The sequence below is a fragment of the Verrucomicrobiia bacterium genome, from assembly GCA_023953615.1.
Taxonomy (GTDB): Bacteria; Verrucomicrobiota; Verrucomicrobiia; order Limisphaerales; family JADLHS01; genus JADLHS01.
Genome location: JAMLJH010000001.1, coordinates 57,672 through 173,014 on the forward strand (window position 1 = coordinate 57,672; position 115,343 = coordinate 173,014).

Genomic DNA, 115,343 nt, shown 5'->3' on the forward strand with positions numbered 1-115,343 from the left:
GCGATTAACAATTACCTCAACAAGCTGATCCGCAACCCGTCCTACAACAAACTGGCGCGCGACTTTCAGAATTTTCTGCGCAAACTGCCGAAGGGAGATCTGGCGGCGAAACTGGCGCGCAAAGCCGAAGAAGGATTCAAGGGCGCGCTCTCCGAGGTCAGCCTGCGTCGCAATGCGCCAATTGTGGATGCGGAAGGTCGCGGCGGTTACGGCAGCGCCATTTTGTTCGAGGAACTGGGCTTGCGCTATCTTGGTCCGATTGACGGGCACGATCTGCCGCTGCTGATCAAGACGCTGGAATTTGCCAAGTCCTGCGATCACCCCATCGTCATTCACATTCTGACCCGCAAAGGCAAGGGTTTTGAGGCCGCACTCAAAGCGCCGGAAAAATTCCACGGCTTGGGACCGTTTGATGTAAAAACGGGAGAAACCCTGCCAGCCAGCCCCGGCGCCGCCCCCAACTACCAGGACGTGTTCGGCCAGGCGTTGGTCAAGTTATGTCGAAAAAACAACACGTTGGTCGGCATCACGGCAGCCATGCCCAGCGGTACCGGGCTGAAGCATTTGGAAAAAGCCATGCCGGAACGTTACGTGGACGTGGGCATTGCCGAAGAACACGGAGTCATCTTCGCTGCCGGATTGGCAACCATGGGCTTCCATCCGGTGGTGGCAATCTATTCGAGCTTCCTGCAACGCGCGTATGACTGCATCCATCACGATGTGTGCCTGCAGGATCTGCCGGTGATTTTCTGCATGGATCGCGCGGGGTTATCCGCGAATGACGGCCCGACCCATCATGGCTTGTTCGATATCGCGTATCTCCGCTGCCTGCCAAACGTCATTGCGATGGCGCCAAAAGACGAGGACGAACTGCAGGACATGCTGTTTACGGCGACCCATCAAAATCATCCCACTTTCATCCGTTACCCTCGCGGAGCTGGCGAGGGCGTGCCGATCAAGGAGCAGCCGAAGTTGCTGGAAGTTGGCAAGGCGGAGGTAATCAGCACGTTCGCCAATTCCGGCAAACGCAAGGTGGCTCTCTTCGGTCTGGGTAGCATGTGTCATGTGGCGCGGGAAGCGGCGGCGGAACTGCGCGCGAGCGATTTCGACGTGGCGGTCGTCAACCCCCGCTTCACCAAACCGCTTGACGCGGGAACGCATGAATTTTTTGGACGGGGAGCGGACCTGCTCGTCACGCTTGAAGACCATGTGCTGATGGGTGGTTACGGTGCGGCGGTGTTGGAATGTTTCAGCGATCGCAGCCTGACGACGCCGGTGATTCGGGTCGGTTGGCCGGACCAATTCATCGAACACGCTTCGACACAGAATGAACTGCGCGCCAAATACGGCCTCACCGCCGCCAGCGTGGTTGCGCGAGTGAAGGCGCATTTCACCGATGCGGCGGTGGCACAGCGCAAATTTGCTGAAGTTGCCTGAACGCCAATTGCGGTGAAGGTAAAACCGCACCCCCAACCCCAACTTGAACGATGAGAAAGCCCTCTTTGCTCATCGTCTGGCTGACGGTTTTCATAGATCTGATCGGGTTCGGCATCGTAGTGCCGCTGACGCCGATTTTTGCGGAACGATTTCGCGCCAGCAGTCTTACCATCAGCATCATCCTCGCGAGCTTTTCGGCCCTGCAATTTGTTTTTGCACCGATCTGGGGGCGTTTATCCGATCGCAAAGGGCGTCGCCCCATCATGCTGATCAGCACGGCGGGCGCCATGTTCTCGTACGTCATTTTCGCGATCGGGTTGGAATTGCCGAACGCTGACGCGACGCTTGTCATTCTGATCCTCTCGCGCTCGCTGGCCGGAGCGTTCGGCGGAAACATCACCGTGGCGCAGGCTTACATTGCCGACATTACACCGCCTGAAAAGCGGGCGCAGCGCATGGGTTTGATCGGAATGGCGTTCGGACTCGGGTTTATTTTTGGGCCGGCCATTGGCGGTTTCTGTTTGAAGCACGGCGGTGTTGCCGCCCCCGGCTGGGCGGCGGCAGCCATTTGCGCCGGCAACCTGGCGCTGGCCTTCGGGTTGTTGCCGGAAAGTCGCCGGGCGGATTCTGGTCACGCGCCGCAGCGCCCACATTTCGCCCAATGGAAACACACGCTGATGACTCCCGGCGTCGGCCTGTTGGTGATGGTATTTTTTCTTTCGACGCTTTGTTTCAGTGCGTTCGAAGTGACGCTGGCATTGTTGGTGTGCGATAATTTCAAAATTGATATTCATGACGACGCGGCAACGGCGGCCGTGGCGACCTACCTTTTCGTGTACTGCGGATTGATCAGCGCTTTGGTTCAGGGCGGTATGATCAAGGGCATCGTCCGGAGGCTCGGCGAGCCTAAAGTAATCGCTTTGAGCTTGGTTCTAACCGCAATCAGTTTGATGTTCCTGCCGTTCATCCATGGAGATGGCACGCTTTCGTGGTCGGTGCTGACGCAGCGGGCGGGCGGTCCCTGGTGGACGCTGCTGGGTGCTTTGGCACTATTGGCCGTGGGCACGAGCCTCACGCGCCCGCCGTTATTCGGTCTGCTTTCCAATCTTACCGCCGCAAACGAACAAGGGGCGAACATTGGCGTCAATCAAAGCGCCGGAAGCCTTGCCCGCATCATCGGACAATTCGGCGCTCCGCTTATCCTGCTGGACGTTTCGCCTTACGTCCTGTTTCTGGGCAGCGGTTTGATGCTTTTGGTGGTGACTGGCATCGTGCTCCAGCGCTTGGTTCCTGCCGGCCAAAAACCTTCCGCCACCTGACGGTTCTGGCAACCACTTTGCTCGAAGAGTAATCAAGGCCCGATCAAAAGACCGGCGGCTGAACTCAAATTCTGCCGCCACCCACCGGCACCACTGGCGCGGGGAATTTCATCGGTAAAATTAATCCTGAAAAAAGTAAAAACTTTTGAATGACAAGCTGCCGAACTGGTCTTATGGTCAGACTGTCAGAGGTGTTATGAAGTTTAACAACACTCAACTGGAAACGCACAAGGAGCGTTTTTGGAATCGGTCATCCTCAACAATAAACATCATTGTCCAAGCTTATGACCAAAGCCACGATTGAAGCCATCAGTGACGCCATTCGCGATCCCAACCATCCCTTCCGCAAGACGGACTATCAACCCAAGAAGGCGATGAAGAATCGTTACGAACGGCGAAAGATCAAAGCCTATCTGCATCTGACCGACTGGGAAGCTGAGCCGGTGTAATCTCCGAGCTTTCATGGAAAGTCTTGTTACCGCCGCACCTGTAGGTGCGGCGGCTCTATTTTTGGCAGGTCGGGCAAACGCCAAAGAACTCCAACCGATGGGTGACTGCTTTGAAATGGCTCTGTGCAATCAGCCGCTTTTCTAAATCCGCGACGATACACTCCTCAAGTTCAACGATGCGATTACACTCGGTGCAAACCAAATGATGCAGGTGGGCGTCCGGGCGGTCGTTCAACCAGGCGAAGCGAGTGGTGCCGTTTTCAAAGTGAAACCGTTTCACCAATCCGATCTGTTCCAGGACTTTGACCGAGCGATAAACCGTCGCCAAGTCACAGTGATCCGCAGGGAGCGCCTGAAAAATTTCCTTATGCGTCAGGGAACCCGAAGCGCGCTGCAACACTCGTAAGATCGCCCGGCGGGGCGCAGTGATTTTACGCGCCTCCCGGCGTAGCCGCAGCGAGAGCCGGTGCTCGGCGGTGGCGCCCGCCGTGGTCGCGACAACAGCCTTCATGCGTCAATGCACAAACACACAGGCAATTCCCGCTGCCGAACCGATGATGATCGCGCCCAGCTTGGCCAGGTTGAAGCGATGTAAATCGCTCGATTCAAACAAAATCGTGGTGGAGATGTGCATGAAAATGCCGATGACAACCGCCATCATTTCCTTGCCATAGGCCGCCAGGGTCGTGTGGCTGCTGATGAACATGCCCAGCGGCGCCATGGCCGCAAACAACACCAGAATTCCGATGGCCTTTCCGCGCGGCATTCCGGATTGCAATAACATGCCCAAGAGAGCGATGGAGACGGGATAGTTATGGACGATGATGCTCGTCAACAAAAGCCGTCGCGTGTGCGGGTCCAGCCCCTGTCCCACCCCGGCGTGTCCTTTTCCCAACGCCAAAGCTTCCACCAAAGCGTGTAAACAAAGCCCCATCACGATGCCGACGGGCATGCGCTTGGCCACGACATGAGAATGACCATGCTCAACCCCCATGGAAATGACATCCAGCGCCACCTGGATGAAGAATCCCAATAACATCAGAAAACCGATCAACAAGACTCCGGACGACACCGCGTTCTCGTGGGCCGGATGATCGTGGTAAAGCTCCGGCAACAGGTGCAGAAACGTCAGGCTGAGCAGGAAGGCTCCGGTAAAGGCGTTCAGGAGACGAATGTGTCGCGCTTCGTAGAGTCGGAAGCCGAACACCGTGAGCGCCCCCAGCGCGATACTCGAGAGCAACAGCAGATACTCCATAAACGGACTTGGAAAGCGTTTGACCGGGAACGCCGTCACCTGGCGCTAATTGCAAAAGTTTGCAATTAGACAGGCAAAAAATCCCGTTGGTCGAAAAACCAACGGGAGACGAAGTTATTTAACCAACAACATCTGCCGGGCGCGTTTGATGGCGCGGCTCAACCGGCGTTGGTAGTGCGCGGGCAGGCCGGTGTATTTACGCGGCAGAATGCGCCCCTGGTCCGTCACGAATTGACGCAGCAGATTGGTGTTCTTGAAATCCAGAGCGTCCACCGTGAAATCAATTTTCGGCTTCGGCCGGGGCGTGCGTCTTTCGGTGCTGTTACGACGTCCGTGTTTGTCCGATTTATCGGTATTGGTCTTGCGTGGCATGGCTTACTTGATCTCCTTGTGCAACGTGTGGCGGCGGAGAGCCGGGTTGTATTTTTTCAATTCCAACTTCTCCGTCTGTAGTTTTTTATTGCGAGTGGTCGTATAACGAGAGGGGGATTTCCCCTCCTTCCGAGCCTCGGTGCATTCGATGGTGATTATTTCACGCGGCATAAAATTTTCTATTCTTCTTTTTCTTTGGCCGGCTTTTCATCCGGCGCGTCATCGTTGTCGTCTTCCAACTCGGCGGTGGCCGCGGCATCCACGGTGCCCAACTGGCCAAGCCGGCGTTGGCGCAAAGCGCCTTCACGTTCCAATTGCGCCTGCGCCTGCACGGTGAAACGCGCCCACGGAATGGCTTCAAGCCGTGCCTTGGGAATCGCCTTCCCGGTCAATTCACACACACCATAAGTGTTTCGCTCGATCCGTTTCAAGGCTTCTTCAATCTCGTAAAGCGCGTCTTGATCGGCAGACAACAAACTAAGCGCGAAATCGCGGTCAAAATTGTCCGTTCCGGAATCGGCCATGTGCAGGCCGTATCCCGCGATTTCCTCGGCGGATTCTTTCGCCAATCCCGACATTTGCCGGACCAATTGGGCGCGCAACTCTTGCAGGTGGAGATAATACTTTTGCCACTCGGGCTTCACGCGTTTGGGCTTAAGCTCATTGGCGCCCGATTTCCCGCCCACGGGGCGACCGAGGATCGCTGCTGCCGAGGCTGGCGCATGTGAGGTCACTCGTCCCGTTTTCTTGGTTGCTTTCTTCTTTGCAGTCACGCGTCTATTTTTCGATAATTCTAGCCTGATTTTTCACTCCTCGGAGCCCATTGTTTCCTACGAGGGGCGCGACTCTATCAGATGAACGAAAATAATCCATAAAAAAGTTCGGTAAAAACGCTTCGGAATTGACGACCGATTTTCAAAGTAACGCCTGGTCGCTCTTGACTTGACCCCAGCTTTCCTCAACATCGTTTCGTGGCTTTATTCACAATCCAAAGTGATTTCCGTTACGAGGTCGTTCGGAAGATTTTCGAGGGCGGCATGGGGGTGGTGTACGAAGCCGAACAACGCGGCGCGCGCGACTTTGTTAAACGGGTGGCCATTAAAATCATCCGCCCCAATTACGCCAGCCAGAAAATGTTCATTGAGAACTTCATTGGCGAAGCCAAACTGGTCGCCGACCTCATCCACACCAACATCGTCCAAACCTATCACCTCGGGGAAACCAACAACGCCTGTTTCATTGCGATGGAGCTTATTCGCGGGGTGAACCTGGAGCAATTCGGCCAACAGCTCGCGGAGAAGCGTCGCCAACTGCCGTTGGAGCTGGCGGTATTCATCACCAGTCGAGTGGCGCGCGGACTCGCCTACGCCCATGCGAAGACCGGCCCGGATGGAAAGCCGCTGGGCATTGTGCATCGTGACGTCAGCTTTAAGAACATCATGATTGCTTTCGAAGGCGACGTTAAGCTGACTGATTTCGGTATTGCCAAAGCGCGCGGATTTCTGACGGATCAAGAAGGCGAAGTCGTCGCGGGCAAGGCTGATTACATGAGCCCCGAGCAGGCGGATTTTCAAATCACGGATAAACGGTCCGATCTGTTTTCCGCAGGCGTCGTGCTGGCGCACCTGGTGCTTGGATACAATATTTTCAAGGGGCTCACCGCCGAAGAATCGCGCCAACGGGTCATTAAGCAGCCGATCCCCGACTTTCGCACCTTGGACGCCCGGGTGGACGACCGATTAAACAACATTTTACAGCGTTGTTTGACCCGGGATCGCCAGCAACGCTTCGCCACCGCGGATGAGTTGATGTACGAGCTGGAGTATTACATCTACCACGGCGGCTATGGCCCCACCAACGAGACGCTGGGCAAATTCATCCGCGAACTGTTCGGCCAACCTTCGTCCGCAGCGCAAACCGCGGAATTACAGAAGCGGACCGAACTTATGGAAAACAGTTCCCGGCTCCACGCCAACTCGTGACGCAATGAAACGACGCACCTCAAATTCCATTGTTCGCCTCGGCCTGTTACAACACGCCTGCGGTCCGGACCCGATTGCCAATCGCAAAAAAGCCCTGACGCTGGCGGAACGTGCCGCTAAACAGGGCGCGCAAATCATCTGCACGCAGGAATTGTTCACCTCGCAATACTTTTGTCAGAGCGAAGATCACGACTGTTTTCAACTGGCCGAACCCATTCCCGGACCGAGCACGCAGGCGTTCCAAAAACTGGCCAAGCGGCATCAAGTTGTCGTGATCGCGTCGCTTTTCGAGAAACGCACGGCGGGGGTTTATCACAACTCCGCCGCCATCATTGACGCGGATGGAAAATTGCTCGGCACGTATCGCAAGATGCACATTCCGGATGACCCGTTGTACTATGAGAAATTTTATTTCACGCCGGGCGATTTGGGTTTCCGCGTGTGGCATACACGCTACGGCAAAATCGGTGTTTTGATTTGTTGGGATCAATGGTATCCGGAAGGCGCGCGACTCACCGCCATGCAAGGCGCGCAAATCCTGTTCTATCCCACCGCCATCGGCTGGCATCCGAGCGAAAAACCGTCACACGGAGACAAGCAACACGGCGCCTGGGAAATCATTCAGCGCAGCCACGCCGTAGCCAACGGATGCTACGTCGCGTCGGTGAACCGGGTTGGCCATGAAATCCTCTCCACCGTGGGCGGCGCGGGAATCGAGTTTTGGGGCCAAAGCTTTGTTGCCGGCACCGCCGGTGAAATTCTGGCCAAGGCCGGCAACCACCAGGAAGAAGTCCTCATTGTCCCCGTGGATCTGGCGCAAGTGGACCTCACCCGCACGCACTGGCCATTTTTGCGGGATCGCCGAATTGACGCTTACGGTGACATCACCCGCCGACTCATTGATTGACTTGGGAAACTGACCCTGGCTTGAGGTGCGGTTTTCCTTTCGCTCCGCTTGCTCCCCTGCCCGTTTTACATCAACATTCTCGCACAATGAAAAAGAAATCGTCTGCTCATACCGAACCGAACCTTCGCCCTTTTTCCAGCGCCTTGCTCGACGGACCGGAACGCGCCGCCGCGCGCGCCATGTTGTATCCAGTCGGCTTTCGCGCGGAAGACTTCAAAAAGCCGCTCATCGGGGTGGCGTCCACCTGGAGTGACGTCACGCCATGCAACATGCACATTGACGATCTCGCCCTGGCGGCCGAAGCCGGCGTCAACGCCAACGGCGGCAAGGCGATTGTCTTCAATACCATCACCGTCTCCGACGGCATCTCGAATGGCAATGAGGGCATGAAATACTCGCTCGTGTCGCGCGAAGTCATTGCGGACTCAATCGAAACCGTGGTCGGCTGCGAAGGCATGGACGGCTACCTCGCCATCGGCGGTTGCGATAAAAACATGCCCGGGGCCTTGATTGCCATGGCGCGCATGAATCGGCCCGCCGTTTTCGTTTACGGCGGCACCATTTTACCCGGATTGCTCAAGTCGCCACATTCACCCGGCGGCGACAAGGAAGTTGATATTGTTTCCGTCTTTGAAGCCATTGGACAACACGCCGCGGGCAAAGTCAGTGACGAGGAATTGCACGCGGTGGAGTGTTGCGCCATTCCCGGGCCGGGCGCCTGCGGCGGCATGTACACCGCCAACTCCATGGCCAGCGCCATCGAAGCGCTGGGTATGAGTCTGCCCAACAGTTCGGCGCAGAACGCCATTTCCAAGGCGAAGCTCGAGGATTGTCGTCGCGCTGGCGCGGCGGTGGTGAACATGTTGCGCCAAGGCATCCGACCGCGTGACATTCTCACCCGCAAAGCCTTCGAAAACGCAATCACCACCGTTATCGCGTTGGGCGGTTCAACCAATTGCGTGTTGCACCTGTTGGCCATCGCCCAGGCCGCGAACGTAAAACTCTCGATTGACGATTTCACCCGCATCGGCAAACGCGTGCCGGTACTGGCGGACCTGCGACCGAGCGGCACTTTCAGCATGAGCGCACTGGTGGCAATCGGCGGAATTCGGCCCCTGATGAAAACCTTGTTGGATGCCGGTTTGCTTCATGGTGATTGCCTTACCGTCACCGGCGAAACCATGGCGGCAACCCTGGCGGACGTGAAACCTTACCCGCCCGGTCAGAAGATCATTTATCCACTGGATAACCCGATCAAGAAAGACAGCCATCTGGTCATTTTCTACGGCAACCTCGCGCCCGAAGGCGCGGTCGGTAAAATCACCGGCAAGGAGGGCACACGTTTTGAAGGTAAAGCCATCGTGTTCAAGGGCGAAGAAAAAGCGTTGCACGCCATTCTCGATGGGACGGTCAAAGCCGGTCACGTTGTGGTCATTCGTGGCGAAGGGCCGAAAGGCGGTCCCGGAATGCGCGAAATGCTTTCCCCGACGAGCGCCATCATGGGCAAAGGTCTGGGCAAAGACGTGGCGTTGCTGACCGATGGCCGGTTCAGCGGCGGCAGCCACGGATTTGTGGTCGGCCACGTCACGCCGGAAGCCTATGTAGGCGGTCCGATCGCGCTCGTGAAAAATGGCGACAAAATCATCATTGATTCCGTCAAACGCACGCTCACGTTGGCCGTGCCCGCCAAGGAACTGGCGAAGCGAAAGAAAGCCTGGAAGCAACCTAAACCGCAGTACACCCGAGGCGTGCTGGCCAAGTTTGCCGCGCACGTGACCAGTGCTTCGCAAGGCGCCGTGACCGATCTCGATTTGAAATTGTAACCTCGGCAAACGGTCGCCAATGCGGTAGTTCCCGCTGTCGCGCCAAGGTGGCAACCCCTCTGGGGCTGCGCCTGCCTTCGCGCTGGTTGACGCATGCCATGATCCTGTCATAAAATGACAACATCATGGCTGTTCAAAAACCTGAACCGCCCGTCTCCCGGCGGCGAGCACAACGCGGTTGGTCACAAGCCGAACTGGCGCGGCGCGCGGATATTCCCCGCACCACCATCAGCGCCATTGAAGGCGAACGCCTCACCCCTTCCGTCACCACGGCATTGGCCTTGGCGCACGCGCTCGAATGTTCCGTTGAGGAGTTGTTCAGCGACGCGACGTTGCCCGCACCCACCGGGCCGACCTGGGCTTGGATGCCCCGGACGGAACCGTGCCGGTATTGGGAAGCGGAAGTGGGCGGACGCCGCTTGCTCTACCCGGTGGAAAGCCTGGCGCTGAACGTGATTCCGCATGACGGCGTGTGGCGCGGCGGGCCGGGCCGGGATGTCGGTGAAACCCTGGCGACGTCCACATTGGTGTTGGCGTGTTGCGATCCTGCCGCCGGCTTGCTGGCCGCGGAATATGCGCGGGCCAGTGGTTTGCGGCTGATCGTGTTTCCGCGCAGCGGTGGCGAGGCCATTGATTTGTTGAAGCGCGGTTTGGTGCATCTGGCGGGACTGCACCGCTCCACTCAGGAGCATCCCGAGCGCAATCTGGAAACGGTACGCGAAGAGTTGGGCAACGGTTTCCGTCTGGTACGCGTGGCGGACTGGCAGGAGGGGTTGGCGCTTCGGACGGACTGGCGTGCGCGCTCGCCTTCGAGCATCGCCCGTCAGGTGCAGCGCTGGGCGTTGCGTGAGACCGGTTCAGCAGCGCGGGAATGTCTTGATCAACTCCATGCCGGCGCCTCGGGTCAAACGGTTCACAGTCATGGCGCCGTTGCGGAAGCCATTCGCGGCGGCTGGGCGGAAGCGGGCGTATGTGTGCGGCTGTCCGCCGAGGAATCGGGCCTGAACTTTCTGCCGGTTCGCACCGAGGCTTTGGACTTTTGTTTCTCCGGAAAACGCCAACACGATCCTCGCTTACAAGCGCTCCTGCGACTTTTGCGCAGCCGCTCGTACCGCCAGATGGTTGGCGAATTGCCCGGGTACGATGTCCAACACACCGGCGAAGTTCTCTCAGTCTGACTGGCATGGTCCCCGTTCCGTCCAATCCGCCCGCAACCAACCAGGCGTTCACGCTGATCGAACTTCTGGTGGTTATCGCCATAATTGCCGTGTTGGCGGGACTGCTATTGCCCGCGCTGTCACGAGCGAAGGAAAAATCCCGGGCAACCCAGTGCATCTCAAATCTGCGTCAATGGGGACTCGCTGTGCAAATGTATGCGGAAGATCACGACGGTTTCCTGCCGCATCCGGATGATCGCCGCCGCGATGGCGGCACCCTTGGTTCGACAACGCATCCCGAGCATGATTTCAGCTACGTGGATCTGCTGCCTGCGTATCTCGGTTCCACGGCGTGGCGAGACTTCCCGGCGGACGCAAAGCCCACCGGCGGAATCTGGCAGTGCCCCTCCGTCCGATTGTTGGCGGAAACCGAATACGATTATCGCCCGGTCACTGAAGGCTATCACAGCTACGCAATGAACTCCTATCTTGCGCATGATTTCCTCTACGGTTTGCCGTGGGGCGCAGAGTTGCAACCGAGCTTCCTAAAATTGTCGCGAGCAGCCGCTCCCTCCCGCACCGTCGCAATGTTCGAGCAGACCCTTGATCCCCGGGCGGGTTACGGTCAGGCGGGATCGTTCCGCCTGGCTGGATATCAAACCGCCGAGGACGCACGCGCCGCCACCGAGCGTCATGCCCGACGGCGAAGTGAATTGGGCGGCATCGTGCTGCATCTCGACGGTCATGTGCGCTGGCGCAACGATCTTTGGGACAAGTCGCGCTCCAATCCACGCATCCCGCAACGGGGCGATCTCACCTGGTTTCCTTACTATTACTAAACCAACTCGATTCAAATGAAACTTATGCCATCCAGCATCAAATTTGACATCACCCTCACGAACACATTCCGTCGCCGCCAATGGAAATGGCTGGCCACCGCTTTGGCGATTGGCAGCCTGCCGTTACTGATCCACGCCGTGGACTTCCCGATCACGACCGACACCTATCTGGACAGCCGCGCGGACAGTCAAACGGTGAACTTCGGTCTTAATGGGAGCGTGCGAGTTTTGGTGAATAGTGATACTTCGGTAACACGCGGATTGTTCGCCATTCCAGAAGCGTTGGGCGCGTATCCGCCCGAAGCCATTCAGGAAGCGCGGGTCTATTTTTATGTGTTTCAGGACAACACAAAGACTCGCGAGATTCGCCTCTATCCCTTGACCACGACATTTGTCGAAGGCACGGGAGGCACGGGGGCGGAGGCCACGGGCGCAACCTGGCTCGCTTCTGACGGCATCAATAATTGGACCACTCCCGGCGGGGATTTCGACAGCGACCACGCGGTGGTGGGAGTGAAGGAGCCAGTGTTGGACCCGGATCTCAACGACCGATTTTTCAGTTGGGACATCACCGAGCTGCTTACCAACAGCTTGACGCGATCCAACCTCCTGACGCACGGCGCAATTCTCATCATTGACGAATCTCCCATCCCCGCGACCAGCTCGGATCGCGCGCCGTTTACGTCCTCGGAAAGCACCTCCAATCCCGCGCCGTATTTACCCCGGATTGCGGTCACCCTGCGCGGCCCAATTCTGAGTCTGGTCAAATCAAGCCCGACTGAATTCCGTTTACATATCGCCAATGCCACCCCATCCCGATTTCATCGCATCGAACGATCCTTCGACTTGAGTTTGCCGGAGAATTGGACGGAGGTCGCCACCCTCGAGGCAACCGAAACTGAAATCAACTGGACCGACGCCGCGTTCGGCGCCGAAACAAACGTGTTCTATCGCGTAGTCGTCGAACCATGAGCGGCAACGGCCAATCACTGCCGCTCGTGCGGCTGGTCACCGGCGCGCGGGGCGCAGGCAAAACTCACTGGTGTGAAGGTGCGATCGCAAACGCGCGGGCAGCCGGACACGAGGTTCGGGGGCTGCTATCTCCCGGCGACTTTGTGGCTGGAAAGAAAATCGGCATTCGCGTGCGTGACCTTCATTCCGGAGCGGAACGCCCGCTGGCCAGAGCTCATGCTCCTTCCGGCGCGGACACAAAGCGCCTTTGGGATTTTGATGACAAGATCCTGACGTGGGCCAACGAACGGTTGCGAGCAGTGAGTCATTGCCACACGCTGGTGGTGGACGAAGTTGGGCCAATGGAATTGTTGGAAAACCGCGGATGGACGGCAATCTGGTCGGTCTTGCGCGACTGCGATTTCGCGCAAGCGATCCTGACGGTGCGACCCGCACTGCTTGAAACCTGTCAAACCCGAATCGGTCAACTCGGCGAGTTCAGTTGGGAAGTCATCTCTTGCCCAATCGGAAAGGACCTTAGTGCTTCACTCACGCAATAAACCGAATTTATCCGCTTGTTCTGAGGAGCGCACCCACTTCGGGCGCGACGCGAGAGCGCGCCAAACCACAGCCAGAACCGCGCTCTCCAACCCATTTCACTGGGTGGTTTTGGTCAAACACCATGCCGTTCACGTCGCACTGGTGGCGCTCTGTTTTTGCGCACTTACGGCCGGCGCGCAGTCTTCCCGTTTGACGTTGACCAACCATGCCGGACGCGAATTGCAATTGGCCGAATCGCCCGTGCGCCTCGTGGTGGCCGGGCGCGGTTCATTCATGATCGTCCACGCCGCCACGCTGTTCCCCGAGGCAAAGACTCGACTCCTGGCCGCCGCGGGCGGACGCCAGTTGCAGGGCGACGACCTCGATTTCCTGATCCAAGCCGGACGACTATCCACCAATCTGATGCGGCTCGGCGCGGAAGTCGGCCCCGAGCAACTTGCGCCGTTACATCCCGATCTCGTCTTGCTCAAGAGCGCTTCCGTGCGACTTAGCGACGCGCTGGCCAAGGTGCGCATTCCCGCATTCGATTTTGATTTGGAAACACCGGAGCAATACGAACAGGAGTTGATTGCTCTCGGCAACATCCTCGGCAACACGCAACGAGGTGTGGACTTGGCGGCTTATTACCGCGAATGTCGGACCAGGATCGCCAGTCGTTTGAGTGACGCGCCGCCCGAGCAACGCCCACGGGTTCTGTTGGTTCAAGCCTCGGTCCGCGGCGGGGCGCTTTCCTTCAGTGTGCCGGGGGTGGATTGGATGCAAACCCAACTGATCCAGATGGCTGGAGGGCTTCCGGTCTGGCAAAGTGCGGCTACGCGCAGTGGTTGGTCCGTCGTTGGTCTGGAACAGACGGCGATTTGGAATCCCGACGTAATATTGGTGGTGGACTATGGCGAGGGAAACAACGAGATGGCGACGCGCATTCGAGACGATCACACTTGGCAAAGACTGGACGCGGTGAAACGTGGCAAGGTCTGGACCTTTCCGCGCGATTTCGTCTCTTGGGATCAACCCGACCCGCGCTGGGCCTTGGGTTTGATGTGGACGGCCAAACGCCTGCATCCGGATCGCTTTACCGAACTAAACCTGTGGGCGGAAGTGGTGGCCTTCTACCGGTGGTACGGCCTGAATGAAGCCGAGGTAACGGCGCAAATCAAACCGCGACTGCGTGGTGACTGGCAATGAACTCATGACGCGTCCGCCCTGGCTTACTTCACCCTGGCTGCTGCCCGCGCTCTTGTTGCCGCTGATCCTCTTGTCGCTGTTGCTCGGGCGTTATCCGCAACCGCCGGGAATGTCGGTGCGCCTGCTTTGGGAGGATGAACTGGCCTGGGAATTGGTTTGGAATCTGCGCCTGCCGCGCGTCTGCGCCGCCGTGCTGCTGGGCATGGCGCTGGGTGGAGGCGGCGCGGTGCTGCAAATGCTGTTTCGCAACCCACTGGTCGAACCGGGTTTTCTAGGCGTATCCCAAGGCGCGGCGTTCGGGGCGGCGCTGGCCATCCTCTTCTTCAAAGGCGCGATCGTTTTATTGCCTTTGAGCGCCGGATTGTTTGCGTTGGGCGGACTAGCCTTATCCTACACGCTCGCGCGACATCTCAAATTTGGCGGTTGGATCATGCGCCTGATCCTGGCAGGCATCGTGGTATCCGCGTTATTTGCGTCAGGGCTTGGCCTGCTGAAAAGCATGGCGGACCCGCGGCGCGAATTACCGGAATTGACCTTCTGGTTGCTTGGCGGATTATGGGGTGTTTCCTGGAGCGATGTGCAACGCATGGTCGTCATCGTTGTTCCCGCCCTGGTTGTCATCGGTTTGATGCGCTGGCGCATTTCAATTCTCGCACTGGATGAGGCCACCGCGTTTTCGTTGGGGGTGGCGGCGGGACGCGAACGCGCCCTGTTGGTGGTGGCGGCAGTGGCGGCGACGGCGGCGGTCGTTTCTGTGGCCGGCATGGTGGGTTGGATCGGCCTGCTCGTGCCACACATTGCCCGGCGTTTATTAGGCGCAGATGCGCGTCATTCCCTGCCGGGCGCCATGTGGCTGGGCGGTATCTTTGCCCTGGGCTGCGATGATCTGGCCCGCTTCCTGACGGCGGGAGAAATTCCACTCGGCATTCTCACCTCCCTGATCGGAGCGATTGGTTTCACCGTCATTCTCCTGCGGGGAGCAAAGTTGACTCGCGAATGAAACCGCCCCAACCCATCTTGCGTCTGGAACGGATCGTCTTCAGTTATACGAAGGCCGAACCGGTGTTGCGCGACGTTTCGCTGAGCCTCACCACGGGTGCGCTCACCGCCATTCTCGGCCCGAATGGCGGCGGCAAAACCACATTGCTACATTTGTTGCTCGGTTGGTTGCAGCCACAAGCGGGCGTATTGCATCTGAACGACCGGCCATTGAGCGCTTTCAGCCATCGAGAACGCAGTCGCCTGATCGGGTTGGTCCCGCAAAGCGAACACATTCCCTTCGAGTTTACATTGCTGGACTATGTCTTGCTCGGGCGTGCCCCGCATCTCGGCCCGTTGGAGTTGCCGGGAGCCCCAGACCTGGCGGCGGCGCGGCAAGCCATCCAGCGCGTCGGGTTGAATGAACTGATCTCGCGTCCACTGACGCACATGAGTGGCGGCGAACGCCAACTGGCGACGATCGCCCGCGCGTTGACGCAACAACCCGCCGTTCTCCTGCTGGACGAGCCTACCTCACACCTCGACCTCGCCAATCGTCGCCGCGTGCGCGACGTGTTGCGCCAACTGGTCAGCGATGGGATTACCGTGATCTGCACCACGCACGACCCGGCTTTGGCGGCGGGGATGGCCGATGCCATCGTCTTGATGCGCGCCGGCGAAGTTGTTGCCGCTGGTCCGACTGAAACTACCTTGACCTCGGAAAAGCTCAGCGCAACCTACGGCCTGTCGGTTCGCGCCCGCCGCATTGACAATGATTGGTTGATCACTTCATAAAGGCACACCGCCACGTCATGCGCATCGGCACCGAAAACGCGATCCTGAGTTACGTCGTCGCGCGTTTCATCCGCGATTTAATTTCCATGCTCGCCCGGGTCGAGTAGTCTTGCGGCATCGTTATGCCCAAAAAGTTCGCGCCCATCAAAGTCGCCACCAAAAAGCCTGCGCGTCTCGGCGCGGCAGGATTGTTGTCGGAGGTGCGCGGACTCATCCTCGCGGCGCGCGAGCAAGTAGCGCGGGCGGTGGATTCTGGTCTGGTCACGCTCTATTGGCACATCGGTCGCCGCGTGCATCAGGACATCTTGAAAGAAAAGCGCGCGGAATATGCCGCCGAAATTGTCGCTACGCTGTCGCGACAATTAGAGACTGAGTTTGGCCGGGGCTTCAGCGAAAAGTCGCTGCGGCATATGCTCCGGTTTGCCGAGGCTTTCCCCGATGAGCGAATTGTCTCCGCGCTGCGGAGACAATTGGGGTGGACGCATTTCAAGTCCATCATCTATCTCGAAGACCCGCTCAAACGCGACTTCTACGCCGAGATGTGCCGCATCGAAAAGTGGAGCACGCGGACGCTGGAGAAGAAAATTGGCGGGATGCTTTACGAGCGGACGGCGTTGTCGAAGAAGCCGGACAAACTCATCCGGCAAGAGCTGGCGGCGTTGCGCGAGGAGGACAAGCTCACGCCCGACCTCGTGTTTCGCGATCCTTACGTGTTGGATTTTCTGCGCCTGCGTGACACTTACGCGGAGCGCGACCTGGAAGCGGCCATCCTGCGCGAGATGGAGTCGTTCATCCTCGAACTCGGCGTTGGCTTTGCGTTTCTTGAACGACAGAAGCGCATCATGGTGGACAGTGAAGACCATTATCTCGACCTGCTATTTTATCATCGTCACCTGCGGCGGTTGGTGGCGATTGATTTGAAGTTGCGCGAGTTCAAGCCCGGTGACAAGGGCCAGATGGAATTGTATCTGCGCTGGCTCGACCGCCACGAGCGCAAGTCGGGCGAGGAAGCGCCCATCGGCCTGATTCTCTGCGCGGGTCAGCGGCAGGAGACGGTGGAGTTGCTCGATTTGGAGAAGTCCGGCATCCGCGTATCGTCTTACTGGACAAATGTGCTACCGAAGGAGCAGTTGCAGAAAAAGCTGCATGAGGCGGTGCGATTGGCGCGGGCACGATTAGTGGAGAAAACGGAGACGAAGAAGACCTCACCCAAGAGAAGGAAATTGTGATGAAAATGCATTGGAGTCGTTGGTCTTACGATTTATCGGGATTCATAAGAAACTTTATTGCAGGTTATTTTTGAAAAGTTTTTGCCAGGTTGAATTGCGAGCCTGCCGGTTCGCGCCCGCCGCGTTGACAATGATTGGTTGATCACTTCATGAACTCCAACTCCACCATTGACTGGCTCGCCCATTGGGGATCCCTGGTCCGGCAAAAGGACGCTGGCAGACCCGCCGCCACATCCGTTGCCGACACTGACGACAAGTGGCGAACCCGCGCGGCGGACTATGCCCGCCACGCTCCACTCCGGAACGAAGGTCGCCGGGTGACCCAAGCGGTTCTGGCCTCGGTCTGCCAGGCAGTACCCAATGCGACGGTGCTCGACATCGGAGCGGGAACGGGAATCTGGAGTGTGCCGCTGGCAAATTGGGCCTGCCGCGTCACCGCTTTGGAACCGTCCCCGGCCATGCGTGCGCAATTGGAAAAAGCGGTGGCGACGGCGGGCGTTGGCGACCGCGTAACGATTGATTCGCGGGCCTGGCCTGGCATTGAAATCCCAGGGCACGACGTAGCGCTATGTGCTCACGTGCTCTACGGCATCGCCGACTTTCGTGGTTGGATTGAAGCCATGACCTCGAACGCTCGCGAGTTGTGCGTGTTGCTGCTTCGCGCACCCGCCAGCAATGATTTCATGAATGAAGCGCGACGCTTGGTTCAGGAAACGCCCGCGACAAGACCCGATGCCTTTCTGGCCGTGAACGCGCTCTGGCAGATGGGAATTCGTCCCCACGTCTTGATGGAAGCCGTCGCGGCCCCGTACTCGGAAATCTACCCGGATCGCTCGGCGGCCTTGGCTGATTTGAAGCAAATGCTTCATTTGCAAGCCGAGTCGCGTTATGACCAATGCTTGACGGAACTGCTGGAGCGGCGGCTGAGTCGAACCCCTGAGGGCTTGCGACTACCGCCCCGACCACCCACTGCCATTCTGATGTGGCAACCGCCGGGCTACACTCGCACGCTGCTTGAACTACTGGCAGCGCTCACCACGAAATTCTCAACGGAACGCCCGTGAGATTGCGGAGGTGATTCAGTGGAAGGAAAGCTTTGATTGAAGTCCGAAGGAGGGATTGACTAGACTGCGGCTGCTTACCAGCTTCACTGGTATCGGTTAAATTTACATGGAGCATTCGATGGACAAACATGAATTGAAAAACAAAGTGGCATTGATTGGTGGCGGCGCCAAAAACCTGGGTGGGCTGATCAGTCGCACTTTTGCGCAGGAAGGCGCCCGGATTTGTGTGCATTACCACAACGAGGCGACCAAAGCCGAGGCCGATAAAGTGGTGGCGGAGATCAAGTCGGGAGGCGGCGAAGCTTTTGCGGTAGCTGCGGATTTCACCAAGCCGACCGAAGTGGCGGGAATTTTCACTGCCGTTAAACAAAAATTCGGCGGAATTGATATCGCCGTGAACACGGTGGGCAAGGTGCTGCGCAAGCCGATCATCGAAACCACCGAAGCGGAATACGACAGCATGATGGCCGTCAACGCCAAGTCCGCTTATTTCTTCATCAAGGAAGCCGGACTGCATTTGAACGAGGGCGGTAAAATCATCACCATCGTCACCTCGCTGCTGGCCGCTTTCACTGATGGTTATTCGACCTATGCGGGCGGCAAGGCGCCAGTGGAACACTTCACCCGCGCGGCGGCCAAAGAATTCGCCAAACGCGGCATTTCCGTCACGGCGGTTGGTCCCGGCCCGATGGATACCCCTTTCTTTTACGGTCAGGAAACGCCTGAACGCGTGGCGTACCACAAATCACAATCGCTCAATGGCGATTTGACCAAGATCGAAGATATCGCCCCCATCGTGAAATTTTTAGCGACGGAAGGCTGGTGGATTACCGGTCAAACCATCTTCGCCAACGGCGGTTACACCACGCGTTGACATCCCGGAATTTCCGGTCGAGGCACGCCGTGCGGAATAATCCGACGGCGCGCGCTTTCGTTCAGATGAACTCGTTGATCAAGTTTTCCAGATACTCCTGGCGGCCGCTGGCGTTGGCGCTGATTTCGCCTTTTTCGAGCATGTACGCTTCCAGTTCCTTGAAGCCGACTTTGCCCTTTTCGATCTTGGCGCCGATGCCCGAGTCCCACGAGGCGTAGCGCTGCCGCACAAATTTGTCCAAGCGTCCATCCTGGCGAATTGCGACGGCGATTTTGAGGCCGCGCGCAAACGCGTCCATGCCGCCGATGTGGGCGTGGAACAAATCCACCGGTTCGAAACTTTCACGTCGCACCTTGGCGTCGAAATTGACCCCCCCGGTTTTGAATCCACCATATTTCAACACGCTCAGCATGGTGTAGGTCGTGAGATAAATGCTGGTCGGAAACTGATCCGTGTCCCAGCCGAGCAATTCATCGCCCGTGTTCGCATCAATGGACCCTAACGCGCCCGCCGCGCCGGCGACTTCCAACTCGTGCTGCATGGTGTGTCCGGCCAGCGTGGCGTGGTTGGTTTCCACATTCAGTTTGAAATGCGGTAACAGTCCGTAGGCGCGCAGAAAATTCAAGCACGCCGCCGCATCCGAATCGTACTGATGCTTGGTCGGCTCTTTCGGTTTGGGTTCGATATAAAATTGTCCCTTGAAACCGATCTGCTTTTTATAGTCCACCGCGAGGTGCAGCAATCTGGCCAAGTGATCCTGCTCGCGTTTAAGGTCCGTGTTGAGCAACGTCATGTAGCCTTCGCGCCCGCCCCAAAAAGTGTAACCGCTGCCCTTCAATTCATGCGTGATCTCCAGCGCCTTTTTGATCTGGGCCGCCGCGAACGCAAAAGCATCCGCGTTACAACTCGTGCCGGCCCCGTGCATGAAGCGCGGATTGGAAAATAGATTGGCCGTCCCCCACAGCAACTTGACCCCGGTCCGCTTCTGTTCGGCCTTCAACACCCGGGCCACGGCATCCAAATTTTTGTTGCTGGCGCGCAAACTGTCGCCCTCCGGCGCCAGATCGCGGTCGTGGAAGCAATAAAACGGCGCGCCGAGTTTTTCAAAAAATTCAAACGCCACCCGCGCGCGATTTTCGGCGTTGGCAACCGAATTGGAACCGTCATCCCAGGGGCGCTGCATGGTACCGGCCCCGAATGGATCGCTGCCCGTGCCCCGGAACGTATGCCAATACGCCACGGCAAAGCGCAGGTGTTCGCGCATCGTTTTGCCGGCCACCACCGCATTGGCATTGTAGTGCTTGAACGCGAGCGGGTTCTTGGACTTTGGACCTTCGTATTTGATCTTGGGGATTTTTGGAAATGCTGCGGGCATGATGTTGTAATTCGTTATCACCGACCTCCTGAAGCGGCCTCCGCAAACCCAGGCGCGGCGGTCCGGCTTCAGTTCAATCTGGAACGAGAATGCCGGGGCGGATTCGCTTTGGCAATCTTTCCGTGCGGCGGGCGGGCGTGCCAATGGAGTCTGGAGTTGCGCTGTGTCGGTGATTCTGCCAACACTATGTCGTCGGATGCGTGGCTGGGGTCTTAGCTCAGTTGGTAGAGCGTCTCGTTCGCAATGAGAAGGTCAGGGGTTCGAACCCCCTAGACTCCACCAGCCACTCCTCGAAGACTCGCCCAGTTACACAATAATTATCACCCTATGCCCCGCCCGACTTCACTGGTAAAAACAATGATCGGGGTCGGTCTCGCCAGTGTGCTGCTCTATGTCGCCGGCTTTTCCTGGATCGAACATAATCGCTACAAAAAGGGGCCTTGGGAATTTACCTTTCTCGAATCGAACCAGACGCCCACACTGCAAATCACGCAACCTGCCTTGGGACTGAGCAACGTCACCCTCGTTTTTTTTGACGCCCCCGCGCCCACCAACCTGCCGCAAACGGTTCGCTTTCATTTGGGAGAAAAGCCGCCGTTCGAGCTTCCGTTTGGGCGCTGCGTATTTCTCGATACCTTGTTCCTGCCGGGCACCGTCGTGGTGAACGTGTTTGGACACGAAATCCAGGCGTTGCCGCGCGCCCTGACCATTGACCGCCTCGAACGGCCCTGGAAATCCGGGGAGAAAATACTTTTGACCAATCGCGCCTCCGCTACATTGTCCCCCGAGTGAGATATGTTGCTGGTCATTGATAACTACGACTCGTTCACCTACAACATCGTGCAATACCTCGGCATGATGGCGGTGGACCTGCAGATTGTCCGCAACGACCAGATCACCGTGGCGCAGGCCCGGGAGCTGCATCCGGAGCGTCTGCTCATTTCTCCCGGCCCCTGCACGCCCCAGGAAGCGGGCGTTTCCAATGAAATTCTGCGCGCCTTGGGCCCGACCATTCCCACGCTCGGAGTCTGTCTCGGACATCAATGTATCGGCCACGTCTTTGGGGCCAACGTCGTGGTCAACCACCAGATGATGCACGGCAAAACTTCGCTCATTCAGCACCACGGAAAAGAACTGTTCGCCGGAATGCCCAACCCCTTCCCAGCCACGCGATATCACTCTCTGATCATTGAGCGAGCGTCGTTGCCTGATTGCCTGGAGGTCACGGCGGAAACCGACGCCGGTGAAATCATGGGCGTGCGTCACAAGGAATTTCCCATCTGGGGCGTGCAGTTTCACCCCGAAAGTATTCTCACCGAAAACGGGGCCGACATTTTTCGCAATTTCCTGAAACTGAAATAAGCGATCCGGCGCGGGATGGCTTCCACCTCGTTCAGAGCGAAATTCACCGTAACGCGGGACGCTTGACCGGATGCTTCGCTCTGCCCTACGTTCGTGACCATGTCGCCGCGCAAAATTGGGTTGGCCCTTTTCGGAATCGTCGCCTTGATCGGATTGAGTTCCTGGGGCGCGCCCCGGCCGAACATTCTGCTGATCCTGACGGATGACATGGGCTTTTCCGATCTCGGTTGTTATGGCAGCGAGATTGCCACGCCGAACCTGGATCGGCTCGCAGCCGAAGGACTACGCTTCACTCAATTTTACAATACCGCTCGCTGCTGGTCGTCGCGCGGCTGCCTGATGACCGGCTATTACGCGCAGGCCATTCGGCGGGACACGCTGCCGGACATCCCCAGCGGCGGCAACGGTAAACGCCCCCGCTGGGCGGCGCTGGTCAGCGAATTTCTGCAAGCTGCCGGGTATCGCTGCTATCATTCCGGCAAATGGCACATTGACGGAGAGCCGCGACAAAACGGCTTTCATCGCAGCTACGAGGTGCGGAATGAGAATAACAACTTTCGGCCCGGCACCGACGTGGAAGACGGTCGCCCGGTGCCGCCGGCGGAAAACTATTATTCCGCCACCGCGTTTGCGGATCACGCCATCAAATGCCTGAAAGAACACGCGGCCAATTATGCGAACCAACCTTTCTTTGCCTACCTGTGCTTCATCACGCCGCATTTCCCGTTGCAAGCGCCCGCCGCCGATGTTGCGAAATATGCGCACACTTACGACGCCGGTTGGAACGTGATGTCGCAACGGCGCTACGAGCGGATGACGACTCTGGGGCTGGTGCATCACGCCCTGCCGCCGATGCAGCGCGACGTCGGGCCGCCGTATTATTTTCCCGAAGCGTTGCGGCAACTGGGCGAGGGAGAAATCAATCGGCCGTTTCCGTGGAGTGAACTGACGCCGGTTCAACAAAAATTTCAAGCCGCCAAAATGTCGGTTCACGCCGCGATGGTGGACCGGATTGATCAGGAGATCGGGCGCGTGCTGAAACAACTTCAAGCCATGGGCGCTTACGAAAACACGTTGATCCTCTTCGCCTCCGACAACGGCGCGAGCGCGGAAATCATGGTGCGCGGCGACGGGCACGATCCCGCCGCGCCACCCGGTTCGGCTCAATCCTTTCTTTGCCTGGGACCGGGCTGGTCGAGCGCCTGCAACACACCGTTTCGTCTGCACAAAACCTGGGTGCATGAAGGCGGGATCGCCACCCCGTTAATTGCGCATTGGCCGGCAGGTATCAACGCACGCGGCGAATTGCGCACTACTCCCGCCCACTTCATTGACGTGGTGCCAACCCTGCTGGAAGTCGCGCAAACCGAAAAACCGAAAATGATTCACAACCTCCCCGTCCCGCCCGCTCCCGGAAAAAGTTTGGTCAGCGGGTTTGCCAAAGACGGCAGCGTCACGCACGACCAGCTTTGGTGGTTGCACGAGGATAATCGCGCGATCCGCGTCGGCGATTGGAAACTCGTCTCCACCAAAGGCCCGTGGGAATTGTATGACCTCGCCAACGACCGCGGCGAAGCGCATAACCTGGCGGGTCAACATCCTGAAAAAGTGAAGGAACTGGCGGCGCTTTGGCAGGCACAGACAGCGCAGATTCGGGAGCTGGCCCTCACCGATTTACCACCGCCAGCGGAAAGCGCGCCCCCCAAGAGTTCGAGGTGAATTAGCAGTGGAATCGAACGAGAATCGTGATTCCGATTAACCCCGCTAGTCTTGAGCAATTGCCATCAGGGCGACAAATGGATTGGCCTTCTTCACTACGCACACATCCTCAATTTTCTTGAGGAATTGTGCAAGCCGGTAGCCGTCCAGTCCGAACGATTTGCTGCGGGCGACCCGGCAGCCAAAATGGTTGGGATCGCGGCAACGTTGACCGCCAATGGTTGGAGCGGTGACGCCCTTCTTTCGCCCCTTCAGGGCTTGAGGCGTTTTGGGATCGGTGCCCCAGGGTGGCGTCGCTGCGCTCCTTACCCTGGGCTATGCTCTCCCGCCCCGTTGGGGCTGTGGTAGTGGCGTTCGCACTCATGCTGCGAGCACCTCGTTGAGTTCATCAAGTAGCTTGGGCAGTTGCTCTCCGAAGAGTCGTCCAGAGTGACCGAGCCGAGACGGCTCGGTTCGGCTGGTTTGGAACTGCGGCGGGACGCCGCAGCCACGTTCTTTAGTTGCACAAGCCAGTCGGATGCGAGGAGCGGAATTGGGACCACCCCTCACGGCGCAGATTGAATTGGCGGGTTTCAGCGGCTCAGCGTCCGCAGCACTGCTTGTATTTTTTGCCGCTGCCGCACGGACAAGGATCGTTGCGTCCCACCTTCGGACCGGAACGCACGGGTTTGTTCTTTTCCACGGCCGCGGCCGCTTCACTGACCACGTCACTGGCTTTTTCCTGGGCGGCGGCTTCACCCGCGCCGCCAAAAGTGCTGGTGGTTTGATGCAGCGTCCGCTGCGGCACGTTGCGCAGAAAGTTTTCGAAGGCGGCCAGGGATGAGGCGCTGCGGAAGATGTTGTGGCAAATCTCGGTTTTGATGTTCACCATCAACTCGTCAAAAATCTTGTAGCCTTCCGTCTTGTATTCAATCAGCGGATCGAGCTGGCCATGCGCGCGCAGGCCGATGCTGTAGCGCAGGCTGTCCATGTCGTAGAGGTGCTCCTGCCAAAGCCGGTCAATGGCGCTCAGGATGGTGTAGCGTTCCACCGCCACCAACTTGTCCGGCTCCTCAAAACTGACCTTCAACTCGTAGGCCTTGCGAATGCTGTCGCTGATGAAATTGCACACGGCAAACTGCGCCGCGCTCAACCCGTCGTAAAGCGAACCCGAAACCGGCTCTTCGGTGCCGGATTGCGCCGCTTTGAGCAGTTCGCCCTCGGGCATGCCCAGCGGGAAGTTCGCGTTCACCCAATCCGCCAGGCCGCGCAAGTTCCACTGTTCCTCGTCATAATCGCCCTTGGTGAATTGCTCCACCTTGGTAATCGTGACTTCCTCCATCACGTCCATCAACCGGTCGCGCACATCGGCGGCGTGGATGATTTCATTGCGAAAACCATAAATCACCTCGCGCTGCTTGTTCATTACGTCGTCATATTCCAACGTGCGTTTGCGGATTTGGAAATTGTGTTGCTCCACCCGTTTTTGGGCCTGGCCGATGGAGCGATTGAGCAACGGATGCTCCAGCTCCTGGCCTTCTTCAAGGCCGAGTTTTTCCATGTACTTGACGATGTTGCCCGCGCCGAACAAACGCATCAGATCGTCTTCCAAGGAAACAAAAAAGTGCGATGAACCCGGATCGCCCTGACGCGAGCAACGACCGCGCAACTGGCGGTCAATGCGGCGCGCCTCGTGACGTTCCGTCGCCAAAACGTGCAACCCGCCCAGTTCCGCCACGCCCGAACCGAGTTTGATGTCCGTGCCGCGACCCGCCATGTTCGTGGCGATGGTGATGGCGCCCCGTTGTCCGGCGCGCGCCACGATTTCGGCTTCCTGCTGGTGATGCTTCGCGTTCAGCACCGAGTGAACCAGCTTCTCCCGGTTCAGCATCTTGGAGAGCAACTCACTGACCTCGACGGAAATCGTACCGACCAGAATCGGTCGCCCTTGGGCGTGGATGGTTTTGATTTCCTTCAACACGGCGGTGTATTTCTCCCGCTTCGTTTTATAGACCGAGTCGTTGGCGTCCTTGCGCAGACAGGGTTTGTTGGTCGGGATGACCATCACGCCGAGTTTATAGATGTCCAGGAACTCGCCGGCCTCGGTTTCCGCCGTGCCCGTCATGCCGGCCAGTTTGTGATACAGACGGAAGTAATTTTGAATCGTAATGGTCGCCAGCGTCTGCGTTTCGCGTTCGATCTCGACGCCTTCCTTGGCTTCCACCGCCTGATGCAAACCATCGCTCCAGCGGCGCCCCGGCATCAAGCGCCCGGTATTCTGGTCCACGATGAGCACCTTGTTCTCCTGCACCACGTATTCCACGTCCTTGGCGTAGAGCGAATACGCCTTCAGCAACTGCGAGATGGAATGAATCTTCTGCGCCTTGGTTTCAAAGTCACTTTGCAACTTGGCCTTGGCTTCGAGCCGCTGCCGTGGGTCAAGATCGGGCGATGAATCAATTTCGTGAATGGCCACGCCCAAATCCGGCAGCACAAACGCATCCGGGTCCTGAGGCGACATCAAATTGCGCCCCTTCTCCGTCAGATCGGCTTCGTGACTTTTCTCGTCAATCGCGAAGAACATCTGCTCCTTCTCCGCATACAGCTCGACCTTCTTTTGATCGAGATGCAACGAAAGCTCGGCCTCGTTCATCATCTTGAGGTTGTCCGGCTCTTCCAACAATTTGAGCAACACTTCGGATTTGGGCTGTCCCGTCTTCACGCGGAACAACAGCAAACCGATTTCCCGGCGCAACGCATCGGGATTTTGGGGATTTTCACCGTTGGTGGGATTGAGCTTTTTCAGTAAATCTCCGGCTTCCGATAAAAACCTCGCGCACAAGCGTTCCTGCGCGCGCACAACGGATTCCACCAGCGGCTTCCACTGCGCGTATTGCTCATCAAACGTTCGCACCGCCGGGCCGCTGATGATGAGCGGCGTGCGCGCCTCATCAATGAGGATCGAGTCCACTTCATCCACGATCGCGTAATAGTGGCCGCGTTGGACCTGTTCCTCCTTGCGCGTGGCCATGCCGTTGTCGCGCAGGTAATCGAAGCCGAACTCGGCATTGGTGCCGTAGGTGATGTCGCAGTTGTATTGCTCGCGACGGATGTGCGGCGGCTGATCGTGCAGGATGCAACCCACCGTCAACCCGAGAAATTTATAGACCGCTCCCATCCATTCGGAGTCACGGGAAGCGAGATAATCGTTCACCGTCACGACGTGTGCGCCCCGTCCGGTCAGCGCGTTCAAATACACCGGCGCGGTGGCCACGAGCGTTTTACCTTCACCCGTCGCCATTTCCGCAATCTTGCCAGTGTGCAACGCAATACCGCCAATCAACTGCACGTCAAAGGGAATCATTTCCCATTTGGTGGGATGTCCGCGGACGCTGACCTCCTGACCGTACAAGCGGCGGCAGGTATTCTTCACCACCGCAAACGCTTCCGGCATGATTTCCGTCAGCCGCGCCGCAAGTTTGGCGTCATCTTCAATCGCGGAAAGCTCCGCCTTCCAAGCGGCGGTCTTGGCGCGAAGCTCATCGTCAGAAAGCGATTGCAGACTCGCTTCGATTTCGTTGATCCTGGCGACCATGGGCCGCAGCTTTTTGACTTCGCGGTCATTTCTTGACCCCACGATCTTCTTAAAAATGGCACCTATCATATTTGCCGAAAACGGCGAAAAGTTACGGTAGAAGAACCGAGCCAACCGGTCAAATGATTAGCAAAAATCATTCGCCCTCCCGGGCCAGCGCATCTCGATCCTGTGGCCCCGATTTACGGAACGAGAACGCGCGGCCGGCACGAGACCGCCCATCGAATGAAAAACCTCCAGGCCGGTGAGACGTTAGTTACCCCTGTATTTTCGCATGGCTCACGTCGTTCGCGATCCACCTCAACCGCAGGGTTTAAGCTGGTGAAAGCCCGGCGTAACCGCCGCGCCATTGCACCCCCGTTTCCGGTTTCCGTTGAAAATCGGCGTGGGCCTTGTTAGTTTTCGCCTCCATGTCGGCTGTGGCCAAAGCCCCGCAATCTCCTTCCAAAGCGAAGGTCTTCGTTCGGCGTCTTACCAGCACCACCCTGTTGTGGGCCGTGGTATTGGCAGCGATGTTTTCCGGCAACGCATTGGTTTCCGATATTGTCTTTACCTGTTTCGTCAGCGTGTTCGCCACCGTCGGACTGCTCGAATTTTATCACCTGGCCGAAAAACGCGGGCTGGCTTGTTTCAAAATCGTCGGAATGGTCGCCGGACTGGTGCTGACGCTGCTCGTCGCCGCGCCCAGTGCCGGCTGGTTGGGCACAGTGCGGCATCCGGCACAGGTGAACGATTTGGAAAGCGCCTGGCTCGCTTTGGTGGTGTTGGGACTTTGCGTGCGCCAACTGTACGCCAAATCAAGTCCTTCCGGCTTGATCGCCATCGCGACCACGCTCTTGGGTTTGCTGTACGTGCCGTGGTTGCTGAATTTTTTCCAGAAGATCAATTTTTTTCCGGGGTTGAACGGCAACGGAAAATTTTTCGTGCTCTACTTTATTTTGGTGACGAAATTCAGCGACACCGGCGCGTACGCCATTGGTTCCCTGATCGGCAAACACAAGTTGATTCCGCGCGTCAGCCCGGCGAAAACATGGGAAGGGTTCGTCGGCGCGATTGCGGTGGCGACGGGCGCGAGCGTGGTCTATGTGCATTTCCTGCAAGACAAAATGCCGGGGATGACGTTGCCACACGCGATCGTGCTGGGGATTTTCCTCAGTGCCACCGCCGTGATTGGCGACTTGATCGAATCCATCTTCAAGCGCGAGGCGGGAGTCAAGGACTCGGGACATTTCTTTCCGGGCATCGGCGGAATTCTGGATTTGCTCGATAGCTTGCTGTTCAATGCGCCGCTCATGTATCTCTATATGCGCTATGTGCTGGCACTCGGTGAACCGGGGTTGTCGCCTTGAGCGTCGGCTCATGGTAACGAGCTAACCCTCGTTTCGCTTGCGCGAATGACTGCCAATGAAACTTGATCGCATGTTAAGACCCGAAGAATTTTTGTCATCAACCCTCACTTCAACCCGCCGCGAACGCTTATGAAAAACGTGGTGGTTCTGGGCAGCACGGGTTCAATCGGCACCAGCACGATCAAGGTGGCGGAGGATTTGCCGGATCGCATCCGCCTGCTCGGCCTGGCGGCCGGCAACAACACCGCGCGGTTGGTGGAACAGGCGCGACGCCATCAGCCCGTGGCGGTGGCCATCAAAGACGCCACCAAAATGGCGGAGCTGCGGGAAGCGCTCGGCGCCAGTTGCGAGATTTATTCCGGTGACGAAGGATTGATCAAACTGGCCACGCATCCGCAGGCGGACATCGTTCTGATTGCCATCGTGGGCACGGCGGGACTCGCGCCGGCGCTCGCCGCCATCCGGGCCGGCAAAGATATCGCCGTTGCCTCCAAGGAAATTCTCGTCATGGCCGGCGAAATCGTCATGCGCGAAGCGCGGCAACACGGCGTGCGCGTGTTGGCGGTGGACAGCGAACACTCCGCCATCTTCCAATGCCTCGACGGCAAGCCCGCGGCTTCCGTGCGGAAGCTTTGGTTGACGGCCAGTGGCGGGCCGTTTCGGGACAAAGCCGTTTGGCCGCCGGAAAAGTTTGCCCGGATCACGGTGGCGGACGCATTACGCCATCCCTCCTGGGTGATGGGAAAAAAGATCACCATTGATTCCGCCACCCTGTTCAACAAGGGGCTGGAGATGATTGAAGCGCGCTGGTTGTTTGACATCGAAATGACGCGCGTGGACGTGCTGGTGCATCCGCAAAGCATCGTTCACTCGATGGTGGAATTCGTGGATGGCGCATTGCTGGCGCAGCTCTCCGCGCCCGACATGTGCCTGCCCATTCAATACGCGCTGACCTATCCCGAGCGGGTCGTGAGCACGCGGGTGCAAACCGACTTCACCGCAATCGGTCGTTTGGAATTCGAAGCCCCGGACGTGGAACGCTTTCCCGCTCTGAGCTTGGCGCGACGCGCGGGCGAGGCGGGCGGAACCCTTCCGGCTGTGTTCAACGCGGCGAATGAAGTCGCGGTGGAAGCGTTCCTAAACCAACGGATCAATTTCCCGCAGATCACCGCGACGGTTCGGCGCGTGATGGACGTTCACAAAAACCTCAACCACCCGACGTTGGAACAAATTTTGACGGCTGATGCGTGGGCGCGGCGGGAGGCCGCACGATGTTGATTCGCAGCGGTGAAACGCAGCCCAAAGCCACCCGGCGCATCCGGACTTTACGTCCGTCATTGCAGCCGGGGCAATCGCCGCTATACTCTCTCTGCTCCATGGGGGCAAAGTAACTTAGCATGTCCACACTGAAAATCGTTCTCGTGGTGTTCGAAGCGCTGCTGGCGTTGAACCTCCTCATCTTCGTTCACGAATTGGGCCACTTCCTGGCCGCCCGCTGGCGCGGCTTGAAAGTCGAACGCTTCGCCATCTGGTTTGGCAAACCCATCTGGCGCAAAAAAATCAACGGCGTGGAATACGCGCTCGGTTGGATTCCCGCCGGCGGCTACGTCTCCCTGCCGCAAATGGCCACCATGGAAGCCATCGAGGGCAAAACCACCGAGAACGCCGACCAACTGCCGAACGTTTCGCCCTTCGACAAAATCATCGTGGCGTTTGCCGGACCGCTGTTCAGTTTCTTGCTGGCCGTGGCCTTTGCGCTGGCGGTCTGGCAGGTCGGCAAGCCCACCAATAGCGTGGATAAGGAGCCGTTGGTGGGTTGGGTTATTCCCGATGGCCCCGCCGCCAAGGCGGGCCTGTTGCCGGGCGACCTGATCGTGGCGGTGGACGGACATCCGGTGGACAGTTTTGGCTCGCAAACGGAGGACAGCGTCATCTGGCGCATCATCACCAGCAGCGGCACGAACATTGCCCTGACTTATGTTCGCAACCAGCAAACCAACACCGTTTACGCCGTCCCCGTCAAGCGCCAGACCAAATGGTACGAACGCAAGGCGCTGCGCCAGATTTCCATCGAGAGCAGTACGGAAGCGCTGGTTGGTTCGGTGCTGTCGAACAGTCCCGCCGCCCGCGCGGGTTTGCAACACGGGGACGAAATCATCGCCGTCAACGGCGAGAAAATTTACAGCATCTCCGCGGTGGAATACGCCAAGGAAGCCATGACCAATCAGGATGCCAAGCCCATCAGCATTACGGTGCGGCGCGAGGGCAATACCTTCGCAAGTTCGTTGCTGGCGGAAAAACCGCTTTCGCCCACAAACGCGCCGCCCATGTTCGGCATCGCCTGGCTGCAAAAGAGCGATCACCGGTTGACCTACCCCGGCCCGTGGGAACAGATCACCGTCAGCGCGAATCAAATTTTTTCCACCGTTGGCGCAATCATTTCCAAGCACACCGAGATCGGCCCGCAGCAACTCGGGGGCGCCGTCATGATCATTCGCGCCTACACGATCTTTTTGCAAAGCGAGGATGGCTGGCGTTGGGTGCTGTGGTTCAGCGTGCTGTTAAACGTCAATCTCGCACTGCTCAACCTGTTGCCGCTTCCAGTGTTGGACGGCGGGCACATTTTATTGTCCCTGATTGAGTTGGTCCGACGCAAAGCGCCCAGCCCCAAAATTCTGAACATCATTCAAAGCACCTTTGCGCTGCTGTTGATTACTTTCATGCTGTGGATTGCTTTTTACGACATCGGCGATTGGGTTCGCAGCAGCGGTGGACGAGGGCGGGCGCAACCCATCGTCTTTGCGCCTAAAAACTGATCACTTTATGCGTTACTGTGAGTCTCCCTACTCCTTCCGGCGCCGTTTGACCCGGGAAGTTATTATTGGCGACCCCGCAAAGGGCGGAGTCATTGTTGGCGACAATCATCCGGTGGTCATGCAATCCATGCTCACCTGCGACACCATGGACACGGAGAAATGTGTCCAACAAACATTGGAACTGGTGGCGGTCGGTTGCCAGATCGTGCGCATCACCGCGCCCACCGTCAAAGACGCGGCCAACCTGGAAAATATCGTCGCCGAACTGCGTCGGCGCGGGTGCCAGGTGCCGATTGTGGCGGACATTCACTTCAAACCGGAAGCGGCAATGGAAGCCATCAAATGGGTGGAGGTCATTCGCGTCAATCCCGGCAACTACGCCGATTCCAAAAAATTCGCAATCAAAGAATATACTGACGCGCAATACACGGAGGAATTGGAGCGCATCGAAGCGAAGTTCACCCCGCTCGTTTTGGAATGTAAAAAACTGAACCGCGCCCTGCGGATCGGCACCAACCACGGCTCGCTGTCGGATCGCATCATGAACCGGTACGGCGACACACCGTTGGGCATGATCGAGAGCGCGCTGGAGTTCGCGCGCATTTGCCGCAAGCACGACTTTCACAACTTCAAGTTCTCGATGAAGTCGAGCAACCCGAAGGTGATGATCGAGTGCTACCGGCTGCTGGTAACGCGACTCCAACGCGAAGGTTCCGATTGGAATTATCCGTTGCACCTCGGCGTCACCGAAGCGGGCGATGGCGAAGACGGACGCATTAAAAGTGCGATTGGCATCGGCTCCCTGCTGGCCGATGGCTTGGGCGATACCATCCGCGTTTCGCTGACCGAAGATTCGCCGCACGAGATCGAGGTTTGCCGCGATTTACTGGCGCAGCTTCCGGTTCTCACAAACTCAGCACCGGTCGCTTATGATCCGCAACCCGCCTACGATCCGTATCACTTTCTGCGGCGCGAGACTCCCGAAATCGCGCTGACCGATCGTGTAAAATGCGGCGGCACACAAGTCATTCGCGTGATGGTGACCCGCGACGTATTCAACCAGGTCGCGCCCAAAATCTCCCCGCGCGCCGACGTGAAGCCGGAGGCGATTTACGAAGCGACCAATGTCCTCGAACTCGATCCGACTCAGGAGATCGCGCTCGATAGCAACGACCAACTCGTCACGGTCAAAGACGGCACCCAGCTCCCCGCCCTCGCCGCGTTCCGGCTGTTGGCGGCCAAGCTGAAACGCCTGGGGCGATCCAATCCGATTCTGCTGAAAGACACGCTAACCATTGAGCCGACACCTTTGACGTCCAAAATCGCGCTGCTGCGCGCCTCGATCGTCATTGGCGCTCTACTGGCGGACGGAATTGGCGATGTTATTTTGGTGCGCGGCGAACCCGACGCCACCAAATCGCTGAAATTGTCCTTCAATATTTTGCAAGCGGCCGGTTGCCGTTCCTTCAAGACGGACTACGTCGCCTGCCCCAGTTGCGGGCGCACGCTGTTCAATCTTCAGGCGGTCACCGCGCGGATTAAAGCGCGCACCGATCACCTCAAAGGCGTGAAGATCGCCATCATGGGTTGCATCGTGAACGGTCCGGGCGAGATGGCCGATGCGGACTTTGGTTACGTAGGCGGCGCGCCGGGCAAGATCAATCTCTACGTCGGCAAGAAGGCGATCAAATTCAACATTCCCGAAGCCGAGGCCGTGGAACAGTTGGTGGACTTGATCCGTGAACACGGCAAGTGGGTTGATCCCTGACCTGACTTGGGAAAAAGCTGGAGCCAGCTGTCGGGATTGAACCGACGACCGACGGTTTACAAAACCGTTGCTCTACCACTGAGCTAAGCTGGCCCGCCACGGCGGAGCGTGACGCCTTTCAAAGAAACCGGTCCACCCGGCTTCGTCAAGATGAACCTTGCCGCGTCATGGAAATTCCGCGCCCTCACCAGACCTTGCGCCACCGCCCGATCAGCCAGACGACAAACAACCCCAGCGCCGCGCCCGAAGCATCTATGATCACATCCCACGGTGAGCCTTGGCGTCCGGGAACAAACCTTTGATGCAACTCATCAGACATCGCAAATAGCGTCGCCAAGGCCCAGGCCAGGCCCGCGTGTCGCTTCGACCAGCCGGTGCGTTGCTCGGGATGGGTCGAATGTCGCAACGCCCACCAGACCAGAATCGCGAACACCGCGTATTCCGTCACGTGTGCGCCCTTGCGGGCGGCAAACACGATGCGCCACAAGGCGGCATCCGAAATCTCGGGCACCAACCAGCGCACCACCGGAGCGATCAAACGCGAGGAACGTTGCGCGGACCCGGTGTCGCTGGAGCCAAAATAAATGACGCCGGCCCAGATGACCGGCACCAACCAATATTTGCTGAGCGACTTGAACTTCGACACAGTTTTTAGACCCACTCCGCTTTCCGCCCCCTTGCCCTCACCGGAGGAAATCTTCGGCAACTTTTCACCGAAAGAAGCGAGGCTTGTACCGCCACAGCGGAAACTAACACAAGCGCAATCAACCTAAACGTCAAAAATTTTCCGCGGTTGATGGAACCGCGCCGCCGCTCCCACAAACCTTGTCGCACCGTAAAGCCGCCTCACAAATACGGACTTAGCAGACGCGCGGCGCCATCGCGGAGTCGAACGAAGAGGGAGCGTTGATCCACCTCTTGCAAGGTGGTTTGCCGGCTGATCCGCAGTTGCGCGTCAAACCAGGTGGCCAATTCCCGGGCGAGCTGCGGATCGTAACATTCGACGTTGAACTCGAAATTAAGTCGCAAGCTGCGCGGATCCCAATTCGTCGAGCCAATCAGCGACCAGGCATCGTCCACCAGAAAGACTTTCGAGTGATCGAACGGCGGCGGCGAGAGCCAGATCCGACACCCGTGTTCCAACACCTGCCACCACATGGCCCTGGAGGCCCATTGCACCAACGGCAGGTTACATCGGCTCGGCAACAAAATATCCACCTGCACCCCTCGTAACGCCGCCAGATTAAGCGCCGCCACGATCGTCTGCTCCGGTAAGAAATATGGCGTGGCAATACGCACGGATTTTTTGGCGACCGACAAGGCGGTCAGAATGGTCCAGCGCAGTTTCTCAAAATCCTCATCCGGCCCGTCCGTAATGCCGCGGGCAATGATCGGACCGCAGCGTTCCAGACACGGAAACCATTTCTCACCCGCTAAAACCTCCTGAGTTGTAAAACACCAGTCCTCGACAAAAGCCTCCTGCAAATGCGACACCACCGGTCCTCGCAGTTGAAAGTGCAAATCGCACACCGGCGATTTCGGCTGCTTGCTGAGCCAGTGACCGATCCGGATGTTCATGCCGCCGGTGAACCCCAGTTGGCCATCCACCACGAGCAGTTTGCGGTGGTTGCGCAAATTCATTTCCAACAGCCGCCGCAGCGGAAAAGTGCGCAGGAAGCGGGCACACGGAATTTTCTCTTGTTGTAACGCGCCCAGAATCGAAGGCCATGAATATCGAATCCCGGTTGCGTCAATCAAGACCCGCACTTGCACGCCACGGCGGACCGCATCCCCCAGCGCCTTGACGAAAGCCAGGCCGGCGGCATCGCGATCAAAAATGTAAGTGGCCAGCGTGACGCTCTCCTTCGCGTTGGCAATCGCCTCCAGCATTGCCGGATAAGCGGCATCGCCATTGACGAGCAGTTGCACCCGATTGCCCGGCAATAACGAGCGCGGCAGGATGTTGGCCATGGTTTCAGCCAGACCGGCCAGCGGTTGATGTTCCGGCTGAAATAACGCGGCCAGATCCGTCGGTTGAAGTCCGGGACAGCCGCTCCGATTGGCAAAGCGTTCCTGATCTCCGCGCAAGGACAACGCGCGACGTTTGATGCGGTTGACGCCAAAAACGAAATAGGCCACGGCTCCGATCAGTGGCGTGAACCAGATAAACCCCACCCACGCCGTGGCGGCGCGCGAGTCGCGTTTGTAAAGGAGCGCGTGTCCCGACGCCAATACGTCAAGGGTTATGGTCAATAGCGCCACCAACCAGTGCCAGATTTTTGCGAGCGATGCGAGCCAGTCCATACAATGCGCGTGGCCGCAGAATAGTTTCTTTATCCGCAGATGAACACAGATTTTCGCGGAGGGTAAAACCGACCTTGTAGCGGCCGTGTGTGACTACCGCAAAATTCATCGCCGGATGGCGTCGCTCATAGAGCGACGCTACAAGGACGTTACAGCCGAGGACGGGAGCGATAAGCGCGGGGGACGATTAGGTTGGCGCGTCTATGCTTGACCGCCGCCTTGAACCTCTCTTTACTGTGCGGCGTTAGGCTTAATTCATGTTAGCGCAAGTTAAAAGCCTGTTTTCCAACGATATTGGGATAGATCTGGGGACCGCCAACTCTCTCGTTTATGTGCGAGACCGCGGCATCGTCCTGCGGGAACCTTCGGTCGTGGCAATTCAGGCGGGTACTACCAATGTGTTGGCGGTCGGCGAGGAAGCCAAGCGGATGCTTGGCCGCACGCCCGGCAACATCGTGGCCATTCGGCCGATGAAGGACGGCGTGATTGCCGATTTCGAAATCACCGAGGCCATGCTGCGTCACTTCATCCAGAAGGTGCATCACCGGAAATTAATCGCCCCACGCGTTGTGGTGGCGGTGCCTTCGGGGATTACGGAAGTGGAAAAACGGGCGGTAAAAGATTCCGCCACCCACGCGGGCGCACGTGAAGTTTACTTGATCGAGCAGCCCATGGCTTCGGCCATCGGCGTCGGTCTCCCGGTCCACGAACCGGCGGGAAACATGATCGTGGACATCGGGGGTGGCACTTGTGAAATTGCCATCATCTCCCTCGCCGGGATCGTCTTCAGCCGCAGCCTGCGGGTGGGCGGAGACGAATTTGACGACACCATTGTCGCTCACATGAAACGGGCCTACAATTTAATGATTGGCGAACGCACTGCGGAGGAGATCAAGATTAAAATCAGCTCTGCCTTTCCGCAGGAGCAGGAATTAACCATGGAAGTGAAAGGACGCGATTTAAGTTCCGGACTGCCCAAAACGATAACGATTCGTTCGGAGGAAATTCGCGAAGCCTTGCAAGAACCGCTTTCAAGCATATTGGAATCCATCCGGCTGACGCTTGAACGTTGCCCCCCGGAACTGGCCGCGGATCTGGTGGATCGCGGCATTGTGATGGCGGGTGGCGGCGCGTTATTGCGCGGCATAGACCGGCTGGTCGCTGAAGAAACGGGACTGCCGGTGCATATTGCGGACGATCCCCTGACGGCGGTGGCCGAAGGGACGGGCCGGGTGCTCCAAGAACTCCAATTTTTGAAGCGCGTCACCAGCGCCTCCAAATAATTTCCTGCCATGACGTTCGCCGGATTCGGTCCGGCCAAAGTCCGGACCGCTGACGAACGATGTCGAAACGGTCGTATTATATTATCGTCGGTCTCGCCGCCTTGCTGGCCCTGCTGATGTTGAATCTGCCGGGTTCAACGGCGGCGCGCCTGAAAACGGCCTTCGGCAGCATTTTTCTACCCCTCTTTGGCATGGCCGACGGAGCGCACCGTCTCGCTGTGAAAACTGGCGACCGGCTGCAAACCAAATCGGAACTGATCGCCGCCAACGAGGCTTTAACCCGGCAAAACCAGGAGTTGCGCCTCGAAGTGATTCAAGCCCGGTCCCTGGCCAGCGAGAACGAGCGCTTGCGTCAGTTGGTGGACTGGAAAAAACAAAACCGTTGGAAAGTCAAACTGGCCCGCGTCATTTATCGTGATCCGGCCAACTGGTGGCGCACGATCCAGATTGACCTCGGCACGCGGGAAGGACTGAGCAACGACCTGCCGGTGCTTTCTCCGGAAGGATTTCTGGTCGGACGCGTGCTCGCCGTCAACCCCACCAAAGCGCAGGTCGTGCTGATGGGGGATCCCAATTGCAAAGTGCCGGCCGTGGTCGAAAGTGACGCGCGCAGCCAGGGGATCATTGTTGGCGGGCGCGTATTTGATGGCGCGTTCGTGGAGCTTTCCAACCTGCCCACCCACGTAAAGGTGAAACCCGGAGACCGGGTGGTAACCAGCGAATTGTCCAGTCTCTACCCGCGCGGCATTCAGATTGGCGTTGTCGCTGAAGAACCGTGGCTGGCCGAATCGCACCTGGTGCAGGAGGTGGGCGTCAAATTATCCGCGAACCTTGGTTCGCTCGAAGAGGTCTGGGTGCTATTCCGATGAGAATCCAAAACAACCAAAGTTTATTGAACCACAAATTTCACTGACGTGTTCCTGCTCTCCAACATCCTGATCCTGCTGGCGGCGGTGCTGGTCGTGTTCCTGCAAGGCACGTGCTTGAATCTACGCGCGCTGCTCGGCGCACAGATTGATCTCCTGCCGTCCTTGATGGTTTTTACCGCCTTGACCAGCGGCCCGATTATGATGGTCACCCTCGCCTTGGTGGGCGGGTTGATGTTCGACACGCTTTCCGCCAATCCACTCGGCATCAGTGTGCTGCCCCTGCTCGGTATCGGCGCGCTCCTGCAACCGCGCCGCGAACTGCTGTTGCGCGATCAAAAATATGCCCAGTTTGTTTTGGGATTTGCCGCCAGCGCCGTCGCTCCCTTGCTCACGGTGCTGCTGCTGTTGACCTTGGAACAATCCCCCCTGCTCGGCTGGGGTTCCCTCTGGCAATGGTCCGTGCTCAGCCTGGCGGGCGGTCTCGCCGCGCCGGTTTTCTTTTTGCTCTTCGGTCGCTTGAACGCCGCGCTCGGCTACCGACCCATGACTGAACCCAGTTTCCGTGCGGATCGTGAAATTCGCCGCGGACGCAATTGACATGCTGATTTTCGACCAACTCCGTAAGAATGACGCCCAGCTTCACTGGCTGGGAATCCTTCTCGGCGCGGGCCTCATCCTCCTGCTGGTCGGGCTTTGGTGGGTGCAGATCGTCGGCGCGAATCGCTATCGGGAAATGGTCGAGGTGCAACACTATCGCACGGTGCGCATGCCCGCCGCGCGCGGTCAGGTGCTGGATCGCAACCAGCGCATCCTGGCGGAAAATCAACCGGATTACCGCATCAATCTGTATCTGGAAGAACTTAGCCCCGCGTTCCGTAATGAATACCGCCGCATCCGTCCGCGCGTGATCGTCACCAACGATCTGCCGTTTTGGAAGCGCTGGCTGGGTCTGCCCAATGTCACCACCCAGTTCGTCCGGGTGAAAGATTCGCAACTCGAACAGCAGGCGCGTTTCCAAGTGATCAGCTCCGTCGCGCAGCAAGTCAGCGATATTTTGCAACTGCCCGTGCCGCTAAACGCCAGTAACTTCAATTACCATTACAGTTACAGCCGCGCGATGCCGTTCAATCTGGCGAGCCAGCTTTCTCCCCGTTCCGTGGCGCGCTTTGAGGAAAAATCCCCCGCCGGATTGGAAGCCAGCGTGGAAATGCGCAGTCAACGCGTTTATCCCTACAGCAACTTGACGGCGCAGGTCGTCGGGTTTGTGCGTCCGGACGACAGCTCCGCGCTCGGCGAGGACGCGACGTTTTCCTATCGGCTGCCGGATTATCGCGGCCAAATCGGCATTGAAGGCGGGCTGGATCAAGTGTTGCGTGGGCGGGCGGGAGTCAAATCCGTGCTGGTTAACAGCCTGCTCTATCGTCAGAACGACACCATTTGGGAGCCGACCATCTCCGGCGCGGATGTGGTGCTAACCCTCGATGTCGAATTACAACGAGCCGCCGACGAGGCGCTCCGCAAAAAAATTGGCCCCGGCGGACGCGGCGCGGTCGTGGTCATGGATGTACATTCAGGCGACCTCCTGGCAATGGTTTCCGCTCCCACCTATGATCCCAACCGCTTTACCGGGCGCATCTCGCGCGCCGAATACCAGCGCATCCTCGAATCAACCGCCTTGCGAAACCGCGTGACGGCGGATCAATACCAGGCCGGCTCGGTGTTCAAAATCATCGTTGCCCTCGCCGCGTTGGAAACCCCGGCGGCCAGATTTGATCCGCTCGAAGAATACGAAGTCAAAGCCAATCCGGCGACTGGACGCGGCATTATTTGGGTGGGCAATCATCCATTCCGGGACACCGTGAGCCCGGGGTTTTACAACCTCGAACGCGCCATCATGAAATCCAGCAATTCTTACTTTATCGCGCTGGGTCTGCGTCCGGGTGTTTTCGAGCGCGTGATTGAATTGGGACACCGGTTGCACTTGGGTGAACGCTTTCCGCCCGATACCCTGCCCTTGCGTCAGGAAGCCGCCGGCAATTTTCCGTCCTTTGAACAAATCCGTAAAAGCAACTGGCAGAACGGCGACACCGCGAACATCTGCATTGGCCAGGGAAAAATGGATGTAACGCCGTTGCAGATGGCCGTGATGATCGCCGCCGTGGCCAACGGCGGCACGGTGGTCACGCCACGTTTGGTGGACCATTACGCGGCCCAGAATTCGTTTGATCCGGTGACCTCCCAACCTCCCGCACGCCGCCAGATTCGCGAGCAACTCGGAGTGAGCGCCAGAAGCCTGAAAATTGTCCACGAAGCGATGCTGTCGGAAACGGAATCCCCTGAAGGCACTGGTCGCTACGTGCAAGGTTGCGGGTATCGGGTGTGCGGTAAAACGGGGACCGCCGAATTGCAAACCATGCGCGAGGATGGCAGCGGCAGGAAAAATACGACCTGGTTTGGCTCCTTTGCTCCGTATGAAACGCCCCGCTTTGCCGTGGTCGTCATGGTTGAAAACGGCGTCTCAGGTGGCGCCACCTGCACACCCATCGCGCATGACGTGTATGTCGCCCTCAAGGAGTTTGAAGCCCGCGAAGCGGCCAACCACACCGCTTCCACGCGAGAATTTTCTCATTTGATTCCATGAGCCTGATGAACCAACCCCTTACGTTCAATGACAGCGCGCCGCGGCTGGATCGCCTGCAATTGGCGGCGGTGCTGGGGTTGGTTTTGGTTGGATTGGCCTTCGTGTTCAGCGCCACCATGGCCAATGAATCCGCCTGGGGCCAGCCGTTGGTAAAACAATTGTGGTTCCGCCAGTTGTTCTGGTACGGCGCCGGAGGCACGGCGGCGGCCCTGCTGTGCCTGGTGGACTACCACACGCTGACGCGCTGGGCGGGAGTCATTTACTGGATTTCAATCGTCACGCTGGTGGCGGTGATCTTTTTCGGCACGGTGCGCGGCGGCGCGCGACGTTGGTTCGATCTGGGCTTCGTCAGTCTGCAACCGTCCGAGCTGGCCAAGCTCGCCTTCGTGCTGGCGCTGGCCAATTTCCTCAGCCGCCCTCCGGATGAATTACGGTTGCCGGTAAATTTCTGGAAAGCGCTGGCGATGATGGGACTTCCCGTTCTGCTGATCATGAAAGAGCCGGACCTCGGTTCGGCGCTGGTGTTCATTCCAACGGGTTTCGCCATGATGCTGGTAGCGGGGGTGCCGCGGCGCTTTCTCTTGCGGCTGTTAGGCGTCGGCAGTCTCGTCAGCACTCTGTTCCTGGTAGATATTTTATTCGCGCCGCCCAGTTGGCAGATCAAATTGGAGGAATACCAACGCCACCGGCTGCTGGTGTACTTTGGACAGGATTTTGCGCCGGCCAACGCCACAAAGGAGCAAAAGAAGCGGATGGAGGAATTGCGACGGCAGAAATCGTATCAACCCAATCAAGCCTTGCGCGCGGTGGGGTCCGGCGGTTTCTGGGGCAAAGGCTGGCGCGAAGGCAGTCAAACGGCGCTGGGCTTTTTGCCCCCGGGCGCCGCGCACACGGATTTTATTTTTTCAGTCATCGCCGAAGAGAAAGGTTTCATCGGCAGCGTGATGGTTCTCACGCTTTACGGCATCGTCCTGTTTACCGGGTTACGCATTGCCGACCGGGCCCGCGATCGCCTGGGCAAAGTGCTGGCGGCGGGAGTGGTGACACTCCTGTTCAGCCACATATTCATCAACATCGGAATGAACATCCGGCTCATGCCCGTGACAGGCATTCCACTGCCGCTGTTATCTTACGGCGGATCTTCAGTGCTGGCCTCCATGATCGCCATTGGCATGTTGCAAAATGTTCACATCTATCGAAGAGGATACTAAATCATGAGTAACGACAAACGATTCGGCGGCAGACGCCGGCGCGGCGGAATGCGCTTCAAACCCAGTGGCGGCCTGCAAAACCAGTCGCCCAAAAAAGACAAGGCGGCCAGTGAGGCCCGGGCCGAAGCCATCGGCGAAGTGGTCGGCGGATTCGACCAGGAAAAACTGTTCGAGTACCGCCATCAAAACGAAATTGAGCGCTCCGAAAATCTGGCGGCGGGACTGGCCCCGGACGGCAGCGCCAAAAGCGCAGCGGAGCCGAAAGCCAAACGGGAGACGCCCGCGCCCGCTGAACCCAAAGCTCCCGCGCCGCGCGTGCCGGAAAAGCCATTCACTCCGGTCAAAGTGACCGAGCCTAATCGCTCGCTGGTGGAAAAAATCACGGACGCAGCCACGCACCTGGTCAAGAAGGTGCAACGCCTGATCCGACCGGAAAAACGCGTTCACAAGGAAATTGTCATCAACGCGGAAATGTTGGAAACCCGGGTCGCCGTGACGGAAGACGGGCGGCTCGAGGAATTTAACATCGAGCGCACCACCGAGGAGCGGCTGGTGGGCAGCATCTTCAAAGGCAAAGTGCGCAATCTGGAAGACGGTTTGAAAGCGGCCTTCGTGGATATTGGTTTCGAGAAGAACGCCTTCCTCCACTACTGGGACGTGGTGCCCAACCAATTCGATAGTGGGGTGGAAATCGTGGATCGGCCGCACAAAAAACGCGACAAGCCGAAGATCACGCAGAAGGACATTCCCCGGCTTTACCCGCCCGGCTCGGAAATCGTCGTGCAAGTCACCAAGGGACCGATCAGCACCAAAGGCCCGCGCGTGACCACCAATCTGGTGTTGCCGGGACGGTATCTCGTGTTGTTGCCCAACTCTGACCAAAGCGGTATTTCCCGCAAGATCGAGAACCATCAGGAACGCCAGCGTTTGAAGAAAATTCTGCGCGAACTCAGCATCCCCGATGGCATGGGCGTCATCCTGCGCACGGCGGGTGAAGGTCAGCAAAAACGCTATTTCGTTCGCGATCTAGCCTTGCTGCTCACTGAATGGCGAAACATCCAGGAAAAGATCAAATCGCAGCCGATGGCCACGTGCGTCTTCGAGGAGCCGGACCTGATCGAGCGCACCGTGCGTGATTTTCTCACGGAAGGGGTTGAACGCATCGTCGTGGATAACCAAAAAGCGGGCGACCGCATGCAGGAAATGATCACGAAAATTTCCCGGCGTTCCGCGCGCAAGGTGAAGGTTTATCTGGAAGCGCAACCGGTCTTTGATCGGTTCGGCATTTCCAAGCAATTGGAAAATGCGTTCGCCCGTCAGGTGCATCTCAAGAGCGGCGGCTACGTCGTCGTGGACGAAACCGAAGCCCTGGTGGCCATTGACGTGAACACGGGACGCCACAAAGGCGGCAAGGATCAGGAAGCGGCCATCCTCAAGGTCAATCAGGAGGCGGCGGATGAAATTTGCCGGCAACTGCGCCTGCGAAACATGGGCGGACTCATCGTGCTGGATTTCATTGACATGAAATCCGGACGCGACCGGCAAAACATCTTCAGCCGGATGAAAGAGGGGTTGCGGCGGGACAAGGCCAAAACCCACATCCTGCCGATCTCGCCCCTCGGGTTGATGGAAATGACCCGGCAACGCCACAGCGAAAGCGTGCGGTCGGCCGTCTATGATGACTGTCCGTATTGCAAAGGCCGCGGCAAGGTGAAGAGCACCGAAACCATGAGCGTGGAAATCCAGCGCAAACTGCAGGAAATTCTGAAGAAGCGCACCCGCGATGAATCCGATTTCCAATTGCGCATCGTGGTGCATCCGACCGTACTCGAGCGTCTGCGCACCGAGGACGAGAAGCACCTCATTGAATTGGAGAAACGGTATTTTGGGAAGCTGAGCTTCCGCGCCGATCCCGCCATGCACGCGGAACAGTTCAAAATTCAAAACGTGACAACCAACGAAGACCTCGCCAACGTCGCCTGATAAACGACCCTCCCAACGCCAACGCCCCGGCTGTAAAAGGCCGGGGCGTTTTGCCTGGAGCGTTGCCATTACTACCGCCAGCGCCGTGAGGCGCGGCAGAAGGTAGCCCACGGCATGCGCCGTGGGTTCTGGTCAGATAAATCACCAGCCCCGGCAGGGGCGCAAGAACTTTCGGTAAACCGACACAATTCTATAGCGGTTTAATTAAAGTTGCAGCCGTGGCACCGAACGAGTGTAACCCAATGAAGGTGGGGTCCGGATGGGGCATGGCGCCTCTATCCGCGAGGTTTTGGACTGCGGCAGTCCGCTGCCGCTGTGGAATTATCAGCACGCAACCGGAAAGCGGCAGAAGACTGCCGCAGTCCAAGACGCGGTCGCGCCGGTACTCGTTCCGAACCAAGGGCGGTCGCCCGTTTGCCCCCAACGCTTGGCTTGAGTCGCTTTCCCACGGCTGACGCCGTGGGCTACCTGACGCTTGCTCCGCAGTTAAAAACGCAGCTAAAAAACCCGGTTGACGAAGTGAACCGCCGCTGGATTTATCGTCAGATGGCGGCGGTCATAGACCGCCGCTACAGTTTTTGCCGTGCTGTTGCCCCCTTATTGGGGGCTGGCAAACCGGGCGGTTTGTGCCAGCATAAGTGGATGTTACTTCGGAGTTGTTTCCAGGCGGTCGGGTTGCTGCTGTTGCTGACCGTGATTCCCGCTCAAGCCCAAGTGCGTATTTCCGAATTCATGGCCTCGAATACGAGCACGCTGGCGGACGAAGACGGCTCATTTGAAGACTGGATTGAAATCCAAAACATCTCACCAACGCCGGTCAACCTGCTGAACTGGTCGCTCACCGACAACGCCGGAAATCTCACAAAATGGAAGTTTCCCGCGACGAATCTGCCCCCCGGACAATTTCTGGTGGTGTTTGCCTCGGATAAAAACCGCCGGACGCCGGGCGTGCCGCTGCATACCAATTTCAAATTGAGCGCGGGCGGAGAATATCTCGGTCTGATCGCGCCAAACGGCAGCACCGTCGTCAGTCAATTCGCCCCGCAATTCCCCGGACAACTGCCGGATGTGTCTTACGGAGTCGCCTCGGTCGCCAACAACGTGACGTTGGTGGCAACGGGAGCAACGGCTCACGTGTTGATTCCTTCGCCCGCAAATGGCGGCGATAACCTGGGCTACACCTGGACGGGGGCCGCGGCGAATGAACCGTTCTCGACCAGCGGTTGGACCTCGGGCGCCACGGGCGTGGGCTTTGGGGTGGCGGAGGTCGGCCTGAACGTGCAAGGCGCGATGTTGAATCAAAACGCCTCGGCGTTCCTGCGCCTGCCCTTTGTGCTCACGGACCCAACCAATTTTTCCCAGCTCACCTTGCGCTTGAAATACAACGACGGTTTTATTGCCTGGATCAACGGCGTCGAAGTGGCCCGCGCAAATGCGCCCGAGGAAGACTTAAGCTGGGACTCCACCGCCACTCAACCTCACAACGCGACGCTCTGGGAGACGATGGCGTTCGGATTGAGCACCAACCTGTTCCGGGTCGGCGCGAACCTCCTGGCAATTCAGGGCTTGAATCTTTCCGACGCCGACGACTCCTTTTTAATCAACCCCGAATTGATCGCCACCACGCTGGCCAACGACAGTCCCGGCGGAGTTTATTTTACCCAACCCACGCCAGGAGCGGAAAACATCGGTGGAAGCTCGCTGCCCGGACCGGGCATTACCGAGGCCACGCACACGCCCCTGACTCCGTTGGCCAACGAAGCGGTGGTGGTGACCGCCAGAATCTTTCCCACGATCAATCCCGTTGCCGGCGTCACGCTTTTTTACCGGGTCATGTTCGGATCGGAAACCAGCACCGCGATGTATGACGACGGCGCGCACGGGGATGGCGCCGCTGGTGATGGAATTTACGGCGCCACGATTCCCGCCGGCGTGGCCGGTACGGGTGAAATGATCCGCTATTACATCAAGGCGCAAGATAACACCGGACGCAACTCCCGCCTGCCGGTGTTTAGTGATCCGGCGGAAACAGCCGAGTATTTGGGGACGGTGATAAATCCGAACTACGTGAACAGCACGTTGCCCGTGATCCATTTGTTTGCGCCGCCCAGCGTGTTGCAACCGGGCCCCAGCACCTCGCAAATCGGCGCGGATTCCGAAGGCGGTGGCCGGGTGGCGTTGTTCTACGACGGCGAATTTTATGACAACGTCCTGATGTCTTTGCGGGGCAACTCGACGGCGGGTTACAACAAAAAATCGCACCGGCTGGACTTCAATCGCGAGCACCCGTTCCGGCACAATGAATCCACCACTCGCATCCGCAAGACTTCGTTCGTGGCGGATTATCCGGACCCGACCTATCTGCGGCAGGGACTAAGCTTCTGGCTGTGCAATGAGATCGGCGTGGTCAGCCCGTTTTATGCGCCATACCGGCTGCAACTCAACGGCCAGTTCTATCAGTTGGCGAATCATAGCGATGTCCAGTCCGACGAACATTTGAAGCGATTGGGTTACGATCCCAACGGGGCGTTGTACAAGGCGGCGGGGACCATTCAACCCAACGGCTACAGCACCGGTGGCTTTGAGAAGAAAACACGGCGTTGGGAAGGCAACTCGGATTACACCAGTTTCGCAAACGCCATCTCCGAATCGCTGTCCACCGGACAACGATTCACCAACCTCCTGGACCGTCTCGATCTACCTGAAGTGATCAGCTACATGGTCGCCGCGCGATTTGCTCATGAAAACGACGACGTCTGGGCCAACATGAGCATTTATCACGACAACGACGGCGATGGTTTGTGGCGCATTGTTCCGTTCGACATGAATCTATCCTGGGGGGCGGCCTTCATGGATTCGGGCGATTACAGCGGCATCCAGGTGACGAACGATAACATCAAAAGTTTTCCGCTCTACGGTTCATCACAAGCCATTCCCGCCAGCGGCGGCAACGCTTGGAATCGCCTCTACGACGTCATCTTCACCGTGCCCCAAACGCGGGAAATGTTTTTGCGACGAATGCGAACGGTGCTCGATGCTTATGTGTTGCCTCCGGGCAACATCGCCGCCGACTCGCCCATCTACCAAAAAGTGATCCAATGGCGCGATCGCATTGCGACGGAAGCGTCACTGGATCGCAGTTGGTGGGGTTGGCCCGGCAAAGGTGGCCAGGGCAACTTTGATCCCGGCATCAACTTGAATGACGGCGTGAACAGTCTGTTGACGGATTTTCTCGCCAAACGGCGGCTGCACTTTTACGGCAAACATTCGGTCACCAACACCGCGTTGCCCCTGGGTATCAGCAAAACCCAAAATGCCGGCATCCCCCTCGCCCAGCCCGCAAACGCCACGCTCAGCATCGTCGGTTGGGATTACAATCCGGCTTCCGGCAATCAAGATGAAGAGTATTTGCAGCTCCGCAACGACAACGCGTATGCGGTGGATATTTCCGACTGGATTTTGTCGGGCGGCATCCGCTTTCAATTTGCCAAAGGCACGGTGGTACCGGCGAACAACTCGATCTATGTCTCTCCCAACGTCAAAGCGTTTCGCAATCGCCCCGCCAATCCGAGCGGCGGCCAGGGGCGCTTTGTCGTCGGCCCTTATCAAGGCCGCCTCAATGCCTGGGGCGAAAGTTTGACGTTGACCAACTCCGCTGGACAATTGGTCGCCAGCAACAGCTTTGCGGGTAATCCCTCCCTCGCGCAGCGTTTTCTGCGGATAACGGAAATCATGTATAACCCGATACCCGCGCCCCTGCTCACCAACGACCCCCAACAGTTTGAATATCTGGAATTACAAAATACGTCCGCCGACACCACCTTGAATCTGAACGGCGTGCGCTTCACTCGCGGTATTACTTTCAATTTTACGGGCAGCAGCGTAACCAGTCTGCTCCCCGGCCAGACGGTGTTGGTGGTGCGTAACCCCGCCATGTTTGCGGCGCGCTACGGCAGCGGTTTCAGCATCGCCGGTCAGTTCGACGGCGCCTTGGACAACGCCGGAGAGACCTTGCGATTGGAAGACGCCAGTGGCGAAAAGATTTTGGAGTTCGCCTATAATGACTCGTGGTATCCGCTTACCGACGGACTGGGTTTTTCGCTGGTCATTGTGAACGCGCAGGCGGATTGGAAGACCTGGGGCGACAAAATCAGTTGGCGGGCCAGTAGCGCTTTTAACGGGTCACCGGGACTTGGCGTTGATCCGACCCCGGCAGTCGCAGCCCCGATCCTCGTCAACGAAGTGCTGACTCATACCGACCCGCCCTTGCTGGATTCAGTGGAGTTGTTCAATCCCACCAGCACCAACGTTGATGTCGGCGGTTGGTTTCTCACCGATAGCTTTCTGACGCCGACCAAATATCGCATTCCTGACGGCACGCAAATCCCGGCGGGCGGTTATCTGGTGTTCAATGAAAATCAATTCGCGGTCGGAGCAACGGCGTTCCGGTTCAGCGAACTTGGTGAATCCGTCTATCTTTTCTCAGGCGACGCAAACACAAATCTGACCGGGTATTATCAGGGTTACGATTTTCCGGCCGCGCCCAATGGCGTCAGTTTCGGACGTTACACCAACAGCCAGGGCGTCGTGCAGTTCGTCTTACAAAGCCAGCGTACGCTCGGTGCGGCCAATGCCTATCCGCAAGTTGGGCCGGTCGTTATTTCTGAAATCATGTATCACCCGCCGGGAGCCGGCGACGATGAAGCGAGCGAATTTCTCGAACTGCAAAACCTCACGAGCACCAACGTGCCGCTCTACGATCCGGCGTTCTCGACCAATACCTGGCAGGTGCGTAACGCGGTGGAATTCGTTTTTCCCGGCAACCAAACGCTCGCCGCTGGACAACGGTTGCTTCTCGTCGGTTTTGATCCCGCCGATTCCGCGCAACTGGCGGCGTTCCGCGCTCAGTACGGCGTCTCCAACACCGTACCCGTTTACGGACCGTGGAGCGGCAAACTGAGCAACGCGGGTGAAACGATTGAACTGCTCACGCCCGGAACGCCCGATGTCGGCGACTACGTTCCCTACTACCTTGTGGATCACGTTTCCTATCGTGACACCGCCCCGTGGCCAATGGAAGCCGATGGCCTGGGTAATTCATTGCAACGGGTGGACAACTTCGGATTCGGCAACGACCCGACCAACTGGTTCGCCGCCGGAGTGACGGCCGGACGCGCAACCCTTCCGAATCAACCGCCCGTGGCCACCATCACCGCGCCGGTCAGCGGCGCGGTGGTCGGCGTGAGCAATCTCCTCGTCACGGTGCAAGCCAGCGATCCGGATGGCAGCGTTGCCAGCGTGGAACTGTTGGTGAATGGCACGGTTATCGGTCAGCGCCCGGGCGCGCCCTTCGAGTTCAACTGGACCAACCTCGCCTCCGGCAATTATACCCTGCAAGCGCGGGTCACGGATGATTTGGGCGCAATCCGTCTTTCCCCCGCTGTCGAACTCAATCTCTCGGGCCTGCCGCCGTCCGTGGCGTTCACGTCGCCCGCGAATGGAGCGATTGTCCTGTCTGGCGCCACCGTGAATTTAGCGGCCACCGCGCAAAGCGGTAGCGGTGCGGCAACGTCGGTCAGTTATTTTCTGGATGGTGAATTGCTGGCAACCGTCGGCGCTCCCTTTAGTTATACCTGGACCGCCAATCCCGCCGGTGCGCACACGCTGACCGCCGTGGCCCAGGACGGTGACGGCGAAACCAGCGTTCCGGCAAGCCGCTCCATTTTTGTCCAAGCGGTCGCGGCGAACCCCATTTTGATCCCTGCCAACTCGACCTGGCGTTATCTCGACAACGGCACGGATCAGGGAACGGCGTGGATTCAGCCGGCTTTCAATGACGCGACCTGGTCCAGCGGTGACGGCAAATTTGGATTTAACAGCTCCGGCAATGGCGGCTTCGGAACCATTCTCGGTTACGGCGGGAACGCCAACAATCGCTACGTCACCTATTATTTCCGCCGGCAATTTGTCGTGCCCACTCTCGCGGGAATGACGGACCTGTTGCTGGAAGTGCAACGCGATGATGGCGTGGCGGTGTATTTGAATGGAAATAATTTGTATCGAAACAACCTGCCGTCCGGCGCCCTCAGTTACACGCTCCTGGCAACCAACGCCAGCGATAACGGCAATTCCTGGCAGACCGCCACGCTGCCGTTGACCGGATTGGTGGTGGGCACCAACACCCTCGCGGTGGAACTGCACCAATCCAGTGTTCGGAGCAGCGATCTCGTCTTTGATCTTCGATTGCGACTGGAAGGTTACAGTCTCGGCCCGGCCATTATCAGCCAGCCCACCAGCGTCACCATCGCTCCCGGCGATACCGCCAGCTTCAACCTGTTTGCCACCGGAAGCGCGCCGCTGACTTATCGCTGGTATTTCAACGACACGTTGCAGAGCAGCACCAGCAACACGCTATCCGTGGTCAACGCGCAACCCGAAGACGTGGGTGAGTATTTCGCCGTGGTTTCGAATGCGATCGGTACAGCGACCAGCCGGGTGGCGAGCTTGAGCCTCACGATTCTGGACAGTGACGGCGATGGAATGCCGGACGCGTGGGAGTTGGCCAACGGCACCGATCCTCATCTCAACGACGCGGATGCGGACCCGGATGGGGACGGCCTCACCAACCTGCAGGAATACTGGGCGGGCACCAGTCCGACAAATGCCGCCAGCGCGTTGCGCTTCGAAAACATGGCCGTGGAGGGCCCGAACCTGCGCTTCTCTTTCCAGGCCATGTCCAATCGCAGTTATTCCATTCAGGCCGTCCCCGCTTTGGGCGCGAATTGGCAAAAGTGGCAGGATATTGGCGGCGGCCTCAGCAATCGCACCCTTTGGTTTACCAACCCCATCGCGAATACAAATCGGTTTTACCGCCTGGTCACACCGGCTCAGCCCTGAGCGGGACAGCAAATATTTTATCCGGATGGGGATGACTAATTTGGCGTGACAACAGGCCAGCGGATGGGTCTGCTGGTGTGCATGAACCATGTGGAACCCCAGCCTTCCCCGCCCTGCCCTCCGGTCATCACTCCGCTCAATCCTCCCGTCACTCCGCCGCGTCCGCCGTGGGGATTTTGGGGGACGACCGGGCTCGGCGTCGCGCTCGTGAGCCTCTACATCCTGGCGCAATCCATCATCACGGTTGGATACCTGTTCATCCAACTTGTCCAGCACCACGGGAAACTTCCGCTCAAACTGAAGGAAGTGGCAATGGATGGTGACCTCGTAGCCATCGCGATCATTCTCGGATTCTCGGTGACGGTTTTCTTCACGATCTGGTTCATCAAGTTGCGGCAAGGACCAGCCTTGGCCGATTATCTGGGGTTGCGCTGGCCATCCTGGCGCGCGCTACTCTTGTGGAGTCTGGGTCTGGCCGCCGTTTTGATCGCAAGCGAAGGATTGACCTGGTTGCTTGATCGCTCGTCGGTGCCGGAGATCATGCTGGATATTTATCGCTCGGCCCAGCTCAAACCGTTGCTCTGGTTCAGCATCGTGCTGTTCGGACCGGTGGCGGAGGAAGTCATCTTTCGCGGTTTTCTGTTTCGCGGCTGGCAGCAATCACGCCTGGGCAACTGGGGCACGATTCTGCTGACGGCTTTGCTGTGGGCCGGCATCCATCTGCAATATGACGCTTACGGTATCGCCATGATTTTTGCCTACGGCATTTTTTTGGGTTGGGTGCGCTCGCGCACCGGCTCGATGCTGTTGTGCGTGGTGTTGCACAGCGCCTTGAATCTGATCGCCACCATTCAGGTGGAATTATATCTCGCCACCGCCTGAGTCCGGCGGAAAATTTCCCGAACCGGTGCGCGCTTGATATAGCGGCGTTGTGGCGTCGCTCTATGAGCGCCGCCATCTGGTGATGAAGTTAGCGACGGGCATAGACCGCCGCTACAACCAAGGGGCGGAGGCAAATTCCAGTCTTGACCGGTCCGGGCCGAAATGTTTTGGTGCCGCCGCCGTGGGAGAGAATTTTCCTGACCTCAGAAATCCACCTTGTCGGTTACATTGAGCAGGTTCGGCCGACCCCGGTTTCCGTGTGAAAAATCGCATTTTGATCATCGCCATCCTGGGTGGACTTTCGACCATCAGTCCCTTCGCCATTGACATGTACCTGCCGGCGTTCCCGGAAATCGCCGCCGCCCTGCACACCACGCCGGCCAAAGTGGCCTTGTCTCTCTCCAGTTATTTTGCGGGCATTGCCGCCGGACAACTCGCCTATGGACCGCTGCTCGACCGCTGGGGACGCAAGTTGCCGTTGTATGCCGGTTTGCTTCTGTTCATTCTGGCTTCCCTCGCTTGTTTGTTCGCGCAACGGGTTGAAACGCTGGTCGGACTCCGCTTCCTCCAGGCGCTGGGCGGTTGCGCCGCCCAAGTGGCGGCGATGGCGCTGGTCCGCGACCTCTTTCCCATCCACGAAACGGCCAAGGTGATTTCCATGCTGGTGCTCGTCATCAGCGTCTCGCCCCTGCTCGCGCCCAGCATTGGCGTCATGGTCGCCACCCATCTCGGCTGGCAATGGCTGTTCATCGTGCTCGCCGCCTTCGTCGTAATCATGATGGTTCTGACGCACCGGCTCCTGCCTTCCGGGCGCGCGCCGGATGATCGCATCTCGCTGCGTCCGCTCGCCATCCTGCGCAATTACGGCGGCGTTTTGCGCGAACCGCAATTTTTAACCTTCGCTCTTTCCGGCGCCTTCGCGTTCTCGGGTCTGCTCGTCTATGTGGCCAGTTCGCCGCTCATCTTCCTCGAAGTTTTTCAGGTGACGCAAAAGCAATTCGGACTGATCTTTGCCGGTCTGTCCCTCGGCTTCATTGGCAGCAACCAGGCCAACGTGCTGTTGTTGCGGAAATTTTCCAGCGAACAAATCTTGCGCGGCGCGCTGCTGGTGGAATGCCTGGCCACGTTGCTGTTGTTGATTGGCACGGCCGCCAACTGGTTTGGTCTGACCGCCACTTTGATTCTGCTTTTCATCGCCTTGGCCAGTTTGGGCCCCGCCTATCCCAACGCGGCGGCGCTGGCGCTGGTGCCTTTCGAGCGCAACATTGGCAGCGCTTCCGCGATGTTGGGATTTTTGCAGATTGGCGTGGCCGGACTGGCCTCGGCCAGCCTGGGCATCTTCGATTCCCCCACCATGCTGCCGGTCGCGGCCATTTTCACGGCGACCGCGTGGATTGGGTTGATCATTCTGGGGATCGGACGCAAGCGCCTGGTCCAACTGCGTTACGCCACCCCGGAACGTCCCGTTGAAAGCCACTGAAACAACCTCCGTCCACGTCGCGGATTGAAAGCCTTCAGCGCGAAGTCAGAGTTCTGGGCGGGGCTTCGCGCCGCCCAAGTCTCTCATAACACCTAGCTCAATTTAAGGGGAGCTTTCCAACGTTATGTGCAAAGACGCGACGAAAAAGTCTGACGGAATACCCGATGCTCGCGCCGAAAAGCCTCGCGGTCTGGCCGAAGGCCCAAACGAACAAGTCAACTATGGACTGCATCATGAGAACAAAGCACACCGCAAATGAAATGATGAACGCCCACGCCCGAAGCAAGTCGGAGATGCCGGTCACCCCAAGATAACCGAGGGTGAGAACCAATAAGCTGATGACGCCAGCGCGAAGCTGTATCCCGGTAGATATGCTCTCTCTGTTCATGGGGCGACAGTATTTTGCCCCTTGTTTCGGGTCAAGGAGTGTTTCAGCCTCACGCCGGGCAACTTGGACTGCGCCGGCAGAGCGCAGCGGCGACGGCGCCTTCGGACGGACGAGTGGAGTTCATCGTCATTCTGGCAAAGGTGGAACTAAAAAGAAAATACCCGCAGCAATCATGCACAGACCGGCGATCAACTTCCAAGCAAAGCGTGGACCCGAGATGGCGCGGACTAACGCGGCAACACCGATGGCGATGCCCAGAATAGCTGGCTCTATCAGATTCGCGAGGCTCTTTCGGCCCGTGGATAGGTCGGAGAACATCAGGCCCGTCCATACCAAAAATGGTAAAACGAACGCCAGCAACTCCCAAGTGTTCCAGTGAGCTTTGCGCCGCGTTAAGAAGACAACCGGAGCGGTAAGTACTGCGCCAACAATAGTCTGTAAGCTCCAAGCGAATCCAATAATGATGACTGATTCCATACGTGTGCCACCGCTGAACCTTTAAGGAGATTGCGTTTTGCAATCTCTCTCTGTGCTCATAGGGTGACAGTATTTTGCCCCTTATTTTGGGTCAAGGAGTGTTTCAGCCTCACGCCGGGCAACTTGGACTGCGCCGGCAGAGCGTAGCGGCGACGGCGCCTTCGGACGGGCGAGTGGTCATCAGATAAGAGCAAGTTTTCGGGCGCGCGAAAAGCGGTGTCGCGCTCCGCTTGCCACCGCACTCCAAGATCGCTCCGGCCAGATGGCGGCGCTTCCGGCGATACTCCAATTTCAGACGGAGGCCGTGGTTTTGTTTCCGCGAAAACTCCGCCACCAGTCCAGAGGCAACAGGCCGAGCGCAATCAGGCCGAGTTGACTGAACACGAAAAGCATGAGCCATTTGAACGCCGCATCCATGAACCCATAACTGTGCAGGCCGATGCCCAGCATGTTCGTGCCGAACCACGACCACGCCGTGATGATGTTGCCGAAGATGGCGAGATTCATCAGGCCGCGGTCGCGCACCATGCCGCCCCAGCGCGCGTGCAAAATGAGCGCGTTCCAAATCACGATCAACAACGCGCCATTCTCCTTGGGATCCCAACCCCAGAAGCGGCCCCACGATTGATCCGCCCAGATGCCGCCCAGCACCGTGCCCGCAAAGCTGAAGAGCGTGGCAAAGCAAACAATGGCGTAAACCATCTTCACCAGCGCCTTGCTGAGCGCAAACTCCTTCCGCACGGCCAGGATCGGCGTGAACACGCCCAGCACCACATACGTGATGGCCAGCAATCCCGCAAAGAACGTGGACGCGTAACCCAGCGTCACCACCACCACGTGCGACGCCAGCCAGAAATTGGTGTCCAACACCGCGCGCATCATTTCCATCGTGTCGCCGCCCAGCGCGAGGTTATGCGCAATCAACAGCGTGATGAAGCCCGCCAGCCCCGCCATCGCGCTGCCCAGCCCCACCTTGTAAATCCGTTCCAACAACAACCCCAGGACGCACGCGCCCCAGCCGATGAAAATTGCCGACGAATACAGGTTGGTAACCGGGGGACGCCCTTCCAACGTCATGCGGAAAATCAAGCCCGCCGTATGCGCCAGAAACGCCAGCACGATGAGGTAAAAGGCGGAACGTCGCAACGCTTCGGAAACCAGCGGCCACGCTCCGAGCGTCAACAAGGCGATGCCGGCCAGCACAAACGCCGCGATGTAAATGATCGTCGCGTGCAAAAACAGTTTGGTGCGGTTGAAGTAAAATTCCGCGCGGCCTTTGCTCACCTCTTTTGCGAAGTCCGCCCCCAGCCAGTTCTTGTAACCCGCCACGGCACTGTTGAATTCCGCGGAATCGCGCTGCGCGTAGCCCTCCGCCATCCGCGCGTAAAACATCACCACCGGCGAAATTTTTTGATCACGAATTGAATCCAGCAAACTCGTGCCGACAAAGACCCACGCCTCACGGTCCTCCTGGGGATGCGTGGGCGGCACGACGCGCGGATAGGATTGGTTGGCGGCGGCCTCAACCGTGCGCGCCAGTTTCAGAAAATGCTCCCGTGCCGCCTGGTCTTCCGCACTGCCGGCCGCCTGCGCGCGCAACGCCTGGATGCCCGCCGGCATGGCCGCTTGATAATCGGCGAGGAACTGCACGAAATTCGTCACCCCCTCGGGCTTGATGCTGTGCTTCAACCGCTGGTAGATGCTCAGCGCGTTGGCCAGCTTCAACAGTTGTTGCTGATACGTCGTGCGCACCGAAGCGTCCAACTGGCCCGCCGCGCCGGCCTGCGTCATGATTTCGTCCAGGCTCGGCCGCAGAGCGTTATAGGAATAATAGTGCAACCCTGATTTTTCCGTGCCCTGGCCATCGAGTTTCAACTCGCTGATCAGGTCCGGATGGTGCATCAGAAAGATGTCGCGGGTATCGGCCACCTCGGGTTGAAAACAAACCTCCAGCAACCATTCTGAAGAACGCAGCTTCTTGCCGTGCCGCCAGAATTGCCAGGACGGCACCGACTCAATGGGCAGATCACCCGTGCTGCGGATTTGCAACAGGGAATTGCGCGCGACGGAATCCAGCGGCTGCACGCGGCCATTCAGCAACGCGGGCAGGCGGCCAAATTCGGCGACGTGCATTTCGCCGTCGGCTTTGGGTTTCATCACCATCACCATTTCCAATCCGAAGATGGCGAGGCAGAACCAGGGAAAAATTTTCAGAATGACTTTCATGCGGTTGCTTTTCTGCGTCGGGTCGCGAAGCCCACCAGGTGGATCATAAACTGCCAGATCATTCCCGCCGCCACGAGGACGCAGGCGAAGTACGGCGTGAGCCAGCCGGGATTATCCACCACCTGCAGTACGGTCGCCTGCTCGGTCGCTTCATCGTAACTGGCCTGGAAAAAGGTTTTGCCGCCGTAACGCAGCGGTTCGTTCATCCGGATGGTCAGTTCGCGGTTCTCCCCGGTGTCAGGACGATCCAAACGGACGCGACTGGAAAAGTTCTTCGGAATGGCCGTGCCGGCGTACCGGTCAAAGCGAAAATCAATCAGGTGCAGATAAAACGGTTTGTAGTAACGCTCGGGGCGCAGCGCCAACTGATAATCCCGCCCGCCCGCGCTCAAGGTTTGCGGTCGCGCAAAGTGTCCGGAGACAAAAACGTCCCGCTTCTCCCCGGTGGGGCTGATCAACTCGACAATGGCGGAAGGCACGTCGCGACGATTCATCTCGGTCACCCGCGGCAACCCGCGCCACCACACCTTGAAATCCTCCGTGTTCTCGGCTTGGACCGGTTCAAACCCGTCGGTGGCCTTGGTGGCGACGGCCGAGTTCGCGTAAAAGGCCAAAGGCCGCACGTCAAACGGCAGCTCCGGATTGGCCAACTCCCGATCGTGCGTCAGCAGGCTGACCGGGATGGCCACCACCTTGTCCTCCTTGGGATCGGACGTGTCCACAATCGCCAGTTCCCAGCGGCCGTTGGATTCCGAGTAGTTGGACGCTTCCCCCTCCTGAATGGTCATGTAACTTTCCACCGAGAGCGTATCCGTGAGGAATTGTCCGAGCAGCAACAGCACAATCCCCAAATGGATCATCACGATGCCCACGTGCTTCCAGCCCTTGCGGTAGTAGCGCAAATGCGCGACGAACAAATTGATCAGGAACAAGCCGCCGACCAGATAACCGCCGGGGAAAATGGGCAGACGCCAATTCGCGCCGGACGGCTGCCAGTAGATGAACCAACTGCGGAAAAACTCGTGCTGCGCCTGGAACAATCCCAATTTCACCTGGGCCAGCGTCCCCCAGAATACCAGGATCAAACCCAACGCCAGTAGAACCACCGCCAGTTTGACGGAGGAGAAAAAATTAAAGAGCCACTTGCCCATGTTAGTACTTCACTCCCTTGACGAACGCGGCAAACGCCTCCTTTTGCGCCTGCACCAATTTTTCGTCGCCCATCAATTTGTAAAACCAAGTCGCGCCATTCTGCGGGACGATGGCCGCCACGGTCAACGTCGGTTTCTGGGTGCGCGCGTCAGCGCCGCTCATCTCGATCAACGTAGCCGCGCCGACGCTCGTTTCAATCTTCCGCGCCTGGCGTTCCACTTCGGCATCGCTCCAGGGCGGCAAGCCCAATTGTCCCCGCCAACGATTCACATTGGCGACCAATCCGCCACCGTCGCCCGGCGACGTGCTGACGTTCACCGCCGCCTGCTCCCCGGCGGGATCAGCAATCACAAACTTCGCGAACAAAAACTGGCCGCCGTCCATTTCCTGCCAACCGCCCGGCACCGTCCAGGTCGGCCCTCCCTGACGCGTGCGAGCCGCGGCTGTCGCCCCGGGGCCGCGGTCGCCAGCCAGCGGCGGATGTCCCGCCGGTAATTCCGGACCCGGCGCCGCTTCAATCTTTACCGATTGCAGAAACTGTAAAAACTTCGGCTTCTCCGCCTCGACCAATTCACCGTCGCCTTGCAACTTGAAGAACCAACTATTTGCGCCCCGGTGCAACATGACGGTGACGATGCGCGTTTCCGCTCCGGACGCCGATGACCCGTTGATCTCGAACATTTTCGCCGGCTCGCCGCCAACCGCGACGGATTTGAGCTGCTCCGCGGCTTCCGCTTCCGCCAATTCCGGCATGCCGACCTGTTGCCGCCACATGTTGACGATCAACGCCTCGCGCCCATCCATTCCGGGCAACGGAGTAATGGCGACCTGGGCCATTTGGTTGCTCGCTCCCCGGATACTGAAACCCGCCACGCGCATCTGGCCGGCGCCCTCATCGTGCCAGCCCGCCGGGACGGTATAAGTGACCTCCGGTTGCGCGGGCATCGCGTGCGGATTTTCTCCGGGCGCATGGATGTGATGGGCGTCGGTTGCAACCGCGGGCGGACGCTCCTTTGGAACGTGATACACGCGGATTTTATCCGCTGCCGAAGCGGTCAGAATCCCGCACATAAAAATGCCGAGATGCCACTGCCATCGGTAAGGAAAAACCACCTGCGGATAACGACGCATCCTCTGTTTGTACTTTTTTTACCCCTCGACGGCAAGCCGCGCTTTAGCGCCATTCAACACGACCCCACCGCGCGCAACTGGTTCTCGTAGTCATACTCAAAGACCCGCCGGCTATCGTTGGTCAGGTTGCTGTTGAAGTCATGGGAAAAGGAGATGGCAGATGGGAGATGGAAGTTGCTTACCATGTTACTAGTTCTACTTCTTCTTCATCAAACTGCGGGAAAGTTTATTCACCACCACTGCCTGTCTCTGAGCGGCAGTGAAAACTCGCTTGCCGTTGGCTCCAATCGAATTTCCACAACGTATCGGAAGTTTTGAGCTTCGGCACTATACCAAAAATTCTTAAACGCTAAGATTCTAGCCTCGTCATATTGGACCTGGAGCAGCTTGGGTTGTTTCCATGTGATTTTGAGTCCTTTAATGTGGTCGGCGGCAAAGACGGCCGGATTGATCCGTTCATCAGACGGGCGCTTGCCTCCCGTCTGCACCAGATAGATCGAGGTGACCGTTGAAGTGGTTGCACCGGCATCACCTTCGACTAACACGGCCTCTATTTGGGAGTCGGGAGACTTGAAGCGGTTCACCTCTTTGTATTCCCATTTACCCGCCAGCGTATCATCGCCACAACCAGCCACCAAGCACACTCCAGCGAGAGCGGTCAATTGCCAAATCAATAAATGTATTAATTTCATCTCAAAATTTTCAACCACATGGGCCTGGCCTTTTTAGGGTGGATAATAAGCGTGCGCCAGTGCGGCATGGTCCGTTCGGGCGAGCAACCCGCCAATCCCGCTGGCGCTTGGCCGCGTGCCGCTGCGAGTGGCATTGGTCAGTTCATTCAGCGTGTTCACTTTTGAAAAGCCGCGCCCGTGCAAAACTCATGACATGTCGGGTGCATTGGTCGGACGTGTACGGTTCGCTTTATTGACTGTCCGTATCAAGAAAGTAGTCAAAGTTTCCGCGAGTAAGCCGGCCAGTCAAAAGTGCCGATACCTGCTCAAGAGCCTCACCAATCACAGGGTAGGATTCATACATTGGATCATTATCGCCGTACCCTAGGATCAGTCTGATTTTCTCAAACTCTTCACTGCTCAATGTAACAGTGCTAACGAGCAAGTCGTTTGACTTATTGAAGATTGAAATATACCGGTGTAATTTCGCAGGGTTTCTCATTGTATTCACGGTTCCACACATTTAGTTGAATCCGCAGGTTTGAGTTGCGCACCAGAATTTCCATCGAATTCACCAAGATGCCATACGGATCGTAGTTGTAGCGCGCCACCACCTGGCCGTTGGTGTTGATCAAACACGTCACGTTGCCGTTGCCATCACAGTGATAATAGGCGTACGCCAGTGCGGATTCCGGAGTGTGGAGTGCGGAATGGTCCGCTCGGGCGAGCACCCCACCAATCCCGCCCGGCACCTTGTCCGGCAGACCGAACAGATCTTTGATTAGCGTTGCCATGATAAAAAAGAGTCGCTTCACACCAATGCCGCTTTGCGTTCATGCAGCCAGTTCACTGCCGCATCGAGGTTTTCCAGCTCGCCCAACCACTTCACGTTCAGTTTGGACTTCAACCCGCCCCGGTCGAACAGCGCCAGGCAGGGTTGATCCACGAACCGGCTGGTGTACTTGATCGCTTCAAACCCCGCCGGATGCTGCTGCAATGCCAGTGCCCAGTCCTGCGGGATGCTGAGGTCCTCGTCGAGGAGGCTGGACTTGTCCACGCCCATGGCCTCTCTCGTTCGCTCCGTGCTTACGGCGCAGACCCGGAGTTCCGGGACGGTGATCTGGCTGACGCACCGGCCGGTCCATTTGCTGATGGCAATGGTGCAGTCGTTCTGAAACACATCATCTCCGAACCCTTCCCACAGGCACGTTTGAATGTTCGCCCCGACGTAAAGCAGCGGGTAAAGGGAACGGGCATGCGAGAACCGGTGATAGTCATGAATCCCAAAGTCCAGCGCCGGCACCGCCGCCCGATGCACGCGAAACCACGTTCGCGCCGGTTGCCGCGTGACCGGAATGGTTTTGGTGTCGAAATCCGCCCCGGGCCGAAGCAGGGTGCGGGCGGGCCTGGGCTTACCCGGCATAGGCTTGGGCGGCCTGACAGACCTGCTTCACCTTGCCTTCCCGCAGCAAGTCCAACGGCCGCTTGCCGCCGAGACTCGACTTCGTTTGCAGAAAGAAAAGGAGCTTCCCCCAGGCATCCAAGCCTGGATCTTGATTGAGGCCATCGAGCACTTCCGTCAACCCGGCCAGCACCTGGCCATGCTCGTCAAACTGCCAGCGCGGAAACCGCGCGGCCTGCAGGCGCTCCTCACGCCACGCCAGCAACCGTCCGGCCTCCAGCCGCTTCAACACGGCGGTTTTGGAAATTCGCAGCAGCCGCGCCACCTCTTCCGAGGACAGGCTGCCACCCTCCGCCTCCGCCAGTTTCTGCCGCGCCTCCATGCCCCGGGCCACCGCCAGCGCGAACTTGTCCTGGCGCGTCTCTTTCGTCCCGATGGTCATGGTGAACGCCATATAGGCCAGGCGAGCCAGGGCGGTTGAACTCTGTCCGCGGTGCTTGCGGATGACCTCGGTAAACTCCTTTACCACCGCCCGCTTTTCGGCCGGTAAATCCTCCAGCACGATGCTGGTTTCAAGTGTCTTTGGCATATCTGACTGTAGAATCGTCTCGTCTTGGTTGATTGTCAACCTTGTAAACCTAGAACACCAGCCCAATTTCCGTAAATCTTGGCCAAAGTGGCCTCAGCCACGGACTACGTTGGTCTGCAACCACGCGCTGCCCGTCCAGCCATAGTCTCGCAGCCGGCCTGACGGCGCGGGGCGGCGAGCATTGGGGTGAGTTGTTGCGCCAGAGATTTCCTCGTCACCGTTGGTACGAAACAGTCACTTCCTTCGACGGCTACTCGACGTTAATTTTTCTTGTCGTTAAGTCGCTTGCACAGGTCTTCCGTTTCCTTTGAGGAGAACATTTCGCAGCCTGCCTCCACAATAGTCTGAAGATCCTCTCTCGATTTGATCTGCTTGAGAGTGACACCTTGGATTGCTCGAGCGAAAACCTTCCCCTTCTTCGCTTTAAGGCTGTATGCAACTAACGAAGTAACTGTGTCCAACCTATCCTTTTCATCCAACACATCACCGACAGAATTCGTCTTTGAATCTTTCAAAGCAAGCATCCTATTTAGCATCATGCTCTCATAAACATCTAACCTATCATTCTTCAACGCTAAATAAGCGCCAGCAGTAATATTACGATCACTGCCAAGACGAAGCACGTTTGTCGCGGCGACAAAGGCCTCATCATTGCGTTCGAGCATAAGTTTAGCTCCGCCAAGCAAATCCCATCCCTTCCAATCGTTTGTGTATGTGTTGACGTACAACTGCGCCAAATCTGCCGCTTGGGAAAACAGACCGCATAAGGCATACGTCCTCGCGATGGGGAGCTTCATCTTGACGGTCATGTTATTCGAATTCGAAAGGTAGAAGCTGATCATTTTCAGCGTCGTGTCTTCCCCGCTAAATTTTGTGGCTTGTTCGAGCGTCAGTTTGCCGTCCGCATACTGTTCAAGTTTTTCGCGGATTCTTGTTGACTCCCCGGCTGAGAGCTTCGGGAAATCAAGCTCGCCCGCCGACAGCGGTGAGGAAAAACAAACCAACACTGCCAAAAGGCATACTAAATACAATTCATTCATAATTTTAGCAGTTGAAGACTAAATCCTAAAACCTACGGCTAAATCCAATCTTCGCTGATGTACACTTTTCCAGCTTAAAACCGCCTCTTTCAAATCCAATTTCAAGGAAAAGAGGCCAGTTCTTGGTTTTGTTCACTCATGGCCTTCACGCCAACGTGCCTTTCCGCCACCGGTACAGTCACGTTGTTGGCATTCCGTTCCTGCACCACCGTCATGCCGTCATAGATATACCGAACCTCATTGGTCTGCAACCATGCGCTGCCCGTCCAGCCATAGTCCTGCCGCCGGCCTGACGGCGCGGATCTGCGAACATTTCGGAACATTCAACCCGCAAGCAGCATTCGGAGTTTCCAGCGACCACTGATTTCTTTCTCGCCGTTTGTGCAGGACATCGGTGTTGCGTTTCAAAGTTCGTTCTCCTCTAACTCGACAAAATTCTCTGTGTGATAACCGGAATAGATTTTCCCTGTCTTCCGGTTCACAACAACACAGTGACCAGGCATATTCGAAATTTCCCCCAAGAAAATGTAAGCGACTCCGCGACGAAACGGATACTTTCGGTGGAAACTGACTGGTGTCGGCGAAGGTTCAAATTTAACCAGACTGAGCTTTCTTGGCATTTTAGACATAAAACTCAATTGCTGCGTGTTGGTCGGTCGACATAGGCAGCGCTCCAAATTACGGGCTTAGGTTCAACCGTGCTAACTCTTGCAGACTCGCGAAAGCCGTCTTGCGCGATCTCCAAAAGAACACTGTTGGTCATTCCACGATCCATAGGAAATTTCACAGCTTGGGGGCAGTAGTAAGGATTCGGTAAGGGTTCTCCAAAAAAACCTGGGAAAGTCGGCTGATTCCGCAGGTCTTCTCGGCGCTGCTCTTCGATTGTCTTTCCATTCTCTCTCGCTCTATTCGCTCTTTCAGCATCTACCCCCAAATTCTCAATTATGCCTATCACGGGTGCAACTATGTCGTTCAGTCTTCCCAAAAAAGCTCTCCACGTTCTCAGGCCTGCTCTCGACAAACGTCCAACGACTTGGCGGGTGGTCTTGTTGAATAATCGCCCTTCGGTATCTACCACCTGATTCTTGTCATAAATATGACCGTGCGGAACGCTCGGCCAAGTATCGACATCAGTCTTATGCACGGTTACCCTCTCGCCATCAATTTTACAGGAGGCAAGTCCAAACAAATCAATCTGATCGATCGGACTGTTTCCAGCCATTCGATGGAGGTTCCAAGTATTCTGTGCCCACACACTTAACGGTTCAGCGCCAAATTCTCCGTCGGTTGATTCATCTCCACCATCGGAATTGTTCCACGGCGTTATACCCGCAGTCATGACTGGCAAGCTGCCGATGTCGCCCAACGGGTCTTGATTCAGCCACCGCTGCAAATTGGGCTCATAGAATCTGTATCCATAGTAATAAAGCCCGGCGTTGTTGTGCCATTCCTTGCTGCTGAAGCGGTAGGTATTGGCTTCGGCCAACGGACCAGACATGCCCAGCAGGTTGCCGTAGGGATCGTAACTGTAACGCGCCACCACCTGGCCGTTGGTGTTGATCAAACACGTCACATTGCCGTTGCCATCACAATGATAATAGGCGTGCGCCAGTGCGGATTGCGGAGTGTGGAGTGCGGAATGGTCCGTTCGGGCGAGCAACCCGCCAATCCCGCCAGCACCTTGCAAGGTGCCGCTCAAATCATTGCCCCGGGTGTAACTGACCAGGGCCAGATTGTTGGCATTGCGTTCCTGCACCACCGTCATGCCGTCATAGATATACCGGACCTCATTGGTTAGCAACCATGCACTGCCCGTCCAGCCGTAGTCCTGTTGCACCCGCTTGCGCCCAAACGCGTCATACCGGAACTCGCTCTTCCACGCGCTCGCCACGTACACGTTGGTCAACTGGTTCTCGTAGTCATACTCAAAGACCCGGCGGCTGTCGTTGGTCAGATTGCCGTTGAGATCGTACGTGAAGGAGTTAGTAGCTGGGAGATAGAAGTTAGCAGTGTCAGAGGCGGTGCGATCATACGTGTCCTTGGCCGTGGCGGTGTAGCTGTTGTTCCCGTTGGCCAGTGTGGCATTGGTTTTGGCCCACGCGCCGTCGGCATACAACAAAGCGTTGCCAGTTGTCAGCCCCGTGCCGTTCACTACCTTCTGGCTATCAATTAATGATCTCACCAGCCTCTATAAGTTTGTAGCCGCTAAAGCCCTTTTGGTTCAAAAGGTGTATTGCATCTTCAGTCAGAAAGATTGCGCTGGAACGAAACTGCCTGATCTGGAAGATTTTTTTCCCACCCAATAATTGTTTGGATACAATTAATCCTACCTGCTTAAAGTTGTACTGCTTGACGCCGCAGGTTTTACATTCTCGTTTCAAATAGACTCCACTGGCCGACTCGTTGAGTGGCACGCGAAAATTTGGGCGTAGCCAGTAAAGTTTTGGCCCTGTATAGGGAAATGGAACTCTCTTGGCGCGGGTACGCTCGCTCGGCTCTTTGATCTCGACAGACGCATAAGAACATTCAAATTCAAACTCACTTAGATAATTGCGGACAGTGGCTTTGACGACACAGGTAAAGCCACACCACGCAAAATCACCGATATTCTCAGTGCCCGGCTCCCACTCAATCTGGAGTGGCGGGATAAGCCGCTCGCTCGTTATTCCGCAATCAGGGCAAAGTCTGCCATCAGACCAAGTGCCTACGTGCGCATACTGGGCGAACTTTCCTGGCTGCATCAAGCCTCTGATAAGGAAAAACTTCATAAGCCGAATTCTTCAATCAGCCTGCGTCGAATTTCATTCATTTGTTCAGGCGTGACGTTATCGAAACCTCCGTATTCCTCAACCAATTCATCGGCGCGCTTGTTATATTTCCCGCCGGGATACTAATCTCCAGAACAACTCCTGTGAATGACTTTGTGTTTTTGGGTGGGAACGTCTCGGATGTTGGGATTGCCTTTTCTGCCACGCACATCGGGGTGATTGCGAACTTTGGGAGGAAGTTTAGCAACCACGCACTGCTCGTCCAGCCATAGTCCTTTTGCACCCGCTTGCACCCAGACGTCGGGACGCACGGGCTCGAGTTACGGAGTGATCTGAACGACGCGCAAGCCACCAGGCGCGATCGGGCGCGGGCGCACGGTGAAGAGAAAAGTCTGGCTCGTGCTGCCGCGGCCGTCGCTCACGGTCAAGGTAATCTCCGACGTTCCAGTTTGCTCCGCGGTTGGCAAGAGATTCAAGGTGCGGTTCGCTCCGGAACCGTTGATCACCAGATTGGCATCCGCCATGAGCATTTGATTCGTGGAAGTTGCCGTGACCACCAAGCTGTCGGCGGAGGTTTCCGCGTCGCCAACCGTAAACGGCAGCGGCGGCACCAGCGCTCCCGTCGCCACCGTCTGATCCGCAATGGTCGTGATCGTGGGCAGGAGATTCACGGACACGCTGAACGCGCGCGTCACCGCAGGACTGGTGGCGGCGCCGTCGTTGACGGTGACCGTAATGGTGGCCGAGCCACCCACGCCGGCCACGGGCGTAAACCGGATGGAGCCGGTGACATTTGGACTGGAGTAGTTTATCGTGGGATTCGGAATCAGACTCGGCCGGCTCGAGGTGGCCGTCACGGTGAGCGTTTGGGTTTCATTGGGCGAACCGCTGCTGATGCCGGACAAATTGATGGTCTGTTGCCCCGCCCCTTCATTCAACTCCAAGTCCGCCAAGGCGTCGAGCGTCGGTGGTTGGTTCACCGGGTTGACCGTGACGGTGAAAGTCCGGGTGACGATGTTGTTGCTCGCTCCGCCGTCGTTCACCCGCACGGTAATGGTGGCCGTGCCGGACGCAAACGCCACCGGGGTGAAACGCAACGTGCCCGTCGCATTGGGGCTGGTGTAATTGACCGTTGGACTGGGAATCAACGTCGGGTTGCTTGAACTAGCCGTCACCGTGAGCGTTTGCGTTTCATTCGCCGCGCCGCTGCTGATGCCGGATAAGTTCACCGTTTGCTGCCCGGCACCTTCGTTGATCGTAACGTTGGCAATCGCATCCAGTGTGGGTGGCTGGTTCACCGGGTTGACCGTGACGGTGAAGGTTCGAGTGACGATGTTGTTGCTCGCTCCGCCGTCGTTCACCCGCACGGTGATGGTGGCCGTGCCGGATTCAAACGCCACCGGGGTGAAACGCAACGTGCCCGTCGCATTGGGGCTGGTGTAATTGACCGTTGGACTGGGAATCAGCGTCGGGTTGCTTGAACTGGCCGTCACCGTGAGCGTTTGCGTTTCATTCGCCGCGCCGCTGCTGATGCCGGATAGATTGAGCGTTTGCTGCCCGGCGCCTTCGTTGATCGTAACGTTGGCAATCGCATCCAGTGTGGGTGGCTGGTTCACCGGGGCGAGTGGTTGGTGCATTACTTCGTTTGAGAAAACGCTCTCGTCACCGTTGTCATTGAAGGCCGTGGCCGCGAAATAGTAAACCGCCCCCTCGATCAGTCCGGTGATGGTGGCTTCGGTCGTCGCGCCCACCGTGGTGAAGTTGGTGTAACTGCCGCTGGCCGGCCCGTAATAGATGCGGTACCCGACCACTCCCGCGTCGGGAGATGGATCCCAAGCCAGTTTGACCTCAGCCGCTCCCGCGGAAAAAGACCAGGATTGGATGATGGAAACAACAAGAAGAACGACCAGCGTTGCGAATCTCCTCCACGATACGACAGCTTGATACAACATAAGCAAAACCGCTCTCGCAAAATCGTTGCCAACTTTGGCCGCGCCGCCCGGCGTTTGATTTTACCGCACGTTTATCAACGAGTTATTTTACGTTGTTCAATTTCTGAACGGAGCATGATTTTCCATAGTGGCTCGGGCAGGTGAGAAAGTTGCCCGGCATTTGTCCAGATTTGCGCCCGCAAAACGCAACCGCCAATGAAATCCCCGGGGCGGATAAAAGTTTCACCGGGTCAGAGTCAGCCGGGCAACGAATCTCGACAGCTCGCGCACAAATTTACGCAACGTTGAGCGTATGGAGTGGTCGCGTGGCGCCGGCTAAATTTCCGCAGCGATCAAGCTCCCCGCTTCACGCTTCACGGCCCGGCGGCCCGCCGGATCGTTGCCGGCCTCGCACATTCTGCCATTGAGACACCGCCGTGAATCTGTAACCTGTGGGCCGTGCCCTGCGGGCGGCGAAAACATGATTGAGTATCTTGGCAAATTTCATCCCTTGCTGGTCCATTTGCCCATCGGCTTCCTGGTGCTATTGGGCTTGTTGGAATGGCTGGCGTTGCGTCCGGGCGGGCGGCGGCTTCACGACGCCAACCGCTTGATCCTGCTCCTCACGATTCCCGCCGCGCTGCTCAGTATCGTGCTGGGCTGGCTCATGGCGGAGAACCAGCACTACGACCCGCGCCTTTTATTTCGGCATCGCTGGCTCGGCACCGCGACGGGCGGGGCGATCCTCCTGCTTTGGGCCATCCGGCAACGCGGTTGGTTCACCGCGTATCGTCGCGGTCTGTTCGCCACGTTGATTCTGCTCGGCATCGCCAGTCACTACGGCGGTTCGCTCACGCACGGAAGCGATTTTCTCTCCTGGCCGAAAAAACGCGCGACCGTCACGCCGCCGCGTTCAACGGAAGACCTGCTGGCGCAACCGGCTTACGCCACCCTGATTCAACCGCTGTTCAACAATTACTGCACCGGCTGTCACGGCGAAACGAAAGCCAAAGGCGGCTTGCGGCTCGACAGTTCCGAACACGTACTGAAGGGCGGCGATTCCGGCTCGCTCTTCGAGCCGGCGGAAGGCGCGCCAACATTGATCGGCTGGCACCTCAATCTCCCGGATGATGACGACGATCACATGCCGCCCGAGGGCAAACCGCAATTTTCGCCCGCCCAATTGGCGGTGCTGAATTGGTGGCTTGCGACGGACAAACAGACCCAGCCCGTCACGTTGCGCGAGCTTCATCCCAGCTCCGAAATGTTGCAAACCATCCGGACCAGCTTGTCCGCGAACGCCCCGTGAGTCGGCGACCGGCCCGGTTTTTCCCATTTGAATTTATGTTGCACAGCGAACTAATTCCCGCCCCGGAACGCGGGTCGAAACACTTGATGATCATGTTGCACGGCCTGGGCGATAGCCTTGAAGGTTATCGCTGGCTGCCGGAGGCGCTGCAGTTGCCGTGGCTGAACTATTTATTGGTCAACGCGCCGGATGAATACTACGGCGGCTACTCCTGGTTTGATCTTGATGGCGACCGCGTCCCTACGATTCACCGCAGCCGCCGGTTGCTGTTCGAACTGCTCGACGCCCAACGCGATCAGGGTTTCCCGACCGAACAAACCGTCGTGGGCGGATTTTCGCAAGGCTGCTTGATGACGCTGGAAGCCGGACTGCATTACCCGCATCGGTTCGCGGGATTGGTCGGCATCAGCGGATGGATTTCCGAGTTGGACCTGGTGCTGAGCCAGTTGCCGCCGTTGGCTAAACAGCAGCGCTTCCTGGTCACACACGGCACGCATGATCCGGTGGTCCCCTGCGACATCACGCGAAAGCAGGTCAAACGCGGTCAGGAAGCGGGCTTGAATCTCGAATGGCACGAATTCCAGAAACCGCACACCATCGCGGGCGAAGAGGAGCTGCGGGTGATCCGTAAATTCATTCAGGCGGGAGCCGGCAAAACCAGTTGACCCAAACGGGGTGAACGCGACAGAAACGCGAAACCAATGGCATTTCAACTGAAAGCCGGAAACCGCGTCACGGCTGGCGGCGCACCAAAGCCAGTCCTTTGAGCAAGTCCACCGCGCGCCCCAAAGCGACATCCTGAATCAGGGGCACCTCCGGCTCGTTGTCGCGCTGACGCACGAAGCGCTCGTCCAATTCCACTCCTTCGCGACGGGCACGCACCAAATCCGCCTCGTTGGCGTGCGGTCGCCGCACGACGCGATTCGTCATCCCCGCCACGACATTCGTCCCCGCTGCGGCGGCCTGACCGTACGGATCATTCCAATAGACGCGTTCTTCCGCCGGACTGACGGAGATGGAAATATCCGGCGTCAACCCGGCGGCCAACGTGCCGATTTTTCCGCCAAATCGAATCGGGGCCGTGGCCACGCGAACCCGTTGCGCGTCCTTCAGCGTGAACTCCCTGGTCATCATCGCCGCGCCGAGAGTTTGGCTTCCCAGCACCAAACCGTGACCCGAATCGCCCACCAAAGCCGCCAGGGCTTCCGCCGCGCCCATTGTTTCGCCATTCACCAGCACGGCGATGGGCCAAAGCCAGGCGTTGGTTTTGGCGGTCGAACGCACCATGCCGTTGCCCCAGTCCAACAAATCGCGCGCTTGCGCTTCAAACAAATCCGCCGTGGCGGCGGCCGCGCCGTAGTCATTCCCCTCGGCAAAACGCAAATCCAGCACCAGCCCCTTGATCGCGGAGTTGGTTGACGCCAGCGCGGCGCAGGCTTCCCGCACCGCTTCCGCCAGCGGCCCCTCGACCTGTTGCACCCGCAGATACGCTATCGCTCCATCGAACACCATGCTTTTGGAGATGTTCGTCCAGGTTCCCGGAGCTTTTGCGTCCGAAGCCATGAGCTGCACCTTGCCGCGAAATCCATGCAACAGCCCTTCGGTGGCTTTGCGGTCAAGCTCCGCATCGGTCACGTCGGGGAGATTGGTCTGAATCAACTGACGCAGCTCGTCAAAGTCCGGCAACGCCTCGGCGCCACGGGTTGTAACTGAACCGAAAGCGAGACTCGCGATCAACAGGCAGCAACCCCAAGCAGTAAAATTTCTCATAAAACAACTGCTTCATCTTTCCGCCTGCCTCACCGTTCGGCGAGAAAAAACTTTGCGCGCCCGTGTTGCCGACGGATGCGCACCAACAAAATTGGGCATCCCGGTCCGCCGCCAATGCGCCACCGCCATTCCCCACGAACCGGATTTCCGCGCCACGAGCGGCGGCGATAAATTCCAAACGAGCGGAAAAGTTGTAGTCGCGTTCCTTCGCCAGACCGCGTTCACTATCGGCATGAAGAAACACCGATCGGAACGACCGGGTCACGCCGACGAAACTTCGGGTGGCGTCGGCATGATTCCGCAGGTTTCGAGCTTGCCTGCCGATGCGCCAGCCCGTTTACTTAGTCGGCAACCAAAACCGAGGCGGGACTTATGATTGTTTACGTAATCTGTCTGACCGTAGGGCTGCTGTTCACCTTCATCAGCGCCATCGCCAGTCATTTTTTTGGCGGACACGACGCGCCCGATATTGGCACGGGCGGCGCCGCTGAGGCGGGCTTTGATTCGAGCGGCGTCCCCGGCATTTCCTTTTTCAGCCCGACGGTGCTGAGCATTTTCGTCACGGCCTTTGGCGCGTTTGGCATGATCTTCAGCAAAATCGGGCCGACGCAAAGTCCCTGGTTGAGCGCGCCGCTGGCGCTGACGGGCGGCGGCATTGTGGCCATGTTCGGCTTCTGGCTCTTCAATGCGATGTTCAAGAAGACCCAAAGTTCCAGTGAATCGCGCGTGGGCACTTTGGTCGGACAGGTGGCTGCAATCATCACTCCCATTCCGAAGAACGGGGTGGGAGAAATCGCTTATGTGCAGGGCGGCGCGCGTTACACCGCCCCGGCGCGCACGGAGGACGGCTCACCAATTCCCTCCGGTCGCCCCGTAAAAATCACCCGCATCGTCGGCACGCAGTTTTACGTTGAAACCACCAGTTAATGTAGTGAATCCCCAACCTAAAAATTGAATCTGATCATGAATCCCACTCCCTATTTGGCCGCGTTCGGCGACCTGCCTTTGATGACCATCATCTTCAGCGTTGGCGTCATCGCGATTGTTTTCTTCATCACCGCCGGCATCTGGGCCAGCCGTTATACCAAGGTCGGCCCCAACCAGGTGCTGGTCATCTCGGGACGCAAACACCGGATTGTGGATCCGGATGGCAGCGTCCGCGACATCGGCTTCCGCGTGGTCAAGGGCGGCGGCGTCTTCGTCTGGCCGGTGGTGGAAAAAGTGGATGTGTTGTCGCTCGAATTGCTCACCATTGACGTGCAAACGCCGGAAGTCTATACGAGCAAAGGCGTGCCCGTCCGCGTGGATGGCGTGGCGCAAATCAAGGTCAAGGGTGACGATATTTCCATCGGCACGGCGGCGGAACAATTCCTGAGCAAGGGCACCGATGAGATTCGGAACATCGCCACGCAGACGATGGAAGGTCATTTGCGCGCCATTCTCGGCACGCTCACCGTCGAGGAGATTTACCAAAACCGCGACGCCTTTGCGACCAAGGTGCAGGAAGTGGCCGCCGGCGACATGGCCAACATGGGCCTGCAAATCGTCAGCTTCACCATCAAGGACATTCGCGATACGCAAGGTTATCTCGACGCCCTCGGTAAACCGCGCATCGCCCAGGTCAAGCGCGACGCGCAAATCGCGCAGGCGGAAGCCGACCGCGATGCGATGATCAAATCTTCACAAGCGCAGCAAGCTGGTCAGGAAGCCAAGTTCGTGGCCGACACCAAAATCGCCGAGGCGCAACGCGATTATCAGACCAACGTCGCGCAATACCAAGCCACGGTGAACACCCGAAAGGCCGAGGCCGATCTCGCGTACGACTTGCAGAAATACAAAACCGGTCAGCTCGTCAAGGCCGAGGAAGTTCAGGTTAATATCATCGAGAAGCAGAAACAGATCGAACTGCAACAACAGGAAATTCTGCGCAAACAACGCGAGTTGGAAGCCACCGTGCAAAAACCGGCGGATGCGGAACGTTACAAGGTCGAAACGCTGGCCAACGCCCGCAAGTTCCAGTTGGAGACGGAAGCCGCCGGTACCGCCGCCGCTGCCAAAGCTGAAGGTTTCGCCAGCGCGGACGTGCAAAAAGCCACCGGTCTGGCCGAGGCCGAGGCGAACAAAGCCAAAGGTCTGGCGGAAGCCGCCATCATCGAGGCGCAAGGCAAAGCGACCGCCGAAGCCACGCGACTCAAAGCCGAAGCATTCCAGAAATACAACGAAGCCGCCGTCATCGAACTGCTCGTCAAGGTCATGCCGGAAATCGCGGCCAAGATCGCCGAGCCGCTTTCCAAGACGGAGAAGATGGTGATCATCAATTCGGGCAACGGCCCGGGCGGCGGCGCGAGCAAACTCACCGGCGACGTGACGCAGATCATCGCGCAACTGCCGCCGGTGCTGGAGAGTTTGACCGGCGTGAAATTTGAGAAGTTGCTCGAACAAGTTCCCGCGCTGAAAAAGGCGATGGGGAAGGATGACGCGGCGAAAGGTGAATGATTGGGAGCCAGGTTATGGCCGACACCAATCAAACTGAAACCAGAGTCTGCAAACTCTGTGCGGAAACCATCAAGGCGGCGGCAGTGGTTTGTCCGCATTGTCGTTCCTGGCAAAAGCGGTGGTCTTGGACGGATCCCCGAACCACAGCGTTGCTAATGGCCGCGTTTTGGATCCTCGTCATGGTTGGTATGGGAGTGTTTTTTGAACGGGTCTTTGGGGACAAGGATGATTTTGCCACGTACCGGGATGACATTGTAATCGTCGAATCCCAAGTAAGCCAGCGACCGTCCGGCACCAATACTTACGTGACTGTGGTCGGAACGTTGACCAATGCCAGTGCGGTGAGTTGGAAAGATGTGGGCGTGGAAGCGCAATTTCTTGATTCGGCCGGCAAGCCGTTTGATGCCATCACGGTGAATGCCGAGGGTTTCCGCGGCGTGGTGGTCTTGCCGCATGGAGGCAGTACTTTCAAAATCGAAGGTCGGGCGGCGCGACCGGGAGCCGACTATTCCAACTACCGCGTCACGGTGCGTTGGGCCAAAGACGTTCGCGCCTTGTTTTAGCTCATTTATCCATGCGCCTCTTTGAAGCCATCATCGCCGCGAATCACCAAGCCGCCGCCGGCGACGCCAACGCCGGTTTGCGCCCGGCGGACTTCGCGGACGCGCTGCCGGTCGCGGCGTTGACGTGTTTTGACGCGCGACTGAATCCGCTCCTTCCAGAAGTGCTCGGCATCCCGGAGGAGTGGTTCATCTGGTTGCGCAATGCCGGCAACGTCGTGACTCATCCCACCAGCAGCACGGTTCGCTCCCTGGCGCTGGCTTGCGCGGTCAAAGGGGCCAGGGAAATCTGTGTCATCGGCCACACCGATTGCCAAATCTGCCGCACCAGCACGATGCAACTGCTGGAACGACTCAAGTCGCTGGGAGTGCAACGCCAATTATTGCCGGACAACGTCAACGAATTTTTCAACGTCTTCAGCAGTGAACGCCAAAATGTGATCAAGGCGTGCGAGGTCGTTCGGAGCAGTCATCTTATCGGTCCGCAAATTCCCGTTCACGGTCTGTTGCTGGATACTGCCACCGGACGTCTCGAGTGGTTGGTCAACGGCTATCAGAATTGGACCGCGCCGGACGCGACAGGGAGCGAGATGCTGCGCTCGACCGGCGAAACCGTGGATAAACTCAAATCGCTGGCCGAGTTTCGGTTCGGCGAAATGAAATTTCCCGAGACCAAGATCGGCGAATTCGTCGCATCAGCTGGAGATTGGTTGAGCGACAAAATCGAAACGCGGTCAACCCCGACGGAATCCACAGCAACCCCGAACACCGCGCAACCCACCACGCCCGTCGCCGCTGCCGCCGCCAAGCTGGTCGCGGCCGCGAAAGTTGTTTTGGCGCAACCGCCGCAACCGCCCGCGCAAGCGGGGCCGAAACCCATTCCCCTGCCGCCCAAGATTCCGCCGCGCATCCAAGCGCCCAAGTCCAAATTTTTCCGCCTCAAATAAGGCGCCACCCGCTACGCCAAAGAGCCGAGGTAGTTCAGTCCGAAGTGCCGCTGGTATTCGTGCATGATGTAGCGATCCGTCATGCCGGCGACATAATCACAAACCGCCCGGTGCAAGCCCTCCCGCCGGATGCGCCGGCGCGATTGCTCGCCGATTTCCTTTGGATGCCGCAGATAGAAATTGAAAACCGCCTCCAACATCCGCACCGCCCGGGTGTTGGCCTCATCCACCCGCTGGCTGAAGTAGAGGTGGCGGTAAAGGAATTTTCGCATCTCCTGGTTTTGGCGCCGGCGCGCCGGACTATACTGCACCAGCGCGGTTCGATATAAGCGAACGTCGTCCGCGCTTTGCACTCCGGCGGCGGCGATCAGCTTTTCCGAAGTCGTCACCACGTCCCGCACTTGCGCATCAATCAGCGCGCGGATGATGGCGTGGCGCCGTTGTTCCCCGGAGAGACTCCCCTGCTCTTTTCGCACCTGCCGCGCGGTTTCATTCCAAACCGCCACGTGACGATTCAATTCCGCTTCCGAAAGCAAGCCCGCATCCAGACCATCATCCAGATCGTGGCTGTAGTAAGTAATCTCATCGGCCAGATTGGCGACCTGGGCTTCCAACGACGAATGACGCGCCGCGAAACCTTTGCGTTGGCTCGGATGATCGTAAGCGGTGAAATGTTTGACCAAGCCCTCGCGAACTTCCCAGGTGAGATTCAGTCCCGAAAAATTGGCGTACTTCTGCTCCAGCGCTTCAACCACACGCAGGCTTTGCCGGTTATGCTCGAAGCCGCCGTGTCCTTTCATCAGCCGATCCAACACTTGCTCCCCACGATGCCCGAACGGTGAATGTCCCAGATCGTGCGCCAGGGCGATGGTTTCGGTGAGGTCTTCGTTGAGCCGCAAGGCCCGCGCAATGCCGCGCGCAATGGCCGCCACTTCGATCGTGTGCGTGAGCCGTGTGCGCAAATGGTCGCCCGTGCCGTTGAGAAACACCTGCGTTTTGTACTCCAACCGACGGAAAGCGCGCGAATGAATGACGCGGTCGCGGTCGCGTTGATATTCCGTCCGCCAGGACGAGGCGGCTTCCCGGTATTTGCGCCCCCGCGAATCCCCACTCATCTGCGCGTAAGCCGCGAGGGTTTGACGTTCGAGCTGTTCCAACTCCTGGCGCGTGCGCGGCATGGGACGAGGTAGTGCGGTGAAGGGCGCTGACTTAATTCGCCACGGAAATGGGCAGCGGAATGTTGCGCAGTTCAAACAACCGCCGGATCGTGTCTTCGATCAAATTGTTCGGACAACTCGCGCCGGCGGTGATACCCACCGTGATGCGCCCCAACGGAAGCCAGTTCAACGTCTCGACCTCTTTCTTCTGATGCTGGTCGTAATGCGAAATCTTTTCCGCGGAAATCATCTTGGTCGCATTTTTGATGAAATAAGTGGGCAGCACGGCTTCCCCCATTTCCGCCAGATGCGACGTGTTGGAGGAATTGTAACCGCCGATGACGATCAGAAAATCCATCTTCTCGTGCAGCATTTTTTCCAATGCGCCCTGGCGATCCTGCGTGGCGCCGCAAATCGTATCAAAAAAGCGGAAGTGTTGATCCAGATGCTCCGCGCCGTAACGGGCAATCATCGCGTCCCGCAACCGGCGCTGCACCTCCTCGGTTTCACCGCGCAGCATGGTGGTTTGATTCGCCACGCCGACCGCCTGCAAATGCAGATCCGGATCAAAATCCTGGGAATAAGCGCCTTGAAACTTGTTCAGGAACTCCTGCTTATCTCCGCCATTCTTGATGTAATTGCAGACGTAATCCGTTTCCGCGAGGTTCAGCACCACCAGATAATGACCGTTCCCCCCGGCCCGCGCTTGCGACGTGGTGGCCTTGGTTTCTTCGTGCTTGGCCTTGCCGTGAATGATGCTCGTAATGTTGTCCTTGGAATACTGCCGCACCCGCTTCCACACGCTCATCACGTCGCCGCAGGTCGTGTCCACAATGATGCAACCCTTCTCCTCAATTTTCTTGCGCGTGGCCACCTCGGTGCCAAAAGCCGGAATCAACACCGCATCGCCCGCCTGAATGCGCGCCAACTCCGCCTCCGTGGGTTTGGGAGAAATAATCTGAATGCCCATGTGACGGATTTGATCATTCACGTCCGGGTTGTGGATGATTTCGCCCAGCAGATAGATGGGCTTCTCCGGCGCGACATCGGAAAAATATTTTTTCGCCGCGTAAGCCAGATCAATGGCGCGCTCGACTCCGTAGCAAAAACCGAATTCCTTGGCCAATTTGATGGTGAGATCGCCCGCTCCGAGCACCCCGCCGTTGGCGCGGATTTTTTCCACGATCTGACTGCGATAGTGGGAGAGCACCTTGGCCTGAACCTCTTCCATGATGTCCGGGCGACGCAGATTGATTTTCTTGGGCGGCGCGATGGGCGCGGGCGTTGACATAACAAAATAAGTTTAGCTTCAGTTCATCAAACGTCGAGTAGAAACCCAACGGCCCTTCGCCAGCGCGGCGGCAGGCGCGAGGCTCATTTTTGACTTTCGCTGGGGTTGGTGGGCTTTGGCTCTAAAACCGGCATAAAGTATAGAAAAGCAGTATCGAACGAGCGCGGTCTGACCCGATGTCAGTCAGGCAAAATGAGATTGCGATCGGTCCGTTTACGAGCGTTTCAAAAAATTTCGGCAGGAATTTCAAGCGGCTGTCAAAACAGCTTGCTGCTCATCCGATTCCGGGCAAAATACCCCGCGACGGGAACTTAACGGATCCGGTCAACGAACAAACAACGGCGGGAAGGGTGGCTGAGTGGTTAAAGGCACCTGACTCGAAATTGTAAAACGCAGTTTTTGCTACTTTTAGCCATCGTTTGCAATCGCTGATTTCTCCAATGAATACAAGGGTTTTATTCACTTTTGACGCTTGCTGCGGTTAGCTGCTTTTGGCTCCAAAAACGTCACATAGTATAGAAAAGCAGTATAGAACTTTTCCCATTTTGTGAACACGCGAGATGTAAATCCAGCCGCTCAATCCGAAGATTGGGAAGGCAACAACATTGCAGTGACGTGCCCTGAGTGCGGCAAAGTATTCATCGTCAGTGAACAAATCCACGGCGGCGAAAGAAACTGTCCAGCTTGCGGCAAATCAAAGGGGATGGTCAGCGGCGGCAGAAAGAGTGGCGGCAAAGCCTCCATCGTTTGGCCGTTGTGAATGCCTCTCGGCTCACCTTCAGATTCCGATTCCGCGATTGTGTTTTTGTTCGTGGCTGTTGGTGATCTCCTGTCGTTGGGAAACATCTCGCGTGGCGAATTTGGCCATGAAGCTCTCTGCGACGCGGGCCATGTCATGGTCGGGATATTTCTCGGCAAGGAACTCTTTGACCTGTGCGCTCATGTCCTTCGTCCAAGTCTGTAATACCTGGCGCTGATCGTACGCAAACGCTGTTAGGACTTCTGCTGCATCGTGTCCCCGGCTCCAGATTGCATTTCTGCCGCTAGCCGGGAAATGTTCCACGACGGCGTATTCCATACCGGCGGGGATCGGACGATGGCAAGCACTGGTGTTGTCGAAAAGGTCAACGCTCCTATGCCAGTGCGTGCCGTCGTCGGTCAGGATCGGACTTCCCTGCGGTGGTCGTTGCGAAGCGGTGCGGACGGCCAAAGCCGTAGCTGGCAAATTGCGTTCGAGGTGTTTCACCACGTCACGACTAGCCGCGAACTGGTTCATGTCATTTTTGAAGTGTCGCATGGCTGCAACATGGGCTTGGTCTTCCAACGGAGTTGGGCGGTGATGGGCGAAAGGATTGTCGTTCATGTGAATATCATTCGGGTTTCAAGAGTTTGAGCAGTTCGGAGCGCGGGACGAGTAACTTGCCGCGCAGGGCCCGGCAGACTTTGAGTTTGCCGCGTTGAATGAGGCGATAGACGCTGAAATAGTTGACGCCCAGGAGATCGGCGGCTTCTTGAACTGAATATGCGAGGCGTTCCTGTGTCGCGGTTGATGGCGGTTCGGGGGTGGGGACGGTTTCCATAATCACTCCCTTTCGGATTCGGATTGAGCGATGGTCGGCACTCGTTGAACCGTTTCAACGCTTCGCCATTGGCGTAACAAGCAGAGCAGGCACACCCCGACAACGGCTGACAGATGAATGCCAGACGAACGCGCGAAAGAAACATAATGCAGCCCGGCACGGCGGCCAGAGTGCCTAAAGAGCAGGCCCGCGACGACCGACAGCACCACGCCGCCAGAAAGGTTCGGACGCCCTTTCGCCGAAGCCAACAACGCCATCCTAAAAGCAAAAAGAACCGCCCAACGAACGGACAACGATTGGCACGCGGCAACCGGCGGACGAAATGCCCGCTCACAAACAACGCGAGCAAGTGGTGAACTCCACTCAAACACTGGAATAGAAACGAAACAGTTCAAGCATCGCACGTATTGCAGATGTGGAAACCACTGGCCTGACCTTGGAAGCTCTTGGGATAAGCAATGGACAGATCGTGGCTGAATCGTGGTCGCGGATGGAACGTGAATTGAAACTGTGCCTGACTGTGGAAAGACTGCGGATAATCCGTGACCGTGGAGTGATCGTGGAAAGTTCGCGAATGCGGATAGTCCGTGGAAATAACTCGGCGACTTGCGACCGTTACGCGGATGGCGCGTGACTGTTGCGCGGAAATTGCGCGGACGATGTGGCTTGGATTTCGTTTCTTTTACGAACGCGATGCGGATGCGATTATTTCCTGCTGTCTGTGGCGAGCCGGGCCGGGCATATCGCACCGGCACGGCGAAGCCACGGACAGCGAACCATTCGGGTTTTATCCTTCGAGCGGAGCAGTCCCGCGCGGACAGGACGCAGGCGGAGTGAGCCACGCGGCCTGACGGCGCGGGTCTGCGAGCGAGTTTCAGCCGATGAGCATTCATAGGTGTGGCGCGGATGTGCTCAAGGTTGCGTTAATTTGAATCCCGGTTGACCGGCAGCCGATGCGCTCTTGCTTTGGGCAACCTGGCTTGCGGGTACGGACGGCTGGGCGGTGACACTGCCGGATACCTTCCGGCGGCTAGGGCGTGATTTTCCATTGCTGGCCCAGCGACTCAAACACTCGCGGAATCGCGCGGGACTGACCGGGACTCCGCTGGCCTTCAATTCGTTCACCAGTTGGCTGCTGCTCCAGCCTTTGCGATGCAGGGTGAGCAATTGTTCGCGTAACGGCTCCAACACATCGGCGGCGGTCTTGCGCTTGCGGGTCGGCTTACGCTCGGCCAACTGCTTGAGCTTCTTTTCTACGGTCGGGTAATCCAGTCTTTCGGCCACCTGGCCGTAATCAATGCGTGCACTCATGCGATTCTCTTTTTCATTTTGTCTGTGTCCCTCCGGCTTCCGTCCGGTGGTCAGACGATTTCCGTCTGGTTTCCATCCGATTCGCTGTCGAGCGATTGATGAGCCGACAACGAGCGCGCCAGCGCATTCGGATGCAACGTCACGTTGCCCGGCCTCAAGGCGGGGTAAGTGTCATGGCAGAAAACTCACATATCGGGAGTTCTCAGCGGGTCATCAAGCCGTTGCTACCGGCAACAAGCTTTCGCCATGTGTTGGGTCATCACGCCGTCACGGTTGTAACGCACGTTCGCCATGTAAGCCTCAAATGTGAGGAACGCTTAGGATGCGTATAACGGACAATGTTGTCCGCCCCATGATGGGTTTGGAGAGAATCGCAGGACTTGCGTCCTTGTCTCGGGACTATCACTAGCACAAGCGATGGAGTTGTGCTAGTGCTTGAAGGCAGAATTTTTTTGAACGCATGTTTTCGGGGATTCCACAGAAGAATCGGGCGGCGGCAGAGACGTATTTCGACGAGCACCTTTCCCACAACGATTATTACACCCAGCAGGAGACGGAACACGGGCATTGGATTGGGGCGGGTGCGGAGAAATTGGGATTGAAGCCGGGCGGGATTGTTACCCGTGATGCGTTCTTGCAACTCTGCGACAATCGAAACCCGGAGACTGGCGAGCAACTGACACCGCAGAATTTCAAAGACCGCCGGATATTCTTCGACTTCGTTTGCTCACCACCGAAGTCCGTTTCGATTCTGGCCGTCACGATGAACGACCGGCGGATTGTTGACGCGCACAAGGAAGCTTCAACAGTGGCGATTCGGGAACTGGAGCAATTCGCGGCCACGAGGATTCGCAAGGATGGGATTCAGGAGCGGGACCGGACTACGAGCAACGTGGTCGGTGCGGCGTTTCTGCATACCACTTCCCGCGCACTCGACCCGCAGTTGCACACGCATTTTGTTCTGTTCAATTCGACCTGGGACAACGCGGAGAAGCGTTGGAAGGCATTGCAGACCGGCGGAATGTTCGGGGCCATCAACTACGCCACGGAAGTCTATCGCAATGAACTTGCCAAGCGTCTGCATCAAATTGGTTACGTAACACGCAAGGCCGTGAACGGTTTTGCAATCGAGGGCGTTGACCAGAAGTTGATTGAACGGTTCTCGAAACGGTCGCAGCAACGGGACATGGCCGTCAAACGTCAGGAAGCCAAGCTCAAGCGCAAGCTGACGAAACAGGAGATTGCCCACATCGTCCACCAGTCCCGGCCCAAGAAACTGAAAGGCGCATCCGAGACCGAGGTTCGCGCGGCTCAACTTGGTGAACTTGGCTTCTTTGACAAGCGCAGTCTCCGCAGCGTGGTTGAGGGTGCGGACGGAAAACCCAAGGAGTTTCCCAACCGGGTCTGGTCGTGGCAAGCCGTCGAGCACGGTGTGGAGCACGTCTTTGAACGCAACTCCGTCGTGCCGCAGCACAAGATTTTGGAAGCGGCTTTGATCAAAGGTCGCGGCTTCGTGGAACTCAAAGACCTCAAAGCAGAATTGAAAGGCAAGCCGAACCTAGTCCGGGTGGGCGCAGAGTTTTCCACGCGGGAGATTTTGGAAAAGGAACTCTCCCTGATTCATGCGGTCAATGCCGGCATTGACGCTGCCGCGCCGTTTGCCCGTCGTTACCAAGCTCCTGAACATCTTGGGGCGGATCAACGCAAGGCTCTGATGCACGTACTCACCAGTGCCGACAAGTTCACCGGCTTTCGCGGGCTGGCCGGTTCCGGCAAGAGTACGGCCTTGGTGGAACTGTCGCGCGTGCTCCACAACGAAGGCTTTCACCCGGTCTTCTGCGCGCCGACGGCTTCCGCTGTGGATGTGCTTCGGAAAAAGGACAAGCTGGAAGCGGTCACGTTGGCAAAGTTGCTTTCCGATCCACAGGCGCAACACCGGTTGTCTCCATCTTCGGTCGTGGTCTTGGATGAAGCCGGGGCGGTCGGGCTGAATGACATGGCTGCGTTGTTCAATCTCGTCCGCGACTCCGGCAGCCGGGTGGTGTTCTCTGGTGACACCGGCCAGCACGCTTCCGTTGCCCGTGGCGATGCGCTTCGCATTCTCGAACAGTATTCGGATTACCGCTTCAGCGAACTGACCACCATTCGCCGTCAGAAGCCCGAAGTGTTTCGGAAGATTGTCGAGCTCGCCGCCGCCAAACAATCCGACAAGGCGTTTGCCAAGCTGCTCGAACTTGGTGCGGTGACGGAAACCGCGACTGACGATGGACAGCTTTATCAACGCGCTGCTGATGCTTACGTGTCGGCCACGAAAGAGGGCAAGACCGCGCTGTTGGTTTCGCCGACATGGACTGAAATCGAAGCTGTCACCGAGAAAGTACGCGATGCATTGAAAGCTCAGGGCGTGGTCGGTCTGCAAGACGAACCCGTCACGGTGTTCGATTCGTTCTCGTGGACGGAAGCACAAAAGAAAGACCTGAACCAGTACGAGGCGGGCCAGCGATTGCGTTTCGTTCGCCGTCTCAAAAAGTTTGACCGGGGTGAAACTGTGGAAGTCCAAGCCGTGCTTGACCAGCCGGGGGCTGGACACAATACGCTTCGCGTGCGCCGCGCCAATGGTCAGGAAGTGGATTTCATTCCGGCGAACTCCCCCGCCTCGTTTGATGTAGGCGAAGCACGGGAGTTGAAAGTTGCCACTGGCGACTGGCTGCTACTCCAAGCCAATCATGGCTGGGACTTCATCAATGGCCAGCGCGTTCAAGTCCGGGGAATTCAAGACGGACGCATCACGCTCACGGATGGTCGGATTCTTCCCGTCGAATACAAGACCTTCACCCACGGCTACGCCGTCACGTCGCACTCGTCGCAAGGCAAGACCGTGGATGACGTGCTGCTGGTCGCTTCGTCGAAATCCTTTCCTGCCGTCAACCGCGAACAATTTTACGTTTCCATCTCGCGTGGACGCGAACGTGTTCACGTCTTTACCGATGATGCCGAACTGCTCGCTAGCCGCGTCACGGACACACACGAGCGCAAAGCCGCCATTGAATTACAACCGCTCCGCGACGAACTGGCGAAGCTTGGCTTCATTCGGAAAGAAGTGCCGGAAGGAAAAGCCGTGCTGCCAATGGTGGCCGTGCGCCAGCACCGTCCCACGCGAGGAACGCGCCCGATGCGACACACCCGCCTGTCGCCCGTGCAACGAATGACCAACTTTCTTGAAGATGTCCGCCGCTGGTTCGGCGATGTGTTCCGCCCCACCCCGCAAACTGAAACCGTCGCCGCGAAAATCGAGCAAGCCGAAACTGTCAAACCAACGGAGTCGGTGAAGCCGGAAGAAAGAATTATCGAGATCACGAAACCGCTCACGGTTCGCGAAGCTCTGGAACAGCGAGCCGCCACCCGCCGCAAACGCGCTCAAGACCCCGCGCCAGAAACACCAAAGCATTCGCGCGGCATCGGGATTTAACTTTAACGCAAGCTCGACTCATTTATGTCCTCACTCAAAGACGACGGTTATCAAATTACCGAGAAGCACTGCTTCTGCATCGAGTTCCGCATTGGCAAACAACGCCGGGGCTTTCACTGCAATCACCTGATCGAATACACGTTGGAAGAAAACCCGGACGCCGAAGATTCTCCAGACACGCCGCCGGAGAAATTGATCCTGGCCTTCTCGACTGCCGACGTGACCATTTCAGGCTGGCGGCTCGGTCGCCTCGCCGATGCCCTGCGCGACAATGAACTGGCGGCTGTCAGTGCGGCACCCAAACGCTATGGCGAACTCGACCCCACCAAGCCCTATGTTGCATCTATCACTATCACGCCGATTGAGAAAACATGACTGTGACCAAACGCACGAAAACCTGCGCTTCAACTCTTCGTTCCTTGTTCGTTTCTTGTTAACGATGCGCTTCGCATCGCAGCAATCTTCGGCGGCAACAATCTATAATAATCGTGGCGCCCAAGACGAATAGCGCGGCAGCCGTCGGCTCTGGCACTTGGTTAATCTGACCTAAAAGCGTGCTCGAACCAAAAGCGATTTCCATGTACCAATGCCCCGCCAACAAATTCTCCGTTTGAGGTGGGGTCAAGTTCCACGTCTCGAAGTAATAATAAAATGTCCCTCCACTGCCCGGAAAAACTGGCGATGGCGGATATGTGCCAGCAAGGAGGCTGGAGAACTGAAACATTGGCGTCGTTGAGCCATCTTCAGCCATCTCGACGATGCGCCCGTAATCAGGAGCAAAATTCCACGGAGTGGTTTGAGCTGTAAATGAACTGCCCAAAAGCTCCGCGCTTCCAAATGAGCCGCCGGGGAATGCGGGATAGTTAATCGTGAATGAGATAGTGCCTTGGGCAAACAGCGGTAGTTGCATGGCACAGGAAACCAACAACAAAGCGAGTAATTTGTTCATGCTTCAAGGAAATTTTAGCGCGCCTTTTTTCCACTCATCCAAGGTAATCGTGGCATTTAGCTTACAAACCCCAGACCCTTTTGCGATTGATTGCAGAATTGGTTCGCCTTCGTCCGGCGCAAATTCTAAGGCGTGAGCCGCCGCCCACGCGCGAACAGCTTCATTTGGATGGTCAAGTAAGACGAGAAGAGATCGCTGTGCTTCAATCCCTCGCCCTCTCAATTCACGGTACGCGGCAGCTACAACATCATGCTGTCTATTGGCGGTGCGATAATCACCTTTTTCTGTGGCGCAGTAATGGGCCACTGCCGCTTCAACATACAATTTCAGCAACATTCCAACATCTGCATTCTTCGTCTCGACTTTCATTCTTTCATAGTTGCCTTAATCTCGTTCATCACTTTGATTCCAAACTCCCGTTGTTGTTGGTATGTCTGCGGGTTAAGCCATTCTCGAACCGTCTTGCCGCCGCTGAATGCTTGTTTCGTTGAATAATAGTCAGCAATTTTTTGATTCAATTGTCTAGAAGCGTTTACAACATTTTCAGTATTATGAATAGCCTCCGCTCCAAATTTCTCAATGTTAGCGGCTCTTTGCTCGACAACATGATGCCAGACTCGGCCTTCACCCGCTGGCCCTAAAGCGCGCTTGAGCGCATCGAATGATTTGAATGCTTGAAAGCCTTGCGCGGTCGCCTTCTCCACTTTTGCCGTTGCGCCGGCAATTTTCATTCCCGCGCTGACTTCTTTCCCTGCTTGGATTATCCCAGCCTCAACCTTCAAAGCCACTGGTGCGGCAGAGAGAACAGCGCCCGCGCCGGATTTTACTCGTTCCACGCCGGTCAGTTCGTGGTAATCAACCGCATCTTTCCCTTTGATTGCCCCATAAGCGCCGTTGAATGTGCCCACCACCGGATTCATTTCCATTCCTGCCCGTAAACCACCCGCCATCATGTGAGCAGAATTGACATTCTTGTCGTAAAGCCGTGCTGACTCGCCGCCCGCTGACTGGCGCATGGCAGCGTGCGCTGCCCCCATCGTCAAAGGAATGTCATCCAAGTCATCAGGCTCAAAGCCCGTTGGGTCTGTATAGCGCAGTGGATTATTCAGCACATACGCATACCGGTTGTAGCTTTGCGGATTGGCAGGATCGGGAATGATCGTATCCGCTTGGATGAACCTGCCAAGCTCCGGGTCGTAATAACGAGCGTTGTAGTAATAGAGGCCCGTTTCCTCGTCCTGCACCTGCCCGGTGAATTTATTCGAGACTTTGAACGCCGCCGTCGGATTGTTCGTCTGCGTGCGGCCAAACGGGTACCACACACTCAACTCTTTCAAATTCCCGGCGTAGTCGCTCAGGACACTGGATGAACCCAGATGGTCTTGGTGATAAAAGTAACCGACATAGTTCGTGCTCGTCCCGCTGCCGCCGTTCAAGATGGAGTCGCGTTCATAAGTGCAGATGCGTTGCCCGCCCGCAAACACATGGAACAATGTCTTGCCGTCTTTTTCCTCGTAAAGGTTGCCAATCCAAATTTGTAGTTTGGGACTGTTCGTACCGGTCACGTAAGAGCGCCGCCACAAACGCGCTCCGCTATCCGCGTAACCGTATTCCACCGCCGTACGCCCTACTTCCGAAAAACGCACCAAGCGATTTTCCGCGTTGTATTCCAGTGCTTGCGAGTTCGTCGTGCCACCGTTGCGGACAATCATGTTCCCGCATTTGTCGTAGAGATAGTTTTTCCCGAAGGCAGATTTCACCGCCTGTTTGCGGGCGTTGCCATACCCGTAGGAGGAAGCAGTGCCGCTCTCGATGCTGTTCGTGATGTTACCCACCGGGTCATACGCATAGCCACTGCCCGGCAGCCCGGTGTAAGTCTTGATGCGGTGCAGATTGTCGTAAGTGACCGTCGTGGGCGCGAGGCCCGAACCGTTGAGATAGGTGACATCTTCCCCCGCGCTGTAACGATAGTCGCGCGCGAACACGCCCGGCACGCTGAGACTGTAGAGCCGTTGGGATGTGGGGTAATTGCTGCGCGTGGTGGTGGTGCTATTACCGAAGCTGAATTGCAGTACCCGCCCGAACGCATCGAAATTCGCAGCGTTGGCCGCGTAATAATCGTAGCTGCTGCGTCCCACGCGCTTGAGCGAGCCGCCCGCATGATACTCATTGGTGATTGTCGGCCCGGAGTTCGGATAAATGATGGAGGCCACCCGGTCGCCATCATTGAACGTGAAACGCGTAACGTAATCTTGATTATTAAGGTTCAGATGGCGCGTGGTGCGGATACGCCGTCCCCGGGTGTCGTAGCCACTTTTCTCCGAGCCTTCGCTGTCGGTCACTTGAAACAACTGGCCTTTATAGACCGTGTGGTTGATGTCGCCGGAATCGTACGAATACGTGGCGGCGGCGACCAACTGTGTGGCGGCGTTGTAAACCTGTTTCAGGCTGAGGCGGCTCAAGGTGGCGGCGAAGGTGAACGCGATTTTCTGTCCCTTGCCGTCAATCTGTTCCCGCACCCGTCCGGCGGCATCGCGATGATAAATCCAATAGCCCAGGTGTGGATCGGCCATCGCCACCACGTTCCCCAAATCATCGTGACCGTAGGAAATGACTTCGCCGACGTGGTTGGTGATGTGCGTCAGGTTTCCGGCCAGATCATATTTGAACGAAGTCAGGTAAGTGTTCGCCCCGTCCACTTCCTGAATCTGTTTGTTGCGGCCAAAGGCGTCGAGTTGGTAGCGGCGCACCTTGCCGTCCTCGTCGGTGGTAATCCGCCACCATGGATCAATGCCGTTGGTGTAAGCCATGAGTCGAGGCGCGAGCGGCGAATTCGCGTCCCCGGTGCTGTCGGTCTTGTTGACGAATGCGCCGTTGGTGTTAAACGTGGCCTCCACGCGGGTTTGGGTTTGCGCCACGCGTCCGGCAGCATCGTAGCCGGTGAAGAACCCTGGTTGCGCCGTGGGCTTGACGAAGGCGACGCCGCTTTCAAAGCGGGGCCAGGTTGTCAGGAAGGCTTCACCGCGTTCGTCGTAGGCGGTGGAGACGACGCGGTAGTTGCCCGCCTCCGCTTCCGTGCGGGTTTGAAGCGGTCGGCCCCAGCCATCAAAGTAAGTGCGACTTTCGACGCCGTTCACCGCGTCCACGCCGTCATTGAGTTTCGCGTGGACATAGTTCACGGCGTTGCCCGCCGTGATGACAGCAAAAGGTCCGTAACTGATTTGCTTCACCCACACAGCGGCCCCGCCCACAGGGGTTTTATCCGTTTGTGTCAGCCGGAAGAACGTGTCGTAGGTGTTATGAACCAAAACTCCCATCGGGTCGGTCACATCCGTCACCGCGCCTGAACGCACATCGTTAGCGGTGGTGGTGATGTGGTCGCCCGCCAAGTCCGAACCCGCCGTCACGCGCAACCGCGCCACAGTGGGATAAATATGCAGCGCGTCGAAGGCGGTGATTTTGGTTTGCACGCCGACCGGGCTGATGGTGAGGGTGGGTAGGCCGTAATCATCGTATTCCTCGAACCGATTGGTGGCGTAACTTCCGGCGCAAATCCGATTTAACTCAGTGGCCACCGTGCCACTGTTGGCGTTGTAGGTGAATTTCTGTTCCTGAATCACCGTGCTCCCGGCGGCATCGGACGTGAGCTTGATGGTGTCCGGCAGATTAAGGATGTTCGTGTTGCTTAAAGCCGCGTAACTGGTGTGGTGATACTGCGTGTCCGAGGCGTCCACATCCGTGGGCGCACTCAGGCTGGTGAGGTTCACGTTGGCAACTTCGCCGAAAGCAATTTGGTTGGTGAGATTGCCATTGCTGAGGTTGTAAGCGAAGCGCGTGGCGGTGATGCGCGGTGTGCCGCCGCCGGGATAATCGAAGTTGAAGGTCTGTTGGACGAACGGAAACCACCGCCCGTTGCCCAAGCTGAATTGGTCCACCTGATTGACCACGACGCTGTAAAGGTTCGCGTCATTGCCGTAGGCTTCGATGCGGTACGGCATCCCGCGTTTAGCGAAACTGCCAGAGTCCGCGTACTCGCCGTAAGTATCCACGCCGCCAACAAAATTGGTGACGGCAAGAAAACTTCCTGACGGAGTGGCCTTGCGGATGAGGTTGTTTCCCGTGTCGGCGATGAATACGTTGCCGCTGCCGTCCACGGTCAGACTGGCGAGGGAATTGAAGAAAGCGTTTGTGCCTATGCCATCCACGTTGCCGCTGTTACCGACACGACCGGCCACCGTGGTAACTCCAGAGGCAACCAATTTACGAATCGTCTGATTGCCAGTATCTGCCACGTAGATCGTCTGGAAATCGGCGCTCAAAGCCACCGCTGAGGGCGACCTGAAGCGTGCGTTCAGATAGGAGGTGCTATCGGCACTTCCGGCCACGCCACTGCTCCCGGCCAGGGTGCTGACCACTCCGGCTGCTGTCCTTTGGCGAATGGTGTGATTGTCCGTATCGGCAATAAACAGGTTATTCCCTCCATCCAACGTCAAACCGCTCGGATGGTTGAATCGTGGCGGATTATCCGTCGTCCCCGGAATCCCGACACCGCCGATAGTCGTCATGCCTGCGCCAGACAACTTGCGGATGGTGTGGTTGCCGGTGTCCGCCACGTAGAGTTCCGTGCCAGCCACATTGAAGGCGAGGCTGGTCGGTCGGTAAAATCTCGCTCCGGAAAACGGATTATTGTCCACAGATCCCGCCACCCCGTTGCTACCGGCAAAAGTGGTCACCACATTGCCAGTGAGATTGATGAGGCGGATGGAATGATTGTCCGTATCGGCCACATAAAGATACCCACCGGTGTAAAGGATGCCCGTCGGATGATTGAACCGCGCCGCCGTGCCGGCGGCGTTCGTCACGCCAGCCTGACCGGGACTTCCCGCAATAGTAGTGACCACGCCCGCCGGAGTGATTTTGCGGATGACATGGTTGGCCGTGTCTGACACGTACAGATTCCCAGAGCTGTCCCATGTCACCCCGCCCGGCTGATTGAAGCGCGCGAGATTGGTGCTCGCATCCACGTAGCCGCCAAGGGCCATGCGATCTTGCCCACCGCCTTGATGGTAGTAATAAACTTGTTGCCGGTTGGAAGCGTCGGTTTCCGTGACTTTGGCGAAACCAGCAAACTCGTGGCGGCTGCCATCGTAAAATCCGCCCGAGTAAAGGTACGTCGTCGTGCGATTGGTGTTCACTCCATCGTTTTCTGTCAGGCTCGAAACGGTTTGGATGGGGAACGGCAATAGTTTGCCCGAGTTTGCGTCGGTCGGGTCCTGGCGATTATCCCAAGTCGTCGAAGGTTTGTAAGTCACGGCAAGCGTTCCGCCGATACCATTGCTTACCGCCATCAGTAAATCCGGGAACGGGCCGGAATTGGTTTGTACCCACAAGCCGTAAAACGGCGTTCCAAACGGATTGTTGGCATAGGTGTAGTCCGCCATGACGCGATCCAACAGACCGTCACCGTTCATGTCCAGCATGGCGGTGATGGTATGGCCGTTGACATAGTTCATCCGGCTGTCACCCACGCCTTGCAGCCCAAACCAGTTTTCATTGTTAGCATTGACCGCATTCTGAATGTCAATGCCGCTGATTTCGTTGGAGACGGTATCGAACCCCGTGCCGGTATTACGGTAGAAAAGCCAGGTGGTTTTGTTGTTGTCGAGTTCCTTGGGCATGACTCGATCCGGGAGGCCATCCCCATTGAGGTCGAGCAAACCCACGTCGGGAAATTTTTGCACATAGGTATATTCGTTGTGCGTCACATTGACGGGATTTTGCACGTATTGAGGATAAACTCCGGGCCAGACTTGTGGCTCGAATCCGTAGCCGTTGTTGAACTCCACCACGAAGTTGGTGAGACTGGCGTCCTGCACCGGGTTATCGGGAAAACCGGGGTTGCTCCCCAAGGGCAACATCACCCGATCCAGCAACCCGTCGCCGTTGATGTCCACCATGTGAACCCAACTGCTTTCCACACCCGACCAGATAACGCTCGACGTTTTACCCTGACTGGTCAGCGGCCCGAAGCAGCGGATTGGGCTAAAACCTGCGCCCGTGCCAAACTGAACGTAAAAATAATTCCACGGCGCGCTTAAAGCCATCATCACCCGGTCAGGGATGCCGTCACCGTTAATGTCCAGCAGACTGGTGCGCCCCGCGCTGATTGTGTCGGTGAGAGTATCAATCGCGTAGTAGTAGCTGCTGCTTTGTGTATCTACCGGCCAGCTTTGATCCGCATTGAAGCCGCTGCCCGAATTGATTTGTACTCCAAAATGGTTGTAGGGTGGCGTAGCGTTGAGCATGTAAGTGGAGTCATCGCCAACGCGGTCGGGTTTGCCGTCGCCATTGACATCCATGATGCGAACGCGTGACGAATTCAAACCCGCCCAAGCCTGATTATTCTGAAATCCCTCCGGGAAGTTCGCCGCCGAAGTCGGGCCGAAAGAGGATTCGTTGGTGGCAAATGCGCCTTCGGTTCCGCTCGCTGCCAAACCCAGGTTGCGTTGCACAAAGTAGCGATCTGGAGTGGTGCTGGAATCCCACCGCACCCGATCCGGCAACCCATCGCCATCCATATCAATCAAATCGGTGAAGGCGTTGCCGTAAATGTCCCGTTCCGTGATGCTGGGAGTCGCCACCGAAATATCTTTCCATTTCACCTTGGGCGCGAATGTTAGTGGCTTGTTCTGGTAAGCGAAAGATTGAGCGGGAAGCTCAGAAGTGTCGTCTGCGCCGAAGGTTCGTATCCGCGCCAGCAACGAACGCTTGGTTGCCGGGGAGTAATCATATTCCAAGGCATACCGCCGGACATTTTGCCCGTTGGCCTGACAAACGATGTTGGTCAACCGCATGTCTTGTACGACGCGAAAACCAGACCGATACGAAATCCGAGTGTCGGTGCGTGGTTGCAGGCCAAATTGAATCGTGTGTGTCGGCGTTTGGTTGGCTGCGTAGCCATTCCAGTTCGTGTGCCCGTTGTAGGCAACGATGTCGGGATAAAGCATCCGCGCCGTCCCGACATCGGAAGTTGAGTGAGTTTGATATGTGATGGTCGTGCGCTCGCCTGTGGCGGTGATAATTTCTTCCAAGGCCCAGCGAAACGTGCCGGTGTAGTTCGCCGTCCAACCGGAATTTGGATTCAGCACCCGATTGGTGTAACCAAACCGATACACCGTCCCGCTCTTGTCGAACACATCCCAGCGGTTGTTGGCCGTATCAAACTGGCAACGCAGAAAGTCCTTGTCCACTTCGGCGCGATATTCACTCGCGCTGTTGGTCAGCAGTTTCATCTGCTTCCCAAATAAATTCAGGATGAAGCCTTTAGCAGGGTCATACTGTTTGAGCGGCAAGGGCGGCGACGACGCATCATAGAGCATCGGGAAGCCATCCTTGGTGTTGCGTTCAATGTAGCCGATGTCCAGCACCCATCCGAGGCCGCACCAACCGTTGTCCCCGCTGGAGGAATAAACCAACGCCAATGCCGGCTCGCTGCCGCCGCGTCCCGGTGCCCCGGCAATCGGAACGGAATACCCAAAGCTGCCGGTAAACAGGTCAGTCTTGTGCTCAGCGCGTTGGCTGATGAGTGCGCCTGCCTCGACTTGCACCTGTGAGCTCGGCGCTCCGTTATTGCCCGGCGCGGTTTGCGCCGCCGCGAAGGGTTGTCCCGCCAACAAAATGGCCGCAAGGCCACCCCAAAAACATAGAGATTTCATAGCAAAGTGATTCTGAGAGATTGAACCGACGGTTACGGCAACGGGCACTTGTCGAACGAGGTTACAAACGGCGGGGCGTCCGCACTGGCGCTGAGGCTGTCGGGAATCCCCGCGCCATCGGTGTCCTGGCGCCAGTTAAGATTAAACACAATGGGATTTCCGGCAAAGGCCGCTTCCATGATATTCGCCAAACCATCGCCATCCTTGTCCTCGTAGCCATCCGGGATTCCATTCCCGTCGCTGTCCGCCTGGGTCGGATTGTAGCCGTTGGCCAATTCCCAGGCATCGGACAAACCGTCGCCGTCCGTATCCAGAAAATTCCAGACCAGCGGGTCACTATGAGAGACGAGCCGTTCGTAGGCCGTGCTCATGCCGTCTCCGTCAGGGTCAATCATCCCGTCTCCAAGAATATAGAAAGCCCCCTCTGGAAATTGATTGGTGTACTGGTAGGTGGAACAACTCGGCCCGCGCTCCAAAAACAACCAGTTCGTCCCCGCCAGATTCGTCGTGCTGAAAATATCCACCGGCCCGCCTGTTGCTCCCAGCACATTTGTCCCTTGCACGTCAAATTGCACCGTCCAACCGCTGTTCGTATCAAATACGGCAACGGTGTTAGTGATGTACAAACGCGAATTGGTGAGGCACTCACTGGTGCCACCAACCAAACGCAACATTTGTGGGCCACCGCCACTTTCGTCATCAAGGCCCAAGGCCAGGCGTTCCGCTTTGCGTTTTTCCGCTGCCGCTTTGCGCGCCGCTATTTCTTCATCAGAGATCGGGCCAAGAGCGGCGGTTTTAGACAGTGAGGCGTAGTAGATCCCAATTTCCCAATCCACACTTAGGCCAAAATTGTTTCCCATGATTTGCTGCATCTTTTTACGCCCCGAGAACACAGAGAATTCCTCAATCTGACCTTGTGCTGGAGACTCGCCAGCGAGAGTACTGCCAACTACGAGGCTCGTGATGGATGCGACCTCTTTGGGAATGGTTGCCAATCCCTCTCCGACCGCCGCAAGCTGATCGTCAATGAAAAGTGCGCTGTTTGTCGGCGTGAACCCAAACGTCAGCAGATGCCAGCTTCCCGCCTCCCAATTCACTTTGGAATTCAAACAGGATTCTGCGCCCTTTTCCGTCTGGCAAACCAGATGAATTTCATTTCCTTCCGGCGAAACCACCAACGCCCACCACACCGCCTCGGTTTTACTGTTGGCACTCACCAGTTGCAGCAGCGTGGCCGGTTGCCCCGGCCCACTACCGCTGTTGAAGTCAGGCCGATACCAGAAGCGAATCGCGCCTCGCTCTGGCTCAACGCGGAATGTATTGGAAGCCACCATCGGCACAGCCCAAGGCGTTACCGCCTTGCCTTGCCGATTCAGGCTATAACCAGTCCAACTTTCCAACCACACCGCGCTGTCAATCGTTTGATTGGTGGAAAAAGCAAGGGGTTGGTCGAAGCCTTCCCGGTGGATGAGGCCGAATTCCGGCCAAGGTGGTGAGAGCGGACGCGGTGCGGCGCTAACGGTGGAACGTCCCCAAGGGAGGAGCATTGCTGAGACGACAAGCAGATGAACAAGCTGACCCGGGGACCATTTCTTCCGACGAAGTGGAGTTTTCATTTTACCCGCGTCCTTGATACGCCGCTTTCCAAGATGCGCAAGTCTTTTTTCGGAATGTGTGTGCGTGGACACAACTCGCTCTGTTTCCACCCGCTAGTGTCACGGGATTGTGGCGAAATCCAAACCCCCTCTGAATCTGATTGGCCCGCAGGTCAAGAAGTGGCGGGCTAACAAAGGTTGGTCGCAAGAAGCTTTCGCAGCAAAGTTGCAACTGCGCGGTTGGAGTATCAGCAGGGATTCCCTGGCCAGTTTGGAATTGCGCCGGCGGCGGGTGCCGGATTGCGAAATGCTCTTTCTCTCTCGCGTTTTGGGTATCGCACTCGAAGAATTATTTCCTCGAAACGTGACATTAAGCAAAGTTGGCCCCCAGTTTCAAAGCGGCTCAAAAATATCCCTATATCCAACACGCGCTGACAAATGATCGCTTTGATTGCGGTGCTCTGGACGCAGAATGCGATATGATTTGGCCGACTGGCCCGCCCGGATGGGCTGAATTTTTTAGGGAGGGCGGGTGGGCCGTGCGCGGGTGCGCTTTCGGTGACAGCCCGAATTTTACTCGCGAATCAATCAGCTCGCTTTCAACTTTGCATCAGTTTCCCTCGGATAGATTCTTCCGGTCAACTCTACGTGAGTCGCATTCGGGATCCGCGCGATGAATTCCTCCCGCAATGATTCTCGTTCGGCCAATTCGTCGGCGAACAATTCGCGATTCATCGCTTGCTTGGCGCACTCGTGGAATTTCTCCAGCGGCACAATCTGCACCGACTCATTCAACTGGCCCCAGAAAACCTCCTGCGAATTTTTTGAGGCCCACCACGGGTAAGCATACTTAGCTTTCGCTTGGGCAATTGCCGTCTTGTTGTCTGTTGCGTTAGTGCCCAACGCGGGTTCATTCTTCAATGGAGCGGTGCCGTTCAGCGGCAACGGCACAATGTTTGTTGCGGTTTCAGAGAACACAACTTTCTGTGCCATGTTTGCCGAATGTTGATCGCGCAGATGGCCGTAAGTCTTCATCGCCAGTGCCCCGCCGTCTTTGTGCCCGAGCCAGCGCGATACCGTGGGAATGTCCACCTCGGATTCGATACACCGAGTTGCAAACAAGTGGCGCAAGTCGTGGTGCGTGAAGCGGGCAATTCCTAGCGTCTTGCAGGCTGAGTTGATTGCCCCCTGGCACTCTTTCACTCGCATGACGGGACTCGCTAGGAATTCCTTTTCGTCACGCTCGCCTCTGATGCGTTCAAGCAATCGGCGCATGTCGGGAATCATCGGCACGCGGCGGATTTCCCAATTCTTCGTTCCGGTGACAGGATCGCCTTGAATCGTGATTTCACCTTTCTCAAAATCGCAATGCTGGCCTTCAACCCGGGCCGCTTCACCCTTCCGGCAACCGCTGAAAGCCAGAAACTCAACGAGGTCGGCGCACTTTCGACCCCATGCGCCATCGGCCTTTCGGATGGTCGCAACCAGTTCGGGAAATTTGTCCTGGGTTGGAAGGTGCAAGACCTTTTGGCGAATTCGTTTCCGCTTGATGTGGGTGGCGGGATTGTCGTAACGCGCGCCCGCTTCAACGGCAATGTCCAAGACCAGTTTGAGCGTGCCGACCGTGTTGTTAAACGCCGAGGGGCTGGCCGTCTGTCCAAAGCGGGCGGCCCATGTGAGACAATCGGTCTTGGAGATTTGAGCAACGTCGGTTTGTTCCAGATCGGGCCACGACTTCAGGAGCGCCGTAATGCGTTCTTCCCGAAAAGCCTTGCTCCGGTCCTTCAGCGAATAATCCCCCTTGAGGCGTTCGCGATAGGTTTCCAGAGCCGCGCCGAAGGTCATCTTGCCTCGTGCGACGGCTTGATGAGCAGCGGCGCGCTGGCGTTCCTCTTTGTGAAAATCTCCCAGCCGCAACTTGGCAACACTGATTCGATCTGTCTTGAGGGATTTCCAAATCAGCTTGCCGCGCACGCGGATTCGCGCATAATAGTTTCCTGATTGAACGTGGCGCACGAGATTGGCCACGGGCGTTTTTTGCCAACGCGGGTCTGCACTATCGGATGAATTGCCATTCATGAAGATAGTATAGAACAGCGGTATAGAAAACGCAAGTAATGATTCGCCGAAAAGCGATAATTACTCAATAAAATCAACCGAACGGAAGGGTGGCTGAGTGGTTAAAGGCATCTGACTCGAAATCAGGAGATGGGGCAACTCATCCGTGGGTTCGAATCCCACCCCTTCCGCCACCCTAAAAACATTGATCACCAAAAGAATGGCAAAGCCAGAGGAGGCAAGTGCCAGTGAAATCAATACCGAGGTAAAACACATTTACCACTCCGGTATTAACGGCCACCGAGGCGCAGAGTCACCGAGAGGCGGGCGAACTACGAGGCACGATGAAGGATGAGGCGAGAGGTGATAGGGCGCATTATCATGCCGGGAGGGACGACTTCCACGTCGTCCCCAACTAATCTGGGATACGATGGAACGTGGCCCTCTCAGAAAAATGCAACCGGTCGGCGCGGGGCGGAGCAGGACTTTTCGGTCGGCGGTAATTCAATCACTGCGGGGTGGTGTCGTGCTCGCGATGGTGGGGCAATCCGAATTCTTTCAATTTTTCCCGCACTTTCAGACGGGTCACCCCCAGCCATTGCGCGGCTTTGGTGATGTTGCCGCGAGCGCGGCGAATGGCTTGCGCGTAAAGTTCAGGTTCGAGATCCGCCAACATCCGGGCGAAAGCATTATGAATTTCACCGCGTTCAACCTGATCCAGCAAAGCCGTGATATAAGCGGCATGAGATTGCGTCGAGGTCGCCACCGGCTCACGCGCCTGGGTGAGCACGTCTTTGACGTGTTCCAGACTGATGGTGTAATCGCGCGCGGTCAAAAGCGCTTTGCGAACGGTGTTCTCCAGCTCGCGCACGTTGCCCGGCCAATTCTGATTTTGCAGATAGGTTATGGCTTCCGGCGCAATGGCGGGCGAGGCGACTCCGGCTTCCGGTCCGTACCGCCGCAGAAAATAGCGGACCATGTCAGGAATGTCTTCCTGGCGTTGCTGGAGCGGCGGAAGTTTGATCGTCACGACACTCAACCGGTAAAACAGGTCTTCGCGAAACAGACGTTCGCGAATGGCGGCTTCCAAATCGCGATGCGTGGCGGCGATGATCCGCACGTCCACGGGAATGTTTTCGCGCCCGCCCACGCGTTGAATCACCTTGTCCTGGAGCACGCGCAGCAGTTTCGCCTGGAGATTGGCGTCCATGTCGCCGATCTCATCCAGAAAAATCGTGCCGCCGCTGGCTTGTTCAAAGCGACCAATCCGCCGCGCGTCCGCGCCGGTGAACGAACCGCGTTCGTGACCGAAGAGTTCGCTTTCCAGCAGCATTTCGGGAATCGCCGCGCAGTTGATGGCGATGAAAGGAGCGTCCGCACGATTGCTGTGCTGGTAAATGGCGCGAGCGATCAATTCCTTGCCGGTGCCGGTGTCGCCACGAATCAAGACGGTGACGGAAGCCGCCGCCACACGCCCGATCTCCTTGTAAATGCCTTGCATGATCCGGCTGTTACCAATGATGGCCGTGCGCCCCGATACGGCCTCGCCCATGTCCACGGGTTCGGACATGAGCCGGCTGCTTTCGAGCGCCTTCGCCATCAGATCGAGCAACTCCTCGACTTCAAACGGTTTGGGCACATAGTCGAAGGCGCCCCATTTGGTGGCTTCGATGGCGACCTCGGTTGAACCGTGCGCCGTGATGAGAATGATGGGCAGCTTGGGCTTGGCTTGGTGCAGTTGGCGGACGAGTTCGAGTCCATCCAGGCCGGGCAAACGAAGGTCCGTGATGACGACATCGAAGGATCGCGCAATGGCTTGCTCCAATCCGGTGTCACCGCGACCCAAGGTGGTGACCTCATAGCCGTTGGCGCGCATCACCTTTTGCAATCCGGAGGCGACGTTCGGGTCATCCTCGACCAGCAGAATGTTAGGCTTGGGTTTCATCGTTTGGCGCGAGCGGAAGTATGATGCTAAAAGTGGTGCCGTGATTCAATTCCGTTTGATAATGAATGACCCCGCCGTGCTGCTCCACAATCCGCGCGGCGATACCCAACCCCAAACCGGTGCCGCTTTCTTTGGTCGTAAAAAACGGATCAAACATCCGCTTTTCAACCTCAGGTGGAATCCCCCGTCCAGTGTCGCTGATCTCCAAAATCATGACCCGGCCGGATTTTCCATCCAGAACGCGTTTCTCAAGATTTGTGCGCAAGCTGATCGTGCCGCCCGTTTCGGTGCTCTCCGCTGCGTTTTGAATCATGTTGATCAGCACCTGCCTCATTTTGTTGGCATCCGCCCGCACCGTTCCGTCCGCATCCAGGTCCAGTTTGAATTGCAGCCCGCGCTGGCTTAGATCGGCGGCCAACAACGCGACGACATCCCGCAGAAGTTTGCCGACGGCAACCGGCTGCAGGTCAGGCTCGGTGGGACGGGCGAATTGCAGGAAGTCCCGGACAATGCGTTCCAACCGATCAATCTCATGCTCGATGACCTCCAAATCCTCGCGATCGGAAGCAGCGGACGGCGACGACGCTTTCAGACTGAAAACACGCACTTTGATGGCCGTCAGCGGATTGCGGATTTCATGGGCAATGCCGGCGGCGAGCACGCCCAACGACGCCAGTTTTTCCTGGCGCTCAATAATCGCGTGGCTTTCGGACAGACCGGTGCGCAACGGTGCGATCAGGCGGCGATAAATCAAAATCAAAATGACGCTTCCGCTCACCAGCAACCCCAACAGTGAGAGCAATAAAAATTGTTGCACCCGCTTCAAAGCGGCATTGGTGTCGGCGACAAACCGTTCGGCGGCGGCGAAATCAGTGGCGACTTCAGTAATCTGAGCGGGGGTGATTTCGGAACGCAACGCGTCAATCTGGCGCCAGGCGATGCGTTCCGCCCAGACCAGCGCGAGGATGATCACCGTGGCGACGAGTAATAATTCAGTGAGGCGAAATGGAATTCTGGCAAGCATGAGCCTGTGGCCGGAAGCGTAGTGACCCCTTAAACCGCGAGCAAAGCAAAAGCGCGCCCCGCGGGTTCGGCCGAGACCGAAGCGCGCGCTTCCGACAACGCGTGCAATCGCTGTCCGGCCACGGTCAACTTCAAGCGGCGTTGCGAAAATGAAACCAATCCCGCGTTTTTCAAAATGAGCGCGATCCGACGAACGGCGGCAGCGGGAAGCTCGCGTGATTCACTTTCCGCGAGCCGCCGATTCACCGTTTCCCGCACTTCGGATTCATTCATCCCATCACTCTGTTCCGACAGCAAACCCAGGATTTGCCGCGTCGCGGTGGATTGCTCGAAATGTCGCAGCAAACTTTCGCACAGCGTTTCATCCATGGCGACGCTGGCCGGAAACATCCCGCTCCGCTGCACTTTGGGCATGGGTTTGATCAAACTGTCGAGCAAGGCAGCGGTCCACTCATCACGCCGATGCGGCGCCAGCACGAGGCGGATGACAAAATCCGCGACGATTACCGCCACCAACGCCACCACGCCCAAAATTAAACTGAATCCGGTCATAACATCACTGACCTTAGCCAACGGTATGCCAACGCAATGAAGCCTTCACTTTGCGGTGAATCGCAACCCCGCGATTCAATCGTGCGGTGGCAGAGTTATACCCCATACCACTGACTCAAATGCAACTCAGCCGCTGCGACAAAACCAACAGCACGCAGGGCGCGGCGATGATTGCACCACTCCGGAAATCGCCTCAGATGGCGATACAAAACAGACCGGACGCGGCATGAAATCGCTCAAGCCAATGGCGCGACGCATAAAAGGTTTGAGAAATCCCGACGAACGAGGCATCAACTCAACTGGCACGCCCTCAGCTAAACGCAAGTGGTTCGTCGGGCCAGCCGTCTGACGAATCGGCCGACTCACGCTCATCAAAGCAAAACGCATGATACTCATCACAAAAAGATCGCCGACCGAACGGACAACGATTCGACCCATGACGGTGTCATCCTGGCAGGAAGAACACAGGGAAATTTCGGTTCGCGCGATTCACAGCAAACGCGACGGAGCTTCCTGCGTGGCGCGATCCTCACGAGCGCCGGCAACCGTGAACCTCACTCACGTTCTATTGCCGCACCGAAAGCTAAAGCGGCCCGAGCGGTGGGAATCAGTCAGGCTATAATCTCTGACCATCGCAATCTGAATGCTCACGAAACCGCACGCGTTGTTGAACACATCGAGCAACACTCCACTCCAAAATCAGCGTCACGGGTTAAAAAATTGAAAAAGTGCGGGACACATCGGCGTTGCGAACCTATAATGTCGCCACAAGCTGCGCTGGTGATTCAAGCGTTTCGAGGTTTGTCGTCTGAAACCACCACGGACCAACGGTGGGATTCAGGCCGGGAGATCAGTACAAACGCGCGTAATTTTGCCCGCACCACCAGCGCAACGCACGACCGGCACGGATCGTGGATCGGAATCGTCCAGGGCAATCAACCGATCCGCAGTTTTACCTTGCGGTAAGTTTACACCGAGCCGACACACGCCAACCGCGCGCTTCAAGGAGTTCGCCGCGGATTGGGCGCAAGAGAAAGGATGGCTTCAGTTTGCTGGGGTCATGAGGAATGAGCGAATGTAGTGGTAACTCAACCGAACACTTGAAACGGCAAAAAGGTAAAACGATATGGCTAAAAACTCCGCACCCAAACCAAAGAATCTCCAGCGCGTCAAACCATTGCGTCCGGCCAAGGACGCCGGACGCGCCAATCATTTGACGAAACGCTCGTCACCCGGAAGGAAATTAAATCGCAGCCGGCGCACGGATCGTTCCTTTGGTTGGTGGGCGCAGCGTGTGAATGGAGCGGCATCCAAACCGCAACTGCTGATTCTGGGCGCTTCGGGCCATGTGGCGCAGGCGTTCTTGCTGCGGCTGGCGGCGCGGCGAAACGACTTCGGCCAGTTGGTGTTGGTGGACCCCAACGACCGGGTGACCCGCAATCCTTATCTGGATCACGGAAGGTTGCACTACGAATTCATCCAGCGCGCGTTTCAGTTTCCGAAGGACACGCCGGCTTACCACGAATTATTACGTCAAAAGCGGATCAACATCGTCGTGGACCTCACCGACCTGGATACGTTGCCGGTGCTGGCCGCAACGGACGAAGTGGGCGTGACCTACGTGAACACGGCGCTGAATGAGGTGAAGCGTGGGATCGCCGAGGTGTTGGCGGATCGGCAATTCAGCCGCAACACGCCGCGCAATGCGCCGCACATCCTCAGCTCGGGCATGAATCCGGGAGTCGTCAATCTTTGGGTCTGGCACGGATTTCGAAACTACGGCGCGCCCAACGAAATCATCCATTTCGAATACGACACTTCCGTGCCCGTTGGCGGCTGGCAACCGATCATCACGTGGTCGCGACAGGAGTTCCTGACCGAAGCGGTTTGGGACAAGACCGGTCAGGTGATCAACGGCGCGTTGCACCTGCACCCCGGCAATTCCCTGGAGCACCGCGAATCATTGGAATCCGTAATGCGACCCGTCATGGAATTACCGGAGTATCCGCAGGGCCTGTTGGTTTTGCACGAGGAAAACGTCAAACTCGGAGCCAAACTCGGCGCCTCTTCCAAATACGTTTATGCCGTCCACCCCAAAACGATGGCTTATCTGGAGGAAAAAAAACGCGCCCACGGCCAGGTGAAAATCGAGGATTTGTTAATCGGCAATAACACCTCCATGCCGTTGGCGGGCGAGGACACGATCGGAGTCTGTCTGGATTATCCGGATCAACGGGTTTACTACCTGCACCGCCTCGCGAACCGCGACGTCACCGGCACCAACGCCACCTGCGCGCAAGTCGCCGTGGGCATGGATGCCGCCCTCTTTGCCCTTACTTTCGAGCCATTGCCGCCGCGCGTCCATTTCGCCAGCGACCTGTACGATACGGTTTATTCCGATGTCGCTTTCGCGGCGTTGCGCGTGGAACACTCCATCTTTGCCAAGACCAACCATTCGCTGGTGCGCACCCGACACGAACCTCGATTGCGACCCGGTCTGCTGGTGGCCGACACATTGGTCGCCGGATAATCCCGGCGCTCATAACACTCGGAATCGTCAAGCTCCCCAACGGTCGAGAACCTGCCGGTCGCGCCGCGGCTGGCACAAATCAAACCGGCACTGGTGGTTAATCAACCGCCAGAGACGCCGCATGGCGTCGCACCGCGACAAACCCGCGTAAATTCGGCCAGTAATTCCCCTGCCCCCAGTTGGCACAATCTCCGCTATAAGACGGCAAACGGTGCAACAGTGCGCCATCAACCGGAGAACCAATATGAAAAAAAACTATCATTACGACTTGGCCACGCCGGGGTTCGCGGTGACGGCGTGGAAAACCGAAACGACGGAATCGCGTCCATGCGATCCGACCCGATTCAGCCCGTTCAAGTTTCGCATCAACGTGCGCCCCGGACGCCAACCGCGCTTGGTGCATCACGGGATACGAAAATTGTGGAAGCCAAACTTTGTCGAAACCATAACTCACAACTGAAAAGGTGATGCCATGAAAATGAGATCAGTGGAAAATCGCATCTTGGTCGTCAGCAACGACTTTACCGTCCGCGAATTGCTGGGGCAAATTCTGGAGGCAGCGGACTTTACCGTCCACCTTGCGGCGCACGGTCGCGAGGCGGTGAAGACCGCACGGACGCATCCGGTCAAAGCGATCATTCTGGATTACCGAACCCCGTTCGATGCCAAGAGTGGCGCGCCGCGTCACGTGAATACCTTGGAGGCATTGACGGATTTGGACCCGTTCCGACCGGTGATCCTGACCTGCAAAGCGGGCGTGGAACTGGATTACCGCTCACGGCTGATGGCGGATTTGATTCTGCGCCATCCGGTGACGTCAGTCGCGCTGTTGGACGGCTTGAAGCTGTTGCTCTCCGAATCGCTAAGGGAGCGGGCGCTCCGGAAATCCGAATACACCATCGCCTCTCGTTAACCGCCAACCAATCATTCACATGCCACCACAAACCAAATCACCAAAACGAACCGCGATGAAGTCAAAAATTCTCGTGATTGACGCCGACCAATCGGTGCGGGTCTCGCTGGAAAAATTGCTTGAAGCGCAAGGCTACGAAGTATTCTCCACGCCCGACGCCCATGAAGCGACGGAGCTTTTCCGCACGCAATCCATTGATCTGGTGGTGCTCGATATCAACCTCGGCACCGGCAACACCTGGGAGCATTTTGATAACATCGCCCTGACCCAGCCGTTCACGCCGACCATCGCCATTACGGCAGAATGGGGGCAACACGAAGAAGCCGTGGACCGGGGCGCGGAAGGATTGATCGAGAAGCCGATTGACGTGCCCGAGTTTCTGAACATGATCCACGAGCTGCTGACCGAAACGCGCGTGACCGGACTGCGCCGCGTGCGCGGCGATGAAACCTACTGTCGTTTCATAGGCCGCCACTACGAACCTTACCTGCGGATGTTGCAACAACGCTATGCCGCTCCGTACCGTTCGGATTCGGATCCCGTTCTGGTCACGAAGGGACCGGTCGAGGAAGCTTCGGACTGGCCGGAACTGGTTCCAGCGGACGCAGCCACACATAATTGATCCGCGCCACCGGCCGGATCAGGCGAAGCAGAGACGCGAAAGGGCTGGAAGCCCGACAGATGATAGCCCAGGGCAACGCCCTGCTAGGCGTAATTTTCCATCCCGATGCACGAACAAACCGGATTGCGGTCACCATACACGTTGTCCACGCGGGCAACAGAAGGCCAGAATTTGTAGTCCAACAACGACGGAACGGGAAACGCCGCGGCTTCGCGGCTGTAAGGACGGTTCCACGCGTCGCTGGCAATCTGGTCGGCGGTGTGGGGAGCGCCTTTGAGCAAATTGTGCTTCGGATCAACAGAACCATTTTCGATGGCGGTCATTTCCGCATGAATCGAAATCATCGCGTCGCAAAAACGGTCCAGCTCATACTTTGATTCACTCTCGGTCGGTTCGACCATGAGCGTGCCGGCGACGGGAAACGACAGCGTCGGCGCATGAAAACCATAATCCATCAGCCGCTTCGCCACGTCCTCGGCGGTGGTGGCTTTGAACCCGCGCAAATCAAGAATACATTCGTGCGCCACCAGATGATTATTCGTGTAGAGCGTGGGGAAATAGGCGGCCAATCGCTTGGAGATGTAGTTGGCGTTGAGGATGGCGTATTGCGTAACCTCGGTTAAACCACGCGCGCCGAGCATGGCGATGTACATCCAGGAAACCGGCAGAATGCTGGCGCTGCCCCACGGCGCGGCGCTGACGGCGCCGATGGGATTTTCGCCGCCCAAATTGACCACGTTGTGACTCGGCAAAAACTCGACAAGGTGTTCAGCCACCGCAATCGGACCGACGCCTGGTCCGCCGCCGCCGTGCGGGATGGCGAAAGTTTTGTGCAAATTCAAATGACAAACATCCGCGCCGATAAAGCCGGGTGACGTATAACCCACTTGCGCATTCATGTTCGCGCCATCCATGTAAAGTTGACCGCCCGCCGCGTGAACAATATTGCAGATTTCACGAATGGTCGCCTCGAACACGCCATGCGTGCTGGGATACGTGACCATGAGACAGGCCAGCGTGTCTTTATGCGCCTCCGCTTTGGCGCGGAGATCCGCCACGTCAATGTTGCCCGCCGCATCGCAGGCGACGGCAACGACCCGCATTCCGGCCATCACGGCGCTGGCGGGATTCGTGCCGTGCGCAGAGGTGGGAATCAAACAAACGTCCCGATGCGCTTCACCGCGTGATGCGTGATAGGCGCGAATGACCAGTAGCCCGGAGTATTCACCCTGCGAACCGGCGTTGGGTTGCAGTGACACGCCAGCCAGTCCGGTGATTTCCGCGAGCCAGGTTTCGAGTTGCTCAAACATCTTCTGGTAGCCGCGCGTTTGGTTGAGGGGTGCAAACGGATGCAGCTTGGCGAACTCGGGCCACGAGACTGGAAACATTTCCGCCGCCGCATTCAACTTCATGGTGCAAGAGCCGAGCGGAATCATGGAAGCGGTGAGCGAGAGATCGCGCGATTCGAGCCGCTTGATGTAGCGCAGCATCTCGGTCTCGGAGTGGTAGCGGTTAAAGACGGGGTGAGTGAGAAATGTAGATTGGCGATTGGCGAATGACGCATGGGCGTTTGACGCGGCATTTTCGTTAGCACCGGGCTGAAGCCCGGCGCTAATGAGAGACAACGGAGCGGTCGAGCCCAATTCGTCCACCATGAAGTTCACTCGCTTATCGCCATTGAAAATCTGCCAAAGCTCAGCGACATCCGCAGCGTTGGTGGTTTCGTCGAGCGAGACGCCAAGGGTGTGCGCGTCAATCAAGCGTAGATTGATGTGATGCGCCTCCGCGATTTTCGCAATATCGGCCGCGCGTTTTTCTCCCAGGTCCACGCGCAACGTGTCGAAACGCGGTTGTTGTCCCAACTGGCAACCGAGTTTTTCCAATCCAGCAGCGAACACTTCGGTCAACGCGTGAACGCGCTGCGCAATCCGCTTCAATCCCTCCGGCCCGTGATAACAGGCGTAGAGCGAGGCCATGTTGGCGAGGAGTGCCTGCGCCGTACAGATGTTGCTGGTGGCTTTCTCGCGGCGGATGTGTTGCTCGCGGGTGCCGAGCGCGAGGCGCAACGCGGGTTTGCCGCGCGCATCCTTGGACACGCCGACGAGGCGACCGGGCATCTGACGTTTGAATTCATCGCGCGTGGCGAAGAACGCGGCGTGCGGGCCGCCGTAACCGAGCGGCACGCCGAAGCGTTGCGCGCTGCCGACGGCGATGTCCGCGCCAAATTCGCCCGGCGGCTTGATGAGCGTGAGCGCGAGCAAATCCGTCGCGACCGTGACCATCGCGCCCGACGCGTGGGCTTTCTCGATGAACGGCGCGTAATCATGGATGGCGCCGAACGTGTCGGGATATTGCACGAGCGCGCCGAACACTTGATCGTGACCCATGAAAGTGTCCACGTTGCCGACGACGGCTTCGATGCCTAACGCCTTGGCGCGGGAAACGACGACTTCAATGGTATGTGGATGGCACGTTTCCGAGATGAAGAAGACATTGCGATTACCTTTGAGCCGGTGCGACATGGTCATGGCTTCCGCCGCCGCCGTGGCTTCATCGAGCATGGAAGCGTTGGCAATGTCGAGCGCGGTTAAATCGGCAACCATCGTTTGGAAATTCAACAGTGCTTCGAGTCGTCCCTGAGAAATCTCGGCCTGGTAAGGCGTGTATTGCGTGTACCAACCGGGGTTTTCGAAGACGTTACGCTGAATGACCGGCGGCGTGATGCAATCGTAATAGCCCATGCCGATGAACGAGCGGAACAACTGATTTTGTGACGCGATGGATTTCAGTTCGCGCAACGCGTCGAACTCGGTTTTGGATTCGGGCAACTGCAACGGCTGGGGCAGGCGAATAGACTTCGGCACGGCCGCGTCCATCAGCGCGTCCAAGGAATCGAAACCGACCACTTGGAGCATGGCGGCGGTTTCCGTGGCGTTCGGGCCGATATGACGGCGGACAAATTGATCCGGATGGTTTAGCAAGGTAATTGCGGGCGCAGCTTCAGCAAGCGACATGAACGAGAGCTTAGATTCGGGCGGCGGGTTGGCAAGATGGATTTATGCTTCCGCGAACCACCGAGGTTGCAGTATTAAAAATTACAACTTTCCGTTTGAGTAAAGTTGATAACGTGCGGCCACCTTCCCCGACTGCACGTCGCCCCGATGCACCAGCACGCCGACGCGTGTGGAGATTTTTTCGCCGCGAGCCAAAACGAACGGTTTGCCGCTCTTGGACGCGACGCGGCGCGGTCCGAAACAGCCATAATCACGCGTCAACCATTGGTGCGGTGATTCATTGGCGGGATGACTGAACATGGTGAGACCTTCCGCCGTCGCGCCTGAGCCGCGCGAAAAATCCACCCACCGCGCGATTTTCATGTTGGTATCCGCTTCCCCGCGTTCGCCCTCGGAATTCACCAAGATGCCGCCGGCAGACGCATTGAACTCGTGGTTGAGCCGGATGAACGGCCAGGCGTAATGGACCGCGTCACTTTGAAACGTGACCGCACCGTAATTCGCCACGAGCGTAAATTCCAGGTCGAGAAAATACTCGCCATTGGTGAGCGCCGTAATGATGATTCGCCGCGTCTCGTCCAACACCGGAATTCTGCCATCGTCCATTTCCCAGATGAGTTGCGCGGTCAACTCGCGTTTCTGCTCCGCCGGCGAAGCATCAGTCAGGGTCAGGCTGACGTGGCGGATGTGATCGCGAAACGGCGGTTGCGGATCTTGTTTGTCGCCGCGACCGGAATAAAGCGCGTTATAGAATGAGACCTGACGTTGTCCCTCCAACTGCACCGTATCCGCAAACCAAAAGGAGCGGTGGTGCGGATAGGGGTCTGGTTTTTCGACGGTCATGGAAGCTCCGGAAGGGCTGCGCACGGGATAGAAGTGCGGCAAATCCCAATTCGTCCCGTAGCTGTAAACCAAGGCTTCCCGACCGCCAATCAAGATGCGCAAACTCCCCTGCCCCGCATCTGACTCGAACGCGATTGCATCCGCCGCGGACGCCCAGCCGCCGCCGCAAAGCGACGCCACCAAGAAAAGAAACAGCCAACGGCACATGGGCGATTAAATTTGCTCGGGTGCCACCCACGGTTTGCGGCGTTCGCGATCGAGGTATTGATTGGCCTCCGCGTCATCGGGGAATTTTTCGCGCACCGGATCCCATTTCAATTTGCGTCCGAGCAAACGCGCGATATTACCGAGGTGACACACCGTGGCCGAACGGTGGCCCGCTTCCACATCCGCCACCGGGCGCTGGCGGGATTTGATGCAATCAAACCAATTGCGCATGTGATCTTCGCTGAAATTCGCCGGCCGTTTTCCCAAGGCCTCCAGCGCCAACTCCTCCGGATCGGATTCCAGAAAGCCGCGTTTGATATTGATCGTGCCGTTTTCACCGACGAATACCGCGCCGCCCATGGTCGCCTCGTCACCCGGCTCGACCACGATGCCGTTGGCGTAGCGAAAGAAGACTTTGGTTTCCATCGCAATGGCGTCTCCGCGCTTTTGACTTTCCGGTTGCGTATAAGTTGGCGGCATAAACTTTTTCCCTTCCGCCCAGACTTCAACCGGACCGGTTTCATCCATGCCCAGCGCGCATTGAATTTGATCCAAACCATGCGCGCCCCAGCCGGTCATTTCACCGCCGGAATACGGTCGAAACGAAAGCCAGCCGGGATTGGCGCGCGGCAGGTAAAGGTCTTGATGGTAGGGCACCGGTTCAACCGGCCCGCACCACATGTCCCAATCCAATTCCGCCGGAATCGGTTGCGCGGGCAGCTTGAATTCCCAAGGACTGGGATAATTGTAGGCGATGACTTTTTTAATTTTCCCGATGCTGCCGTCGCGCACCAGTTTGCAGCCGATGTAGTTTTGCCACATCGAACGCTGGTGGCTGCCGACTTGAAAAACGCGATTGTATTTGCGCGCCGCCTGCACGATCAATCGGCCTTCCCGAATCGTCAGCGTCATCGGCTTCTCGGCGTAAACGTCCTTGCCCGCCTGACAGGAATTTACGCAGATCAAAAGCCGCCAATGCTCGGGCGTGGCGGTAATCACCGCGTCCACGTCCTTGCGCTCCAACAAACGGCGGTAATCTTGATAAGCCACACCGTTGTGTTTTTGCGCGACCTCCCGCGCACGGGGCAGGTTCACATCCGCCACGGCCACCACCTTGCCGACGGGCAACCGCTCCACGCCGCGCAGCAACCCGCCGGCTTGGCGGCCCATGCCAATAAATCCGATGCCAATCCGGTCGTTCGCTCCGGGTTGACTGTTCGCCGCCAGAACGCCGCTGGGCAAAATCTGCGGCAGAGCGGCGCCGGCCAGCAGCAGACTGCTGCGTCCTAAAAAGCTTCTGCGGCTAAGCGGTTCCGCCAGTTGACGTTTTTGTTTTGGTCGCTTCATAATTTCTCCTGTTTTCCATCAATGTCGTCCGTTTTGGCCGTCGCTCACGGAAAGCGGCGGCGCATTGGAAATGGCCTGGGTGAAGGTGGCGTATTGCATTTCCAATTGTGATAGCGTCGGGACGCCGCGATGAATCCAAACGCGATAACGGCAACGCACCGTTTTGCCCGGCGCCAGCGTTTGCTCTTTCACTCCCGGCCAACCAACGCACAACACCCCGTAGTGCCGGGTCAACCATTCGGGCGGAAAACCGGGATGCGTCGGCGCGATAAAAATTGTCGCGCCACTGGGATTTTTTGCTCCGGCAATCTGCGTGGATAAATCCGCCCACGGCAACCGGGCCATCGTCAGGTCCTCCTTGGTTCGTCCGGACGGCACGGTGATCACCGGATCGCCCTCATGCGGAGCAAAGCGCAAAGTTAATCCACCGTAGCTCTTCTCTTCCGCGCCTCGCAAAGTCACCGGCGCCGTGGTCGGCGTCAGCGTCAGTTCCACGTCAATGGCGCGGCCTTCCGCCGTGGCGGGCAGTACGCGAAGCCAGACCTGCTCCGTCAGCACGTTGCGGTCGCCGACCAACCAATGATTTTCCACGGCGCAAATGGCGGCGGCAGCGGAGGTTTCGCGTTTCAACCAATGATCAAATTGGTGGCGGATTCCCTGGAGCAGCCACAGATCGTATTCCTGACCGTCAATTTTCACATACGGCCAGGCCCAGAACAGACCGCGGTGATGGTAATGATCCTTGGGGAAATCATCCGTCAACACCTCGCCATCCAGTCCGTAAAGTGGATGCACGTAACTGCTGCGCGCCCGATCATCCGGCACGTTGGTGCGGCTGATGAGGCCGTAATTGTAAACCAACACCGGTTGATCACCTTCCCACACGCCGAGAGATTTATCGGTGACGTCGGCCAACCGGAAGCCAGCCGCCGAGATTGAACCTACGCCAACCAGCCCCCACACGAGCGCCACGCCCAGCCATCGGCCCCTGGCCGTTGATTCGGCTTTGGCCCCGCGACTGAACTGGCACTGCACAAGTTTCATGGAAACCGGATTGGCCTCGTTGTAACTCCAACGCGCGGTCAACGTAAACGATAAATTGCGTCGGACCGGATAAACTTTTCGTGGCGCGAGGGTCAGGTTTCGCTAAACTGAGCGCGTGAGCAGTCCGAAAAAAAGAGCGTTGAGCGCCGGCTTGCTGGCCATCATCGGGATTTGGGCCTTGGGGCTGACCGGATATTACGTCGCCAAAAATGCCAAGGTGACGCCGGAGAAACTGCAGGCGTTCGTTACCGGCACGGATTTGAGCCGGCTCACCGGCGCCGAGCGCGCGGCGGCCTTGCGGAAAGCGGCGGCCATGCTGAACCGATTGTCGCTCGAAGACCGGCGCGAAATGCGCATGGGACGCGCGGTTGGGGACTGGTTTCAGGAAATGACCGAGGCGGAGAAAGGCGAATTCATCGAGGCCACGTTGCCGACCGGCTTCAAGCAGATGATCGCCGCGTTTGAAGAATTACCGGAGGAGCGCCGGCGGCGCACCGTGGATCAGGCGTTGAAACGGTTGCGCGAGCAGATGCCCCCGCCGCCCGGCCCCGGCGGCACGGACTCAACCAACGCCACCCCGCTGAGTCCCGAACTGGAAGCCAAAGTGCGGACCATCGGTTTGAAAACATTCTACAGCCAAAGCTCGGCGCAAACCAAAGCCGAACTGGCCCCGCTCCTCGAGGAGTTGCAACGCAACATGGAATCCGGCCGATTTCTGCACGGGCGATGAACCGCCGGTTCTTCATTGTGTCCGCTCGAACGCAACCGCGCTTTGCCTTCACGCTCATTGAGTTGTTGGTGGTCATTGCGATCATCGCGATTCTGGCGGCGTTGTTGCTGCCCGCGTTGGGCAAGGCCAAGGAGGCGGGAAAATCCACGGCGTGCATCGGCAATCTGCGGCAGATCGGCATCGCGTTGCAGATATACGTGGATGCAAATCAACAGCGCCTGCCCGTCATGTACGACCAGCCGGTGCTGGGAGACACGAATCAACCGGCGACAAATGCGCTGGCAAGCCCGGACCGGGTCCTGGCCGGGGAACTGGGCAACTTGAACGCGCTGCGGTGTCCATCGGATCAAAAAGAAATTTTTGAGCGCACGAGGTCAAGTTATGCGTGGAATTTCTTCCTGAACGGGAAGCGCGCGGACGATTTATCGGTCATGGAAATGAAATTCGACGCGCACGCGATGCCGGTCTTTTACGACAAAGAGGGATTTCACGCGGCGCGCGGTCGCGGCAAGGAAGTGAATTATCTTTACGCCGACGGACATATCAAGAACCTGCTCGCCATTGAAGGGACCATCCAAAAACCATGATCGAACTCACGCACCTGCATAAAAAATTTGGCGCGCGCACGGCGGTTGGCGACCTGACGCTGGCCGTGCCTGCGGGCGAAATTTTTGGGTTGCTGGGACACAACGGCGCCGGCAAAAGCACCACCATCGGCATGATGCTCGGACAAGTCTGGCCGACCTCGGGCGCGGCCCGGGTATGCGGATTCGATGTCGCCACGCAACGCGCCCGGGCTTTGAAAAAGGTCGGGGCGATTTTCGAGGCGCCTGCGTTTTATGATTATCTGAGCGGCTGGCGCAATCTGGAAATTCTCAGTCACTACACCGCGCCCACTTCAAAGCAACGCATCCAGGAAGTCGTGGACTGGGTGGGATTGACCGGTCGCGAGCACGGCCACGTGCGCACCTATTCACACGGCATGCGCGCGCGACTGGCGCTGGCGCAAGCCTTGTTGCCGCAACCGGAACTGCTCATCCTTGACGAGCCGGGCAGCGGTTTGGACCCCGAGGGCATCGCCGAAATGCGCCACATCATTCTGCGGCTGCATCGTGAACTGCGACTGACCATCCTGCTTTCCTCGCATCTGCTTACCGAGGTCGAACAGCTTTGCTCACGGATCGCGGTACTGCATCGCGGCGAAAAAGTTTTTGACGGCACGATTGCGGAGGTGAAGGCGACCCGCGGCCGGGTGGCGTTGCGCACCCGGGATTTCAACGCCGCAGTGGCGCTGTTGCGCAAACAGGATTTGATCCTGGACAGCGACGGCACGGAACAGCTACGCCTCAAAGACGGCGTGGCGATTGCCGATATCGCGCGGGTGCTGGTTCAAGCCGGTCACGATGTTTCCGGCCTCTGGGGGCGCGAACAAACCCTGGAGGATTTTTATCTGCAACTGGTCAAGGCGGCCCCCAATCCATCCAACTGACATGTTCCTGGCGCAACTGAAAAACGAACTTTGGAAACTCTTCGGCAAAAAGCGCACGTATATCGGCTTTGGCGCCTTTCTGCTGGCGCAACTGGCCATGCTCCTCGCGTTCAAATTCACCCGCTGGCAGGGCGACATGGAACGGTTGCTGGCGGGCAACGGCTATCTGGCGGAGGAATTCATTTCAGCGCTGACCGTCGCGGTGGTGATGATCCTGCCCCAGATCGTTCTGCTCATGCCGCTGTACGTCACGCTGGTCGGCGGCGATCTGGTCGCCAAGGAAACCGAGGACGGCACGTTGCGGATGATTCTGTCGCGTCCGATTTCACGCAGCCGTTTGCTGTTCGTCAAATGGGTGGCGGGAATCATTTTTGCCGCCGTCTTGGTGGCGGCGCTGGGCGCAACCGCGCTGGGGATGGCGCGACTGTTTTTCCCGTGGAAAGGATTGTTCGTTTTCGTTCCGGGACAAGCCTTCAACATTCTCGGCGCGTCGGAAGGCTCCATCCGTTTTCTGGTGGCGCACATTTTTCTCATCATCAACGCCGGCACCATGCTGTCCATCGCGTTCATGTTCTCCTGCTTCAACATGAAACCGGCGGCGGCCACCATCCTCGCGCTGTCCTACATGTTTGTGAACCTGGTCATGGAAGGCATTCCGTTTTTTGACCGCTATCAAAACTGGTTTATCACCCACCATTTTCGTTCCTGGTTGATGGTCTTTTCTGACCCGATACCCATCTGGAGAATCGCGCAATCCGAGTGCCTGCTGCTGGCCGCGACCGCCACGGTTTTTGTCATTGGCGCGACGGCCTTTCAGGTGCGCGACATCAAATCGTAGTCGCGCGAGCTGGCCCGCTGTTTCGTTGCGATCCGGCGGATTGCGAACGGTTGGAATCGGCTTCCGCCCTTCCAACCCCACGCCACAACATATCCCGCTATGGACTGAATTACGCCCCAAGTAATGGTATTTTTCTCCGCAAAAAACCTAAATTAACATTGTGCGCGAACGCCTAATTATTTAGAATCCCGCGTCGGTTTTCAGGAGTTGGAGTTTCTGACCGGCACCACTGTTTTTATGGCGAACGAAACCGAAGTACTTACTGAAAATTTAACCACCACCACTCCCGCGGTAAAAACCGATTATGACGCTTCCAAGCTGTCGCAATTGAAAGGCCTGGAGGCCGTCCGCAAGAAGCCCGGAATGTACATCGGCGGCACCGATGAACGCGCGCTGCATCATTGCGTGAGCGAGGTGCTGGACAACTCCGTGGACGAACATCTGGCGGGTTACTGTTCCCGCATCGAAGTCACCATTCATGTGGATGGCTCGATCTCCATCCGGGACAATGGCCGGGGCATTCCGGTGGACATCAACAAGGAATCCGGTCTGCCCGGTGTGGAACTGGTGCTGACCACGCTTCACTCCGGCGGCAAATATGGTCAGGGCGGTTACAAATTTTCCGGCGGCACGCACGGCGTCGGGGCCAAATGCGTGAACGCGGTCTCCGAATGGTTCGAGGTGGAAGTCTCGCGCGGCGGACAAATCCATCACATGGAATTTGAGCGCGGCAAAACGATCAAGAAACTGGAAGTCATCGGAAAAGCGAAAGGCACGGGCACGCTGATCAAGTTCATGCCCGATCCCGAAATCTTCCACGAGACCATCGAGTTCAAGACGAACATCATCGCGCAACGTCTGCGCGAGCTTGCGTTTCTGAATTCCGGTCTGGAAATCATCTTCACCGATGAGCGCCAGGCGAACGCCGAACCGGAACGGTTTTATTATCAGAGCGGCGTCGAGGAGTTCGTCAAGCAGTTGAACAAAAACCGGGAGGTGCTGCATCCCAAACCCATCGCGTTTCAGAAAGAAACCAAGGAAACGCTCGACAACAAGGAAATCGAAGTCCACGTCGAGGTGGTGATGCAATACAACGACAGCTACAACGACCAGGTGTTGTGTTACACGAACACCATCTACAATCCCGACGGCGGGGCGCACCTGTCCGGCTTCCGCAGCGCCTTGACCCGCGCGGTCAATCAGTACGCCAAGACCAATGAGCTGTTGAAGGACAAGGACCCGCAAATCACCGGCGACGACGTGCGCGAAGGTTTAACCGCCGTGATTTCCGTAAAACACAGCGATCCTAAATTCGAGTCGCAGACCAAGGTCAAACTGCTCTCGCCCGAGGTTGAACGCATCGTCGGCTCGGTGACCTACGAAGGGCTGATGACTTATTTCGACGCCAATCCGCCGATTGCGAAGCGCATCTTTGAAAAAGGACTCAACGCCGCCCGCGCGCGGGAAGCCGCGCGAAAAGCCCGCGAGGCGGTGCGGAAATCCGCGCTGACCGGTGGCGGCCTGCCCGGCAAACTGGCAGATTGCTCTGATCGCGATCCGGAGAACACCGAGCTATACATCGTCGAGGGCGATTCCGCGGGCGGCTCCGCGAAACAAGGCCGCGACCGGAAGTTCCAGGCCATTCTGCCGATTCGCGGGAAATTGATCAACGTGGAGAAGGCGCGGCTCGACAAGGTTCTGCACAACAACGAAATCCGGACCATGATTACGGCCATTGGCACGGGTATCGGCACCGGTGAGGAAGAGGAAAAGGAGGAAGGCAAATTCGACCTCAGCAAGTTGCGCTATCACAAAATCATCATCATGACCGATGCGGACGTGGACGGTTCGCACATCCGCACCCTGCTGCTGACGTTCTTCTACCGCCAGATGCCGCAACTGGTGAAACAAGGCTTCGTCTATATCGCCCAACCGCCGCTCTACTCGATCACCCGCAAGAAAAAAACCGATTACATCGCCGATGAAGCGCAGTTGAACCGCATCCTGCTGCAAAACGGCATCGAGGAAGTGCGGTTGAAAAATCTGTCTGACGGGCACGAATTCACGCCGACGCAGTTGGAGGAAATTCTGACCCTGCTCGAATCGCTGGACAAACACGTAACGCACATCAAGCGACTCGGCGGCGATTTTGCCGATTATGTCGAACGGCGCGGCCCGGAAGGCGCGTTGCCGCAAACCATGATCAAAATCCGCGAGGGCAACGACGAAACCGTTCACTACTTCCGCAACCTCACCGAGGTGGAGGAGTTCAAGGCCGCCAACAACGATTTGTTCGGGGGCGACACGGAAGTCGAGCGGAAGAAGGACGCGCCAACGCGCCGCGCCAAAATTTCCGATCTCCGCCTGGAGAGCAAGGCCATCGCGGATTTGCTCGGCAAACTGAACAAGAAAGGTTTGGCGGCGGATCACTACGCCGCGCAGGACAAACCGCTGTTTGAACTGGTTGAGGGCGAAGGCGACCGCGCCTCCGTCACGCCGCTATTCTGCATTCCGGAAATTCTGTCGGGCGTGAAAGCCGTCGGTAAGAAAGGCATCCAGATGTATCGCTTCAAGGGCTTGGGCGAAATGGACGCAAAGGAGCTTTTTGAAACGACGATGAATCCCGCCAAGCGCAAACTGCTGCGGATTGATCTGACGAACGCCGTGGAGGCCGAAGAAATGTTTGTCCGGCTGATGGGCGATGAGGTCGAGCCGCGCCGCCAGTTCATCGAGGACAATGCGCTGAACGTGCGGAATCTGGATGTGTGAAAAAATTCGCTTATTGACGCCATGACGCGCCACCATGACAACCGTTTATCGGTGAGAAACTATCGTGAGGCATTGGAAGGTGTAGAGACTCAGTTCGCGCTTATTCGTTTCGCTCTGAGCGCCCTTTCTCAAAATGCAATTAAGGGCTTTTTTAAGACACGCCTACACAATCAGATCGGTGCTATCAGTCAAGCCTTTGCGAAGATTAAAGTAGGCGCACAGGATGATGAGATGGCGAAGTGGAATCAGACCGAGGAGATGTTGTTAGAATACACAAAGAAGAAGCATCGGAAGGATTCCAAACCGTCTGACACGCGGTTCAAGATAGAACTGTCTGAGGATCGCTTAAACCAAAGCGAGTTGCTTCTTTTTGTAGCCCATTTTGAGTCGTTCATGAAGGAGGTTCACCGGACGTTTCTCACCGCCGCTCCAGCAAAAGTCTTTAGCAAGCGCGATACGAAGTTTATGCTTCGTGAAGCTTTTCAGGACGGGGCTGGCGGCTGTTTCAGTAAGTTTCTAAATGAGCTAATCATCAAGGAGGTGAAGTTTTTAGACTCACAGCGCGTAGAGAGACGTGCCGAATATTTTGCAGAACATTTCGGTGTTTCGTTTGGGGCACAGAAGGAGGTAGATGACTTGAGGGAAATTATGGACACAAGAAACAAGATTTCTCATGAGATTTACTGCCCGCCTCCTCGCAGTGCGGAACATGTGAGAGATCAGCCTTTGGTGTCAGATCAGATGCTCAAGCAAGCGCGTCAGCTTTTCAGAGATATTCCCCAACGCTGCATTGAGGCTGGGGCGA

General features: G+C 57.5%; 91 protein-coding genes, 3 tRNA genes and 1 pseudogene (2 of these 95 cut by a window edge). 54 read left to right on the forward strand and 41 right to left on the reverse strand.

Annotation, left to right across the window (positions count from 1 at the left end):
• The 3 genes from dxs to M9920_00245 form a co-directional block, all read left to right on the forward strand.
• Nucleotides 1-1,437, forward strand: the 3' portion of a protein-coding gene (dxs, locus tag M9920_00235; protein ID MCO5050721.1) for a 1-deoxy-D-xylulose-5-phosphate synthase. Its footprint begins 552 nt before the window's first position; the window shows 1,437 of its 1,989 coding nt (coding positions 553-1,989); its start codon lies off the left edge, out of view; it ends in the stop codon at nt 1,435-1,437.
• A 50-nt stretch (nt 1,438-1,487) separates the two neighbouring features.
• Entirely contained in the window at nt 1,488-2,756 is a 1,269-nt protein-coding gene (locus M9920_00240) for an MFS transporter (protein MCO5050722.1), read from the forward strand.
• Nucleotides 2,757-3,040: 284 nt separating this feature from the next.
• Complete coding sequence (locus tag M9920_00245; protein ID MCO5050723.1) at nt 3,041-3,205, forward strand: hypothetical protein; 165 nt, start codon at nt 3,041-3,043, stop codon at nt 3,203-3,205.
• A 55-nt stretch (nt 3,206-3,260) separates the two neighbouring features.
• On the opposite strand, the gene M9920_00250 is transcribed toward M9920_00245, so the two are convergent.
• The 5 genes from M9920_00250 to M9920_00270 form a co-directional block, all read right to left on the reverse strand.
• Nucleotides 3,261-3,716 carry a transcriptional repressor gene (locus M9920_00250; GenBank protein ID MCO5050724.1) on the reverse strand — a complete coding sequence of 152 codons (456 nt, stop codon included), beginning with the start codon at nt 3,714-3,716 and terminating at the stop codon, nt 3,261-3,263.
• A 3-nt stretch (nt 3,717-3,719) separates the two neighbouring features.
• Entirely contained in the window at nt 3,720-4,460 is a 741-nt protein-coding gene (locus M9920_00255) for a ZIP family metal transporter (GenBank protein MCO5050725.1), read from the reverse strand.
• Nucleotides 4,461-4,574: 114 nt separating this feature from the next.
• Nucleotides 4,575-4,832 (reverse strand): 30S ribosomal protein S18, encoded by a 258-nt coding sequence (gene rpsR / locus M9920_00260; GenBank protein MCO5050726.1) that lies wholly within the window; start codon nt 4,830-4,832, stop codon nt 4,575-4,577.
• Between the two features lie 3 nt (nt 4,833-4,835).
• Nucleotides 4,836-5,003 (reverse strand): 50S ribosomal protein L33, encoded by a 168-nt coding sequence (rpmG, locus tag M9920_00265; protein MCO5050727.1) that lies wholly within the window; start codon nt 5,001-5,003, stop codon nt 4,836-4,838.
• An 8-nt stretch (nt 5,004-5,011) separates the two neighbouring features.
• On the reverse strand, nt 5,012-5,605 hold the full coding sequence (locus tag M9920_00270; GenBank protein ID MCO5050728.1) for a TraR/DksA family transcriptional regulator: 594 nt from the start codon (nt 5,603-5,605) through the stop codon (nt 5,012-5,014).
• 198 nt (nt 5,606-5,803) lie between these two features.
• On the opposite strand from M9920_00270, the gene M9920_00275 reads away from it, so the two are divergent.
• The 13 genes from M9920_00275 (at nt 5,804) to M9920_00335 (ending at nt 19,177) form a co-directional block, all read left to right on the forward strand.
• Complete coding sequence (locus M9920_00275) at nt 5,804-6,814, forward strand: serine/threonine protein kinase (protein MCO5050729.1); 1,011 nt, start codon at nt 5,804-5,806, stop codon at nt 6,812-6,814.
• 4 nt (nt 6,815-6,818) lie between these two features.
• Nucleotides 6,819-7,721, forward strand: a complete 903-nt coding sequence (locus M9920_00280; GenBank protein MCO5050730.1) for a carbon-nitrogen hydrolase — start codon at nt 6,819-6,821, stop codon at nt 7,719-7,721.
• Between the two features lie 86 nt (nt 7,722-7,807).
• Nucleotides 7,808-9,544, forward strand: a complete 1,737-nt coding sequence (ilvD, locus tag M9920_00285) for a dihydroxy-acid dehydratase (protein ID MCO5050731.1) — start codon at nt 7,808-7,810, stop codon at nt 9,542-9,544.
• Between the two features lie 125 nt (nt 9,545-9,669).
• Entirely contained in the window at nt 9,670-10,722 is a 1,053-nt protein-coding gene (locus tag M9920_00290) for a helix-turn-helix domain-containing protein (protein MCO5050732.1), read from the forward strand.
• Between the two features lie 5 nt (nt 10,723-10,727).
• Nucleotides 10,728-11,540 carry a type II secretion system GspH family protein gene (locus M9920_00295; GenBank protein MCO5050733.1) on the forward strand — a complete coding sequence of 271 codons (813 nt, stop codon included), beginning with the start codon at nt 10,728-10,730 and terminating at the stop codon, nt 11,538-11,540.
• Nucleotides 11,541-11,564: 24 nt separating this feature from the next.
• Entirely contained in the window at nt 11,565-12,512 is a 948-nt protein-coding gene (locus M9920_00300; protein MCO5050734.1) for a hypothetical protein, read from the forward strand.
• Nucleotides 12,509-13,051, forward strand: a complete 543-nt coding sequence (locus tag M9920_00305) for a hypothetical protein (protein MCO5050735.1) — start codon at nt 12,509-12,511, stop codon at nt 13,049-13,051. Before M9920_00300 ends, M9920_00305 begins: the two co-directional genes overlap by 4 nt.
• 103 nt (nt 13,052-13,154) lie before the next feature.
• Nucleotides 13,155-14,237, forward strand: coding sequence for an ABC transporter substrate-binding protein (locus M9920_00310; protein ID MCO5050736.1), 1,083 nt, complete (start codon nt 13,155-13,157; stop codon nt 14,235-14,237).
• 4 nt (nt 14,238-14,241) lie between these two features.
• On the forward strand, nt 14,242-15,237 hold the full coding sequence (locus M9920_00315; protein MCO5050737.1) for an iron ABC transporter permease: 996 nt from the start codon (nt 14,242-14,244) through the stop codon (nt 15,235-15,237).
• Nucleotides 15,234-16,010: an ABC transporter ATP-binding protein gene (locus M9920_00320; protein ID MCO5050738.1), complete on the forward strand. Its 777-nt coding sequence runs from the start codon at nt 15,234-15,236 to the stop codon at nt 16,008-16,010. The genes M9920_00315 and M9920_00320 overlap by 4 nt, the downstream gene beginning before the upstream one ends.
• Before the next feature lie 122 nt (nt 16,011-16,132).
• Nucleotides 16,133-17,239 carry a PDDEXK nuclease domain-containing protein gene (locus M9920_00325; protein MCO5050739.1) on the forward strand — a complete coding sequence of 369 codons (1,107 nt, stop codon included), beginning with the start codon at nt 16,133-16,135 and terminating at the stop codon, nt 17,237-17,239.
• Between the two features lie 149 nt (nt 17,240-17,388).
• Complete coding sequence (locus tag M9920_00330; protein ID MCO5050740.1) at nt 17,389-18,303, forward strand: class I SAM-dependent methyltransferase; 915 nt, start codon at nt 17,389-17,391, stop codon at nt 18,301-18,303.
• A 118-nt stretch (nt 18,304-18,421) separates the two neighbouring features.
• Nucleotides 18,422-19,177 carry an SDR family oxidoreductase gene (locus M9920_00335; protein ID MCO5050741.1) on the forward strand — a complete coding sequence of 252 codons (756 nt, stop codon included), beginning with the start codon at nt 18,422-18,424 and terminating at the stop codon, nt 19,175-19,177.
• A 61-nt stretch (nt 19,178-19,238) separates the two neighbouring features.
• On the opposite strand, the gene xylA is transcribed toward M9920_00335, so the two are convergent.
• A complete protein-coding gene (gene xylA, locus M9920_00340) occupies nt 19,239-20,552 on the reverse strand; it encodes a xylose isomerase (GenBank protein MCO5050742.1) in 1,314 nt (437 codons plus the stop codon).
• A 206-nt stretch (nt 20,553-20,758) separates the two neighbouring features.
• On the opposite strand from xylA, the gene M9920_00345 reads away from it, so the two are divergent.
• The 4 genes from M9920_00345 (at nt 20,759) to M9920_00360 (ending at nt 23,633) form a co-directional block, all read left to right on the forward strand.
• Nucleotides 20,759-20,834, forward strand: a tRNA-Ala gene (locus M9920_00345).
• Between the two features lie 45 nt (nt 20,835-20,879).
• Nucleotides 20,880-21,344, forward strand: a complete 465-nt coding sequence (locus M9920_00350) for a hypothetical protein (protein MCO5050743.1) — start codon at nt 20,880-20,882, stop codon at nt 21,342-21,344.
• Nucleotides 21,345-21,347: 3 nt separating this feature from the next.
• Entirely contained in the window at nt 21,348-21,914 is a 567-nt protein-coding gene (locus M9920_00355) for an aminodeoxychorismate/anthranilate synthase component II (protein MCO5050744.1), read from the forward strand.
• Between the two features lie 99 nt (nt 21,915-22,013).
• Nucleotides 22,014-23,633 carry an arylsulfatase gene (locus tag M9920_00360; protein MCO5050745.1) on the forward strand — a complete coding sequence of 540 codons (1,620 nt, stop codon included), beginning with the start codon at nt 22,014-22,016 and terminating at the stop codon, nt 23,631-23,633.
• A gap of 580 nt (nt 23,634-24,213) precedes the next feature.
• Here the strand turns inward: M9920_00360 and secA are convergent.
• On the reverse strand, nt 24,214-27,276 hold the full coding sequence (gene secA / locus M9920_00365; protein MCO5050746.1) for a preprotein translocase subunit SecA: 3,063 nt from the start codon (nt 27,274-27,276) through the stop codon (nt 24,214-24,216).
• A gap of 341 nt (nt 27,277-27,617) precedes the next feature.
• Between secA and M9920_00370 the strand changes: the two genes are divergently transcribed.
• The 4 genes from M9920_00370 to ispG all read left to right on the forward strand — a co-directional run bounded on the left by M9920_00370 (nt 27,618) and on the right by ispG (nt 33,140).
• A complete protein-coding gene (locus M9920_00370) occupies nt 27,618-28,556 on the forward strand; it encodes a phosphatidate cytidylyltransferase (protein MCO5050747.1) in 939 nt (312 codons plus the stop codon).
• A 129-nt stretch (nt 28,557-28,685) separates the two neighbouring features.
• Nucleotides 28,686-29,834 carry a 1-deoxy-D-xylulose-5-phosphate reductoisomerase gene (locus M9920_00375; protein ID MCO5050748.1) on the forward strand — a complete coding sequence of 383 codons (1,149 nt, stop codon included), beginning with the start codon at nt 28,686-28,688 and terminating at the stop codon, nt 29,832-29,834.
• Nucleotides 29,835-29,953: 119 nt separating this feature from the next.
• Nucleotides 29,954-31,372, forward strand: coding sequence for an RIP metalloprotease RseP (gene rseP, locus M9920_00380; protein MCO5050749.1), 1,419 nt, complete (start codon nt 29,954-29,956; stop codon nt 31,370-31,372).
• A 7-nt stretch (nt 31,373-31,379) separates the two neighbouring features.
• Complete coding sequence (gene ispG / locus M9920_00385; GenBank protein MCO5050750.1) at nt 31,380-33,140, forward strand: (E)-4-hydroxy-3-methylbut-2-enyl-diphosphate synthase; 1,761 nt, start codon at nt 31,380-31,382, stop codon at nt 33,138-33,140.
• 18 nt (nt 33,141-33,158) lie between these two features.
• On the opposite strand, the gene M9920_00390 is transcribed toward ispG, so the two are convergent.
• The 3 genes from M9920_00390 to cls form a co-directional block, all read right to left on the reverse strand.
• Nucleotides 33,159-33,233: transfer RNA gene (locus tag M9920_00390), tRNA-Thr, on the reverse strand.
• A gap of 91 nt (nt 33,234-33,324) precedes the next feature.
• Nucleotides 33,325-33,786 carry a VanZ family protein gene (locus tag M9920_00395; protein ID MCO5050751.1) on the reverse strand — a complete coding sequence of 154 codons (462 nt, stop codon included), beginning with the start codon at nt 33,784-33,786 and terminating at the stop codon, nt 33,325-33,327.
• 200 nt (nt 33,787-33,986) lie between these two features.
• The gene (cls, locus tag M9920_00400) at nt 33,987-35,444 is read right to left on the reverse strand and encodes a cardiolipin synthase (protein ID MCO5050752.1); all 1,458 of its coding nucleotides are present in this window, start codon (nt 35,442-35,444) and stop codon (nt 33,987-33,989) included.
• A 257-nt stretch (nt 35,445-35,701) separates the two neighbouring features.
• On the opposite strand from cls, the gene M9920_00405 reads away from it, so the two are divergent.
• The 9 genes from M9920_00405 (at nt 35,702) to M9920_00445 (ending at nt 52,690) form a co-directional block, all read left to right on the forward strand.
• On the forward strand, nt 35,702-36,727 hold the full coding sequence (locus M9920_00405; GenBank protein ID MCO5050753.1) for a rod shape-determining protein: 1,026 nt from the start codon (nt 35,702-35,704) through the stop codon (nt 36,725-36,727).
• Between the two features lie 59 nt (nt 36,728-36,786).
• Nucleotides 36,787-37,596 carry a rod shape-determining protein MreC gene (gene mreC / locus M9920_00410; protein ID MCO5050754.1) on the forward strand — a complete coding sequence of 270 codons (810 nt, stop codon included), beginning with the start codon at nt 36,787-36,789 and terminating at the stop codon, nt 37,594-37,596.
• 45 nt (nt 37,597-37,641) lie between these two features.
• Entirely contained in the window at nt 37,642-38,193 is a 552-nt protein-coding gene (locus M9920_00415) for a hypothetical protein (GenBank protein MCO5050755.1), read from the forward strand.
• The gene (locus M9920_00420) at nt 38,168-40,237 is read left to right on the forward strand and encodes a penicillin-binding transpeptidase domain-containing protein (protein ID MCO5050756.1); all 2,070 of its coding nucleotides are present in this window, start codon (nt 38,168-38,170) and stop codon (nt 40,235-40,237) included. Before M9920_00415 ends, M9920_00420 begins: the two co-directional genes overlap by 26 nt.
• Nucleotides 40,234-41,448: a rod shape-determining protein RodA gene (gene rodA / locus M9920_00425; GenBank protein MCO5050757.1), complete on the forward strand. Its 1,215-nt coding sequence runs from the start codon at nt 40,234-40,236 to the stop codon at nt 41,446-41,448. The genes M9920_00420 and rodA overlap by 4 nt, the downstream gene beginning before the upstream one ends.
• 3 nt (nt 41,449-41,451) lie before the next feature.
• Nucleotides 41,452-43,431, forward strand: coding sequence for an Rne/Rng family ribonuclease (locus M9920_00430; GenBank protein MCO5050758.1), 1,980 nt, complete (start codon nt 41,452-41,454; stop codon nt 43,429-43,431).
• A gap of 642 nt (nt 43,432-44,073) precedes the next feature.
• Nucleotides 44,074-50,328, forward strand: coding sequence for a lamin tail domain-containing protein (locus M9920_00435; protein ID MCO5050759.1), 6,255 nt, complete (start codon nt 44,074-44,076; stop codon nt 50,326-50,328).
• Between the two features lie 45 nt (nt 50,329-50,373).
• Nucleotides 50,374-51,210: a CPBP family intramembrane metalloprotease gene (locus tag M9920_00440; protein ID MCO5050760.1), complete on the forward strand. Its 837-nt coding sequence runs from the start codon at nt 50,374-50,376 to the stop codon at nt 51,208-51,210.
• Between the two features lie 259 nt (nt 51,211-51,469).
• Nucleotides 51,470-52,690: a multidrug effflux MFS transporter gene (locus tag M9920_00445; protein MCO5050761.1), complete on the forward strand. Its 1,221-nt coding sequence runs from the start codon at nt 51,470-51,472 to the stop codon at nt 52,688-52,690.
• A gap of 514 nt (nt 52,691-53,204) precedes the next feature.
• Here the strand turns inward: M9920_00445 and M9920_00450 are convergent.
• The 13 genes from M9920_00450 to M9920_00510 all read right to left on the reverse strand — a co-directional run bounded on the left by M9920_00450 (nt 53,205) and on the right by M9920_00510 (nt 66,486).
• On the reverse strand, nt 53,205-53,555 hold the full coding sequence (locus M9920_00450) for a hypothetical protein (GenBank protein MCO5050762.1): 351 nt from the start codon (nt 53,553-53,555) through the stop codon (nt 53,205-53,207).
• 291 nt (nt 53,556-53,846) lie between these two features.
• Nucleotides 53,847-55,781: a cytochrome c biogenesis protein CcsA gene (gene ccsA, locus M9920_00455; protein ID MCO5050763.1), complete on the reverse strand. Its 1,935-nt coding sequence runs from the start codon at nt 55,779-55,781 to the stop codon at nt 53,847-53,849.
• Complete coding sequence (locus M9920_00460; protein MCO5050764.1) at nt 55,778-56,932, reverse strand: cytochrome c biogenesis protein ResB; 1,155 nt, start codon at nt 56,930-56,932, stop codon at nt 55,778-55,780. The genes ccsA and M9920_00460 overlap by 4 nt, the downstream gene beginning before the upstream one ends.
• Nucleotide 56,933: 1 nt before the next feature.
• Complete coding sequence (locus M9920_00465; protein MCO5050765.1) at nt 56,934-58,064, reverse strand: hypothetical protein; 1,131 nt, start codon at nt 58,062-58,064, stop codon at nt 56,934-56,936.
• Between the two features lie 230 nt (nt 58,065-58,294).
• Nucleotides 58,295-58,756 (reverse strand): hypothetical protein, encoded by a 462-nt coding sequence (locus M9920_00470; protein MCO5050766.1) that lies wholly within the window; start codon nt 58,754-58,756, stop codon nt 58,295-58,297.
• Between the two features lie 434 nt (nt 58,757-59,190).
• The gene (locus M9920_00475; protein ID MCO5050767.1) at nt 59,191-59,529 is read right to left on the reverse strand and encodes a hypothetical protein; all 339 of its coding nucleotides are present in this window, start codon (nt 59,527-59,529) and stop codon (nt 59,191-59,193) included.
• Between the two features lie 17 nt (nt 59,530-59,546).
• Complete coding sequence (locus M9920_00480) at nt 59,547-60,158, reverse strand: RES domain-containing protein (protein ID MCO5050768.1); 612 nt, start codon at nt 60,156-60,158, stop codon at nt 59,547-59,549.
• The gene (locus M9920_00485) at nt 60,148-60,726 is read right to left on the reverse strand and encodes a hypothetical protein (GenBank protein ID MCO5050769.1); all 579 of its coding nucleotides are present in this window, start codon (nt 60,724-60,726) and stop codon (nt 60,148-60,150) included. Before M9920_00485 ends, M9920_00480 begins: the two co-directional genes overlap by 11 nt.
• Nucleotides 60,727-60,986: 260 nt before the next feature.
• Nucleotides 60,987-61,766: a hypothetical protein gene (locus M9920_00490; GenBank protein ID MCO5050770.1), complete on the reverse strand. Its 780-nt coding sequence runs from the start codon at nt 61,764-61,766 to the stop codon at nt 60,987-60,989.
• 101 nt (nt 61,767-61,867) lie between these two features.
• Complete coding sequence (locus tag M9920_00495) at nt 61,868-62,089, reverse strand: hypothetical protein (GenBank protein ID MCO5050771.1); 222 nt, start codon at nt 62,087-62,089, stop codon at nt 61,868-61,870.
• A 311-nt stretch (nt 62,090-62,400) separates the two neighbouring features.
• The gene (locus tag M9920_00500) at nt 62,401-63,948 is read right to left on the reverse strand and encodes a hypothetical protein (protein MCO5050772.1); all 1,548 of its coding nucleotides are present in this window, start codon (nt 63,946-63,948) and stop codon (nt 62,401-62,403) included.
• Nucleotides 63,932-64,534 carry a hypothetical protein gene (locus M9920_00505; GenBank protein MCO5050773.1) on the reverse strand — a complete coding sequence of 201 codons (603 nt, stop codon included), beginning with the start codon at nt 64,532-64,534 and terminating at the stop codon, nt 63,932-63,934. Before M9920_00505 ends, M9920_00500 begins: the two co-directional genes overlap by 17 nt.
• A 320-nt stretch (nt 64,535-64,854) precedes the next feature.
• Entirely contained in the window at nt 64,855-66,486 is a 1,632-nt protein-coding gene (locus tag M9920_00510; protein ID MCO5050774.1) for an Ig-like domain-containing protein, read from the reverse strand.
• A 460-nt stretch (nt 66,487-66,946) separates the two neighbouring features.
• On the opposite strand from M9920_00510, the gene M9920_00515 reads away from it, so the two are divergent.
• Together M9920_00515 and M9920_00520 are read left to right on the forward strand one after the other, a co-directional pair.
• Nucleotides 66,947-67,774 carry a hypothetical protein gene (locus tag M9920_00515; protein ID MCO5050775.1) on the forward strand — a complete coding sequence of 276 codons (828 nt, stop codon included), beginning with the start codon at nt 66,947-66,949 and terminating at the stop codon, nt 67,772-67,774.
• Nucleotides 67,775-67,809: 35 nt separating this feature from the next.
• Nucleotides 67,810-68,439, forward strand: coding sequence for a serine esterase (locus tag M9920_00520; protein ID MCO5050776.1), 630 nt, complete (start codon nt 67,810-67,812; stop codon nt 68,437-68,439).
• Between the two features lie 67 nt (nt 68,440-68,506).
• Here the strand turns inward: M9920_00520 and M9920_00525 are convergent, their stop codons facing one another.
• On the reverse strand, nt 68,507-69,544 hold the full coding sequence (locus M9920_00525; GenBank protein MCO5050777.1) for a S41 family peptidase: 1,038 nt from the start codon (nt 69,542-69,544) through the stop codon (nt 68,507-68,509).
• 372 nt (nt 69,545-69,916) lie between these two features.
• Between M9920_00525 and M9920_00530 the strand changes: the two genes are divergently transcribed.
• From M9920_00530 to M9920_00545, 4 genes are read left to right on the forward strand one after another with little or no spacing between them, the layout of a single operon-like run.
• Nucleotides 69,917-70,471 carry an NfeD family protein gene (locus M9920_00530; GenBank protein ID MCO5050778.1) on the forward strand — a complete coding sequence of 185 codons (555 nt, stop codon included), beginning with the start codon at nt 69,917-69,919 and terminating at the stop codon, nt 70,469-70,471.
• Nucleotides 70,472-70,507: 36 nt separating this feature from the next.
• Entirely contained in the window at nt 70,508-72,040 is a 1,533-nt protein-coding gene (locus tag M9920_00535; protein MCO5050779.1) for an SPFH domain-containing protein, read from the forward strand.
• 14 nt (nt 72,041-72,054) lie between these two features.
• Nucleotides 72,055-72,603, forward strand: coding sequence for a hypothetical protein (locus M9920_00540; GenBank protein ID MCO5050780.1), 549 nt, complete (start codon nt 72,055-72,057; stop codon nt 72,601-72,603).
• Nucleotides 72,604-72,614: 11 nt separating this feature from the next.
• Nucleotides 72,615-73,547 (forward strand): hypothetical protein, encoded by a 933-nt coding sequence (locus tag M9920_00545; GenBank protein MCO5050781.1) that lies wholly within the window; start codon nt 72,615-72,617, stop codon nt 73,545-73,547.
• A gap of 11 nt (nt 73,548-73,558) precedes the next feature.
• Here M9920_00545 and M9920_00550 read toward each other — a convergent pair whose 3' ends face one another.
• The 5 genes from M9920_00550 to M9920_00570 all read right to left on the reverse strand — a co-directional run bounded on the left by M9920_00550 (nt 73,559) and on the right by M9920_00570 (nt 78,886).
• Nucleotides 73,559-74,725 carry a deoxyguanosinetriphosphate triphosphohydrolase gene (locus tag M9920_00550; GenBank protein ID MCO5050782.1) on the reverse strand — a complete coding sequence of 389 codons (1,167 nt, stop codon included), beginning with the start codon at nt 74,723-74,725 and terminating at the stop codon, nt 73,559-73,561.
• A 31-nt stretch (nt 74,726-74,756) separates the two neighbouring features.
• Nucleotides 74,757-75,995 carry a 4-hydroxy-3-methylbut-2-enyl diphosphate reductase gene (locus tag M9920_00555; protein MCO5050783.1) on the reverse strand — a complete coding sequence of 413 codons (1,239 nt, stop codon included), beginning with the start codon at nt 75,993-75,995 and terminating at the stop codon, nt 74,757-74,759.
• Nucleotides 75,996-76,773: 778 nt separating this feature from the next.
• The gene (locus M9920_00560; GenBank protein MCO5050784.1) at nt 76,774-77,358 is read right to left on the reverse strand and encodes a hypothetical protein; all 585 of its coding nucleotides are present in this window, start codon (nt 77,356-77,358) and stop codon (nt 76,774-76,776) included.
• Between the two features lie 7 nt (nt 77,359-77,365).
• Nucleotides 77,366-77,575, reverse strand: a complete 210-nt coding sequence (locus tag M9920_00565) for a helix-turn-helix domain-containing protein (GenBank protein MCO5050785.1) — start codon at nt 77,573-77,575, stop codon at nt 77,366-77,368.
• A gap of 912 nt (nt 77,576-78,487) precedes the next feature.
• Nucleotides 78,488-78,886: a hypothetical protein gene (locus M9920_00570; protein MCO5050786.1), complete on the reverse strand. Its 399-nt coding sequence runs from the start codon at nt 78,884-78,886 to the stop codon at nt 78,488-78,490.
• Nucleotides 78,887-79,346: 460 nt separating this feature from the next.
• On the opposite strand from M9920_00570, the gene M9920_00575 reads away from it, so the two are divergent.
• Nucleotides 79,347-82,355, forward strand: coding sequence for a relaxase domain-containing protein (locus tag M9920_00575; GenBank protein MCO5050787.1), 3,009 nt, complete (start codon nt 79,347-79,349; stop codon nt 82,353-82,355).
• Between the two features lie 24 nt (nt 82,356-82,379).
• Nucleotides 82,380-82,730, forward strand: a complete 351-nt coding sequence (locus tag M9920_00580) for a hypothetical protein (protein MCO5050788.1) — start codon at nt 82,380-82,382, stop codon at nt 82,728-82,730.
• Between the two features lie 58 nt (nt 82,731-82,788).
• On the opposite strand, the gene M9920_00585 is transcribed toward M9920_00580, so the two are convergent.
• Genes M9920_00585 through M9920_00600 form a run of 4 tightly spaced genes read right to left on the reverse strand, consistent with a single transcriptional unit; the run spans nt 82,789 to nt 92,566 of the window.
• Nucleotides 82,789-83,304, reverse strand: a complete 516-nt coding sequence (locus M9920_00585; protein MCO5050789.1) for a hypothetical protein — start codon at nt 83,302-83,304, stop codon at nt 82,789-82,791.
• 3 nt (nt 83,305-83,307) lie between these two features.
• Complete coding sequence (locus M9920_00590) at nt 83,308-83,673, reverse strand: DUF2019 domain-containing protein (GenBank protein MCO5050790.1); 366 nt, start codon at nt 83,671-83,673, stop codon at nt 83,308-83,310.
• Complete coding sequence (locus M9920_00595) at nt 83,670-91,019, reverse strand: pre-toxin TG domain-containing protein (GenBank protein MCO5050791.1); 7,350 nt, start codon at nt 91,017-91,019, stop codon at nt 83,670-83,672. The genes M9920_00590 and M9920_00595 overlap by 4 nt, the downstream gene beginning before the upstream one ends.
• A 32-nt stretch (nt 91,020-91,051) precedes the next feature.
• A complete protein-coding gene (locus tag M9920_00600) occupies nt 91,052-92,566 on the reverse strand; it encodes a hypothetical protein (GenBank protein ID MCO5050792.1) in 1,515 nt (504 codons plus the stop codon).
• Nucleotides 92,567-92,744: 178 nt separating this feature from the next.
• On the opposite strand from M9920_00600, the gene M9920_00605 reads away from it, so the two are divergent.
• Nucleotides 92,745-93,056 (forward strand): helix-turn-helix transcriptional regulator, encoded by a 312-nt coding sequence (locus M9920_00605; protein MCO5050793.1) that lies wholly within the window; start codon nt 92,745-92,747, stop codon nt 93,054-93,056.
• Between the two features lie 146 nt (nt 93,057-93,202).
• Here M9920_00605 and M9920_00610 read toward each other — a convergent pair whose 3' ends face one another.
• The gene (locus M9920_00610) at nt 93,203-94,459 is read right to left on the reverse strand and encodes a site-specific integrase (protein MCO5050794.1); all 1,257 of its coding nucleotides are present in this window, start codon (nt 94,457-94,459) and stop codon (nt 93,203-93,205) included.
• A 317-nt stretch (nt 94,460-94,776) separates the two neighbouring features.
• Between M9920_00610 and M9920_00615 the strand changes: the two genes are divergently transcribed.
• A tRNA-Ser gene (locus M9920_00615) sits at nt 94,777-94,866 on the forward strand.
• A 314-nt stretch (nt 94,867-95,180) separates the two neighbouring features.
• Here the strand turns inward: M9920_00615 and M9920_00620 are convergent.
• From M9920_00620 to M9920_00630, 3 genes are read right to left on the reverse strand one after another with little or no spacing between them, the layout of a single operon-like run.
• Nucleotides 95,181-96,617, reverse strand: coding sequence for a sigma-54 dependent transcriptional regulator (locus M9920_00620; GenBank protein ID MCO5050795.1), 1,437 nt, complete (start codon nt 96,615-96,617; stop codon nt 95,181-95,183).
• Complete coding sequence (locus tag M9920_00625; protein MCO5050796.1) at nt 96,601-97,641, reverse strand: ATP-binding protein; 1,041 nt, start codon at nt 97,639-97,641, stop codon at nt 96,601-96,603. The genes M9920_00620 and M9920_00625 overlap by 17 nt, the downstream gene beginning before the upstream one ends.
• A 29-nt stretch (nt 97,642-97,670) precedes the next feature.
• The gene (locus M9920_00630) at nt 97,671-98,192 is read right to left on the reverse strand and encodes a hypothetical protein (GenBank protein MCO5050797.1); all 522 of its coding nucleotides are present in this window, start codon (nt 98,190-98,192) and stop codon (nt 97,671-97,673) included.
• A gap of 759 nt (nt 98,193-98,951) precedes the next feature.
• Here M9920_00630 and M9920_00635 point away from each other — a divergent pair.
• The 5 genes from M9920_00635 (at nt 98,952) to M9920_00655 (ending at nt 102,257) form a co-directional block, all read left to right on the forward strand.
• A complete protein-coding gene (locus tag M9920_00635; protein MCO5050798.1) occupies nt 98,952-99,158 on the forward strand; it encodes a hypothetical protein in 207 nt (68 codons plus the stop codon).
• 160 nt (nt 99,159-99,318) lie between these two features.
• Nucleotides 99,319-100,722 (forward strand): saccharopine dehydrogenase NADP-binding domain-containing protein, encoded by a 1,404-nt coding sequence (locus tag M9920_00640; GenBank protein MCO5050799.1) that lies wholly within the window; start codon nt 99,319-99,321, stop codon nt 100,720-100,722.
• Nucleotides 100,723-100,966: 244 nt separating this feature from the next.
• Nucleotides 100,967-101,182, forward strand: a complete 216-nt coding sequence (locus M9920_00645; protein ID MCO5050800.1) for a hypothetical protein — start codon at nt 100,967-100,969, stop codon at nt 101,180-101,182.
• Between the two features lie 12 nt (nt 101,183-101,194).
• A complete protein-coding gene (locus tag M9920_00650) occupies nt 101,195-101,635 on the forward strand; it encodes a hypothetical protein (protein MCO5050801.1) in 441 nt (146 codons plus the stop codon).
• A gap of 55 nt (nt 101,636-101,690) precedes the next feature.
• On the forward strand, nt 101,691-102,257 hold the full coding sequence (locus M9920_00655) for a response regulator (protein MCO5050802.1): 567 nt from the start codon (nt 101,691-101,693) through the stop codon (nt 102,255-102,257).
• Between the two features lie 83 nt (nt 102,258-102,340).
• Here M9920_00655 and gcvP read toward each other — a convergent pair whose 3' ends face one another.
• The 4 genes from gcvP to M9920_00675 all read right to left on the reverse strand — a co-directional run bounded on the left by gcvP (nt 102,341) and on the right by M9920_00675 (nt 108,712).
• Nucleotides 102,341-105,271 (reverse strand): aminomethyl-transferring glycine dehydrogenase, encoded by a 2,931-nt coding sequence (gene gcvP / locus M9920_00660; protein MCO5050803.1) that lies wholly within the window; start codon nt 105,269-105,271, stop codon nt 102,341-102,343.
• Between the two features lie 81 nt (nt 105,272-105,352).
• Complete coding sequence (locus M9920_00665) at nt 105,353-106,321, reverse strand: PmoA family protein (protein MCO5050804.1); 969 nt, start codon at nt 106,319-106,321, stop codon at nt 105,353-105,355.
• A 6-nt stretch (nt 106,322-106,327) separates the two neighbouring features.
• Nucleotides 106,328-107,668 carry a Gfo/Idh/MocA family oxidoreductase gene (locus M9920_00670; protein MCO5050805.1) on the reverse strand — a complete coding sequence of 447 codons (1,341 nt, stop codon included), beginning with the start codon at nt 107,666-107,668 and terminating at the stop codon, nt 106,328-106,330.
• Nucleotides 107,669-107,686: 18 nt separating this feature from the next.
• Complete coding sequence (locus tag M9920_00675; GenBank protein MCO5050806.1) at nt 107,687-108,712, reverse strand: PmoA family protein; 1,026 nt, start codon at nt 108,710-108,712, stop codon at nt 107,687-107,689.
• Nucleotides 108,713-108,827: 115 nt separating this feature from the next.
• On the opposite strand from M9920_00675, the gene M9920_00680 reads away from it, so the two are divergent.
• From M9920_00680 to M9920_00705, 6 genes and pseudogenes are all read left to right on the forward strand, one after another.
• On the forward strand, nt 108,828-109,442 hold the full coding sequence (locus M9920_00680) for a hypothetical protein (protein MCO5050807.1): 615 nt from the start codon (nt 108,828-108,830) through the stop codon (nt 109,440-109,442).
• Nucleotides 109,439-109,651: pseudogene (locus M9920_00685) on the forward strand (DUF1559 domain-containing protein). The gene M9920_00680 and the pseudogene M9920_00685 overlap by 4 nt, the downstream one beginning before the upstream one ends.
• 374 nt (nt 109,652-110,025) lie before the next feature.
• Nucleotides 110,026-110,931 carry an ABC transporter ATP-binding protein gene (locus tag M9920_00690; GenBank protein ID MCO5050808.1) on the forward strand — a complete coding sequence of 302 codons (906 nt, stop codon included), beginning with the start codon at nt 110,026-110,028 and terminating at the stop codon, nt 110,929-110,931.
• Between the two features lies 1 nt (nt 110,932).
• Nucleotides 110,933-111,769: an ABC transporter permease gene (locus M9920_00695; protein MCO5050809.1), complete on the forward strand. Its 837-nt coding sequence runs from the start codon at nt 110,933-110,935 to the stop codon at nt 111,767-111,769.
• A gap of 237 nt (nt 111,770-112,006) precedes the next feature.
• Nucleotides 112,007-114,538: a DNA topoisomerase (ATP-hydrolyzing) subunit B gene (gene gyrB, locus M9920_00700; protein ID MCO5050810.1), complete on the forward strand. Its 2,532-nt coding sequence runs from the start codon at nt 112,007-112,009 to the stop codon at nt 114,536-114,538.
• Nucleotides 114,539-114,559: 21 nt separating this feature from the next.
• Nucleotides 114,560-115,343, forward strand: partial view of a hypothetical protein gene (locus tag M9920_00705; GenBank protein ID MCO5050811.1) — the 5' portion only. The gene runs 26 nt beyond the window's last position; only the first 784 of its 810 coding nucleotides appear in the window; it begins with the start codon at nt 114,560-114,562; the stop codon falls past the right edge of the window.

Bases quoted from the DNA above. Each gene is read 5' to 3' on its own strand.
- M9920_00375 (MCO5050748.1), top strand. From the start codon at position 28,686: ATGAAAAACGTGGTGGTTCTGGGCAGCACGGGTTCAATCGGCACCAGC.
- M9920_00620 (MCO5050795.1), bottom strand. From the start codon at position 96,617: ATGAAACCCAAGCCTAACATTCTGCTGGTCGAGGATGACCCGAACGTC.
- M9920_00435 (MCO5050759.1), top strand. From the start codon at position 44,074: ATGTTACTTCGGAGTTGTTTCCAGGCGGTCGGGTTGCTGCTGTTGCTG.
- M9920_00670 (MCO5050805.1), bottom strand. From the start codon at position 107,668: ATGAAGCGACCAAAACAAAAACGTCAACTGGCGGAACCGCTTAGCCGC.
- M9920_00305 (MCO5050735.1), top strand. From the start codon at position 12,509: ATGAGCGGCAACGGCCAATCACTGCCGCTCGTGCGGCTGGTCACCGGC.
- M9920_00650 (MCO5050801.1), top strand. From the start codon at position 101,195: ATGAAAATGAGATCAGTGGAAAATCGCATCTTGGTCGTCAGCAACGAC.
- M9920_00665 (MCO5050804.1), bottom strand. From the start codon at position 106,321: ATGTGCCGTTGGCTGTTTCTTTTCTTGGTGGCGTCGCTTTGCGGCGGC.
- M9920_00530 (MCO5050778.1), top strand. From the start codon at position 69,917: ATGATTGTTTACGTAATCTGTCTGACCGTAGGGCTGCTGTTCACCTTC.
- M9920_00510 (MCO5050774.1), bottom strand. From the start codon at position 66,486: ATGTTGTATCAAGCTGTCGTATCGTGGAGGAGATTCGCAACGCTGGTC.
- M9920_00565 (MCO5050785.1), bottom strand. From the start codon at position 77,575: ATGGAAACCGTCCCCACCCCCGAACCGCCATCAACCGCGACACAGGAA.
- M9920_00300 (MCO5050734.1), top strand. From the start codon at position 11,565: ATGCCATCCAGCATCAAATTTGACATCACCCTCACGAACACATTCCGT.
- M9920_00485 (MCO5050769.1), bottom strand. From the start codon at position 60,726: ATGCCAAAGACACTTGAAACCAGCATCGTGCTGGAGGATTTACCGGCC.
- M9920_00495 (MCO5050771.1), bottom strand. From the start codon at position 62,089: ATGTTCCGAAATGTTCGCAGATCCGCGCCGTCAGGCCGGCGGCAGGAC.
- gyrB (MCO5050810.1), top strand. From the start codon at position 112,007: ATGGCGAACGAAACCGAAGTACTTACTGAAAATTTAACCACCACCACT.
- M9920_00590 (MCO5050790.1), bottom strand. From the start codon at position 83,673: ATGAAAGTCGAGACGAAGAATGCAGATGTTGGAATGTTGCTGAAATTG.
- ccsA (MCO5050763.1), bottom strand. From the start codon at position 55,781: ATGAAAGTCATTCTGAAAATTTTTCCCTGGTTCTGCCTCGCCATCTTC.
- M9920_00290 (MCO5050732.1), top strand. From the start codon at position 9,670: ATGGCTGTTCAAAAACCTGAACCGCCCGTCTCCCGGCGGCGAGCACAA.
- ispG (MCO5050750.1), top strand. From the start codon at position 31,380: ATGCGTTACTGTGAGTCTCCCTACTCCTTCCGGCGCCGTTTGACCCGG.
- M9920_00570 (MCO5050786.1), bottom strand. From the start codon at position 78,886: ATGAGTGCACGCATTGATTACGGCCAGGTGGCCGAAAGACTGGATTAC.
- M9920_00515 (MCO5050775.1), top strand. From the start codon at position 66,947: ATGATTGAGTATCTTGGCAAATTTCATCCCTTGCTGGTCCATTTGCCC.
- xylA (MCO5050742.1), bottom strand. From the start codon at position 20,552: ATGCCCGCAGCATTTCCAAAAATCCCCAAGATCAAATACGAAGGTCCA.
- M9920_00490 (MCO5050770.1), bottom strand. From the start codon at position 61,766: ATGAATGAATTGTATTTAGTATGCCTTTTGGCAGTGTTGGTTTGTTTT.
- M9920_00600 (MCO5050792.1), bottom strand. From the start codon at position 92,566: ATGCTCCTCCCTTGGGGACGTTCCACCGTTAGCGCCGCACCGCGTCCG.
- gcvP (MCO5050803.1), bottom strand. From the start codon at position 105,271: ATGTCGCTTGCTGAAGCTGCGCCCGCAATTACCTTGCTAAACCATCCG.
- M9920_00525 (MCO5050777.1), bottom strand. From the start codon at position 69,544: ATGAGAAATTTTACTGCTTGGGGTTGCTGCCTGTTGATCGCGAGTCTC.
- M9920_00370 (MCO5050747.1), top strand. From the start codon at position 27,618: ATGTCGGCTGTGGCCAAAGCCCCGCAATCTCCTTCCAAAGCGAAGGTC.
- M9920_00250 (MCO5050724.1), bottom strand. From the start codon at position 3,716: ATGAAGGCTGTTGTCGCGACCACGGCGGGCGCCACCGCCGAGCACCGG.
- M9920_00595 (MCO5050791.1), bottom strand. From the start codon at position 91,019: ATGAAATCTCTATGTTTTTGGGGTGGCCTTGCGGCCATTTTGTTGGCG.
- M9920_00470 (MCO5050766.1), bottom strand. From the start codon at position 58,756: ATGAAATTAATACATTTATTGATTTGGCAATTGACCGCTCTCGCTGGA.
- M9920_00635 (MCO5050798.1), top strand. From the start codon at position 98,952: ATGTCGCCACAAGCTGCGCTGGTGATTCAAGCGTTTCGAGGTTTGTCG.
- M9920_00575 (MCO5050787.1), top strand. From the start codon at position 79,347: ATGTTTTCGGGGATTCCACAGAAGAATCGGGCGGCGGCAGAGACGTAT.
- rpsR (MCO5050726.1), bottom strand. From the start codon at position 4,832: ATGCCACGCAAGACCAATACCGATAAATCGGACAAACACGGACGTCGT.
- M9920_00545 (MCO5050781.1), top strand. From the start codon at position 72,615: ATGCGCCTCTTTGAAGCCATCATCGCCGCGAATCACCAAGCCGCCGCC.
- M9920_00625 (MCO5050796.1), bottom strand. From the start codon at position 97,641: ATGCTTGCCAGAATTCCATTTCGCCTCACTGAATTATTACTCGTCGCC.
- M9920_00520 (MCO5050776.1), top strand. From the start codon at position 67,810: ATGTTGCACAGCGAACTAATTCCCGCCCCGGAACGCGGGTCGAAACAC.
- mreC (MCO5050754.1), top strand. From the start codon at position 36,787: ATGTCGAAACGGTCGTATTATATTATCGTCGGTCTCGCCGCCTTGCTG.
- M9920_00460 (MCO5050764.1), bottom strand. From the start codon at position 56,932: ATGGGCAAGTGGCTCTTTAATTTTTTCTCCTCCGTCAAACTGGCGGTG.
- M9920_00675 (MCO5050806.1), bottom strand. From the start codon at position 108,712: ATGAAACTTGTGCAGTGCCAGTTCAGTCGCGGGGCCAAAGCCGAATCA.
- M9920_00430 (MCO5050758.1), top strand. From the start codon at position 41,452: ATGAGTAACGACAAACGATTCGGCGGCAGACGCCGGCGCGGCGGAATG.
- M9920_00505 (MCO5050773.1), bottom strand. From the start codon at position 64,534: ATGAAGTTTTTCCTTATCAGAGGCTTGATGCAGCCAGGAAAGTTCGCC.
- M9920_00320 (MCO5050738.1), top strand. From the start codon at position 15,234: ATGAAACCGCCCCAACCCATCTTGCGTCTGGAACGGATCGTCTTCAGT.
- M9920_00335 (MCO5050741.1), top strand. From the start codon at position 18,422: ATGGACAAACATGAATTGAAAAACAAAGTGGCATTGATTGGTGGCGGC.
- M9920_00610 (MCO5050794.1), bottom strand. From the start codon at position 94,459: ATGACCTTCGGCGCGGCTCTGGAAACCTATCGCGAACGCCTCAAGGGG.
- M9920_00690 (MCO5050808.1), top strand. From the start codon at position 110,026: ATGATCGAACTCACGCACCTGCATAAAAAATTTGGCGCGCGCACGGCG.
- M9920_00585 (MCO5050789.1), bottom strand. From the start codon at position 83,304: ATGAACAAATTACTCGCTTTGTTGTTGGTTTCCTGTGCCATGCAACTA.
- cls (MCO5050752.1), bottom strand. From the start codon at position 35,444: ATGGACTGGCTCGCATCGCTCGCAAAAATCTGGCACTGGTTGGTGGCG.
- rseP (MCO5050749.1), top strand. From the start codon at position 29,954: ATGTCCACACTGAAAATCGTTCTCGTGGTGTTCGAAGCGCTGCTGGCG.
- M9920_00560 (MCO5050784.1), bottom strand. From the start codon at position 77,358: ATGAACGACAATCCTTTCGCCCATCACCGCCCAACTCCGTTGGAAGAC.
- M9920_00480 (MCO5050768.1), bottom strand. From the start codon at position 60,158: ATGCCGGGTAAGCCCAGGCCCGCCCGCACCCTGCTTCGGCCCGGGGCG.
- M9920_00245 (MCO5050723.1), top strand. From the start codon at position 3,041: ATGACCAAAGCCACGATTGAAGCCATCAGTGACGCCATTCGCGATCCC.
- M9920_00255 (MCO5050725.1), bottom strand. From the start codon at position 4,460: ATGGAGTATCTGCTGTTGCTCTCGAGTATCGCGCTGGGGGCGCTCACG.
- M9920_00240 (MCO5050722.1), top strand. From the start codon at position 1,488: ATGAGAAAGCCCTCTTTGCTCATCGTCTGGCTGACGGTTTTCATAGAT.
- M9920_00645 (MCO5050800.1), top strand. From the start codon at position 100,967: ATGAAAAAAAACTATCATTACGACTTGGCCACGCCGGGGTTCGCGGTG.
- M9920_00630 (MCO5050797.1), bottom strand. From the start codon at position 98,192: ATGACCGGATTCAGTTTAATTTTGGGCGTGGTGGCGTTGGTGGCGGTA.
- M9920_00355 (MCO5050744.1), top strand. From the start codon at position 21,348: ATGTTGCTGGTCATTGATAACTACGACTCGTTCACCTACAACATCGTG.
- rodA (MCO5050757.1), top strand. From the start codon at position 40,234: ATGAGCCTGATGAACCAACCCCTTACGTTCAATGACAGCGCGCCGCGG.
- M9920_00315 (MCO5050737.1), top strand. From the start codon at position 14,242: ATGACGCGTCCGCCCTGGCTTACTTCACCCTGGCTGCTGCCCGCGCTC.
- M9920_00555 (MCO5050783.1), bottom strand. From the start codon at position 75,995: ATGTCAACGCCCGCGCCCATCGCGCCGCCCAAGAAAATCAATCTGCGT.
- M9920_00450 (MCO5050762.1), bottom strand. From the start codon at position 53,555: ATGGAATCAGTCATCATTATTGGATTCGCTTGGAGCTTACAGACTATT.
- M9920_00405 (MCO5050753.1), top strand. From the start codon at position 35,702: ATGTTAGCGCAAGTTAAAAGCCTGTTTTCCAACGATATTGGGATAGAT.
- secA (MCO5050746.1), bottom strand. From the start codon at position 27,276: ATGATAGGTGCCATTTTTAAGAAGATCGTGGGGTCAAGAAATGACCGC.
- M9920_00655 (MCO5050802.1), top strand. From the start codon at position 101,691: ATGAAGTCAAAAATTCTCGTGATTGACGCCGACCAATCGGTGCGGGTC.
- M9920_00550 (MCO5050782.1), bottom strand. From the start codon at position 74,725: ATGCCGCGCACGCGCCAGGAGTTGGAACAGCTCGAACGTCAAACCCTC.
- rpmG (MCO5050727.1), bottom strand. From the start codon at position 5,003: ATGCCGCGTGAAATAATCACCATCGAATGCACCGAGGCTCGGAAGGAG.
- M9920_00540 (MCO5050780.1), top strand. From the start codon at position 72,055: ATGGCCGACACCAATCAAACTGAAACCAGAGTCTGCAAACTCTGTGCG.
- M9920_00350 (MCO5050743.1), top strand. From the start codon at position 20,880: ATGCCCCGCCCGACTTCACTGGTAAAAACAATGATCGGGGTCGGTCTC.
- M9920_00475 (MCO5050767.1), bottom strand. From the start codon at position 59,529: ATGGCAACGCTAATCAAAGATCTGTTCGGTCTGCCGGACAAGGTGCCG.
- M9920_00325 (MCO5050739.1), top strand. From the start codon at position 16,133: ATGCCCAAAAAGTTCGCGCCCATCAAAGTCGCCACCAAAAAGCCTGCG.
- M9920_00535 (MCO5050779.1), top strand. From the start codon at position 70,508: ATGAATCCCACTCCCTATTTGGCCGCGTTCGGCGACCTGCCTTTGATG.
- M9920_00465 (MCO5050765.1), bottom strand. From the start codon at position 58,064: ATGCGTCGTTATCCGCAGGTGGTTTTTCCTTACCGATGGCAGTGGCAT.
- M9920_00640 (MCO5050799.1), top strand. From the start codon at position 99,319: ATGGCTAAAAACTCCGCACCCAAACCAAAGAATCTCCAGCGCGTCAAA.
- ilvD (MCO5050731.1), top strand. From the start codon at position 7,808: ATGAAAAAGAAATCGTCTGCTCATACCGAACCGAACCTTCGCCCTTTT.
- M9920_00360 (MCO5050745.1), top strand. From the start codon at position 22,014: ATGTCGCCGCGCAAAATTGGGTTGGCCCTTTTCGGAATCGTCGCCTTG.
- M9920_00280 (MCO5050730.1), top strand. From the start codon at position 6,819: ATGAAACGACGCACCTCAAATTCCATTGTTCGCCTCGGCCTGTTACAA.
- M9920_00330 (MCO5050740.1), top strand. From the start codon at position 17,389: ATGAACTCCAACTCCACCATTGACTGGCTCGCCCATTGGGGATCCCTG.
- M9920_00695 (MCO5050809.1), top strand. From the start codon at position 110,933: ATGTTCCTGGCGCAACTGAAAAACGAACTTTGGAAACTCTTCGGCAAA.
- M9920_00580 (MCO5050788.1), top strand. From the start codon at position 82,380: ATGTCCTCACTCAAAGACGACGGTTATCAAATTACCGAGAAGCACTGC.
- M9920_00295 (MCO5050733.1), top strand. From the start codon at position 10,728: ATGGTCCCCGTTCCGTCCAATCCGCCCGCAACCAACCAGGCGTTCACG.